This window comes from Salmonella sp. HY31 (assembly GCF_042604575.1).
In the GTDB taxonomy this organism is placed as follows: domain Bacteria; phylum Pseudomonadota; class Gammaproteobacteria; order Enterobacterales; family Enterobacteriaceae; genus Salmonella; species Salmonella diarizonae.
The window spans coordinates 1609758-1725100 of sequence record NZ_CP170479.1 but is presented as its reverse complement, the minus strand read 5'-3'; the positions used below and the strand labels follow the sequence as shown (position 1 = coordinate 1725100).

Sequence of the window (115343 nt, the reverse complement as noted above, 5' to 3'; positions counted from 1 at the left end):
CAAACTTCTGACGCATTGCCGCCGTAAAGCCAACCGGCACCGTAGACTTAATAACCATAACGGCTGCGGGGTTGATGCTTATCACATCCTGAATGACCGATTCCACACTGGACGTATTAAAATAGTTGGTTTTGGGATCGTAATCCGTAGGCGTAGCAATGATGACGTAATCTGCATTCTGGTATGCATCAAACTTATCCAGCGTTGCCCTGAATCTGATGTTATCTTCCTTTAAAAATTGCTGAATTTCTTTATCAACAATCGGAGATATCCGATCATTTAACAGTTCAACACGGGAAGGAACAATGTCTAACGCCATCACATCATGATGTTGTGCAATAAGCAAACCATTAGACAAGCCAACATAACCCGTCCCGGATATCGTGATTTTCATTATTCGCTCTCAGAATTAACTTAATTATGAATCATGATGTATTTCGCATCCTGATAAGATAGTAAAGTTTTAACGCCTGAGTAAATAAACTGCAACGCAGACGAAAACAATTCAGATTATCTTCATTACGATAAACACAGATTATTAAGTTAATATTAAGCAAACACGATAAATCAATAAGAATAGAGATAAAAAAAAGCCCGGTATTTAACCGGGCTTAAACATCCTTGCAGAAATTATTCCAACCATTCGGTATGGAAAATGCCTTCTTTATCAGTACGCTTATAGGTGTGCGCACCAAAGTAGTCACGCTGCGCCTGAATCAGGTTAGCTGGCAGTACTGCGGCGCGATAGCTGTCATAGTAGGCCACCGCTGCAGAGAATGTCGGCACCGGAATGCCGTTCTGCACCGCGTAAGCCACGACATCGCGCAGCGCCTGCTGGTACTCGTCAGCAATTTTCTTGAAGTAAGGCGCTAACAGCAGATTGGCAATACCGGCGTTTTCTGCGTAAGCATCGGTGATCTTTTGCAGGAATTGAGCGCGAATGATACAGCCCGCACGGAAAATTTTAGCGATCTCGCCGTAGTTGAGATCCCAGTGATATTCATCAGACGCGGCGCGTAGCTGCGAGAAGCCCTGCGCATAGGAGACGATCTTGCCAAGATACAGCGCGCGACGCACTTTCTCGATAAATTCCGCTTTGTCACCCGCCGGCTGCGCTTTCGGCCCAGAGAGCACTTTAGATGCGGCAACACGTTGCGCTTTCAGCGAAGAGATGTAACGCGCAAAGACGGATTCGGTAATCAGCGACAGCGGTTCGCCAAGATCCAGCGCGCTCTGGCTGGTCCATTTACCGGTCCCTTTGTTGGCAGCTTCATCCAGAATGACATCCACCAGGTAGTTTCCGTCTTCATCTTTTTTAGTGAAGATGTCTTTAGTGATGTCGATCAGATAACTGCTCAGCTCGCCGTTATTCCACTCAGTAAAGGTGCTCGCCAGCTCTTCATTGCTGAGGTTCAGGCCTCCTTTCAGCAACGAATACGCTTCGGCAATAAGCTGCATATCGCCATATTCAATACCATTGTGGACCATCTTGACGTAGTGACCAGCACCATCCGCACCGATATAGGTCACGCACGGTTCGCTATCTTCTGCCACGGCAGCAATCTTCGTCAGGATCGGCGCCACCAGTTCATAGGCGTCTTTCTGACCGCCAGGCATAATGGATGGCCCTTTCAGCGCGCCCTCTTCGCCACCGGAAACACCGGTACCGATAAAGTTAAAACCTTCCGCAGACAGCTCACGATTGCGACGGATCGTGTCCTGGAAGAAAGTGTTGCCGCCGTCAATAATGATATCGCCTTTTTCCAGATACGGTTTCAGCGAATCGATGGCTGCGTCAGTACCTGCGCCTGCTTTCACCATTAACAGGATACGACGAGGCGTTTCAAGGGATTCAACAAACTCTTTCACCGTGTAATAAGGCACCAGCTTTTTGCCGGGATTCTCGGCAATCACTTCTTCGGTCTTTTCACGGGAGCGGTTGAAAACGGAGACGGTATAACCACGGCTTTCGATGTTGAGCGCGAGGTTGCGCCCCATCACTGCCATACCGACGACGCCGATCTGTTGCTTGGACATTACATACTCCTGTCAGGTGTGGTCACCGCGCGACGAGGGCGCAGCTTGAAATGTGGCTTAGATGTTAACTCAGAATTGGCCTCGGTAGATAGCGGAAGATTGCGTTTCAAACCGGCATTAAATAAACGCTTTAGCAAAAGATGGGTCAAAAGGTCCCTCTTTCACTTCCAACATAAGTGCCCGTTGAGACATGCATAAAACGCTATGTATGTCCCCTGGAGAAAACTCCACTACACTTATTCCGCTATCGTCTCCGACAACAAATTGCTTAATGACCTTTCCATCTTTTCCATGCAAGCAGACCTGAAGCTGCCCTGCCATGACGATAAACATTTCCCACTGATGAGGTAGTTCATGGTAGTGAGGTTCTACATAGCTCCCCTTGACCAAAGCAATAAGCAGTCGTTGTACCCTCTCCTGATGAGAACGATGCAACAAAAGGTGAGCACGCAGGCGATCTGATTGCGCTGCCTGTTTATATAATGACTCGAGCTGGTCATTATCAATTAATCGCATTACATGCCTCCAGCCTCATTTCTATCGTCTGTGCAGCAGATTCAACAGAGAACTGTTCTTTCAATAATGTATTCGAGCCCATCCCAAGCTTACGTCGTACATTAATATCTTGAAGCAATAACAGTGCGGAATGATAAAGCTTATCATCTTCACCATTAATATGTATTAGCCCTGCATTATTTTGATTAACGATATCAAGCAAATCATTTCCGGCATTCACGCTACCTAATATAGGTAGCGACTGAACCATGTAGCCTAATAACTTACCAGGGAAATTGTGGGAAGAGTGTCTGGCGGAAAGTGAAAACAGGCCTATATCCATTTCCGACAGAATTAGCTTAAATTCATCCTGATCCACAGAGGCCAAATACGTAAAATTCGATAGCCCCCACTCAGAAGCTAAAGAGTTGATTAATTCGACTTCGTCCCCCTGACCAATAAACAGAAAATGAGCTTGCGGATGTTCTGCCATACTTCGCGTAAGACGCATCAGATTCGCCATATCCTGGGCATGACCTATATTTCCGCCATAGAAGAAAATAACTTTATCTTCAAGGCCAAGACGCTTACGCAATGGCACATAATCCCGGGACAATACCGTCGGCGTAAGTGATGCCCAGTTACGTAGAACCTCGCAAGGATAACCTCTGTGAGTTATCCGAAAAATATCAAGATTCTTTTCAGACATGAGCCCAATACGGTTTGCCTGACGATAGGATGATCTTTCGAAGAAACGAAAATAAAGCTCAATTGGGGAACCCGCTTTCAGCATTCCTGCATCAATCACCCATTGAGGGAACATGTCCCTCAAAATGAGATAAGCCGGGCATTGGCAACGGGTTTTAATTTTCTTAACCAGATGCCCCCAAAATATGGAAGGTGAATAATAAACCACGCCATCAAAAGTTTCTTCTTTTATCTGGTTTTTGATAGCATTCCATGCTCGATACGACAAAAGCGTCTCATTGATGGCTCTCTGAATTTTGCTCACATCCTTGAGGGACCCGCTTTTGAAGCGCCACGTTTTAACCCCCTGAAACGAGTCAAACAAAATCTTTTCTTGCAGACTACTATCAGGATAAATCACCGTAACATCATGCCCACGCTGAATAAATTCTTGGGCCAGTTCATGAAACATTTTTGCGCCAACACGGGTACTATCTGGTAGGTAATCATCTATGATTAGAGCAAGTTTCATCAATATTCTTTCCAGACAACTCTCTTGACGTAATCTATATAAGAGTGAACGATTCTAACAACTTTATCCGATACATTCGGCATACTGTAGTCACTGACTTGTCGTAAAAGACGGGTCGCTCCACGAGGCTGCGTTGCCAGAATCTCCAAAGCCTGAAGTACACGTTCGCATTCTAGCCCCACCATCATGACAGATGCTTCCTCAAAGCCCTCTGGGCGCTCATGAGCTTCCCGAATGTTTACCGCTGGAAAATTCATGATGGATGATTCTTCTGTGATCGTACCGCTGTCTGACAATACAGCACGAGAATTCTTCTGCAAGTGGTTGTAATCGTGGAAACCCAACGGCTTCAGTAGATTAATATTTGGGTGGAATTCAATCCCTTGCTCATTAATACGATTACGCGTCCGCGGATGTGTAGAAACGATAACCGGAAGATTATATTTTTCAGCAATAGTGTTTAGAATCTTTGCAAGCTTGACGAGTTGCTTCGGAGAATCGACATTTTCTTCTCGATGCGCACTCACAACAAAAAATTCACCGGCACGTAGATTCAAGCGAGAGAGAACATCTGAACCATCGATTTGGGGCATGTAGTAAGAAAGTACCTCAAACATAGGACTACCGGTTTTAATGATCCGGTCCGCTGCGATCCCTTCAGCCAATAGATATTCACGTGCAATATCGCTATAGGTCATATTGATGTCGGCAGTATGGTCGACAATGCGTCGGTTAGTTTCCTCAGGTACGCGCTGATCGAAGCAACGGTTCCCAGCTTCCATATGGAAAATAGGCACCTTACGACGCTTGGCAGGGATAGCTGAAATACAGGAATTTGTATCGCCCAGCACCAACATTGCTTCAGGCTTTTCGGATTCTAATACCTCATCAACTTTAATGATAACCTGGCCAATGGTCGCAGCTGCATTTTTCCCTGCGGCGTTTAAAAAATAATCTGGCTTGCGGACACCAAGGTCGTTAAAGAATACTTCATTTAATTCATAATCGTAGTTTTGACCAGTATGAACAAGTATATGCTCGCAATGCTCATCAAGTTTAGCCAAAACGCGTGATAACCGAATAATTTCCGGACGAGTCCCAACCACAGACATAATTTTTAATTTTTTCATTATAGAGCTCTCGCAATAGTATCAGGCTCATCACGATTGAAAATTTCGTTTGCCCAGAGCATAACTACCAATTCATCATTGCCAATATTCGTGATATCATGTGTCCAACCAGGAACTGTTTCAACAATTTTAAATTCATCGAATGAAACGTTTAGTTCATAACGCTCACCGGTAATAACGTGCTCAAATTTGAATCTGGCCTGCCCACGAATGACGAGAAACTTTTCATTTTTAGTGTGGTGATAATGCCCACCTCGCGTGATCCCTGGATGTGCTGTGAAAAAGGAAAACTGCCCCGATGACGGTGTTTTTAACATTTCACAAAAGATACCACGGCTATCACCATTGAATGGCACTGTATAAGTAAACTTGTCGGTAGGCAAATAGCTTAACCACGTCGAATACAATGCACGAGTGAATCCAGTGCCAACAGCTTCAGTGATAAGAGTAGAACGACTTTCTTTGAAGCGATAAATTAACTCTGCTACCTCCCCAACTGTTGTTGAATAAATCGGAGCAACGTCTTTATATCCGCTATCAACCGTTCCTGTAAGAAGCTTTAACGCATGAGTACAAACGTCATCGATGTAAACCAAGCTTACCGATGCTGCTGGGTCATTGATGGTAATGTCAACATCATTGGCAATGTTATGACAAAAAGTAGCTACGAACGAGTTATAGTTTGGTTTGCACCATTTTCCGAAAACATTTGGATACCGGTAGATAAAATATGCAGCTCCACTTTTTGCCGCATAACGTTCAATCTGTTTTTCAGCTGCTGCTTTACTCTGACCATATGCATTATCTAGCCCTGCCTGGATAGAGGAACTAATCATAATAGGAGTTTTTTTCTGATTCACTAACAGAAAATCAACAATCTGTTGAGTCAGATTTCTGTTACCTTCAATAAACTCTTCAATATTTTTAGGTCGATTGATACCAGCGAGATGATAAATAAAATCGGCTTCTTGCAGGCCTATTTCAAGCTCAATAGTACTTGAATCACGATCAATCTTAATAAGGTCAACATCCCCCTTTTCCTGAAGACGCAAGCACAAGTTACGTCCAATAAAACCATCAGCACCAGTAATCAGGATTTTCATATCAGGCTTCCAGATCGTAATTTTCACCTGCACACAGTGCGCGAATAAACGGTAATTTAAGAAGCAGAGTTTTCATTCCTTCTACATCCAGTCGCTGTGTATTATGGGAGTTATAATCTTCAACAACCGAGATACGACTATCACCCTGTTCTACATATTTCCCGTAATTAAGATCACGCAGATCTGGTGGAACACGGTAATAATCCCCCATATCAATAGCTGCAATCATCTCTTCGCGACTAAGTAAAGCTTCATATAACTTCTCGCCATGGCGAGTACCGATAACATTAACTGGATGACGCTCAACGTTCAAGAGTTCTTTCAGTGCAATTGCTAATGTATCAATCGTAGCAGCAGGGGCCTTCTGTACGAAGATATCACCATTATTACCATGTTCAAATGCATAAAGTACAAGATCAACTGCATCTTCAAGAGTCATCATAAAGCGAGTCATGTTTGGATCGGTAATTGTCAGTGGCCTACCCGCTTTTATGAGATCAACAAATAAAGGAATCACCGAACCACGAGAAGCCATCACGTTGCCATAGCGTGTACCACAGATCACCGTTTTATTACTATTTACGTTACGTGATTTTGCGACCATCACTTTCTCCATCATTGCCTTTGAAATTCCCATGGCATTGATAGGATAAACTGCTTTGTCAGTACTTAAGCAAACAACTCGTTTTACTTCATTAGCGATAGCAGCTTCGAGTACGTTCTCTGTGCCGAGCACATTAGTTTTAACAGCTTCCATTGGATGGAATTCACATGATGGCACCTGCTTAAGCGCCGCTGCATGGTATATAAAATCAACACCACGAGTTGCATTCAAAATGCTACGATAATCTCTGACATCACCGATATAAAACTTTAACTTCTGATTATTATATTTTTTCCGCATATCATCTTGTTTCTTTTCATCGCGAGAGAAAATGCGGATTTCTTTTATATCTGTAGAAAGAAAGCGATTCAATACAGCATTACCAAAAGACCCTGTTCCACCCGTAATCAGCAGTGTTTTATCTTTAAACATCATAAATCCTTTCTATCAAATCTGTTTTTGCATGGACGGTAAATAGATCTGGTCCTTCTGCTCCGCTGTTGGGTAATTGATCAATACAGCACGATATTTACCCTTAAAAACAAATAGGCTGCCAGCAGCCGCACCCACAAGGCCACAGTGAGTAATCAGTTCACTGAGATGCTCGTGCGTGCCTGCACCACCTAAAAAAGTCGTAGGGACATGTAGAGCAGACTTCACTCTCTTCGCGAACTCAAGATCATACCCTTTCATAACACCATCGTTATCAACCGAGTTAATAACTATTTCTCCGGCACCAGCTTTTTCCAGTTCTATAGCAACCCCCAACGGATCTTGCTTATGGCTTCGGATATTATTGATGCTGGTAAGCTCATACCCCTTAGAAAAAAGGCCCTTTTTCTTTCGAACATCCAGTACAACAACAACACTCTGGCGACCAATTGCCTGAGCAAGTTCGGTAATTAATTGAGGATTATCAATTGCCACCGAACTCAATGAAACTTTCTCAACACCTAGCGAAATAATCCGATCGGCTTGCTCGACCGTTTTGATCCCGCCACCATAACACAAAGGCATGCGGCACTCCGCTGCAAGTTTCTTAATCAACGCATAGTCGGGCTCACGCGATGCAGCACTGGCATCAATATCCAGTACCATCAGCTCATCAGCCTCCTTTTCATTAAATATTTTTACTGCATTGATCGGATCGCCTACATACTTTGGCGAACCAAAGCCGACAGTTTTGACCAACCCTCCATTATGGATCAATAAGCAGGGAATAATGCGAGGTCTAAGCATGATTACCAATCTCAGAAAAATTCCTTAACAACGTCAAACCTGTGGAGTGACTCTTTTCAGGATGACACTGGATACCAAAAATGTTCTTTCTCCCAACAATGCAGTCAAATTCAAATCCGTATTCAGCCGTCGCGATAACATCATTTTTATCCGCGCAGTCAAAATAGTATGAGTGTAAAAAATAGAACTTCGGCTCAGCGATGAAATTGCTTGTCAAGACAGAGTCTGTACACGGTTTCACATCGTTCCAGCCCATATGCGGCATTGGAAGTTTCTGGCTCTGCGGGTTAGACGTGAAACTGCGGACTTGACCAGGGATCCAGTTGAGTCCAGCCATTCTTCCCTCCTCACTACCGCTGGCAAGCATTTGCATGCCAACACAGATACCGATAATAGGAATCTTATCAGCGAGTACTAATTGTTCGACACGATCACGTAAACCAGACTGATTAAACTGTGTCATCGCATTATCAAACGCACCAACACCAGGCAGAATCAGATGGGTTGCCCCCTGTAAGGCCTCTGGAGTCGAAACAGCTTCAGCATGAATCCCTAGCAGTTTAAAAATATTAAGAAAAGCCTGAATATTGCCTACACCATAATTAATAAGCTTGATCACCGGAAGAACCTCTTTTCCATACCTAATTTACGCAAAATGTTGGCACCAAGACCAATGAGCCAGCGTTTATTTTTATAATTGCGGTAGGTTTTCTTCGGCTGTTCAAATAGCTGCTGTAACTCTTTAACGGTGATGCCTAATTTATGAGCAACATATTCAAATTCCTGTTCCAGAAAATGTTCACTCATCTCTGGGTGTGCCAATCGTTCAAGTGCAGCCTCACGGGTCATCTGTCCGGTCAATATAAGGCTTGAGAAATGGGCACGCCGCTTATGAAACCCAAAACGTCGTGGAAGCCAGTAGTCTTCGTAAAAACGTGTAAAACGCGACTCATGGTGTTTATGCTGGAAACGTTGCCAGCCAAATTTTTGCTCAAGCTCATTTTCTGCATCCTCCTTATTGAAAGGTACCAGATTGAGCGGATGGTGTACCTTCATACCTAGTATTTTTTGGTAGTATAGTTTGTAAACCATAATATCAATTAACGGAAAAGTTTCTAACTCTCTCGTGCCAAACCGGTTATGAATGTCATTAAACAGTAACTTATCAATACCTAAATAGCCGCCCCACTCTTCTGGTTCTCGACAACATTCGGTAGAAAAATTTGATCCAGTGATGACATGTTTGACTTTATGTTCATGGGCAAATTTATAAAGTGCGGAAAAGAAAGCCGCATCCTGCACCAAATCCTGATCAGGGATACCCGCTTTCAAGAATGAAAGCTGCAGATCTTTCATCTCCTCCCAGTTAACCACTTCTGTATAAAGTTCAAGTTCTAATCCTTCAATTAGTTTTTCAATATTACTCACAGCCTGATCAGTATTCCAACCCGCATCAACATGAAATAACAATGGTCGCAAGCCCATTTTTTCTTTTGCAACATAAGCGGCATAAGAACTATCAAGTCCACCAGAGAGACCAATAATGCAGTCAAAATCTTTATTTTCACCATCTTTCTTAATCGTATCAGTAAGAACTTTCAGGGCTACATCATCTACTTTCCAATTAGGTTTAATATTATATTCATAATTATGGCAATAATCACAGCGACCATCAGAATCGAAATGTATATGTGGATCTGACGAGTCCATTACACAGTGCTTACAAATTTTATATTCAGTAGTAGTCATGACGCCTCAGAGACTCTCTAATTTTACAAATAAAATAAACATAGTCGGAAGAGTTAACTTCCATACACTCATGGATGAAAGTTTTTACCCCGATTTCTTCATACATTAATGCTAACGTAGAATGGTATGAGATAACACATGTGACATTTGGAAAAACATGTACATCATTAATAAAATGCCAGCCAATAGCGGTTGCCTTAGCCGATGATGGTGCTTTAGGATGTGGCTTATAGTAAATTTCAAAATTTTCCGCGGATAAAGAATTATAAATGGCAATATGTAGTTTTTCATATAGAGGGTGTCCAATAAATAAAATATCCCCCTTAATATTAACTGAAACACTAAAACTAGGCTTAATATAGTTAATACAGATAAGTTTATTCTCAGGTGCTATTATATGTTTAAGTAGTAAATCTGCTTCAATATCATCATAAGCAACTAATTCCTTAACTGTTGTAAGTTTATTTGTTACATAACAATGTTGATTACTTTTAACTGTAATCCCTTTAATTGAGCCATGCTGTACAAAACGATAATTAATATTTTTCTTTTTACAAAACTCATTTGCCATTACAGCCCATCTATCAAAGTGTGCGGTACATGTCAGCGTAACAATGTTTAATTTTTCTAAAGCTAAACTAGTGAGTAAACAATCTGGCATAGCATATATCTGTAACTTACTTTTAATTGCATATCTGTAGAGTACATAAATACACACAAATAAATTGAATAAAATATCTTTAAAGGAAACAACTGACTCAACATCTATATATATATCCTGCTCCGAAAAAGAACTTGCACGTTCTTTTTTATACTTCGGCGGGATCAACCATATAAGTGGTGTATTTTCTTTTGTCGACTCTTTAATATATCCAATTGTATTACTCTCTAAGAAAATAACAGCATTTATTTTTCCAAATACATCATTTGAAAAGCCATCACCGAATATTTTATTAAAAAGGTACACCATATGCTTTGCCAGAATATACAAAACACCGACGCCTAAGAACCATACTATCACCAGAATGTAATAACCTAATAGAAAAGTTATCTTTCTTTTTTCCCAGTAGACAATCCATCGTGAAACTTTAGGTATTTTAGGAAAAAACTTTGATCCTCTGTATTCAACTGGCGTGAGGTACATATCAATATCTGATTCATTGCGAATGCATTTTAGACACAAATCTATATATCTCTTCAACACCCTCATTATACTCACATCCGTTTCGATGGAAATTTATACTTCCTGAAAAGGAAGAACATCACTGCAATATAGGGATACATATAAAAATCAGTATGGTTATAAATGCTACCCCGCAAATGTGAAATCATAAATAATGTCATTAGCATTGCCGCAAACCATGCACCCAAATGTTGTTTACTATGAGCTGCTGAATATATCCTTGCAATAAAAAAGAAAAAAGACATTAATATAGGAATTCCAAGATAAAAATAAAAATTAAGATACATGTCAGTTTCAACAGGAAACTGTATTGTTGCTCTTATTTTCCATGCGTCAGGATCGTAGATCGAAGTTAGCCACTGACTCATATCGTAAAATATGATACCGCCATCATTTCCGAAAGGAGTAAGCAATTTATTAAAAGGCATAAAAAATGTTTTATTTAATCCAGGAGATAATTCCTTCAAAGACAGCGCTAAGTTATCAAGCGTGTCAAAGTAATTTAGAGTGTAGGGAACTAGATCATGCCATGTCATCCAAGATATATTGCGAAAATAAAGCCCAAGAAACAGGATCCCGAGAAGAGCTATCCCTAAGATCAAAGTTCCCCTACTATAGAAACGTAATTCCTTTAACCATGGAAGTAACGACATAATTAATAAAAGCGAAATTTGAAACTTACTTCCATGCACAGGGGATGTCAGCAACAACCATAATATAAATAAGCACAAGATCTTTTTTTGACGGGTAACGAAAGCATGGTAGCCACAGAGTGCAGCTAATGCTAATGATGAAAAATGACTACCAACAACATATACCCCTGAACCGCTGCGATTCAGAAAAGCATCACCGGGCGAATGAATCCATTTATCAATTCCGCCAGAATTTGCCACAATCAATATAACAAATAAGGTTGATATTAAAAATAAGAGTAACAGTGTTTTTTTGGATGGTATCCGAACATTTTTACTGCTAATTGTAGAATCTGAAAAATGTCTAAAATCTTTTTTATCATAAAGAAATATTACGCCAATACCAAAAGTAACCGAAAGCAAAATAAAAGAATATGAATAAGATAACTCGTTGTTAATACCCACATAACGCTGAGCAAAAAGTGGAGCTAATAAGAACCATAAGCCATAGTAAACATAAAGGATCGTGAGTGGTGATATTACATATTTAGGGGGATAAAAAATAAACAATACAATATAAAAAATATAAAAAAATATAGAAGTTGGTGCGCCAATGGCATAAGCTGTTGCAATAGAAATAATACCTAATATAACAATGACTATTAAAATAGCAAACCGATAAATCACACATCCCCCTAAATAGCATTTAATATAATAAATAGTCACTGATAATTAAGTTTTCATATCCAAAACCTAACATACGCTTACTCTGCGCAAAGTATTTTTCTTTTGCTAAACAGCATAATACTTTTCCATAGAAGTAAAACAGAAAAGCTTAATATCATGCCTACCATTACCATATATAGCTCCTCTAACATTATCGATATGATTATCGCTCCTATAAAAACTATTAATGACACAACCTGACTTTTAATAATAACCGTATCCTCTCGTAATGCATATAACCCAAGATGAGGGATAAGGCTTAGACAATATATAAGCGTCGAAAATATCAAAAATATAAATAGAGAATAACTTCTATCATAAATTTGGTTATTAAGCCAATGAAGCACAATTAACCCTGACAGCCAACAACAGATACAAAGAAATATACTCATCAAAAAAGTTTTAAGTAAAAATCTTTTAAACGTAATCCAAAATTCTTCATGTTTCTTTTCAGCGGCTAGTTTGCTTAGTTCAGGAAAAGCGAAAGAAATAACAATTGTATCTAAAAATGATTGAACTGCCGATGCCATACTGGCAAAAAATACATAAGCCCCCAACACATCCAAACCACCTATATCTTTAATAGCAAAACGATCAAAGGTAAAGATTCCTCGTATTGCCAGTGCTGCCATTAGCATTGGTAACGACAGCTTCAACCCCTTCTTAATCCATTGCCAGTTGATTCCTTGCCCTTTATATTTATGAGTAAACTGAAAAATATAAATACCGCCGATTATACATGCTGCACCTGAAGCCACCAACCATACAATCAAAACAGTATATACATTTCGCAGCGATGGCATCATAAGCATAATGGCAACGACAACCCAACACCATATCCCCTGACGTAGGAACAGAATAATACTTGCTAATAAGTAATTCCGCCCAGTAATTAACACCCTATTAATTTCCTGCGATACATATTCGACTATAAGCAACGCAATAAACCAAAACTCAGTCCCCACAGGCAAAATACCTAAATAATAGAGGAAATATAGTAAAGGAAGAAACATGATATATACTGAAATGGTCAGTACGATTTGATTTTTCAGCATCCATCCCCATTGCTCTCGCGGATAGGCAATCATTTCACGAGTACTGTAAGTATAAAATTCGAATCCAACAATAAATATCGCATAACCTATTGCAGCACTCAGTAATCCATATAGGCCAACATCTCCCCCAGGAATCAACTTTGCGAGCATAATTACTAGTGCAAATTTGCTGAATAGAGTAGCTGCTCGCAATATGACGGAGAAACAATGAATAAATTTCTTATTTTTCATAAAGAAAAAATATGCCAAATAATTACTTATAAAGAAAAACCGTCATCAACGACTATATTTTGTCCTGTAACATACTTTGCATTATCTGAAAGCAAAAATATAATTGAACCTATAATATCTGATACGGGCAACATTCCCATACCATTAGTATGATGCTTATAAGCCTCGCAAAATACTTCCGGTTGATTATCGAAAATCCCACCTGGACTAACCGCATTAATACGGAAACGGCTATCGTTAACGTAAGCAACAACATACTTATTTAAATGAAGAAGTGCTGATTTGATAGCCGCATATTCTACAGGCATAGTCATCAACGTGTTTTTGTAGATCTCAAACTTCGGCGCAATGACTCCATATATAGATGAGATATTAACAACTGATAGTGGTATCTGATGCTTTCTGAACCAGTTTGCACATTGTTGCGTAAATAGAAATGAACTTCCTAAATGCAAGGCAAGGTTGTCATTAAAGCTTGACATTGTTACATCAAAAAAATGTGCACCATATTTCTTATTTCTGGGATAAGTTGCATTTACCGCGCCATCGATGTGATCCAGACTAGCGAAAAAATTCTTTACTGCGAATTCATTTGTCACATCAAGAGATCGACAGTCAAGCGAACTGTGCCGATAATTAACACCTATACCTTCAAGTTTTGATTTGGCTTGCTCTAGTTTCGAATCAATAGCGATTACCATAGCATTTTGTGCAAGGCATTCCTGCACCAGATGAGAGCCAAGCAGTCCGCCAGCACCCATAATCAATATTTTTTTATTATTTAACATATTACATAGCTATTAGTGAGAATGAAGTAAGATTTCGGCCATATAAAAATCGTAGATATCATCTATATCGACAGCCCGCTCTTTGGGAATAACTATTGATGTTACTTTTCCTGAAAACAGGCCATAATGTTCATTAATAAATTGCGGGGAAGCAACATAGACGACCGTCGTGATATCAAAAATCTCTGGGGCATCCTGTCGACGAACGACATCCCCTGAAGGCTTGATGACAAGTTCAGCTAAACCTGCGTTATTTATTTTGACCATATTAAAATAGGGGCTTCGACTTGAGGGCGTTACTGAAATGCAAATATCAGCCATCATCTCATTCCGCTTGTAAATCGCATCCTCGACATCTTTAACCGCCCGTAGCGGACTGGTAGCAGGAAGGCTAACAAAATTATCAAAATCCCCGTAGCGCTCATTCACCCACTTAATAGCATGTCGCCATGCTAACCATTCCGGACTGCCATCACCTGCAAGCTCTTCAGGCCTGTCAATAACGATAGCACCAGCGTCAAGGGCAGCCTGCTTAATATTTTTATCGTCGGTAGAGACAAACACTTCAGCAATTAATGAGCACATTTTTGCTGTTTCAATTGAGTAATGCAATAGAGGTTTACCTGACAAAATCATAATATTCTTACCCGGTAACCCTTTAGATCCCCCTCGGGCAAAGATGAAAGCAAAATTTTTCATATTAACCAGCAACGTTTTTAATTTTCTCGATTAGTTCAATTGTGGCAACCGCATCATTTACAAGAATACATTGGTGTGGCCGCCCCACTATGAACTGAATAAAATCTCTAAGCATATCCAAATACATCTCATTTTTATCGTAAGCAACATCGCTATAAAGCGTCTCGGTCCCTTCCTCTGTATGTAGTAATACTTGATTGAGTATCAAATCCCACTCAATCCGCCCCTTTGTTCCAATAAAATTGCAATGTCGATATGCTTTACGTTGTAAAAAGTCCAAATGAAGATGGATCACAGCCTGTTGGTTTGTCATCGCAACAACATCAACAAGGTCCTCAACTTCAATGTTCAACGTACCAGAGTTACGGATAATTGCATTATGTATGCGCAACTCTCCCAACATCCACCTTGTATAGTCGAACTCATGACTAAGCTCCAGCAATGCCCCACCACCAAGAAACTTACTTACAGAGACACTGTCTCTATAATCCTTTGTAGCCCGCCAATCTGGTAAATACTGGCCAATACAAATATTGGCATTTAATAATTGACCAGCAAGACCTTTTGCCAAGGCTTGCTGGGTCATGCGGGCAGAAGGCATATAGCGCAGACAATAACCAACAGCAACAGGGGTTTTGTACTTTCTGCTGGCCTCGATCAAACGTTGAGCATCCTCAACTGAAGCAACAATCGGCTTTTCGATTAAGACAGGTATGTTTGCTGCAATAAAAGGGATCGCATGTTCAGCATGCTTAGTTGCTGGCGAAGCAATAATAGCCATATCAACAAGCCCGGTCAGTTGCTCAATCGAACTAGCTATCCTATCACAATCGCTAACAGGATATGTTACGTTTCTTCCTGAAGCCGAAATGGCATATATTAATGCCTGTGGAAATAATAACTTCAGATTTCGGCGATGTCGGGCGGCAATACTTCCTAATCCGATAACAGCAATATTCTTCATGACTATTATAACCCCAGTGAAAAAATATCCGCCTGAGCACGCTTAAAATCATCCATACGCCCAATATCCAGCCAGTATTCATGTATTGGAAACATTAAAACATTGCTATTTTTTTGTATATATTGTTCGAGTAGAGTTGGCATATCGATATGTTGGTTCTTGCCAACACTCTTGAAAATAGCTGGAGAAATGACGTAGATTCCAGCATTAACAAAGAAATGATGAACCGGCTTCTCTTCCATAGATATAATTCTACTACCGTTGCCTTTAATCACACCATACGGGATCTGGTAATCATATTCACGTACACATAATGTAGCATCAGCCTGGCTTTCGTTATGGAATTTCAACAAACACTCAAAATCGACATTTGTAAGAATATCACCATTCATCATAATCAGTGGCAGGTCAGCAGATAACGATTCAGGGAGCAACCCCAAAGCTCCACCTGTGCCCAAAGGTTTATCTTCATGGACATAGTGAATTTGAGCATTGAATGCTTCACCATCACCAAAATAATCACGGATAACTTCTGGCATGTAATGTGTTGAAATATAAAGATTACTGAAGCCAGCTTTAACAAAACTGCGAATAAGTGTTTCCAATATCGGCTTATCACCAATTTTTAACATAGGTTTTGGACAATTGTCGGTTAATGGTCGTAGTCTCGTCCCAAAACCACCTGCCATAATAAAAACGGGATTATCGTATCTTTTATTTTCATTAATAAATTGAAGCGTCTTTAGGCCTATAACCCTTCCATCTTTCACAACAGGAACCGCAGTGATCCCGGTCTCAGACATAATTCTGCTCAATTCTTGGGCGGACATTTCACCGCTAGCTACAACTGGCGATGGATTCATCACCTGTGGAACAAACGCCTGGAGATCAAGGTTGTTTAACAAGCCTCTACGGATATCACCATCAGTGATTACGCCAAGTAACTTCTGTTCTTTATCCACAACTAAAACAATTTTCAGCGCCTCATGGTTAATGACCTCCAGCGCTTCACGTATCGTACTGTCTGGTCCAATAAGCACATTCTGCCATTGATGCGTCATCTTCCACCTTTCATCTGTAACTATTTAATTATAGTTTTCACTGGATAGCATTTTTCCCCTGCCCCCAACGAATTCACCAGGACAGCACCTGCAGCAACAAAAGCGCTCTTATCAAGGTGTATACCAGGAATAATTGTAGCTCCTGCGCCAATAAAGACATTATCTCTGGTTAGAACATCACCACACAAAGTTGCTCCAGGTGCGATGAAGTTGTATGAGCCAATACGACAATCATGTTCAATAACGGCCGCTGTGTTTATAATTGAATGAGAACCGATAATTACGCCTGGCTGAATAATTGCTCGCGTCAGAATCTGTGCTCCGTTATGAATAACGGCAAAATCTGACACAGTCGCATCTTCGGAAATGACAGTCGCGAAACGATATCCTTTGCTGAGGAAATATTCACTGACCTTACGGCGCAGCGAAGATCCCGGAACTACGCCGATGGCATTGACTAATTCAACGTCCTCCGTTGCAAAACGTACAATTTCTTCATCGTCACAAAGGTGAGGGAGATCAGCTATACTCGCTCGCCCTGATATGTCGTCCGGACTGATAATCGCCAGAATATCTCGATGCTGCTTCTTAAGAATGGCTACTAGTACACTGGCGTGCCCCCCGCCACCAATAATAATAAGCGGCTTACTCAAGAATTAAATCTCCAGCTGCATAGCTTTTACTGGATGTTTTACCTAGCAAATTCCAATATTGATAAGGTGACATTCCTTTCCCCGGACGTTTTATTGTTAGATTAATATTATTGAATGCCTCACCTTTAGCAATCGCTTTTGCAGCAACCAGACTTTTACGCGCAATAACTTTATTTTTCACCTCTGATACTGTTGGTGACTTGATGCTGCCTCCTAATGCCATATCAACCTGTCGCACAGCACGTATCATCGCATTCAGTTCATCGGGTTCTAGCGAGGCTTTATGGTCCGGACCGTCCATATTCTTATCAAGCGTAAAGTGTTTTTCAATCACTACCGCGCCGCGGGCAACTGCAGCAACAGGAATAATAATACCTTCACTATGATCAGAATAACCTACGGGTAAACCGAACGCAGAACGTAGTGTATCCATCACTCGAAGATTAATTTCATTAATAGGCGCGGGATATTCAGTTGTACAATGCAGAATAATCACTTTTTCTTTTAATGCTTGTTGGCCTGCGTTTGAGGCATAAGCCTCCTCAAAGGCTTCACGACCGGGTACAGCGTCATCCGCCGCAGTATAGCCAAAGGCAATAACACCAAGTGCGGCTTCAATTTCGGCCAATGTTGCCATACCTGTTGATATAATCATATCGCAGCCAGTTCTGGCATGTTCAAGTACTAATGGCGCATTTGTCAACTCACCGGAAGGTAACTTTAAACGCTTAATACCCAGATCATTAACCAGAAAATTAAGGCTCTCTGAATCAAATGCGGTAGACAAGAATTCGATCCCGAGCTCTTCACAATATTTTACCAGTCCGTGGTGAGTTTCCCATGAGAGCTCTAGCCTACTAAGCATTGCTAACTGTGATTCTTGTTTTTTGGTATTTACCTGTTGGTATTTTGCCTGCTCTGCATCAGCAGTCACTAAATTCTTCGCCTTGAAAGTCTGAAATTTAACAATATCAGCGCCAGCTTTGTACGCTGCTTCAACCAGCTTAAACGCCAATTTTTCATCGCCGTTATGGTTAACCCCTGCTTCAGCAATAATCAGTGTCATATCAAGTCACTCAATATCGTAAAATGTTTTTACAGGAACAAACTCAAGGGACTTAATCATCTTAATGATTCGTGCACTCGCGTCGCCCTGACCGTATGGGTTGTAAACAACTTCCCCCACAGATTTGTACTCACGAGCAAAGGCCTTCTGAATAGTAGTCACTATTGCCTTACTCTGTGCTGGACAATTAAGCACACTTTTTGCAGCCAATCTTCCTTTCTGCCGTTCTCCAATATTGACCGTCGGAACGTCAAAAGCCGGGGCCTCAATAATGCCGCTGGATGAATTACCAATAACAGCTGCGGCATGCTTAATGGCACTTAAATACCGAACCTGTCCTAGAGAGGGGATGGCCAGAACCCTAGAGGCTCGCTGCCTAGCATAGTTTTCTAACATAGGAATAATCTTCCGCCCACCATCGTCCGCATTGGGCCAAGTGAGAATGACCTGATACTTAGGGAACGAATCCAAGGCATCAAGCAACGCCTGGAAACTGGCTTCAGGCGGCTCATTTCCCAAAGTCACCGGATGGTAGGTCACGACAACATATGGTTTTCGAAGGGGAAAATTAAGTGACGATGCCAATTCAGAAATTGTCATAAAAGTGCCACGTCTTATGTAATCGAGCCCAATAGCCCCAACATTTTCTACCCTACACGGCGCTTCACCGAGTTGAATTACTCGCAGGCGATACTCTTCAGTTGAAGTACAATGGAGGTAACTAAGTTTAGTGATAGCATGACGAATCGCATCATCATAGGCCCCTTCGGTAATTTCTCCTCCATGTAAATGCAATATAGGAATACGAAGGATCATCGCTGTTTGTGCAGCGGCCAACGCTTCGAAACGATCGCCTAAAAGCACTAACACATCAGGTTTAAGTCGCGATAACGCATCTGCAAACCCAAGAATACCCAATCCTATACTTTTTGCAGTACCTACAGGAGTATCGGATGACAGCAGAATTTCTATTTTTTCATCAATAACGAAACCATCATCGGCAATCTGCTGCCAAGTAAGACCGAACTCAGGGGAGAGATGCATACCACTAACAAGTAGTTGCAATTTAAGCTCACTATCGCTTTGTATATCTTTCAACAACCAATACAGCAAACCATATTCTGCTCTCGTACCGGTAAAGACAGCGACCTTTTTTATAACTTGCGGTCTCATGACAAAAAAGCACTCGGAGAACTTGGCAAATTAACCAGTCGGCTTTCAATATATTCCGAATGATGTAAATCATCCCGCATTGCTCCACTAAACATTGGCAAGCGGTGCATAAGTTTCCAGATAGGCCTGGCCATAACTTTAGCTGCATTCATATGTGACAGCAGTTCCTGTCTGGCTTCAGGATTTTCACAAATAACAGCATTTAACCAGTAGTTAGATTTACCGTAAGCGGGCTCCTTAACAAACTGGAACTCCGATCCGGCAAAAAATGTTTCGTAACGCATAGCGAGACGGCGTTTTTGTTCAAGGAACAACTCAAGGCGCTCGATCTGTGCGCAACCTAACGCCGCATTTAAATTCGGCATACGATAATTGAAGCCAGGCTCATCATGATAAAACTCATAAGGATGAGGAATTTTCGCTGTAGTCGTGACATGTTTCGCACGAACACCCGCCTCAGGAGTTTTACATAGCACCATGCCACCGCCACCAGTAGTGATAATTTTATTACCATTGAAGCTCAGCGCGCCGTATTCGCCAAGCGTACCTGTATGCTGGTTTTTATACCAAGAACCAAGGCTTTCAGCAGCATCCTCAATCAGCGCAATCTGCCATTTTTGAGAAACGGCGATTATTTCATCCAATTCTACCGGATGACCAAAAGTATGCATCGGGACAATTGCGCGGATTGGTTGACGCGTAACTTTATGTACACACCCACCTTCAATAGGGTCTGCATATTCCGTCAACCAAGCATCTAGTGCCACTGGACATAAACCTAAACTGACAGGAGAAATATCTACAAAAACAGGCTCCGCGCCTAAATGAAACAGTGCATTACAAGTTGCTACAAAGGTTAGCGCCTGAGTAATTACCAGATCATTGCGCTTTACACCTGCGAGATATAATGCAGCACTTAGCGCTGCGGTTCCATTTACTGTCGCTACGGCCTGCGGAGAACCAGTAAATTTTTCTACTTTACGTTCAAAGTCGCCAACAAACTTACCTACACTTGAAACGAACGTACTTTCGATAGTATCAAGAATATAGGCTTTTTCATTTCCATCAAAAACTGGCGCATGAAGTGGAATAAATTCATGAGTGTTATATATGCTGCGGACAAAATCTACAATTGAATCCATTTTCATACCGACATGCCTTTATCACATTTTGCTGTCCAGATACTTCCCGGTTTCTTTGTGACAAAAATCAGGAATCATCTCAAAGAATAATTTAACAATATCATTTTTAGTCCACTCAAGCGCAGTCGTCATGCGAATAATCTCTTGCTCAAAGTGAGCCAGTAGTGACTCATCATAATCAAGTTCATTTTGTATAATACCTAAATTATCAAAGCGATCCATATCGAGAATTTCTGTCGAAGTATAAAATTCCTCGAAATCTTTTTCACCGGTCGTGTCACTGGATGTAAACAGACAAGGCCATTGTCCCCGTGCAGGAAGCGTTTTTGCCAGTTCGCGGGCTTCATCTTCAGTTTGGCATAAATATGACTGATAACCATGCTGTCTGAGGTAGCGTTCAGCAATATCAGCAAAGCTTATTAAATGCAAGCTTTCACTAAGTTTAGGGAAGAATATGTCACGATTCTCACCGAATATGCAGGACATCAGACAAAGCTCACCCGACTCCTGAGGAGTAACGAAATAACGCTTGATATCATTAGGCGCAACAAGAGGTTGCTGTTTATTCAGACGTTGTTCGAAACCATGCAGTAAGGAGCCATCAGAAAAAGCAACATTAGCAAAGCGAGCCGTAGAAATGTTTATTTTTTCACTATTTCTCATTAAAAACATTTCCATTATGCGTTTTGATGCTCCCATCATATTTACTGGGTTAGCTGCTTTATCAGTCGAAACACAAAAATACTTTTTTGTACCCAACGCGAACGATTGCTCAATAGTTTTATTAGTATTAAGGATATTAACTTCAATCATTCGCATCAACGTAAAGGGATCTTTTTCACTGCGTACATGTTTCAATGCAGATAAATTAAGCACATAATCATACTGTCCATCAGCTTTAATAAAGGCATCGTATTCTAATGAGCCAATATCAAGTGCGAACGTCTGAAAATCACCCAAAATATAACCAAACTGGCTGCGAATATCTCGCACTAGCTCGACCATGTTATTTTCGCTAATATCTACAACATGTAATTTCTTGGGATTACGTTTAAAAATTTCTTTAGTGACGGCTTGGCCAATTGATCCAGCCCCCCCTAATACTAAAAAAGATGATTCAGAAACGATGTCGGTCAATTTATTTTCATGTTTGGCAAGATCTCCAGTAAACAATGCCTTGTTGCGACCAATGAGAGATAAAATATTGTTCATGTCATGACTCTTCATTTAATTACGTGCAGATCTGAATCAATTGAGGCGAAGCTATAATAGCATTAGTGAAAATACTTGTGGATGCGACCAAGCACGCTACCGCCCCTGGCTTAAAAGCTACCAGTGCACTATACGTTCATATTCATTGAGTACTCTCTAAAAAGGACTCAAATCTGGTTGTTAATTGTCTTACCAAATGATATCAGAAACAAGAAAAACATTACGTTTTGGCGACTTTTAATCTCTTGTTTTTTAAGAAAAACTACAAGATATAGCAGCAGTGAACTCCATAATCGCTCTCTTTGTAACGTTCAAAGATGATCACTGCCGTCTTTTGATAATTATCAAACTATAGATAATGGCTTATTTATCAAGCATCTGCTCTATGCTTTTACGGAACTTCGCCCCTTCTTTCAGGTTACGCAGCCCGTATTTCACAAATGCCTGCATGTAGCCCATTTTTTTACCGCAGTCATAGCTGTCGCCCGTCATTAGCATCGCGTCAACCGACTGTTTTTTCGCCAGTTCAGCAATGGCATCCGTGAGCTGGATACGGCCCCAGGCGCCCGGTTCGGTTCTTTCCAGTTCCGCCCAGATGTCGGCTGAAAGCACATAACGGCCTACCGCCATCAAATCGGAGTCCAGCGTCTGCGGCTGATCCGGTTTTTCGATAAATTCCACAATCCGGCTGACTTTGCCTTCATTATCCAGAGGTTCTTTCGTCTGGATAACAGAATACTCCGATAAATCACCTTTCATGCGCTTCGCCAGCACCTGACTGCGGCCCGTTTCATTGAAACGCGCCACCATCGCCGCAAGGTTATAGCGTAGCGGATCGGCAGTAGCATCATCAATAATAATATCCGGGAGTACCACAATGAAAGGGTTATCGCCCACTACCGGACGCGCGCACAGAATAGAGTGCCCCAGCCCTAACGGCTGCGCCTGGCGAACGTTCATGATAGTCACGCCCGGTGGGCAGATAGATTGTACTTCCGCCAGAAGCTGGCGCTTAACGCGCTGCTCAAGAAGTGATTCAAGTTCATAAGAGGTGTCGAAGTGGTTCTCAACGGCGTTTTTAGACGCGTGAGTCACCAGCACGATTTCTTTGATCCCTGCAGCCACAATCTCATCGACAATGTACTGAATCATCGGTTTGTCGACGATCGGTAGCATCTCTTTTGGGATTGCCTTGGTGGCAGGCAACATGTGCATACCCAACCCCGCTACCGGTATAACTGCTTTCAAATTCATCATTGTTTCATCCACCTGTAAAATGGTTGCTGAATTATAGCTCTTTAGTTTGTTTTCGCCAGCATGAATTACTCTGCTGCCAGGATAATGATGGCACGCCCTGCATTACGTCTTAGTCGGCACCATAACATTAAGTATGAACAACTTTTTCCCAGGAATTTTCGTAAAAATAGCGGCGTTTACCATCCCCGCTTCGGCAGCGGAAAATTCACTGCTTCAACATTCACGGTTTGGTGATTAATCCTGTCGATGTCCACGGAACTCTGCCCGTTTTCATTGATGGCATGAACATTAGCGAGGGAAAGCAGCGTGTCCTGGCGGGCCATAAATTGCCCGCGGACATCTTTACGCAAATCGAAGTGTATTTTTAACGCCGGGCCAATCGCTGAGGTTTGCATCACGTTGATATTACGCAGAAACAGGTGCTGCGGTTGATTATGCAGTTCCAGCGTAGCACGCGTCATCCGTACGTTGGTGATGGCGACAAAAGAGGGGGAATTACCGGAGGAGATTTGAATGCCGCGTAATTTATAAGCAACCTGACGATTATCCAACCGAATGGTGTTTAATTTAAAGTTTTGCGGAATTGACAGGTATTTTCCTTTAACGACGCCATAGCCGATGAGCATCCCGGCACTATTCGTCATATCAATATTATCAATAATGAAATTATCACAGCCATAAATTGCGATCGTTGCGTTATCGATCCCCGCATTTTTACTGAAATCGGGCGTGATATTTTTGGCTTTTACGTTGCGAATGACAAAATGTTTGCCATTTTCTACGTGCACCAGTTGTCGGCAATCAGATCCGGTAATATTGGCCACCACAAAGTTTTTTACCGCCTGGTCTTCAGGATAACTATTGTCATAGGTGCTGCCCGCCAGTCCGATGCCGATCCCCCAGTTGATTTTGCCATTGGTACAATCAATGCGTTCGATGATGTGATCGGAAATCAGGATGTTGCGGTCGTTAATCGCGACATTCCACTCAATGGCGTCTCCCTGTAAATCGCTAAAACGGCTATGCGTAATCCGCGCTCCGTCCATTTGGTTATGAAATCCCTGGCGAAGAATGGCGTAGTTGGCGTGGGTAACGGTGATGTCATCGATAATCAGATTACGCATCACCTGCGGTTCCTTACCGCCAATGAAAATTTGCGCGACGGGACCAAAGCCGCTCATCGTCACGCCTTTAATCACACAGTCCGACCCGCGAATATCCAGCGTCACATTGTGCAGACTGCCGCCCTGCTCTCCCACCACCTGACACCCGTCCTGCAAAATAAACCGTCCCCGGCCATTCCCACGCACAGCGCCCTGTACCCGCAGCGTTTTTCCCGCCGGAATCGTTATCGCCGCATTGATATTTTCACACACCCATCCTGGCGGCACGACCACGGTCTGTCCGTCGGCGAAGGCCTGTTTGAACGAGGCGATACCATCCACCGCCGGATAATCCTTAATATCGACGGTCTGGCGAGGTTCACGCGCCTGTACCGGCAAGGCGCGCAGAAAAGGAATAACAGCAAGCGCGGAACCTGCCGTCAGGAGGGTACGTCGGGAGAATTTATTCGCGGGCATACAACCTCGTTTACATCGTTTGTAGCAGGCTGGCTAACTGGCGATTAATCACCTGCTGGTTAAAATCTTGCGCCACTTTTTCACGGGCGCGCGTGATCACCGGCTCCAGCGTGTCGTGGTCAATCCGGCTGAACTCAGCGAGCCGGGCCGCCAACGCCTGCGCATCGTTTTCCGGCACCAGCCAGCCGGATTTTCCGGCCTCCACCAGTTCCGGAATACCGCTATGCACGGTAGACACCACGGGGATCCCCACCGCCATCGCCTCCATCAGCGCCACCGGAATACCTTCCATATCGCCATCCGTACCGGTAATCGACGGCAGCAAAAAAACGTCGGCGTCAACCAGCATCGCCTTCACTTCATGGCTCGGTTTAAAACCTGGCATCTCAATGACATCCTCTAACTGATACTGCTCGATGAGCGTACGCAGCCGACGTTCCCACGGGCCAATGCCCAGAATGCGGTAGCGAAACGCCACGCCCTGCGCTTTCAGTTGCCGACAGGCTTCAATCGCCACATGCAGGCCTTTTTTCTCGGTCAGGCGCGCGACGGAAATCATCTCCAGCGGTATCCCTGGCGCTTTCACCGGACGATGGGTAAAACGCGTCATGTCGACGCCCATGCGCGAAACGGCAATCTTCTCCGGCGGGCAGCCCATACTTTTCAGGCGACCGGCCCACAGATCGCTGATGGGCAGCATCAGATCGCCACGACGAAACAACTGCTGATACTCCGGCGTGTAATGGCTGAGCACCTCGCGACTGGAAATATCAATCCCGTGGAAAATAGTCGCGATTTTGCCGCGAAGTACGCCCAGTTCGCGTAATTTGGCCGCCGTCACGCCCGCCGGACCAAAGTGAGCGATGAACACATCTGCCACAAGAGGCTGCCCCACCTGCGCGCAAATCGCGGAAAGGATCAAATTGCGTGATTCATCGCCATAGCGGGTAAAATTGAGCGCTTTCCAGGTGGCCGCCCGATGCAGCCCCGGCAGCGTTTTACATACCCGGTAGCACAGTTTCGCCAGCCGTCCCTGGGGCTCATCCTGTAACCAGCGGGTTTTCGCCGCCAGACCATACTTCTCCCAGGCGGCGTGAGTATGTTGGGTATCGCCTTTTTGTAACGCGACAATCTTCACCTCATGCCCCATATCAATAAACGCAGTAATCTGATTCAGCACAAAGGTTTCCGATGAGAGTGGAAATTTCAGCAGAAAAAAGCTGACTTTCATTGCTCCTCCCGAATTCTGTCGAGAACGGATTTGATCATCGTGAACCCTTTCGCCCGCTCCTCGGTGACGGCGTTAGCCACTTTTGCCTTTAGCGCAGGCAATTGATTGAGCGTATCGGCCACTACGCTTTGTAATGAACCGTTCAGCAAGTGACGGATATCGATAGCCAATTCCGCCAGGCCTAGCTGCTGCATAATGCCGGCGGATTTATGTTCATAATTAATGGCGATAGCGGGCGTGCCAAAATTCATGGAGATAATGGCGGAATGCAGGCGCGTCCCGATGGTAAGTACGCAGGATGCGAGGACCTTTCCGATTTCCACGTCATTGAGTTCGTCCATCGCGATATGGAAATGCTCTGAGCCGTTCACATACTTCGCCATCCGCAACGCAACCATCCGGTCATCGCGGTTATAGCGATCGATACTGGTGCAGGTCGACAGCACCAGTACCTGATAACCGTCCACAATCAGGCGATTCACGACCTGGGCAAATGCCTGCTCATAGGCCTGCTGAGTGGTTCCCAGGCGTTTATCAAACGGTTCCAGATCGCGCAACGTAATCGCGACGGTTTTGCGGCGCGCGGTGACGTCCAGCCAGTGCTGCACGGCATAACTGGCGACAAACTCGTCGTGACGGCGTTCGACTAACCAGGCGGTATCCACCCCCTGCTCCACTTTTCGGGTATCGATCTGCGCGGCGGTCATCAAATCGCGGCTGACGGTTTCACGCAGGATCAGCGCACTGGTGCGCCCAAAAACATAATTGGCGAGCTGGTTAAAGTCGGGGTTCTGGAAAGGGCCGACGCTATGCCCCACCATATAAATTGGTTTGTTCGCCATAAACGCGCACAGCGGATATTCAAAGTGAGTCAAACCGTATAAGTCGACATAGTTTGAACCGCCCACCTGAATGACGGCGTCATACTGCGCAATAAATTGCGCGAATTCGGCAAATTCCGGCGCGATAGCAAAATTACGCAGCGATCCTTCCTGGGCGACTTTAGACAATAAAATTTTGTGCTGAAAACGACGGCGTAATACTTTTTTCACCCGACCATTAAGTCCAGCCGCCGCCTGCTGTTTCTGGCTTAATTGATACAGCGGGTCGGCAATAATCGGACGCCCCTGCAACCAGGCGGAACTCACCGGGAAACGGCTCATCACATCCATCTCCGCCTCTGGCGCCTGTTGACGGATGGCATCAAGCAAACCGCGCATAATGGCGCTATCACCACGGTTGCCGCATGTGTGGTTGCCTAAAACTAATAATTTCATAAATAGCCTCTTATATCCCCGTCATCCGACACGTAATAACTTTTTCATTTTTGCACTGCCAAAAAGCTGTTTTTTAATTTCCATCACCAGCGCATTGCGTGAAAAAATAATCATTAAAATAAAACTCAAAATACCGATCATAACCTGTAGCGCGAATACCCCTGACAGCGGTAAATAACCGTCGACCAGCTTTCCTGCGCCGTAGCTGGTAATAAATGTTGGCAAGGAGAGATAAAACGGCAGCCACAGGCTGAGAATATACTGACGATAGCTGGAACCGAGTACCGGCTTAATCATCACGAAGTAGCTCAGAATGGTGTTGATGATTTGCACCACCAGGAACCCCAGCGTCACGCCAATCGCCCCCGCCAGATGGCCGCCAATAAAAATCGCCGGGATAAACAGAAACGTTTTAAAAACGTTGAACTTAAAGCTGATATCCACGCGCGCTTTCGCCATCAGCAGCGAACCAATCGGGTTGCCAACCGAGCGCAGCAGCCCCACCACGCACAGCAGTTGCAGGATCGGGATAATGCTGCGCCACTTCTCGCCAAACACCAGCGGCACAAAATTATTGGCGACCACCATCAGGCCCAGCAGCGCGGGAAAATTGATAATTCCCACCACGGAAAGCAGCTTGTAGAAGTTGACGCGCAGCTTTTCGGTATCGTCCTGAATTTTGGCGAATGCCGGAAACAGCACGCGGGTAATGATCGGGTTAAGCTTCATCGGCGGCACAACCGCCACGTTGTACGCGAGGTTATATCCCCCGGCAACGCCTGCGCCGAGAATTCGTGCCAGCACCAGCGTCGATAAATTCGTGTTGATGTAATTGACGATACTGTCCGCCGTCAGCCACGCGCCAAAACGCAGGTTCGTGGACACCGATACCAGCGAAAAATGCAGCCCCGGACGGTAAATCTTGCGGCCAAAGTAACCGAACAGCAGCGTTCGCACCGCGCTGTTCACCAGATAGCCGAGAATCGCGGTTAACGCCAGCGGCCAGTAATGGGCGCTAATCACCGTAAAGGTGAATCCCGCCAGCACGGAGGTCGTTTCGATCATGCCGATCTTATTGAACTCCAGCTCTTTTTGCATCAGCGCGCGGAACTGCTGCCCGTGGGGGATCACGATAAACGCCAGCGACAACGTTTTGATTAACGGCGCAAGATCCGGGTTATGCAAAACATGGGCAATCGCATCACTCAGCCAAAAAACCACCGCAAATACCACAATCCCAAGCCCAACGTTTAGCCAGTAGAGCGTGGTCAGCTCCAGATGCCCAATCGTTTTACGCTGGATAATCGAGTTCGCGATACCAAAGTCTGAGATCGTGTCGGCCAGCGCGATAATCACCAGCGAGACGGTCAACAGGCCAAACTGGTGGTTATCAATGATCCGCGCCAGCACCGTCATCTGAATCACCCCCAGACCGATAATCACTATCGTGGCGATAGCCGACCATTTCGCGCCGCTGATCGTTTTTTGTCGTAAGTTCATTCTTTTCTCCAGAACCTGTTCACAAGGCGTCATTGGCGCAGCCTGATTGAGCACTGCCCAGGTGCAATATGGCAAGTAAAATAGCCTGATGGGTCAGGTTCTTAATACGCTGCTTTATTCACAAACCCTTTGAAAATAGTCAGAAACACGATTTTGATATCGAACCAGATACTCCATTCGCGGATGTATTCCAGGTCGAATTCCACGCGTTTTTCCATTTTCTCCAGCGTATCGGTCTCACCGCGCCAGCCATTAATTTGCGCCCAGCCGGTGATGCCCGGCTTCATCTTGTGACGCAACATGTAACCTTCAATCAACTGACGATACTGTTCGTTATGCGCCACCGCGTGAGGGCGTGGACCGACGATGGACATCCCGCCAGTTAATACGTTGATAAACTGCGGCAATTCATCCAGCGAGGTACGACGCAAAAAGTTACCTACCCGGGTGACGCGCGGATCGTTTTGCGTCGCCTGGGTAACGACCTTATCGTTCTCCATCACCTTCATTGAGCGGAACTTCCAGACCTTGATCGGCTTGCCGTCCATCCCGTAGCGCGTCTGACGGAAAATCACCGGTCCGGGCGAGCTCAGTTTGACCGCCAGCGCAATGCAGCACAGTACCGGTGAAATGAGCAGCAGAATCAGCGACGCCAGCACGATATCCTCTGCCCGTTTAAGCAGACGGTTAATCCCTGACAGCGGCGTGTCATACAGCGGAACGACCGGAACGCCGCTCATCTCCTCCACGCGCGAGTGAAGAATAGTAAAGGTGAACACATCGGGAATAAGGATCACCGAGCAGGTGGTGTCGGCCAGCTCGCGCACCAGTTTTTTCACCATGGCGCCGTCGCTCATCGACATAGCGATATAAACATTGTGAATCTGCGAACCTTTCGCATCGTCAATTAACTGCTCGAAGTTTCCAGCCCAATCAGCAGAGACGCCACCCGGTTTGGGATCGTGATAGACGCCCACCACCTCAAAGCCCAGCCACGGCTCATTACGGAAGCTATCCAGCAGCGCCTGACCCGCAGGCAAATCTCCGGCGACGGCGACCCGGCGAGTGTTATAACCACGATTGCGTAGCCAACCCGCGCCGAAACGGATAAATGAACGGCATAACACTAAGCCCAGACTGGACAGCGCATACCAGGCCAGCCAGGTGACGAGGCGGTTGTCGAAGTCGTTATTAAACGCCAGCAGACCGGCGCTGAAGATCAGGCTCAGCGTCCAGTTTTGCAGTAACAGCGTTAACTCTGTCGATATTTTGACGCCGCGCCAGGAGCGATAAAAATCGGTCATCCCGCCCAGCATTTGAAAAACAACCAGCGTAATCAGCGCCACCAACAGGTGCATGTACAGGAATGGCAGTCCACTGACTTCACAGATGAACCACAGCCCGCCAAACATAATGGTGATATCTGAAAAGCGTTGCACCATAGAGATTAACGATGCATTGGTTTTGGCTCGTTCACGCTTTTTTAGATTTGTCATCGTTGTTCCTGTGATTGGCCCCTTACCCGCAGGCAGTAAGGGGAGATCTGACGTTACTGATTCAGCAGCGCCAGCAGAGTCCGTGTTCGCGCTTCCATCAGCGGTATATCGCCGCGTGATTCCACATTCAGGCGCACCACCGGTTCGGTGTTCGACGAGCGCAGGTTGAAACGCCAGTCGGCAAACGACATACTGATGCCGTCAGTACGATCCACCGCCTGCGCCTCATCCGCAAAATGCCGCTCCACCCGGGCAATCGCCGCCGCCGGCTCCGCCAGCCTGCTGTTGATTTCCCCGCTCGCCGGGAACGTCGCCATCCGGTCCGCCACCAGCCCGCCCAGCGACTGTCCTTTCAGGCACACCAGCTCCGCCACCAGCAGCCACGGGATCATCCCGCTGTCGCAGTAAGCAAAATCGCGGAAATAGTGATGCGCGCTCATCTCGCCGCCGTACACCGCATCCTCAAGACGCATCCGCTCCTTGATAAAGGCGTGCCCGGTTTTCGACATCACCGGCGTCCCGCCCGCCGCCGTCACCACCGCCTCGGTGTTCCAGGTCAGGCGCGGGTCGTGAATAATCTTCGCCCCCGGGTGTTTTTCCAGAAACGCTTCCGCCAGCAGGCCGACGATGTAGTACCCCTCAATGAACTGCCCTTTCTCATCAAACAGGAAGCAGCGGTCGAAGTCGCCGTCAAAGGCGATGCCCATGTCCGCCCCGTGTTCAATAACGGCGTTTCGGGTGTCGTCGCGACACTCCGGCAGCAACGGGTTGGGAATGCCGTTCGGGAAGGTGCCGTCCGGGGTGTTGTGGATTTTGATGAACTCCACCAGCGCGCCCAGCGCCTTCAGGCGGGCTTCGATGGCGTCGATGACCGGCCCCGCCGCGCCGTTACCGGAATTCACCACCAGCTTCAGCGGGGTGAGATTTTTAACACTGATGTAGCCGAGCAGGTGGTCGATGTAGTCGTCGCGCAGGGTGATTTGTCTGTAGCTGCCGCGCGCGGCGTCGTTGACCGGCGGGAAGTCGTTAGCTTCCGCCAGGCGCTGAACGTCGCGCAGACCGGTGTCACCGCTTATCGGGCGCGCGCCCTCGCGCACCAGCTTCATGCCGTTGTAGTCCATCGGGTTATGGCTGGCGGTCACTTCAATACCGCCGTCCACGCCAAGGTGGAAGGTGGCGAAGTAAATCTCTTCGGTGCCGGACATCCCGATATCCAGCACGTCGACGCCCGCATCCTGTAGCCCTTTCGCCAGCGCCAGCTTCAGGGATTCGCTGGTCAGACGCACGTCGCCGCCCAGCACGATGGTTTGCGGTTTTAAATATTCGCCGTAGGCGCGGCCAATCCGCCACGCGATATCTTCATTGAGCTCTTCGCCCAGCCTGCCGCGAATGTCGTAGGCCTTGAAACAGGTTAATTTTGTCATGTTCTTACCCTTCTTCAGGCAACAGTTAACCCTGGCCGTAAATGGCCAAAATCGTTATTGTTGTTCATTGCCGGACGGCGCGTTACGCTTACCGGGCATAATTTAAGGCGTCAGACCCGCCCGTAACGGTCCTCGAACCGCACCACGTCGTCCTCTTCGAGATACGAACCAGAACGCACTTCAATTAAATCGAGCGGTATTTTTCCCGGATTTTCCAGGCAGTGGGTCGCCCCCAGCGGAATATAGATGGACTCGTTTTCACCGAGCAGCTTAACCTCGCCGTTGATGGTGACTCTGGCGGTACCCGCCACCACCACCCAGTGCTCGGCGCGGTGATGGTGCATCTGCACCGACAGTCCTTCCCCCGGCTTGACGGTAATACGCTTCACCTGATAGCGCTCGCCCGCGTCGATGGAGTCGTATTTGCCCCACGGACGGTAAACCTCGCGGTGCATGTGGTGCTCATGGCGTCCGTCGGCCTTGATCTTCTCCACCACCTTTTTTACGTCCTGCACCGCGTGGCGATCGGCAATCAGCACCGCGTCTTTGGTCTGCACCACCACCAGATCCTTCACGCCGACGGTGGTCACCAGGCCGGATTCGGCGTAAACGTAGCTGTTTTCCGTTTTATGGCTGATGACGTCGCCGTGATGGACGTTTCCCTCCGGGGTGTGTGCGCTGATTTCCCACAGCGAGGACCACGAGCCGACATCGCTCCAGCCCGCGTCCATCGGCATCACCACCGCGTCCGCCGTCCGCTCCATCACCGCATAGTCAATGGACTCTTGCGGACAGGCGAGGAAGGCCTCTTCATCCACGCGAATGAAGTCAAGATCCGGATCGACGCCGCGCATCGCCTGTTCACAGGCGGCCAGAATATCGGGGCGGAACTTTTTCAGCTCTTCCAGATAGCGTCCGGCGCGGAACAGAAACATGCCGCTGTTCCAGTAGTAATCGCCGCTGGCGACGTAGGCCTGGGCGGTTTCCAGCCCCGGCTTCTCAACGAACTGCGCCACCTCAAAAGCCACCGCATCCGTCGCGCCCGGCACGACATCGCCGCGCCGGATATAACCATAGCCGGTTTCCGGCAGATCCGGCACGATACCGAAGGTTACCAGTTTGCCCGCGTCGGCATAGGGCATGGCGCTGCGCACCGCGTCGCGGAAGGCCCCTTCATTGGCGATCGCATGATCCGCCGCCAGTACCAGCATCAGCGGATCGCAGTCCGTATGCTGGCGCGTCGCCGCCAGCGCCGCCAGCGCAATCGCCGGCGCGGTATTGCGCCCGGCGGGCTCAAGAATAATGTTCTCCGTCAGCTTATTGAGCTGGCGGAGCTGTTCGGCGACGATAAAACGGTGCTGTTCGTTGCAGATAACCACCGGGCTTTCGCACTCCACGCCGTTCAGACGGCAAATGGTGGTTTGCAGCATGGTGAGATCGCCTTTCAGGCACAGAAACTGTTTTGGGTAAAGCACGCGAGAGAGCGGCCACAATCGGCTACCGGAGCCTCCGGCCATCACAACCGGGTAAAGTTTTGTCTGACGCATTATCATCCCCGAATATCTGCAATAAATTGGCTTAGCACATTCTCTTTATTGAGCGTGCGTTCGGCGTATTCACGTGCCGTCGTGTTGTTTTTCGGCATGGCGAGCACCTGGCTAATCCCGTCGACCAGCGCGTCGGCCGATTCCGGTTCCACGCAAACGGCGATGCCCGGATAGCGCGCGCAAAGTTGTCCTAATTCGGTGTGCGGCTCAGCGGTAATCACCGCGTTGCCGCCGACCGCCAGAATGTTCGTCAGCTTGGAGGGCAGTACCGCGTCCGCCGCGCCGCGCTTTTGCACCACCAGATGACAATCGCCCATTTTCAGCAACGCGGGCAAGGCGTCGTAAGGCTGAAGCGGGAGGAATTTAATATTTGCCAGGCCGCGTTCGCGGGCCATGTTCTCCAGCCGCGCCTTGCCGCCCCCCTGGCCGACAATCGCAAAAATCAGTGGTCGATCGCGTAATCGCTCTGCGGCGTCAATCACCTTTTCCAGTCCTTGCTTTTCGCCGATATTGCCGGAATAGAGCACGATTTTGTTGCCCTCTGGCAAACCAAGCTGCTGACGCAAAGCCGTCACGTCAGCGTCATTAACGTCCTGAAAGCGCGCCACTTCCGACCAGTTCGGGAAAAAGAGGATTTTTTCCGCCGCGACGCCCTTCTCCCGCGCTTTATTCATCATGGAGCGAGAGATGGTCGAGACGTTATCAACGTTACGCAGCGCGCTGCGTTCAAAGGCCGCCGCTAACCGCGCTACGCTGCCGCGCTTGCCTTTTCCCGCCATCCCTAAGCCGAGCATGGCGTCCACTTCGTAATCCTGAATATGCAGTACGGTACGCGCGCCGGAGAGTTTCGCCAGCAGGCGCATTCCCGGCGTACAAAAGAGCGTCGGTACAACGCCGATAATCCGATCCGGCTTCCAGCGACGCTGCGCCATCAGCGGGAAAAAACTGCTCAATGCAAAGCTCCCCAGATGAAGCAACCGTTTTAAGGTGGAGGGCTGTTTCGGCACATACAACGGGCAGCGCCAGACGGTAGCCTCGCCCTCTTCCCGGCAATAGCGCCAGGCGGAATAGCGCTCGCCAACCTTCCACTGCGGGTAGTACGGCGGCGCAGTGATTACCCGCACTTCATGGCCTTCCCGCGCCATCCACGCCACCATTTCGCCGGTATATTTGCCGATACCGGTCAGTTCCGGCGAATAGTTAATGCCATAGACCAGGATCTTCACAGGCCCACCGCCGGCGCGTCAGGAAGGAAGTAAGCCCGACTGTTATCATGAACATTGTCGCCTGCCAGAAGCTGTTCCGGCGTCAGCCAGCGGTAACCGCCATGCTGGTCGTCAGGCAGGTGTAAATCGCTCTCCGCCATGCGCAGACGAAAGCCGAGCACGATGTAGTGAGTTGAAAAATCCTCTCCGGAAAAGTTGTCGTCATAGAAGTGTTGCCACACGCCATAAAACGTCCCTGCCGCCAGCGGCAGACGCACGCCCAGTTCCGCCTGCGTCAGACGTTCGAAGGCAGCCTCCAGCGTTTCGTCTTTGCACACCCGTCCCCCCGGCACAAACCAGTAGCCCTGCGCCGGACGGTTGAGACGCTGGCCCAGCAGGATTTTCCCCTGGTCGTTTTCCACGATGAAATCGAGGGCAATAAGGGGCGTGGTACGCACCACAGCGGCAAAATCTTCCTTGCGTAAAAACATTGTCACCCCCGGAACCGCTGCTGATTCTCAAGGAACCACTGGTAAGTACCGGCAAGCCCTGCCTCCAGTGAAATTTCGTGATACCAGCCAAGCTGGTGCAGGCGCGTGACGTCGAGCAATTTACGCGGCGTGCCGTCCGGCTTCGCGGCGTCGAACACCACCCGGCCCTGGTAACCCACCACCTTTGCGATGGTCTGCGCCAGCTCGCGGATAGTGCAGTCCACACCGGTGCCGACGTTAATGTGTGACAGCATCGGGTCGGTGTTCTCCTGCCACACTTCGCGCGCCAGCTCCATCACGTGAATGCTGGCCGCCGCCATATCATCAACGTGCAGAAATTCGCGCATCGGCGTCCCGCTGCCCCACACCACCACCTCCGGCGCGTGGCTCTGCGTGGCCTCATGAAAGCGGCGCAGCAGCGCCGGGATCACATGTGAATTGTCCGGATGGAAATTGTCATGCGGGCCGTACAGGTTAGTCGGCATCACCGAACGGTAGTCGCGACCGTACTGCCGGTTGTAGGACTCGCACAGTTTAATCCCGGCAATCTTGGCGATAGCGTACGGCTCGTTGGTCGGCTCCAGCGTCCCCTGCAGCAGCTCGCTTTCCGCCATCGGCTGCCTCGCCAGTTTCGGATAGATACAGGACGAACCGAGAAACAGCAGTTTGTTCACGTTGTTCAGGTGCGCGGCGTGAATAATGTTGCTCTCTATCATCATGTTTTCATAAATAAAATCCGCCGGATACGTGTTGTTGGCGATAATGCCGCCCACTTTCGCCGCCGCCAGATAAACCTGGTCGATATCCGCCCCGGCAAAGAACGCCTGTACCGCGCGCCCGTCGAGCAGATCCAGCTCATCGCGGGTGCGCAACACCAGCTCCACGTCGCCGCGCTGCGCAAGCTGCCGTACAATGGCGGAGCCCACCATCCCGCGATGGCCAGCCACAAAAATTCGTTGCTTGTTCATTCTCAGGACTCCAGCGCGATGGCCACCTCGTAACCGTGAGATTTCAGCAGTGAGTGTTTTTTCGCGGCCTCCAGATCGTTCGCCACCATCTCGGAGACCATCTCCGACAGGGTGATTTCCGGTTTCCAGCCCAGTTTCTCATGCGCTTTGGACGGGTCGCCCAGCAGGGTTTCCACTTCCGCCGGACGGAAATAGCGCGGATCAACGGCCACAATCACATCGCCCGGTTTCACGCCCGGCGCATCGTGTCCGGACACGGATACCACGATCCCTTTCTCATCAATGCCTTCGCCTTCAAAGCGCAGTTTTATCCCCAGTTGCGCTGCCGCCAGCTCCACAAACTGGCGTACGGAATACTGCACGCCGGTGGCAATCACGAAATCTTCCGGCTGCTCCTGCTGTAACATCATCCACTGCATCCGCACGTAATCTTTCGCATGGCCCCAGTCGCGCAGCGAGTCCATGTTGCCGAGATACAGACAGGACTCCAGTCCCTGGGCGATATTGGCGATGGCGCGGGTGATCTTACGGGTGACGAAGGTTTCGCCGCGACGCGGAGATTCGTGGTTAAACAGAATGCCGTTACAGGCGTAAATACCGTAGGATTCACGGTAGTTGACAGTGATCCAGTAGGCGTACAGTTTCGCCACCGCATAGGGGGAACGCGGGTAGAACGGCGTGGTCTCTTTCTGCGGTATCTCCTGCACCAGACCGTACAGTTCAGAGGTGGAAGCCTGGTAGAAACGCGTTTTCTTTTCAAGACCGAGGAAGCGGATCGCCTCCAGCAGGCGCAGCGTGCCCATCGCATCCACATCGGCGGTATATTCCGGCGACTCAAACGACACCGCCACGTGGCTCATCGCGCCCAGGTTGTAGACCTCATCCGGCTGTACTTCCTGTAAAATGCGGGTCAGGTTGGAGGCGTCGGTCAGGTCGCCATAATGCAGATGAAATTTCGGGTTGCTGCTGTGCGGGTCCTGATAAATATGGTCCACGCGCTCGGTATTAAACGATGACGCGCGGCGCTTGATACCATGCACCTCATAGCCTTTTTCCAGCAGAAATTCTGCCAGGTAAGACCCATCCTGTCCGGTTACGCCAGTAATGAGTGCGACTTTTGACATTTTCATTTCCTCAAATAGTCCCGTTAGGGAGTAACTTTCTGAACGCGCTGGCGCGTTACCACTGCGGGATTGCCCCGACAAATCGCATTTGCCGGTAATGATTTAAATACGCTGCTACGCGCGCCGACGACGGTGCCATGACCTATCGTCACGCCGGGCGCGACAAAAACATCGGTCGCCAGCCAACATTTTTCGCCAATAACAATCGGCGCGGCGTTAATATCGAAATGGGCGCTGGTATAATCATGGCTACCGGTACACAAATAACCTTTTTGTGAAATGACCGCATGCGCGCCAATATTAATTTCACCCAACGTATATAACACAGCGTCGTCGCCTACCCAGGCATAATCGCCGACGGTTAATTTCCACGGATAGGTAATTTTTACTGACGGTCGAATAACCACTTTTTTTCCGATTTTGGCGCCAAACAGACGCAGTAAAAAGGCTCGCCAGCAATAGAATATTTGCGGCGACCCTGCGAATAATGTCGCCTGTACCACCCACCATAATTGTACTTTTAGCGCATTAGCGCCGCGGAACTCCTTCGGCACCGTAAAGCCGCTAAGATCCTGCATAATAACTCCTGGTGATTAGACTTTGTTATACCGCGCTTTTGTTTTACCCGTCGTTTTCAGACGTAATAAATAGGATAATTGCGCCCAAAAGCCTGGCACACGTAATATTTTTCGCTGTACGTTTTTTGCATCCTGACATAATTCCAGATTATTCGAGGTTGACACGCCGCCCATCGAAAATTCAGACACCAGTCCGTTAATTCGCCGGAAAGGATAACCTGTTTTATAGAGACGGGCCGCCAGCGCATAATCTGAAGAGACATTATATTGCAGATCATAGGGATGCTTTTTTAACCCTGCCGTCGGGAAAAATATCGCCTGATGGCTGGCTGGCAAACTATGGTAGATATAACACCCGGGTTTAGCCTTCCGGCGTATTTTATGTCCGCCGCCAAAATCCAGCAGCGCGTCGCCAATATACATCGCCTCGCCCGTTTGCCGCACCAGTTGGCGGACAAACAGCGCAACATCATCATGAAACGTATCACCGGAATTAAGAAACAGGGTATAGCGCCCCTGCGCCAGCGCTATGCCTTTGTTCATAGCATCATAAATACCGCGATCTTTTTCACTGACAAAACGCAGGTTAAACTCACCGTGACGTTTTTGCAGAAATTCGCGCGTGCCGTCCTCCGAACCGCCATCCACTACGATCCATTCAAATGACAGACCCGGATCGCGCGCCAGATTGCGCAGCGAGCGCCAGGTTTTTACCACCCCTTCGTAATTGCGAAAGGCGACGGTAACGACGCTTAAAAACATACAACCACCCCGTTATGAAATTTTTAACGCCTTGCGCAAAATGAACGGACAGACGATTAAAAAAGCATATTCCGGGCTAAATATTGAACCGGTAAAAAACAGCGACACCGGCATAAAAAGATAGAGCTGCACCCGAAAATTGCGATTATCGCCAAACGCATTTAGCGCCATTTTTAAAACTTTCCCCATATACCACAGCGTCATCAGCACTGCGAACCAGGAAAAATAAATAATCAGCAGATACAATCCATTGTCTATGGTTTTCCCGACATCCGCACCGTTAAAGATTCCGAATGATGCAACATATTCATAAAGTGAGCCAAATCTGACTACACCATCAATATGGGTCAAGGAATATCCGACCATGACTAATGGTCCCACAATACGATAATAAGAAGATGAGCCTTCCGTCCCTAAATCACCAAGTCGTGTCGCAATATAAGGAAATGCAATAATTACCCCAACCAAAAACAGGGTTAATGAGACCAGCGCCAGTGGAAGTTTTTTCTTTATCGCATCCTTATTCAAATATTGGAACGCCCACTCCAGAAGGTAAAACAGGATAAAAGTCATGCCCCCTGAAAATGATCCTGATAATATTATTCCTGCCAGAATCATAGCATCGCTTTTCGGTGTTTTGATACCAAACTGTTTGATGCTCAGCCAAATTGAGATTAGTGCCAAAGCAAAAAATGCCGGTTCAAAATAAAGTGCAGTAGTACGCTTACCGCCAAATTTTATGAAGTTCAGTACATAGCTATTACTGTAAATAAGATATTTCGAAATTCCTTCCATAATACTGCTGCCGCCGGTGAGGATAATTTGCGCCATCTCAACCGCGGCGAGCGTTACTACGACACCCACTACCAGATAAAAAAAACGCAAAACCTTTCGGTGGTTATGCGCGGAAATGGTTTTGAAGCGAATACTCCAGACCATCCCGATAATGATCACAATATAGACAAACAGCATTGTGGACGTGACATATTTACCGGCATTCAGCGACTGGCCGAACAGGAAGTTAAATGCCGTAAGCCCCGCGCCGATGCCTAAGGCGATCATCAATTTTTTTACGCTGATGCGTTCCACAAATAACAGCAGCAACAGCGGTAAAAAAGTGACGATGGTAATGGGAAAGCTTTCCCCCAGTTGGGCGATTTTGACGTTGACCAGTAAGTAGATTAGCGGCAGCAGCAGGTAGCTACAGATTCTGATAGAACGAGACATATTCCTCCAGCATCTGTTGACCGCTGTACGCGGCACGGCTACGCACGCGAAAGGCGTCCAGCGTTGCGCCAAATACCGCCTGAGCAATCTCCGGCTTACGCCGCTGCGCCAGGCGTAGTACATCTGTAGCGGCAAAGGTTTGACCGCCGGATTTCGCCAGCACCTCCTGCGCCGCCTCGCTGTGGGTAGCGATCACCGGTACGCCGATCGAGAGTGCTTCACACAAGATCAGCGGATAGTTATCGACCCGCGAGCTAAAGACCAGCGCATCCATCTCATTGAGCGCACTCATTAATTTACGCTTATCGGTTTCAAAACCGTGATTAACGACGTTCTTCCCGGTAAAAGGCGAAAATTTACCGAAGGTGTGCAGTTCAATTTTTTCGCCCAGCGCCATCATGTCATGTACCAGTCGCTGGTCGGTTTTACCGTCGTAACGTAAGTCATGTGCCACAATGGCGATCCGCGGTTTGTCAGAGAGCGGCGGCGCAGGCGAGAGTTCCGCGAGAATCGCCTCGGTCGCCAGATCGATACCGTTGTTAATAATCCGGCAGCGCCCCGCGCCATAAACGCTGTTAAAGGCCTCGGCCACGTGCTGGCTCGGCGAAATAAACCGGCAGTCCAGCCGCAGCATGTCACGAAAGCGCTGACGTTTTCCGTCAACAAGCTGGTGCGCCCGATCCACCTTGACCGGCGGATAATTGCTTAGGGTCGGGCATTTTTGGCAGCCGCTTTTCCAGCCCTCGCAACCGTCGGTGAAGGCGCAACGCCCGGTGACGCTCCAGTGATCGTGCAGCGTCCAGACCAGCGTGACGTCCGGTTTTTGCATTTTGACTTTTTCGCAAAACGTCACGATATCCGCCAGGTTTAGCCAGTAACTGTGGAGAACATGAAAATGCAGCACCAGCGGGCCGGATGTCTGGATAACCGTGCGGTAAAGATTATCGAGATTGCCAAACAAGTCGCGATTCACGAAACGAAACAACGCAATATTAGCGATTGCCGTGCCGCGCGGCGTCTGTTTTATCACCTGCGGATAGCGGTGGTGACTGACGCTTTTTTTTCCGCCTTTGCCATAACCATAGACAAAATGCGACGTCAGTCCTTTTTGCAACGCCCGCAGATGAAGATCCAACGCCACTCCCGCTGCGCCGCCTTCCGCCAGCCGTACATTAAATTGCAGAATATTCATGTATTGACCTTCACCCGTGCTTTTTCTCCCACCACCAGCGCATGGTCCGGAATACTGTCAAGCACCACGCTGCCAGCGCCAATCGTGACGTGATTACCGATAGTAATATCGCCAAGCAGGATGACATTCGCCCCCAGCTCGACGCTGTGGCCAATTACCGGACAAGCCAGGCTGTCCGCGCCGCGATTGCCGATGGTGACGCCGTGGCGAATGGTAAAATCGTCGCCTGCGACGACATGTTTGTTGATCACTACCGCGTAACCATGATGGATAGTGAACCGCCGACCAATGGTCGCCGCGGCCTGGATTTCATACCCGAACAGGCACTCCGTGATCACGCGATACAGCACCAGCACCGGCGCGGCCCACAGATTATTCAGCACATTCTTTTTGCGCCAGACGGAACAAAAATGAGCGATACGATAGGCCAGCACCATGCAACAGGGTCGTAAGCTCCAGCTATTCGCGCGTAAGTCTTCCAGCATCGTTATCGCCCCCGCAGCCCGGCCGCCAGACGTTTGCTATTACGCACGGAGAGCAACGTCAGCAACGTGCGCCAGGTCATTCGCTTATTGCGAATTTGATACAGCGTAAAAAGCTGGTATTTTTTGCTGGCGCGATCGAATTTATCTTTGTGCTTACGATAAAAATGGAAATAGCCGGAGAATTTTTTCGGCGAAGAGGTAATCTGCATCTCGCCGTGGTTGATATGTAAAATTTGCGTCGCCTCTTCGACTTTCCACGGTTCGCCATACTCCACCACCATGCGCAGAAAAATGTCGTAATCCTGCGCCGCCTTGAGTTCGGTATCGAACAAACACGCTTTGAAACGCCAGGCCCAGGTAAAAACCTGATTACCAATAATATTGCGCTTGTAGAACAAGCGGCGTGAATAAGGGGATTTCGGATACAGCGGCAGACTGGCAGGCTGAGAGTAGACCTCGCCCTCGCACACATAGTCGTTGGCATACAAAAAGGCGTGCGTAGTCAACTGATGCTTATGGGCCAGAAACACGCTCAGACGGTTTGGCGTCCATTCATCGTCATCATCAATACCGGTAATGTAGTGGCCTTGCGCCTGCATAATGGCCTGGTTGCGTACCGCGCAGGCACCGGTATTCCTGGCGTTATGGGTATAACGGACGCGCGAGTCGTTCAGCTCCTCAACAAATTGTTGTAGCTGCTGATAAGACGAGGAGCAATCATCCACGATGATCATCTCCCAGTGGCGGTAGTCCTGACGTAGTACTGATTTAATCGCCCGGATAGCCAACTGCTGCCTGTTCCAGGTTGGCATATAAATTGAGATCAGCGGATTGTCTGTTGTCATGCTTGTTCCCCAGATAGTTTTGCCGCATGGCGCTGTGCTTATCCGGCCTACAGTCGCAGGCCGCGCCATCCGGCACGCCTTATTTTTTATTTGGAATCTGACTGGTATTCATACTCGTAATAGCCATAATCCTGGTAGCCCGTCGCCCGGCGGAAAATGGAGTTGAGGATCACGCCTTTAACCTGAATGCCATTCTGTTCAAAACGGCTCAGACTGGTTTCCACCTCTTTTAAGGTGTTGACGGCATAACGCGCCACCATCAGCGTCGTCCCGACGTGACGACCCACAATCGCGGCGTCCGTCACAGCCAGAATCGGCGGCGTGTCGATTAATACCAGGTCGTAGTGGCTGCTTGCCCAGGCGATCAGCTCGCCGAAGCGCTCGCTCATCAGCAATTCCGATGGATTAGGCGGTACCTGGCCGCGCGGAATAAGATCAAAATTAGCGATCGCCGTGGGTTTCGCGCAGGAGGCTATCTCGCCTTTGCCCGCCAGAATGTCAGATAAGCCGTCCACGTTATTGGTGCCGAGCAGTTCATGGGTATAGCCCTTGCGCATATCGCAGTCGATCAGTAATACCCGTTTATGCGTCTGGCTGATGACTGCCGCCAGGTTGGCGCAAACAAAGGTTTTACCGATAGAGGGGCTGACGCCTGTGAGCATTAGTACATTATTTTGCGCCTGCATCATGGCGAAATGCAGGCTGGTGCGCAGGCTGCGAATCGCCTCAATCGCCAGATCGGTCGGATTGCCCACCGCCAGCAGTTGGCTCTGCTTGTAACGCTTAATCCCTTTAATGGTTTTGACGCTATCGCGCGCTTTTTGCCATTCCGACAGCGGAATACTGGCATAGACGCTGATCCCATGCTCCTCCAGCGCCTGCGGGCTTTCGATACCACGATTAAACAGCGAGCGCAGCAGCACGCCGACAATCGATAACATTAATCCCAGAATAATGCTGCCGAGAATAATCAACGCCTTTTTCGGCTTCAGCACACCCGGCTGGGTAATCGCCGGGTCAACGATGCGCACGTCGCCAACGGTGCTGGCTTCGGTGATTTTCAGCTCCTGCTGTTTATTAAGCAGTTGCATATAGACCTGCTGGCCAGACTCCACATCGCGGGTCAAACGCACAATCTCCTGCTGGGTTTTCGGCATCGCCGTCACCCGCCCGTTCAGTTTGGCTTTTTCATCTTCCAGCGCTTTACGTTTTTCCAGCAGGGTGCGGTAAGCCGGATGCGCTTTGGTAAAGAGCTTGGAAATTTCCGCCTCTTTAAACGTCAACTCATTCAACTGGGCGTCGATATTAACCATCGAATCGAGCACCGCCTTCGCTTCCAGCGGCAAATCCACCGAGTCTTTATCCTGGCGGAAAGCGTTTAGCTTGTTTTCCGCCACATCCAGACGGCTGCGGACTTCCGGCAACTGTTTTGCCAGAAACGCCAGGCTCTTCCCCGCCTCTTCAGATTTCCGCGCAATATCCTGTTGCAGATAGTTACGGGTAATGCTGTTGAGAATTTCACGAATTTGGTCGCGATCCTCTCCCGTGAACGTCAAACTCAAAACCCCGGTGTCTTTGCCGGTTTCCGTCACGGTGAGGTTATTTTGCAGATTATTAATCATGCCGAGCGTTGAGAATTTACTCACCGTAAATTCCGTATCAGGTCGGGCGTCAATCGCCTCTACCCGCATCGTCACGCCGTCTTTATTGAGAGTCTGGCCCACAACGCCCTGCGCGCTAAATCCGCCGTCGCTGACCAACTGATAACGTTTGTCGCCCAGCACCTTAAGGGTGAAAATCTGTCCCCTCATCGTCTCTGGCCGGGTGAATGTTGTGACTTTCACCATTTCATTCTGACGCCCCATCAGCCGTTCCCACCCGGCGCCGAACAGCGGAAAGGTGTTCTTGGCTACGGCAATATCCAGATCCAGATCGTCAACCGTCTTTCCCAACACCAGACGCGATCGGATTAACTGAATTTCCGCATCGGAAGCCGGCGGCTTATTCGCTAATGCGCTGTTGATATCCTGTACCAACGAATTACCGGTGTTTTGTTCAATCTGCACCAGCGCATCGGCGCTATAAATGGGTGTGGCGAAGAGCGTATAAGTCATCGCGCACAGCGCAAATATGGCCGTCGTTCCCAATACCCACCAACGCGCTTCAACCACCGTTCCGACCAGACGCCCGATATCGATTTCATCGCTACCCGTTGCCGCCGCAGATTGTTTTACTTTTTCTGTCATGGTTTTCCCTGCTCTGCATTCAGTACCTGCGCCCACTGGCGGGCAGACCTTTCCAGTAATGTGTACACCGCCTCAAACGCATCGCGGCTTTTGCGATACGGGTCCGGTATTTCACGCTCGCTGTCCCAGTGACCAAACAGCATTACCTTGCCGCGCATTTCCGGCGCAATGTCGCACAGGGCGGCGATGTGACGTTTCTCCATCGTCAGAATCAGGTCATATTCCCGGCACAGACGCGCGGAAATTTGCCTTGCGCAGTGTTTTTCCAAAGACAGATCGTGGGCGCTTGCCACGCTCGCCGCCGCAGGATCGGCCCCTTTGCCGACCAGCGCGCCTAACCCGGCGGATGCAACCGTCAGCGAGGGATGAAAGCGCTTTAGCAAACGTTCAGCCGTCGGGGAACGGCAAACATTCCCCACACAGACCACTAAGATTTTGTTAAACATAACGATTACCAAGAATGAATGTCGCTGGCCGTATCCGTCATATAACGGACACCGCTAATGGTCGGCAGCAACTGATTGATCAGACGGTTCCAGCGAGCAACCGGCGCGGTCGTGACGTATACCACATCGTAAGGCTGAAGTCGGAATTCCGTCGCCATCACCAATGAAGTGGCGTCAGACATATCAAGCTGGTAGATATTGGCGATCTTGCCGCCACGCCCACCCTCGCCTTTCAACGGACGAATCACAAAGATGCCGCTGGCGTTGGAGGTGGTCAGATCGATGCCTTCCGCATTGCCTAATGCTTCGGTGAGCGTCATGCCGCTGAAGTCCATTTTGAGGGTGCTCTGTTTTTTCACTTCGCCCATCACAAAGACTTTCAGATCGTCATTGCGCGGCACATACAGGATGTCGCCAGGGTAGAGCAAGCGGTTCTGGCTAAGATCGCCATTTTGCATTAGCGCCTGTAGCGAAATGCGCTGTTCTTTGCCGTTATGCGTCAATACTACGTTGCGCCAGTCCGCCATATCGGTCAGGCCGCCCGCAGCGTTAATCGCATCCAGGACGGTTAACGGTACGTTAGTAATGGCCTGCTGGCCGGATTTATTCACCTGGCCGGAGATATACGCTTTTTGCGAACGGAAAGCGGCAATATTGACATCCACCTGCGGGTCCGCGATGTACTTCGCTAAACGCCCGGTAATATCGCTGCGAATCTCTGACAAAGTTTTACCGACGACGCTAACCTTGCCGATGTAGGGATAAAACATGGTGCCGTCCGGCTGTACCCAGTTGCCGGTATCGCTTGAGCTACGGTACTGGCCTGCTGGCGTGGTCAATTCAGGGTGATCCCAGACGGTGACATTCAGCACATCGCCAGGCCCAACGCGATACTGATAACTGGCGATCTCCTGGTCCAGCGACATATTCGGTTGCGCGACATTGGGCCGCGGGCGTAATTGCTCAACCAGCCGTGGCGTCAGCGGATACACATTGACCATCCGGTCGAGATCAAAATCAGCGTCTTGCTGTTTGATCACATCTTTCCCCATCGTAGACATATTGCTGCCCGGAAGTACTGTGCAGCCACTTATCAAGCTGAGTGACGCCAATAATGGCATCAATTTCATTTTGGATTTCATCATTGATTATTTATCACTTTGGCAGAGTAATTATCCTGTGCAATTTAAATAGCGGCTTCGTCCGTGCACATTTACCTTGCAGTTAATGGAAGCGAAAATTAACTGGCATCATTCTGAAAAAAAATCAATTCATCCGCAGGCTATTGACAGAATAACAAAGGCTTATATTCAGGCTTTCAGGCACGCTACCGCCCCTGGCTTCTTAGCTACCAATGCACTGATTATTTTAAATTTTTGCACTTCCCTCCGATTTCATCCTCATTCAGATAAAAATCTTCAGCGAAATAAAGGTTACGTATTAATAGTTTTCTTGATGTCGTGACAGGATATTTAAGAGCGCTACCTTAATCCTGCAAGAATTGTTGCAGCTAACCTAATGACAGGCAAGGTAACAAACCGCCATTCTATATTTTTAAGATTAATATTAAATGAATTAACAGATAATTTTAGGATTTTATTGATATTGACAATATTTATTTACCTCACCCTACCTGCGATATTTCCTAAATATATTTTTAATATTATTTAGTTTCTGACAGAAACATTACGGCTATTTTAAAGTTATTTTATAGCCCCATAACAAAGAGAAATTGCTCTGCGGCATTGCATTTTCCCGCCGTATTATCCATGATCGAATTGTGACAATTGTCATATTACAGAAGGTATTGCTCTTACTATGGAATGGATTGCCGATCCGTCAATCTGGGCCGGACTAGTAACGTTAATCGTTATCGAACTTGTTCTCGGCATTGATAACCTGGTCTTTATTGCCATCCTCGCTGAAAAACTACCGCCGGGGCAGCGCGACCGCGCGCGCATTACCGGCCTGATACTGGCGATGATCATGCGCCTGCTGCTGCTGGCGTCAATCTCGTGGCTGGTCACCTTGACTAAGCCGCTCTTTAGCGTACAGGCGTTAAGCTTCAGCGCCCGCGATCTGATTATGCTGTTCGGCGGCTTCTTCCTGCTCTTTAAAGCCACCATGGAGCTCAACGAACGGCTGGAAGGGAAAGATAGTGCTAACCCTACCCAGCGTAAGGGGGCGAAATTCTGGGCGGTGGTCGCGCAAATCGTGGTGCTGGACGCTATCTTTTCTCTCGACTCCGTGATTACCGCCGTGGGGATGGTCGATCACCTGGCTGTCATGATGGCGGCAGTGATAATCGCCATTAGCCTGATGCTGCTCGCCAGCAAGTCACTGACCCGGTTTGTGAACAACCATCCGACCATTGTGATTTTGTGTCTTAGCTTCCTGCTGATGATCGGCTTTAGTCTGGTGGCGGAAGGGTTTGGCTTCCATATTCCGAAAGGGTATCTGTACGCCGCTATCGGCTTCTCGGTGATGATCGAGGCGCTCAACCAATTGGCTATTTTTAACCGCCGCCGTTTTCTTTCCGCTAACCATACGCTGCGCCAGCGCACAGCGGAAGCCGTGATGCGTCTGATTAGCGGTAAAAAAGAGGATGCCGAACTGGATGCGGAAACCGCCGCGATGCTGGCAGACCATGACGACAGCCAGATTTTTAATCCGCAGGAGCGCAGGATGATTGAGCGGGTGCTGAATCTCAACCAGCGCACCGTGAGTAGCATCATGACATCACGTCACGATATCGAGCATATCGATCTCAACGCGCCGGAAGCGGAAATCCGCGCTCTGCTGGAAAAGAACCAGCATACGCGTCTGGTCGTGACCGGTGAAAATGACCAGGAAGATTTACTCGGCGTCGTCCACGTCATCGATCTGTTGCAACAATCGCTGCGCGGCGAACCGCTCAACCTGCGGGCTCTGATTCGCCAACCGCTGGTTTTCCCGGAAGTATTGCCTCTGCTGCCTGCGCTGGAGCAGTTCCGTAACGCCAGAACCCATTTTGCCTTTGTCGTAGATGAGTTTGGCTCGGTTGAAGGCATTGTGACATTAAGCGATGTCATGGAGACTATCGCCGGTAATTTGCCGAATGAAGCCGAGGAAATTGACGCCCGCCACGATATTCAGAAGAACCCGGATGGTTCCTGGACGGCAAACGGCCATATGCCGCTGGAGGATTTGGTGCAGTACGTGCCGCTACCGCTGGATGAAAAACGGGAATATCATACGATTGCCGGGTTATTAATGGAATATTTGCAGCGCATACCGAAAACCGGTGAAGAGGTTCAGGTGGGCAATTATTTGCTGAAAACATTGCAGGTAGAAAGCCATCGTGTGCAGAAAGTGCAGTTAATTCCGCTGCATAACGATGAGCCAGAATACGAGGTGTAACGCCTGTTCACCTGTCCCGGCCTACTTGCCAGGTAGGCCGGAAGCGCGTTAGCGTCGACATCCGGCACTCCCCTTTGGCCAAAAACTACAGCTTATCCAGCAGCTTCTTCACATCTTTACCGTTGCGGGTATCTTTATTGCGATCCGCCCAGTCGCTGAGCCGACGCTTCGCTTCATCCTGCAAATGCTTACGTAATAACTGATCAACTTGCAGGGTGTAGTTCAGTTCCTGCCACTTGCCATAGACGCGCAACGGCACCGGCGTCTCTTTCAGGAAGGTGATCAGGTTGCTATCGCCGTTCCAGCCGCCCAGCACACGCAGATTAAATTGCGTATCGCAGCTCTGCTTAACCAGGTCCAGAGTTCCACTGCCGGTTAACGCCAGCATAGAAGATTGCCCGGACATATCGTCGAGCCTCAGCGTGCCCTTGTTGAGCATCAGATTGGTCGTGAAGCGGTCCAGTCGGGTCGCGTTGTCCATATTTTCCTGCGACTGCTGCGCGTCGCCGCCGCTTCGCTCTACGGCCTGCTGCACCAGTTGCTGGAAATTCATTCCTTCGAGTCGCGTATTGCTCATATCAACATGCGCTTTTCCCTTCCAGTTGTGGCGAAATGCCTCCGCGTCAATATCTGCCCCGGAGAAATCGCCAACCAGCGACATTTTACCGGTCAGGCTAATCGGATAATTAAAGGCTTTCAGGATAGTTCCAATCTCAACATGGTTGAGGCGAGGATGGAATATGATGCGCGGACTGGCGGTGCGGGCATCCAGCGTGCCGGGCAGCGACATCTGTCCGTCGGCCAGCTTCCCCTGTAACTCGGTGATATCCAGCAATCCGGCCTGATTAGACATCTTCGTCGAAACCTGGGTAAAGTCCATTCCCCGCCAGCGAACTGAATCCGCCTGCAAAGAAATCACCGCCGTAAAGCTTTGCAACCCCTGATAAGGCGGCGCATCAACACGCGATGCGATAACTGGCCTGGTCAGGGGGAGCGTATTTTGCCCCTGCGACGTCGCGCCGTTCGTCTGTGCCACGGTGTTATGATGCGGCAACAGGTTATCCAGATTAAGTCTGCCGGACTGGAGGTCAATTTGCCATTCCGGCCGCTCCGCCAGCGTCACCTGAACGTGCCCGGTCAGAGAACTGTCATTCGCCGTTAAATTTAAGTGATTAAATGAAAGGCGTTTTTGCGCCTCCTGCCACTGCGCCTGAAATTGTCCTTGCCCCTCAATCCCCTGCGCCGGTAGATCCGCGCCCTGCAATTGCCAGCGCAGTTGTTCAATACCGGCGGTTAAATTATGCGGATAATCGGAAGCATCCACCGTTCCGCTGAACGATAACGCAAGATCCCGCTGATCGCGATTCACGCGTCCCGAAAAATCAAACGTGCCGCGATGTTCGGCATCTTGTTCCATATTCAGATGAATATCGCGCACCGTGACCTGTTCATCATTTTCATGCTGAAAAACCAGCACGCTGTCGGCAACACGCAGGCTACGAATATCAAACGACCAGCCGCGATCTTCCGCTACGTCCGGCAATGTATTGTCTTTCGGCGCGACTGGCGCATCATCACTGCGTACCGCTTCCGTTTGCGGCGTCAGTTGTATCACCCCGCCTTTCAGCATAACCTGCTTAACATGAAGCTGATGGCTCAATAGCGGCCATAAAGCGACGTCCAGGCGCATATTGTCAGCCCGCACCAGCGGTTCGCTGGCACCTTGCGCCGTCAGCGTCATTCGCCCGGAAAGGATGCTGAGCTGCGGCCATACGTGCCAGCGCAACGGCCCGTCCAGTTGCAACTGATACCCACTACGCGCGGCAACCTGCTGCACCATGTAGGCGCGGAAATCATTCGGATTGACCAACAATACCAACGCAGAAAACCCGGCCACCAGCACGACCAGGAGAATCATCAGCGTCGTCAGAAATCGTCTCATGCTACCCTCAATGGACCGGCAGTATTGCGCCGAATAGCTCAGTCTTTATCAATCCGGCTGGCAACGGCGCCCTGCTGATCGCGATATTTGGCATCCTGACGGCGGTTATAAGGCCGCGCCGCCGGGCCGGACAGTGGCTCAAAGCTCAACGCGCCGATGAGCATACCCGGACGCAATGCCAGCGGCAGTTTCCCGGAGTTGTAAAACTCAAGCACAATGCAGCCCGACCAGCCTGGATCGATACGGTGCGCCGTCACATGCACCATCAGCCCCAGACGCGCCAGCGAGGAACGACCATCCAGCCAGCCCACTAAATCCGGCGGCAGGGTAACAGACTCATAGGTTACGGCCAGCGCCAATTCGCCCGGATGCAGATAAAATGCCTCGCCGTCCGGCAAAACGATTTCATCGCTCATCACGCGATCCAGCGCCGCGCTCACTTCATCTTTCGGCCCGCTCAGATCGATAAACGCCGCCGTATGACCACGGAAGGTTCGAAATTTATTGCCAAGACGTACATCGACCGTCGCGCCGTTAATGCGCTCTACGGGAGGTCGCGGGGTGATAGACAAACGGCCTTCATCCAGCCAGGCTTCAATATCTCGGTCGCATAAACGCATGGCACTTTCTCCTTTCGCGCATCAAGCCCTTAAATCAAGCACATCAAGGGCTAACCAGGTTATCACTGAACGGTACACAATTCGCCAGATTTATTCAAAGAACTGGCTGATTTTCGCTTTCAGAATATCAATAGCGATGCGGTTTTTACCGCCGCGCGGCACGATAATATCCGCATATTGTTTGGAAGGCTCAATAAATTGCAGGAACATCGGACGCACCGTTTTCTGATATTGTGCCATCACCGAATCCATTGAGCGACCACGCTCGTTCACATCGCGTTTGATACGGCGCATCAAACAGATATCCAGCGGCGTATCGACAAAAATAGAGAAGTTCATCTCTTCACGCAAACGCGCGTCGGTCAGTAACAGAATACCTTCAAGAATAATCACTTTCTTCGGTTCTACGCGAACCGTTTCCTGCATACGGGTATGCTCAACATAACTGTATACCGGTAATTCAATCGCCGAACCGCGCTTGAGCGCCTGGAGATGCTGAAATAGCAGGCTGTGATCCATCGCATTCGGATGGTCATAGTTGGTTTTTACGCGTTCTTCCATCGACAGATGGCTTTGATCTTTGTAATAACTGTCTTCGGGAATAACGCCAATATGTTCGTCACCCACTTGTTCACGCAATTCGCGGTAAAGGGTACTGGCAATAAGACTTTTGCCGGAAGCCGATGCGCCAGCGATACCGATAATGACGCACTGATGAGACTGATCAGTCATAAATTTAGCGACCTGATTAACCTGGATGTAAGGAAGGGGGGCGCCGAAACGCCAAACGCGGCAATTATAGGGATTTCAGCGGCGCGATACCAGTCCGGCGCTATACCACGGTTAATTTGTTGGCGGTGCATTCGACGTTGCGACGTAAAAGCGTTCAGTTTTAACGCGGACAGCGGATTTATCGACCCGTCTGGAGGAGGAATACGCCGGGAACCACAATTTATATCCAGCCAGCGTATAAATCATTACGCGTTTATACTAGCATAATCACAGAGTAAACTGACGCGTCCGGTATTCCGCGACGTTACCGGCGATTCGGATAGAGTGGTAATGAGTAAACCATCCCAACATGTTTTCGTTACCGTCCCCCACCCGCTGCTGCGTCTGGTCAGTTTAGGCTTGGTCGCGTTTGTCTTTACGCTCTTTTCGCTCGCGTTATCGCGTTTCGGCGCCCAACTCGCGCCGCTGTGGTTCCCCACCTCCATTATGATGGTAGCGTTTTACCGCCATGCGGGCCGTCTGTGGCCAGGGATCGCCGTCGCCTGCTCGCTCGGCAGCATCGGCGCCTCACTGACTTTATTTCCTGCCGCCTCGCTTAACTTTAGCTGGACGGCAATAAATATTATCGAGGCGGCCACTGGCGCGATACTGCTGCGAAAACTGCTCCCCCGGTATAACCCCTTACAAAATTTGAATGACTGGTTCCGTCTGGCTATCGGCAGCGCCGTGATTCCGCCGCTACTCGGCGGCCTGTTATTTTGGCTGATAGCGCCGGAAGCGGTCGCCTCGAAAGCGTTTCTGATTTGGGTATTATCGGAAGCCATCGGCGCGCTGGCGCTGGTGCCGTTAGGTTTACTGTTTAAACCACACTATCTGTTGCGTCATCGCGACCCGCATCTGTTGCTGGAAACGCTATTGACGCTGGTCATTACGCTGGCGCTAAGCTGGCTCGCTATGCGCTATATCCCGTGGCCTTTTACGTGCGTTATCGTCCTGCTGATGTGGAGTGCGGTGCGCCTGCCGCGAATGGAGGCGTTTTTAATTTTTTTAGCTACCGTTATCGTGGTCTCGCTCATGCTGGCCAATGATCCCACGCTGCTCGCCACGCCGAAAACCGACGTGATGGTCAATATGCCGTGGCTGCCTTTTTTAATGATCCTGCTGCCCGCTAATATGATGACGATGGTGATGTACGCGTTTCGCACGGAGCGCAAACATATCACCGAGAGCGAATCCCGCTTTCGCAACGCGATGGAGTATTCCGCCATTGGCATGGCGCTGGTCGGTACGGAGGGCCAGTGGCTACAGGTCAATAAATCCCTGAGCCATTTTCTTGGCTATAGCCAGGATGAATTACGCGCGATGACATTTCAGCAACTGACCTGGCCGGAAGACTTGAATAACGACCTTGAACAGCTAAACATGCTGGTGCGCGGCGACATCAACAGCTATTCCATGGAAAAACGTTACTACACCCGCAACGGCGATGTCGTCTGGGCGCTGCTGGCCGTCTCGCTGGTTCGTCATAAAGACAATCAACCTCTCTATTTTATTGCTCAGATTGAAGATATTAACGATCTCAAGCAAAGCGAGCAGGAAAACCAGCGGTTGATGGAGCGCATTACGCAAGCGAACGAAGCGCTGTTTCAGGAAAAAGAACGGTTGCACATTACTCTTGACTCTATCGGAGAAGCGGTGGTGTGTATCGATGTCGCTATGAATATCACCTTTATGAACCCGATCGCCGAAAAGATGAGCGGCTGGCGGCAAGAGGATGCTTTAGGCGCGCCATTATTAACGGTTCTGCGCATTACGTCAGGTGATAAAGGGCCGTTGCTGGAGGATATTTATCGCGCCGACAGGTCACGATCGGACATGGAACAGGAGGTAGTGCTCCATTGTCATAACGGCGGCAGCTACGATATTCATTACAATATCACGCCGCTCAGCACGCTTGACGGCGATAAGATTGGTTCGGTTCTGGTTATCCAGGATGTCACCGAATCACGAAAAATGTTACGCCAGCTCAGCTACAGCGCAACCCATGACGCCCTCACCCATCTCGCCAACCGCGCCAGTTTTGAAAAACGGCTTCAACAACGCCTGCAAACAATACAGGAATCGCCTCAACATCATGCGTTGGTGTTTATCGATCTGGACCGTTTTAAAGCGGTTAACGACAGCGCGGGCCATGCCGCCGGCGACGCCTTGTTGCGCGAGCTCGCGTCGCTGATGCTCAGTATGCTTCGCTCCGGCGATCTCTTAGCCCGTCTGGGCGGTGACGAGTTTGGGCTGTTTCTGCCGGATAGTAATAGTGACAGCGCGCGCTTTATCGCGACGCGGCTTATCAACGCCATTAATGAGTATCATTTTATGTGGGAAGGACGCCTGCATCGGATCGGCGCCAGCGCCGGGATCACAATGATAAATGAACATAACTGCCAGCTTACAGAGGTCATGTCTCAGGCAGATATTGCCTGCTACGCCGCGAAAAATAGCGGCCGCGGCCGTCTGACCGTGTACGAACCGCAGCACGCATTATCCCCCTCAACGGGAAAGATGCCGCTGGAAGAACAGTGGCATATGATTAAAAATAACCACCTGCTGATGCTTGCCAGAAACGTCGTACCGCCGCGTACGCCGGAGGCCACCAGCTTTTGGCTGGTCTCACTCAGGCTGTGGACCAGCGAAGGGGATGTTCTGGAAGAACGTGCATTCCGGGCAGGATTAGTCGACTCCGCGCTGCATCATGCGCTCGACCGACGGGTATTCCATGAGTTTTTCCATCATGCGGCGACCGCCGTCGCCAGCAAAGGATTAAGCGTCGCGCTGCCGCTGTCCGCCGCGGGATTATGCAGCGCTACCCTTATTGATGAACTGCTGGAACAACTGGAACATAGCCCGCTGCCGCCACAGTTGTTACACCTGATTATTCCGGCTGACATTATCGTTAAGCAGGCACAGACCGCCATTGCGACTCTGCAAAAACTGCGGTTACGCGGCTGCCAGGTTATTCTCAGCCATGTCGGGCGCGATTTACATCTGTTTAATTTACTGCCCCCGGATATCGCCGATTATTTACTGCTGGATAGCGACCTTATCGCCAACGTTCATGAGAGTTTAATGGATGAAATGCTGGCCTCGATTATTCAGGGACACGCCCAGCGTCTGGACATCAAAACGCTCGCCGGACCGGTACAAAACCCACAGGTGCTGGATACGCTCTCCCGTATTGGCGTGGATCTGATTTATGGCGACACCATCGCCGAAGCGCAACCGCTGGATTTGTTACTGAATACCAGCTATTTCGCTATCCATTGACGGTTGCCAGCCGTGGGTATACCAGATATGCAGTAGCGCGTAGGAACGCCACGGTTTCCAGCGCTCCGCGTAGCGGCGGATTTGCGCGGGTGTCATCCCGACGAAGCGCTGCTTAATTAAGTAATCATCGGGCAAAAAGATATCTTTTGCCTGCCAGCCGCGCAGGGCGAAATAGTTCGCCGTCCAGCGGCCAATTCCCGGAAACGTTTGTAAATTTTTAACACTCTGCTCAATGTCCGGCGGCGCGGTGAGCGCCAGTTTTCCCGCAAGCGTCGCCTGCGCCAGATGAATCAGCGCTTCGGCGCGCCGGAGCGGCATCCCCAGAGCTTTCAGCGCCAGCGGATCGGCCAACGCCAGCGTTACCGGAGCGGGAAAACAGACATAATCGGGCGCATCCGGCAACGCCTCGCCATAGCGGCGCGCCACTTTCGCCGTCAACCTTGCCGCCATCGCGACGCTCACCAGTTGCCCCAGTATCGCCCGCACGCCTTGTTCAAACGTATCAACTGATCCCGGTAAACGCAGCCCCGGTCTGGCCTCGCCCAGTGGCCCCAGCACGGCGGCAACCTGCGCAGGCTGACAGTCAAGATCAAACAGACGCGAAACCTTCGCCAGACACGCTGGCGCAACGGGAAGTAATCCGGCGCTCACGCTAACCTGCACAGTGTGGGTGGACAGATTGGGCCTCACGCTGACCAGCCCGCGATGCTCGCCCACAACCAGGCTGCGCGCATAAAAGCCCTCGCCTACCGTTTCCACGCCGTCCACCGCACGCGCGGCAAGAAACCCCAACATCCACGACCAGTCGTAAGGCGGCTGCCAGCTCAGGGTAAACATGCTTTTCTCCTTTATTTGACCTTTCAGCATAAACGCTAATCGCACGTAACGCCTTGCTTTCATATTCCAGTTGTCGCCGCGACGACATTTCGCTAAAGTCACGCCCCTTCTTCACTGGCATGGGGATTTTAAGGTGTTTATAGGATTTGACTACGGTACGGCAAACTGCTCGGTCGCTATTATGCGCGACGGACGTCCACAGTTGCTGACAATGGAAAATAACAGCACATTGCTGCCGTCTATGCTGTGCGCGCCGACGCGCGAAGCGGTGAGCGAGTGGCTGTACCGCCATCATGATGTGCCGACAACGGACGAAGAAACCCAGGCGCTGCTACGCCGCGCGATACGCTACAACCGCGAGGAAGATATTGAAGTTCGCGCGCAAAGCGTACAGTTTGGTCTGGCGTCGCTGGCGCACTATATTGACGATCCTCAGGAGGTTTGGTTCGTCAAATCGCCGAAATCCTTTTTAGGCGCCAGCGGCCTGAAGCCGCAGCAGGTTGCGCTGTTTGAAGATTTGGTCTGCGCCATGATGGTACATATTCGTAATACGGCGCACAGCCAGTTACCGGAGGCCATTACCCAGGCGGTGATCGGTCGCCCGATTAACTTTCAGGGACTGGGCGGCGATGACGCAAACCGCCAGGCGCAGGGTATTCTGGAGCGGGCGGCAAAACGCGCCGGTTTTCAGGAGGTGGTATTCCAGTACGAACCGGTCGCGGCGGGCCTGGACTACGAGGCTACGCTGCGGGAAGAGAAGCGTGTGCTGGTCGTGGATATTGGCGGCGGCACCACCGACTGTTCTATGCTGCTGATGGGGCCGCAGTGGCGTCAGCGCGCCGATCGTGAAAACAGCCTGTTGGGGCACAGCGGTTGCCGCGTGGGCGGAAACGATCTGGATATCGCGCTGGCCTTTAAAAATCTGATGCCTTTGCTGGGCATGGGCGGCGAAACCGAAAAAGGCATCGCCCTGCCGGTGCTGCCGTGGTGGAACGCCGTCGCGATTAACGACGTCCCGGCGCAAAGCGATTTTTACAGTAGCGCGAATGGTCGTCTGTTGAACGATTTGGTTCGCAACGCGCGTGAAGCAGACAAGGTCGCGTTGCTGCTCAAGGTCTGGCGTCAGCGGCTTAGCTACCGCCTGGTACGCTGCGCGGAAGAGAGCAAGATTGCCCTTTCCGGACAAACGGATGTTACGGCGAGGCTGCCATTTATCAGTGACGACCTGGCGGTCGCTATCAGCCAGCAAGGACTGGAAGCGGCGCTGGATCAACCGCTGGCGCGTATTCTGGAACAGGTGCAACTGGCGCTGGACAGCGCGCAGGAAAAACCGGATGTCATCTATCTGACCGGCGGCAGCGCCCGTTCACCATTGATTAAAAAAGCGCTTTCCGAACAGCTACCGGGCATACCCGTCGCTGGCGGCGATGATTTCGGCTCCGTCACCGCAGGACTGGCACGCTGGGCGGAGGTTGTTTTCCGCTAAGCGCCTCGCAAGCTCAGCGCTGATGGATTGACATTATTCTTGATGTGGCTTAACGTCAGGAATGAGGGTAAGGGAGGATTCCTCCTCCCCCTGGTGTCTTAGTAAGCTGGTAGGCTAATCACTAAGAGTATCACCAGTATGATGACTAACTTCATCATAACCCTTTCCTTATTTTGGCCCCTTCCTCGGGAGGGGCTTTCCCGTTTCAGCGTCCTGCTGAAATCGGTGGCTTACCTTCCTTGCCGTGCCGCCACTTTACCGCACTCCGGCGCGTTAACGATTTTCACCGCTGAGAGTTGCGTAGCGCCTCGCAAAGCGGGCCGCCATTCAGAATAATCCCGGCCGTGTTCCATAATTCCTCCATTTTTCTCCCTTCCCTGCTGACTACAATAGAGGGAGCAACATTCCGCAAAACGTTTCAGGATGAGAAACTTATACCGATGAAAGGCAGTAATACTTTCCGCTGGGCAATAGCGATTGGGGTTGTAGTGGCCGCCGCCGCGTTCTGGTTCTGGCATAGCCGTAGCGAAAGCCCGACCGCCGCGCCGGGCATCGCCGCGCAAGCGCCGCATACCGCCGCCGCAGGTCGCCGCGGTATGCGCGACGGCCCTCTGGCGCCGGTACAGGCCGCGACCGCGACCACGCAGGCCGTACCGCGCTATCTGAGCGGGCTGGGTACCGTGACCGCCGCGAATACCGTTACGGTGCGTAGCCGCGTGGACGGTCAACTCATCGCCCTGCACTTTCAGGAAGGTCAGCAGGTCGACGCAGGCGATCTGCTGGCGCAAATCGATCCCAGCCAGTTTAAGGTCGCCCTGGCGCAGGCGCAGGGACAGTTGGCGAAAGATAACGCTACGCTGGCAAATGCGCGTCGGGATCTGGCGCGCTATCAGCAACTGGCAAAAACCAATCTGGTTTCCCGCCAGGAACTGGATGCGCAACAGGCGCTGGTCAACGAAACCCAGGGGACAATTAAAGCGGATGAAGCCAATGTCGCCAGCGCACAGTTACAGCTCGACTGGAGTCGTATCACTGCCCCGGTCTCGGGGCGCGTGGGTCTGAAACAGGTGGATGTCGGCAACCAGATTTCCAGCAGCGATACCGCGGGTATTGTCGTCATTACGCAAACGCACCCGATTGATCTCATTTTTACTCTGCCGGAAAGCGATATCGCGACCGTGGTTCAGGCGCAAAAAGCGGGGAAAACTCTGGCCGTAGAAGCCTGGGATCGGACTAACTCGCACAAATTGAGCGAAGGCGTATTGCTCAGTCTGGACAACCAGATTGATCCCACGACGGGAACGATCAAAATTAAAGCGCGCTTTACGAATCAGGACGATACGCTGTTCCCTAATCAATTTGTGAACGCCCGGATGCTGGTCGATACCGAACAAAATGCCGTTGTGGTGCCTGCCGCGGCGGTGCAGATGGGCAATGAGGGCCACTTTGTGTGGGTGCTGAACAACGAAAATAACGTCAGCAAGAAGCGGGTAAAAGTCGGTACTCAGGATAACCGAAACGTGGTAATCAGCGCAGGATTGTCGGCAGGCGATCGCGTCGTTACCGATGGTATTGATCGGCTGACGGAAGGTGCAAAAGTCGAGGTTGTTGAGCCGCAAACCACCATGGCGGATGAAAAATCACCTTCCCGCCATGAGGGGCAAAAAGGAGCGCGCGCCTGATGCAGGTATTACCTCCGGGCAGTACGGGCGGCCCGTCGCGCCTGTTTATTCTGCGCCCCGTCGCCACCACGCTGCTGATGGCGGCGATTTTACTCGCCGGGATTATCGGCTATCGCTTCCTGCCCGTCGCCGCTTTGCCGGAGGTCGACTACCCCACTATTCAGGTTGTTACGCTCTACCCTGGTGCCAGTCCGGATGTGATGACCTCCGCCGTTACCGCGCCGCTTGAGCGCCAGTTCGGCCAGATGTCAGGACTTAAGCAGATGTCGTCGCAAAGCTCCGGCGGTGCATCGGTGGTGACGCTACAGTTTCAGTTGACGCTGCCGCTGGACGTTGCCGAGCAGGAAGTACAGGCGGCGATTAACGCAGCCACCAATTTATTGCCTTCCGACCTGCCGAATCCGCCGATTTACAGCAAAGTCAATCCGGCGGACCCGCCGATTATGACGCTTGCCGTCACCTCAAACGCGATGCCGATGACACAGGTAGAGGACATGGTAGAAACCCGCGTGGCGCAGAAGATCTCGCAGGTCTCCGGCGTCGGGCTGGTGACGCTTGCCGGCGGGCAGCGCCCTGCGGTACGCGTAAAACTGAATGCTCAGGCTATCGCCGCGCTCGGTCTGACCAGCGAAACTATCCGTACCGCAATTACCGGCGCCAACGTCAACTCGGCGAAAGGCAGTCTGGATGGCCCCAAACGGGCGGTGACGCTTTCTGCTAACGATCAGATGCAGTCTGCCGACGAATACCACAGGCTTATCATCGCGTATCAAAACGGCGCGCCGGTACGACTGGGCGACGTCGCTACCGTCGAACAGGGGGCGGAAAATAGCTGGCTCGGCGCATGGGCGAATCAAGCGCCAGCTATCGTGATGAATGTTCAACGCCAGCCCGGCGCCAATATCATTGCGACAGCGGACAGCATTCGCCAGATGCTGCCCCAGCTTACCGAAAGCCTGCCAAAATCGGTGAAGGTCACGGTCCTGTCCGATCGCACCACCAATATTCGCGCTTCCGTGCGCGATACCCAGTTTGAACTGATGCTGGCGATCGCGTTGGTCGTCATGATTATCTATCTGTTTTTACGCAATATTCCTGCCACAATTATTCCCGGCGTCGCCGTACCGCTGTCGCTTATCGGCACCTTTGCGGTGATGGTATTTTTGGATTTTTCCATTAATAACCTGACGCTGATGGCGCTCACTATCGCCACGGGTTTCGTGGTGGATGATGCGATCGTGGTGATCGAGAACATCTCACGCTACATCGAAAAAGGAGAAAAACCGCTGGCGGCGGCGCTCAAAGGCGCGGGTGAAATCGGCTTTACCATTATTTCCCTCACCTTTTCACTGATTGCGGTACTGATCCCGTTGCTCTTTATGGGCGATATTGTTGGTCGACTGTTCCGCGAATTTGCAGTGACGTTGGCGGTAGCGATTTTGATCTCCGCCGTCGTCTCTTTGACGCTAACGCCCATGATGTGCGCGCGTATGCTCAGCCAGCAATCTCTGCGTAAACAAAATCGCTTTTCCCGCGCCTGCGAGCGGGTGTTTGAACGCGTGATCGCCAGCTACGGACGCGGATTAGCGAAAGTGCTCAACCATCCATGGCTCACATTGAGCGTGGCATTCGCTACGCTCCTGCTCAGCGTTATGCTGTGGATAGTCATCCCGAAAGGGTTCTTTCCGGTACAGGATAACGGCATTATCCAGGGGACTCTGCAGGCGCCGCAATCGTCATCGTATGCCAGTATGGCGCAACGTCAGCGCCAGGTGGCCGAGCGGATATTACAGGACCCGGCGGTGCAAAGCCTGACGACTTTTGTTGGCGTAGACGGCGCTAATCCCACGCTGAATAGCGCGCGCCTGCAAATTAACCTCAAGCCGCTGGATGCGCGTGATGACCGCGTACAACAGGTAATTTCCCGGCTGCAAACCGCCGTGGCGACGATTCCCGGCGTGGCGCTGTATCTCCAGCCGACGCAGGATTTAACCATCGACACGCAGGTCAGCCGCACCCAGTATCAGTTTACCCTGCAGGCCACTACGCTCGATGCGCTCAGCCACTGGGTGCCAAAACTGCTGAACGCGTTACAGTCGTCGCCACAGCTCTCTGAGGTAAGCAGTGACTGGCAAGATCGGGGATTAGCGGCCTGGGTGAATGTCGACCGCGACAGCGCCAGCCGTCTGGGTATCAGCATGGCGGATGTGGATAACGCGCTCTACAACGCGTTCGGACAACGCCTGATTTCAACGATTTATACCCAGGCGAACCAGTACCGCGTCGTGCTGGAACATAATACCGCCAGCACGCCGGGACTGGCGGCGCTGGAGACGATTCGCCTGACGAGTCGCGACGGCGGCACCGTACCGCTCAGCGCGATTGCCAGCATTGAGCAGCGCTTCGCCCCGCTCTCCCTCAATCATTTAGATCAGTTCCCGGTCACGACGTTTTCGTTTAACGTGCCGGAGGGCTATTCGCTCGGCGATGCGGTGCAGGCGATTCTCGATACGGAAAAAACGCTCGCCCTGCCAGCGGATATTACAACGCAGTTTCAGGGCAGTACGCTCGCCTTCCAGGCGGCGCTGGGCAGCACCGTCTGGCTTATTGTCGCCGCCGTGGTGGCGATGTATATCGTGCTCGGCGTGCTGTATGAGAGTTTTATCCATCCGATCACGATTCTTTCAACGCTGCCTACGGCGGGCGTCGGCGCGCTGCTGGCGTTAATAATCGCCGGCAGCGAGCTCGATATTATCGCCATTATCGGCATTATTTTGCTGATCGGCATCGTGAAGAAAAACGCCATCATGATGATTGACTTCGCCCTCGCCGCCGAACGCGAACAGGGGATGAGTCCGCGCGACGCTATCTTCCAGGCCTGTCTACTGCGTTTTCGACCGATTCTGATGACCACGCTGGCGGCGCTGCTCGGGGCATTGCCATTAATGTTGAGTACCGGCGTGGGCGCGGAGTTGCGTCGCCCGCTGGGGATCGGCATGGTGGGCGGCTTACTGGTCAGCCAGGTATTAACCCTGTTTACCACGCCGGTAATCTATCTGCTGTTCGACCGCCTGTCGCTGTACGTGAAAAGCCGCTTCCCGCGTCATAAAGAGGAGGCGTAGATGCGCTTTTTCGCCCTTTTCATCTACCGCCCGGTCGCCACCATTTTGATTGCCGCCGCCATTACGCTGTGCGGTATTCTGGGCTTTCGACTGCTGCCGGTCGCCCCGCTGCCGCAGGTCGATTTCCCGGTGATTATGGTTAGCGCCTCGCTGCCGGGTGCCTCGCCGGAAACCATGGCGTCGTCGGTGGCGACACCGTTGGAGCGTTCTTTGGGACGCATTGCTGGTGTCAATGAAATGACCTCCAGCAGCTCGCTCGGCAGTACGCGCATTATTCTCGAATTTAATTTTGACCGTGATATTAACGGCGCGGCGCGCGACGTGCAGGCCGCCATCAACGCCGCGCAAAGCGTGTTGCCAGGTGGAATGCCCAGCCGCCCGACTTATCGCAAGGCCAACCCGTCCGACGCGCCAATTATGATTTTAACGCTCACCTCGGAGAGCTGGTCACAGGGCGAACTGTATGATTTCGCCTCTACCCAACTGGCGCAAACCATCGCGCAAATTGACGGCGTCGGCGATGTTGACGTCGGCGGCAGCTCCCTGCCTGCGGTACGCGTAGGCTTAAACCCGCAGGCGCTCTTTAACCAGGGCGTCTCGCTGGATGAGGTCCGCGAAGCGATCAACAGCGCCAACGTACGCCGACCGCAAGGCGCAATTGAAGATAGCGTCCACCGCTGGCAAATACAGACCAACGACGAACTGAAAACCGCCGCTGAATACCAGCCGCTGATTATTCACTATAACAACGGCGCGGCGGTACGCCTGGGCGATGTCGCCAGCGTCACCGACTCGGTACAGGATGTCCGTAACGCCGGGATGACGAACGCTAAGCCCGCTATTTTATTGATGATTCGCAAGCTGCCGGAGGCCAACATTATTCAGACGGTAGACGGCATCCGGGCAAAACTACCGGAACTGCGGGCAATGATCCCCGCCGCTATCGATTTACAAATCGCCCAGGATCGTTCGCCGACGATTCGCGCGTCGCTGCAAGAGGTAGAAGAAACGCTGGCTATCTCTGTCGCGCTGGTGATCCTGGTAGTGTTTTTATTCCTGCGTTCCGGGCGCGCCACGCTAATCCCCGCCGTCGCCGTTCCCGTTTCGCTCATCGGCACCTTCGCCGCCATGTATCTGTGCGGCTTCAGCCTCAACAATCTGTCGCTGATGGCGCTGACTATCGCGACCGGATTTGTCGTTGATGATGCCATTGTGGTGCTGGAAAATATCGCCCGCCATCTGGAGGCGGGAATGAAACCTTTGCAGGCGGCATTACAGGGTACGCGGGAAGTCGGGTTTACGGTTATCTCCATGAGTCTGTCGCTGGTGGCGGTATTTCTGCCGCTGCTGTTAATGGGTGGCCTGCCGGGGCGGTTATTACGGGAATTCGCCGTCACCCTCTCGGTGGCGATTGGCATTTCACTGGTGGTCTCGCTCACGCTGACGCCGATGATGTGCGGCTGGATGCTTAAATCAAGCAAACCGCGCACCCAGCCGCGTAAACGGGGCGTTGGCCGTCTGCTGGTCGCCTTGCAACAAGGTTACGGCACCTCGTTAAAATGGGTGCTCAACCATACGCGTCTGGTCGGCGGGGTTTTTCTTGGCACCATTGCGCTGAACATCTGGCTTTATATCGCCATTCCTAAAACATTCTTTCCGGAGCAGGACACCGGCGTGCTGATGGGCGGTATTCAGGCTGACCAGAGCATCTCTTTCCAGGCCATGCGCGGCAAGCTGCAGGATTTTATGAAAATTATTCGCGACGATCCGGCGGTGAATAATGTCACCGGTTTTACCGGCGGATCGCGGGTGAATAGCGGCATGATGTTTATTACGCTGAAGCCGCGCGGCGAACGCAAAGAGACGGCGCAGCAAATCATTGACCGACTGCGGGCCAAACTGGCAAAAGAACCCGGCGCCAGGCTGTTTCTGATGGCGGTACAGGATATTCGCGTCGGCGGGCGTCAGGCTAACGCCAGTTATCAATATACGTTGCTGTCTGACTCCCTGACGGCGCTGCGCGAATGGGAGCCGAAAATACGCAAAGCGCTCTCGGCCCTGTCGCAACTGGCGGACGTTAACTCCGACCAGCAGGATAACGGCGCGGAGATGAACCTTATCTACGACCGCGACACCATGTCACGGCTGGGCATTGATGTTCAGGCCGCAAACAGTCTGTTAAATAATGCTTTCGGCCAGCGGCAAATTTCCACCATTTATCAGCCGATGAACCAGTATAAAGTGGTGATGGAAGTCGATCCGCGCTATAGCCAGGATATCAGCGCGCTGGAGAAAATGTTTGTTATCAACCGTGACGGAAAAGCGATCCCCCTCTCTTATTTCGCCCAATGGCGGCCCGCCAATGCGCCGCTGTCGGTGAACCATCAGGGGCTTTCCGCGGCGTCCACGATTGCCTTTAACCTGCCGACCGGCACATCGTTATCGCAGGCGACGGAAGCCATTAATCGCACCATGACGCAGCTTGGCGTCCCCCCGACGGTACGCGGCAGTTTTTCCGGAACGGCGCAAGTCTTCCAGCAGACCATGAATTCACAGCTTATTTTGATAGTGGCGGCGATCGCTACCGTCTACATTGTGCTGGGGATACTGTACGAAAGCTACGTCCATCCGCTGACCATTCTCTCTACTCTGCCATCGGCGGGCGTTGGGGCGCTTCTGGCGCTGGAACTCTTCAATGCCCCTTTCAGCCTAATCGCCCTGATAGGGATCATGCTATTAATTGGCATTGTGAAGAAAAACGCCATTATGATGGTCGATTTTGCGCTTGAAGCGCAACGACGCGGCGGCCTGACGCCAGAACAAGCCATTTTCCAGGCCTGCTTGTTACGCTTCCGTCCAATAATGATGACCACGCTGGCGGCGCTGTTCGGCGCACTGCCATTGGTGTTATCTGGCGGAGACGGTTCGGAATTACGGCAGCCGCTGGGGATAACCATTGTCGGCGGTTTGGTCATGAGTCAGCTCCTGACGCTCTATACCACGCCAGTGGTGTACCTCTTTTTCGATCGTCTGCGGCTGCGTTTTTCGCGTAAAAATAGCAAACCGGTAGTAGAGATATGACAGAACTTCCTGACAACACCCGCTGGCAACTCTGGATTGTGGCATTCGGCTTTTTTATGCAGTCGCTGGATACCACCATCGTCAACACTGCGCTGCCCTCCATGGCGAAAAGCCTGGGGGAAAGCCCGCTGCATATGCACATGGTAGTGGTGTCATATGTTCTCACCGTCGCCGTGATGCTCCCCGCCAGCGGCTGGCTGGCAGATAAAATCGGCGTGCGTAATATTTTCTTTGCCGCTATCGTGCTGTTCACTCTGGGTTCGCTGTTTTGCGCCCTCTCCGGCACGCTTAATCAACTGGTATTAGCGCGGGTTTTACAAGGCGTAGGCGGCGCGATGATGGTGCCGGTCGGACGCCTGACGGTCATGAAAATCGTGCCGCGTGCGCAATATATGGCGGCGATGACCTTCGTCACCCTGCCAGGCCAGGTAGGGCCGTTACTCGGCCCCGCGCTGGGCGGGGTGCTGGTGGAATATGCTTCATGGCACTGGATCTTTCTGATCAATATCCCGGTAGGAATTGTCGGCGCTATCGCGACCTTTATGCTGATGCCGAACTACACCATAGAAACCCGGCGCTTTGACCTGTCGGGGTTCCTGCTGCTAGCCATCGGCATGGCGGTACTGACGCTGGCGCTGGACGGTAGTAAAAACATGGGGATCACGTCCTGGACATTAGCCGGACTTGCTGCGGGCGGCGCGGCAGCAATTCTGCTCTATCTCCTTCATGCTAAAAAAAACTCAGGCGCGTTATTCAGCCTGCGATTGTTCCGTACGCCCACGTTTTCACTGGGGTTGCTGGGCAGTTTTGCCGGGCGTATCGGCAGCGGTATGCTGCCGTTTATTACGCCGGTCTTTTTGCAGATTGGTCTCGGTTTTTCACCGTTTCATGCCGGCTTGATGATGATCCCCATGGTGCTGGGCAGCATGGGAATGAAGCGGATTGTGGTGCAGATAGTTAACCGTTTTGGCTATCGTCGGGTTCTGGTGGCGACCACGCTCGGACTGGCATTGGTTAGCCTGTTGTTTATGTCGGTCGCGCTGCTCGGCTGGTATTATCTCCTGCCGCTGGTACTGCTTTTGCAGGGAATGGTGAACTCGGCGCGTTTTTCTTCCATGAATACCCTAACGCTAAAAGACCTTCCCGATACGCTGGCCAGCAGCGGCAATAGCTTATTATCGATGATTATGCAGCTCTCGATGAGTATCGGCGTCACTATTGCCGGAATGCTGCTGGGTATGTTTGGTCAACAGCATATTGGTATAGACAGTAGCGCCACACATCACGTCTTTATGTACACCTGGCTATGTATGGCGGTTATTATCGCGCTACCGGCGATAATTTTTGCCCGCGTACCGAACGATACACAGCAAAACATGGTCATTTCACGGCGTAAAAGGAGCCTGTAATGAAAGTCTGGCGGCCCGGGATCACCGGCAAGCTGTTTCTGGCGATTTTCGCCACCTGCATCGTGCTGCTGATCAGTATGCATTGGGCCGTACGCGTCAGTTTTGAACGCGGATTTATTGACTATATCAAACACGGTAACGAGCAGCGGCTACAAATGCTGGGCGATGCGCTGGGCGACCAGTACCAGCAACACGGCAACTGGCGTTTTTTACGCAACAACGATCGCTTCGTTTTCCAGATTCTGCGTTCATTTGAGCATGACAACGACCGGGATAAACCCGGCCCCGGTATGCCGCCGCACGGTTGGCGCACCCAGTTCTGGGTCGTCGATCAAAATGGCCGTGTGCTGGTCGGCCCACGCGGTCCGGTGCCGCATGACGGTACTCGCCGGCCCATTCTGGTCAATGGCGCCGAAGTCGGCGCGGTTATCGCCTCTCCTGTCGAGCGGCTGACGCGCAATACGGATATTAATTTTGATAAGCAGCAGCGGCGCGCCAGTTGGATGATCGTGGCGTTATCAACGTTGCTGGCCGCGCTGGCGACGTTTTTGCTGGCGCGCGGCCTGCTCGCTCCGGTCAAACGGTTGGTCGAGGGTACGCACAGACTGGCGGCGGGAGATTTTACCACTCGCGTGACCCCAACCAGCGCCGATGAGCTGGGAAAACTGGCGCAGGACTTTAACCAGCTTGCCAGCACGCTGGAAAAAAACCAACAGATGCGCCGCGACTTTATGGCGGATATTTCCCACGAACTGCGCACGCCGCTGGCGGTATTGCGTGGCGAACTGGAAGCCATTCAGGATGGTGTTCGCCAGTTCACGCCGGAATCCGTTACCTCGCTACAGGCGGAAGTCGGTACGCTTACCAAACTGGTTGACGATCTGCATCAGCTTTCGTTGTCTGACGAGGGAGCGCTGGCTTACCAAAAAACTACCGTCGATCTTGTTCCCCTGTTGGAAGTCGCTGGCGGCGCGTTCAGAGAGCGTTTTACCAGCCGAGGGCTAACGCTACATTACGCATTGCCAGATAGCATGACCATCTTCGGCGACCCGGATCGCCTGATGCAACTGTTTAATAATCTGCTGGAAAACAGTCTGCGCTACACCGACAGCGGCGGCGGCCTGCATATTTCGGCCGAACAACGCGACAAATCATTATTCCTGACCTTTGCCGATTCTGCACCGGGCGTCAGCGATGAACAGTTACAAAAACTTTTTGAACGTTTTTACCGCACAGAAGTTTCCCGTAACCGCGCCAGCGGCGGTTCTGGACTGGGGCTGGCGATATGCGTCAATATTGTACACGCGCATAACGGTCATCTTCACGCCGCTCATTCGCCTTTTGGCGGGGTTAGCATTACAGTAGAGTTACCGCTGGATCGCGATTTACAGAGAGAAGTATGACTGAGTTACCCATTGATGAAAACACGCCGCGCATTTTGATTGTTGAAGATGAACCCAAGCTGGGACAGTTGCTTATCGACTACTTACGCGCGGCGAGTTACGCCCCCACGCTCATCAATCACGGCGACAAGGTACTGCCGTATGTGCGTCAAACGCCGCCGGATCTGATCCTGCTGGATCTGATGCTGCCGGGTACCGATGGTCTGACGTTATGCCGGGAGATTCGCCGTTTTTCCGACATCCCCATTGTGATGGTCACGGCCAAAATCGAAGAGATCGATCGGCTGCTTGGGCTGGAAATCGGCGCCGATGATTATATCTGTAAGCCTTATAGCCCGCGCGAAGTCGTGGCCCGCGTAAAAACGATTTTGCGCCGCTGTAAACCGCAGCGCGAACTCCAGCAGCAGGATGCCGAAAGCCCGTTAATGATTGATGAAAGCCGCTTTCAGGCCTCCTGGTGTGGTAAAGCGCTGGATTTAACCCCCGCTGAATTCCGTCTGCTAAAAACCTTATCGCTTGAACCGGGTAAAGTTTTTTCCCGCGAGCAGTTGTTAAATCACCTCTACGACGACTACCGTGTGGTGACCGATCGCACTATCGACAGTCACATTAAAAACCTGCGCCGCAAACTGGAATCGCTGGATGCCGAACAGTCATTTATACGTGCGGTCTACGGGGTGGGATATCGCTGGGAAGCAGACGCGTGCAGGATTATCTGATGGCGTTTCGCTTATCACGCCCACCATCCGGCGTTATCCTTTACCTCCCCGCGCCACAGCGCTACAATGCCCGCCCTTAAAGTGAGGACTCTCCTCCAGCCGCCTCATCAGGTGAGGCGGATCTGACCTGTCATCAGAACGAGAAAATGATGTTTAAACCAGAACTCCTTTCGCCGGCGGGAACGCTGAAAAACATGCGTTACGCTTTCGCTTACGGCGCCGATGCCGTCTATGCGGGCCAACCGCGCTACTCTTTACGCGTGCGTAATAACGAATTCAATCACGAAAATTTGCAGCTTGGCATCAACGAAGCCCACGCGCTCGGAAAAAAATTCTACGTGGTGGTGAACATCGCCCCGCATAACGCCAAGCTCAAAACCTTTATCCGTGACCTGAAACCCGTCGTCGAGATGGGCCCGGATGCGCTGATCATGTCCGATCCCGGGTTGATTATGCTGGTACGCGAGCACTTCCCGGCAATGCCGATTCATCTGTCGGTACAGGCTAACGCCGTAAACTGGGCGACGGTAAAATTCTGGCAGCAGATGGGGCTGACCCGTGTGATTCTCTCCCGCGAGCTGTCGCTGGAAGAGATTGAGGAAATTCGCCAACAGGTGCCGGATATGGAAATAGAAATTTTCGTCCACGGCGCGCTATGCATGGCCTACTCCGGCCGCTGCCTGCTTTCCGGCTACATCAACAAACGCGATCCGAACCAGGGCACCTGCACCAATGCCTGCCGTTGGGAATATAACGTGCAGGAAGGAAAAGAAGACGTTGTCGGCAACATCGTGCATAAGCACGAACCGATTCCGGTACAGAACGTTGAGCCGACGCTCGGTATCGGCGCGCCGACGGATAAAGTGTTTATGATAGAAGAAGCCCAAAGACCGGGCGAATACATGACCGCGTTCGAAGACGAGCATGGCACCTATATCATGAACTCAAAAGATTTGCGCGCTATCGCCCACGTGGAGCGCCTGACGAAAATGGGCGTCCACTCGCTGAAAATCGAAGGCCGCACCAAATCCTTTTATTACTGCGCCCGTACCGCGCAGGTCTACCGTAAGGCCATCGACGATGCCGCCGCCGGTAAACCCTTCGACCCCACGCTGCTGGAAACGCTGGAAGGTCTGGCCCATCGCGGCTATACCGAAGGTTTCCTGCGTCGCCATACGCACGACGATTACCAGAACTACGAGTACGGGTACTCCGTTTCCGAACGCCAGCAATTTGTCGGCGAGTTCACCGGCGAGCGTAAAGGCCAACTGGCGGCCGTGGCGGTGAAGAATAAATTCTCCGTCGGCGATAGTCTGGAGCTGATGACGCCACAGGGAAATATCAATTTCACCCTGGAACAGATGGAGAATGCCAAAGGCGACGCTATGCCGGTGGCGCCTGGCGACGGCTATACCGTCTGGATGCCTGTCCCGCAGGATGTCAGGGTGGATTACGCACTATTGATGCGTAATTTCTCAGGCGAATCAACGCGTAACCCCCATGCTAAGTAGTTAATTGCGGTTATTTTTTCATGGCGGGAAGATTCTTAGAAATTGATCACATACCGCTTCGCTCAATACGGGTATTATTCAACGCGCTGAAAAACATAACCCATAAATGCTAGCTGTACCAGGAACCACCTCCTTGGCCTGCGTAATCTCCCTTACGCAGGCTTATTTTTTTCGTGTAATCCATAAAAAAAGCGGCACTTCCCACCACATCTAAATATTGACCACATTAACAAAAGCGCAAATGGGCACTTAGTTTAGCGTGACCTCCCTATTCATTGCCGACCCGCAAGTCATAACCCTCCCCGTATCCGGTCAGACTCAGGACTTAGCATTGTGACGTTAACGTTTAAAATCAGTGAATTAAATCAAGAACTGCTTTGTGAGAACTTACACAAAAAGTTTCCAGGTTGTTAAATTAAGGTTAAAAACTGATAATTTAAGCGTGTAAAGTTATGGCACGTTTTAATGCCGCTTTTACAAGGATTAAAATAATGTTTTCCCGGATTAGAGGTTTGATTTCATGTCAAAGTAATACTCAAACCATCACACCTACGCTCAGTCCACCTTCATCAGGCCATGTAAGTTTTGCTGGGTTTGATTATCCTCTATTACCACTAGATCACCAAACCCCCTTCCCACCGTCACGTATAATCGGTATCCAGAGTTATTCCTTTATCCTGTAAAATGTGATGCAGATTCTCCATTGATCTAATAACTACCTCAATTTCACACTCAAGTTTATCTACAGTACTTTCATTGAGTGAAAGATTGAGAGCCAGTAATAATGATTGTGAGTTATTCTCATAACACAAATGTGGTCCATTATTCTCTGCGAACCACAAATTAGCATTGAGAAACTCAAAAGCAAGATTATTATTATCCGGAAGCCTTCCGCAAAAACCGTATATCATTATATACTCGCTATTAGTACTTGACAGTAAGATACGGTAACAGTTATCTATAAGAAATGAGCATAACCTGTTTTCGTCAAAGACAATTGAATCTACATTTAATTTTAGTGAAAATTTTCTTAATAAGTGATCGGCTCTTGAATACATAACAACCTCATACTCTAAAAATTTCCATATAAGTCATAAGGCTCTGACCTGAGCACTTAAAACCATCGAATCATCTCCTGAATTCATCCTTTCTCTATGACTTGCTGTGTTTACACATTTATGGCCCGGCCGGTCGGGTTCTAACGGCATTTTCGCTAAGGTATAGTCCGGAGCATATTCCCATTAGACCAATACACCCCATGCCAAACGATGCGCCTAAAACCGTCAGGGCGGTAGTATATGTAGCACCGCTACTGACACTGGCGACAGCCCCTGAGCATACCCCACTGAAAATACCTGTAAACAATGCCGAGGTTCCCAGGCACATTAAACATCTGGGTTTATTGCCGTAAGCGTGAAATTCAACGATTTCAGCTACTGGTTTTTCTTCATTACACCGTTCAGAAGGATGGAACAATGGCGTTTGCGCATTCACCGCTGGATTAACATTCATATAATTCCCCTTTCATTCTCTCTCTAAGTAGAAAACACTACATGTCAGTATGATTTCACTTATTGTATTTGTGAGAAAAGTGAAGCTCACAGCCCCTTTTTGGGTAAAAGTACGACAATAAGATACCTCTCTAAGCCATCATCTATATACGCTTTGTTTTATGGATAGCATAGTGAGCGTCTAATAGTGTGTCCTGGTTCTGCCAAAGCAGTCTAAGGAATATTTCGATTTTATGCTATTAAAAAGTATTTTTGGTAATAAATATCAGGTTATTATCTGATATTGTGGTGTTTGAATATTAATACTGATAACTGACGTATGGTCGTCTTGTTAATCCTCCGTTTCGTTATCAAAGGCGCTATATCGGAAAGCGTCTGACTGCCCCTTGTGGTTTTCTTGCACTACCACAAGCGATACTCAATGCGCATAACGGCATCTCTCTTGTCGCCATTTGCCTTAAACCATGCTTCGCTTACCGCTGCGTATACCAGGCAGAAAAACGGTAAAGCAATAAGTGCGCAACATTTCAATTTTCATCCTGTTCTGACCTCGCTTTCTCATTTCTGCTATACACTTTCTGGAGGTTGTTGTTCAACATATTAAGGCATAACGGATGGCTAACTTTCCCGCCAGCTTACTGATCCTCAATGGCAAAAGCGCTGATAATCAGCCGCTACGTGAGGCCATTACTCTACTTCGCGACGAAGGCATACAGATTCACGTTCGGGTAACCTGGGAAAAAGGCGACGCGCAGCGTTACGTTGATGAAGCCCGTAGGCTGGGCGTTGAAACGGTAATTGCTGGCGGCGGCGACGGCACCATTAATGAAGTATCTACCGCGCTCATCCAGATCCGCGACAGCGTAGTCCCCGCACTGGGCCTTTTGCCGCTCGGCACCGCCAACGATTTTGCCACCAGCGCCGGTATTCCTGAAGCGCTGGACAAAGCGCTGAAACTGGCGATTGCCGGAAACGCGATGGAAATTGATATGGCCCGGGTCAATGATAAAACCTGTTTTATCAATATGGCGACGGGCGGTTTTGGCACCCGCATCACCACCGAAACGCCAGAAAAACTCAAGGCCGCGTTGGGCGGCGTCTCCTATCTTATCCACGGTCTGATGAGAATGGATACGCTGAAACCTGACCGCTGCGAAATACGTGGCGAAAACTTTCACTGGCAGGGAGATGCGCTGGTGATCGGCATCGGCAACGGTCGTCAGGCCGGCGGCGGGCAGCAATTATGTCCCACCGCGCTGATTAACGACGGGCTGTTACAGCTACGGATTTTTACCGGCGAAGAGCTGCTGCCGACGCTATTTTCCACACTCACGCAGTCAGATGACAATCCGAATATTATTGACGGTACCTCGGCGTGGTTTGATATTCATGCGCCGCATGAAATCACGTTTAATCTGGATGGCGAACCACTCAGCGGACAAGAATTTCATATTGAGGTCCTGACAGGCGCATTACGCTGTCGGCTACCGCCGGACTGCCCGTTGCTGCGTTAATAATACCTACCGCTGGCCGGATGCGCTAACATCCGGCTTTTCTTCGTTGGACTCAGGCGATGGTGACTTTGCTATCCAGATAGACATCCTGTACGGCATTAATCAACTTCACGCCATCAGCCATCGATTTCTTAAAGGCTTTACGTCCCAGAATTAACCCCATCCCCCCGGCTCGTTTGTTGATCACAGCGGTACGAACCGCGTCGCCGAGATCAGTGTCGCCGCCGTCCGCACCGCCGGAGTTGATAAGCCCGGCGCGTCCCATATAGCAGTTCGCCAACTGATAACGTACCAAATCAATCGGGTTATCGCTGGTCAGTTTGCTGTACACGCGGTCATCGGTATAGCCGAAGTTTACCGCTTTATAACCGCCGTTATTCTCGGCCATTTTCTGTTTCACAATATCCGCGCCAATCGTGGCGGCCAGATGGTTGGCCTGACCCGTCAGGTCAGCGGATACATGGTAATCAACGCCGTCTTTTTTAAAGGAAGAATTACGCAGGTAAGCCCACAATACGGTCACCATGCCCAACTCATGCGCACGCTCAAAAGCAGCGGAGATCTCTTCAATCTGGCGACGAGACTGTTCCGAACCGAAATAGATCGTCGCGCCTACCGCCACGGCGCCCATATTGAACGCCTGCTCAACGCTGGCGTACAGGGTCTGATCATACTCCGTCGGATAGCTCAATGTTTCGTTGTGATTCAATTTGACCAAAAACGGAATACGGTGCGCATAGCGCCGTGAAACCGAGGCCAGTACGCCGTAGGTAGAGGCCACGCAGTTACAGCCGGCCTCAATAGCCAATTCAACAATGTTTTTTGGGTCAAAGTAGCGCGGGTTGGCCGCAAAAGAGGCACCGGCTGAGTGTTCCACCCCCTGATCGACGGGCAGTATCGAAAGGTATCCTGTTCCCGCCAGGCGTCCAGTATTATAGAGCGTCTGCATATTACGCAGAACGGCAGGTGGACGATTATTGTCAATCATCACCCGGTCAACGTAATCCTTGCCGGGAAGATAAAGCTGATCGGAAGGAATGGTCATACAACGATGCTGTAAAAGGCTGTCGGCGTCTTTGCCAAGCAACTGCGCAATATCAGTCATAGCTATGCTCCCGTAAGTTCCGATAGGGTATCGGAAGGTGAATAGTCCTGCCCCGCAGATTGCGGGTCGCAATAAGCCTGGTACTGACCGATCATTTTTGCCAACTTTAGCGCATTTTTTCGGCGCTATCTGCTGGCTCGATTCACGTACGAAAAAGTGTTAGATCGGTCAAAATTAATGCTCAATGGTATTCAAAAGGTATTATTAGATGGTATTGTCGTGGCGTACCTTACCTGTCATGAAGGATTCAAAAATGAAAACGACTTTTAAACTGTCATTCATGATGTTCGTGGAGTGGTTTATCTGGGGTGCCTGGTTCGTCCCCCTGTGGCTATGGCTAAATAAAAGCGGGTTTTCCGCCGGTGAAATAGGCTGGTCTTATGCCTGTACCGCCATTGCGGCGATCCTGTCGCCGATTCTGGTCGGCTCCGTTACCGATCGTTTTTTCTCGGCGCAAAAAGTGCTGGCGGTACTGATGTTCGCGGGCGCCGTACTGATGTACTTCGCGGCGCAGCAAACCACCTTTGCCGGATTCTTTCCGCTGCTGCTGGCCTATTCATTAACCTATATGCCGACCATCGCGCTGACAAACAGCATTGCCTTCGCTAACGTACCGGACGTTGAACGCGATTTTCCACGCATTCGCGTTATGGGTACCATTGGGTGGATAGCCTCCGGCCTCGCCTGTGGATTCCTGCCGCAAATGTTAGGCTATAACGATATTTCCCCCACCAACATTCCACTGCTAATCACCGCCGCAAGTTCAGCGTTGCTGGGCGTATTTGCGTTCTGTCTGCCAGACACGCCGCCAAAAAGCACCGGCAAGATGGATATTAAAGTGATGCTGGGACTGGATGCGCTGGTCCTGCTACGCGATAAAAACTTTCTCGTTTTCTTCATCTGCTCCTTCCTGTTTGCGATGCCGCTGGCCTTCTACTACATCTTCGCTAACGGCTATCTGACGGAGGTGGGAATGAAAAACGCCACCGGCTGGATGACGCTCGGCCAGTTCTCTGAAATCTTCTTTATGCTGGCGCTGCCCTTTTTCACCAAGCGCTTTGGTATTAAAAAGGTATTGTTGCTTGGTCTTGTTACCGCCGCGATCCGCTACGGCTTTTTTGTCTATGGCGGCGCGGAGACATATTTCACTTACGTCCTGCTGTTCCTCGGTATTTTGCTGCACGGCGTAAGTTACGATTTCTACTATGTCACCGCCTACATTTATGTCGATAAAAAAACGCCGGTTCATATGCGTACCGCTGCGCAAGGGCTTATCACCCTCTGCTGTCAGGGATTCGGCAGCCTGCTGGGTTATCGTCTCGGCGGTGTGATGATGGAAAAAATGTTTGCTTATCCGCAACCGGTTAACGGTCTGACATTCAACTGGGCGGGCATGTGGACGTTTGGCGCAGTAATGATTGCCGTCATCGCGCTACTGTTTATGATTTTCTTTCGCGAATCGGACAAAGAGATCACTGCTATTGACGCTCGCGATATTGCGTTGACACAAGGGGAAGTAAAATGAAAGCAGAACGTATTCTCGGTGCTCTTTACGGGCAAGCGTTAGGGGATGCGATGGGAATGCCCTCCGAGCTGTGGCCGAGAACGCGCGTCAAAGCGCATTTCGGCTGGATTGACCACTTTCTGCCCGGCCCAGAAGAGAATAATGCCGCCTGCTATTTTAACCGCGCGGAGTTTACGGACGATACCGCAATGGCGCTCTGCCTGGCCGACGCGCTGCTCGAATGCGAAGGCAACATTGATCCCGAGATTATTGGGCGTAACATCCTCGCCTGGGCGGAACGCTTTGATGCGTTCAATAAAAATGTACTCGGCCCGACGTCAAAAATTGCGCTGAACGCGATTCGCGACGGCAAACCCATCGCGGCGCTGGAAAACAACGGCGTGACTAACGGCGCGGCCATGCGCGTTTCGCCGTTGGGTTGCCTGTTGCCGCCAACCAACCTGACAGCCTTTATGGCAGAAGTGGCGTTAGCCTCCAGCCCGACGCATAAATCCGATCTGGCGGTGGCTGGTGCCGTGGTCATCGCCTGGGCCGTCTCGCGAGCGGTTAACGGCGACACGTGGCAAAGTATTGCCGACTCGCTCCCCGCCGTCGCCCATCAGGCGCAGACAGCGCGTATTACCACGTTTAGCGCCTCGCTATCGGCACGTCTGGAACTGGCGCTAAAAATTGTCCGCCGCGCCGACGGCGTCGAATCAGCCAGCGAACAGCTATATCAGATCATCGGCGCGGGAACCAGCACCATTGAATCGGTTCCCTGCGCTATCGCCATGGTAGAGTTGGCGAATACCGATCCTAACCGCTGTGCCGTGCTATGCGCTAACCTCGGCGGCGACACCGACACTATCGGCGCGATGGCGACGGCCATTTGCGGCGCGTTACACGGGGTAAGTGCCATTAACCCCCAGTTAAAGCAAACGCTGGACGAGGTTAATAAGCTGGATTTTGCGCGCTATGCCGTTGCGCTGGCGAGTTATCGTCAACGGCGGGAGGCATTATGAACGGCGCACGGTTGCTGACATTATTACCTACCCTGCACACCCGGCGTCCGCTCACCGTTATCGGCGCGGCAGTGATCGATATCATTGCCGACGCCTGGACATTGCCGCGTCGCGGAGGCGATATTGAACTGCAACAACAGAGCGTCAATGTCGGCGGCTGTGCGCTGAATATTGCCGTGGCGTTGAAACGACTGGGGATTGACGCCAGCAATGCGCTGCCACTGGGCCAGGGCGTGTGGGCGGAGAGGATTCGCCGCCGTCTGGCAAAAGAGGGATTATCCAGCGTGATTGACGCGGTTGAAGGGGATAACGGCTGGTGTCTGGCGTTAGTCGAACCGGATGGCGAACGCACGTTTATGTCTTTTAGCGGCGTGGAAAATCAGTGGAATGCGGACTGGCTGTCGCAGCTCAGGACACCGCGGGGCAGTCTTGTCTACCTGTCCGGCTATCAACTGGCCTCGTCCTGTGGCGAACAACTGATCCAGTGGCTGGAAACCGTCGACGATGTAACGCCTTTTATCGATTTTGGCCCACGAATCGGTGATATTACAGACGATACAATGGCGCGCATTATGGCCTGCCGGCCCATCGTCTCCCTCAATCGCCAGGAGGCAATCATCGCCGCGGAACGCGTCGGGTTCGCGACCGGTACACGCCCTTTCGGCGAGGCATGGGTAAAACGCTTTTCCGCGCCGCTGGTAGTGCGCCACGATAAAGACGGAGCGTGGTATTTTAGCGCGCAATCTTCCGGCTTTGTGCCAGCGTTTCCGGCTACCGTGGTGGATACCATCGGCGCGGGCGACAGCCATGCTGGCGGCGTACTGGCAGGACTGGCGTCAGGCTGGTCGCTCGCGGATGCCGTACTGCTGGGAAATGCGGTGGCAAGCTGGGTGGTCAGGCATCGCGGCGGCGACTGCGCGCCCACGCGCGAGGCGCTACTCCTCGCACACAAAAACGTATAGGTCGCTACGACAATAACTGATGCTGTATTCAATAGGCCGCTGCTGCTGATCGAACGCCACCTGCTTAATCACCAGCACCGGCACTTTACCATCCATTTGAATATGCGACTGAAACTCATCATCCGGCATCCGGGCGCTGACGCGAGATCGGGTACGCTGAGGGTAAATGTGCTGGCGACGAAAATAGTCATACAGAGAAATGCCAATCGCGTCGACATCATGAATCAGATGCGCGGGCACCCAGGACTCTTCAATCGATACCGCGTCCTCATCAACATAACGAATACGTTTGAGTAAAAAGACGTCGCTGCCTGTGGGGATCGCCAGATGCTGAGCGACCTCATCCGGACAACTTACCACGCGTTTGTTAACCCATAGCGTATCCGGTTTTTTACCGCGCAAGACAACCTGCTGAGAAAATCCCCGCGCCTCTTTCAGGGAATACTCAAAGATATTATTGATTTGCGTACCGTAGCCGCGGGCGCGCGTGACGACCCCCTCTTCTTCCAGCGCCTGCATCGCTTTCCGTACCGTGATACGCGAAACGCCGGTAAGCTGGCTGAGATCGCGTTCGCCAGGCAAAATATTACCGTGCTCAAGAATACCGCTGCGAACGGCATCCTTTACCGTCTGGGCGAATTTCATGTATAGCGGCGTATTATCCGCCGCTGAAATTCGTTCATTCAGTTGCGCGATGAGCCGGGTATGCGCTTGTTCCATTTATCTTTTCCTGACGACGGGTCTGTAGGCAGTATACTACCACCACGCGTGGAAATGATGTACCGGACCAATGCCCTTCCCCACTTCCAGCGTATCCGCCTGAGCCAGCGCCGCCGAAAGCCATGCCTTCGCCTCGTTTACCGTCTCTCCCCAACTGCAATGCCGGGGCCGTAACGCCGCCAGCGCCGCCGACAGCGTACAGCCCGTCCCATGCGTATTTTTGGTACTCACACGCGGCGCGCTAAAACGCTGCTCGCCCTCACGGGTAAAGAGCCAGTCCGGGCTTTGCGCATCCTCTAAATGCCCGCCTTTCATCAATACCGCCTCACACCCCATCGCCAGTAATGCCCGCCCCTGCGCCAGCATCTCCTGTTCCGTACGCGCATGGGGTGCATTCAGCAACGCTGCGGCTTCCGGCAAATTAGGCGTAATCAGCGATACCTGCGGCAACAGCCGGACGCGTAATGTTTCTACCGCGGAGGGCGAGAGCAGCGGATCGCCGCTTTTCGCCAGCATCACCGTATCCAGCACCACATTACGTACATGATGACGCTGTAGTCGTTCCGCCACGACCTCGACAATATCGGTTTCCGCCAGCATCCCGATTTTCGTGGTATCAATGCGCACATCGCTGAACACGGAATCAAGTTGAGCGGCGACAAAGTCCGGATCTATCCGGTACACCGACTGTACGCCACAGGTATTTTGCGCCACCAGCGCGGTAATGACCGAACAGCCATATGCGCCCAGCGCGGAAAAGGTCTTGAGATCCGCCTGGATACCGGCCCCGCCGCTGGGATCGGTGCCAGCAATCGTCAGCGCGTTAATTCTCTTCATTGGCGCGCCTCCACATCCAGATGATATAGCGCATCAAGAAAAGCCGGGATGAAGCTGCCCGGTCCCTCGCTACGCACTGCCGCGGCCTGGCCTGCCAGTTTCATCCAGCAGCAGGCCGACGCGACATTGTCCAGCGCGGCGCCCGGTAACGCGCAACTGGCGGCAACGACCGCCGACAACGCGCAGCCGGTGCCTACAATGCGAGTCATTAACGGATCGCCGCCGGGAATGCTCAGCGTGCGCTGACCGTTAGTGACGTAATCTACCTCGCCGGTGACCACAACAATGCAGTCTATCTGACGCGCCAGCGCCTGCGCCGCAGGCAGTGCGGCCAACGCCGCTTCGGTGGTATCTACGCCGCGTCCGCCCAGCGCCATGCCGGCTAACGCCAGGATTTCCGAGGCATTGCCGCGTATTGCCGCCGGGCGCAGGGACAAGAGCTCCAGGCAAAATCGCCGACGGAATTCCAGCGCGCCCACCGCGACAGGGTCGAGCGTCCACGGCGTTTTGGCATCATAAGCGCTTTCTACCGCCGCACGCATCGCGTCAGCACGTGAGGCGGTTAATGTTCCGACATTAACCAGCAAGGCGTTGGCGATGGCGGCAAACGGTCTGGCCTCGGCAGGATCAATCACCATAGCGGGTGACGCGCCCAGCGCCAGCAGCGTATTGGCGGTAAACGTTTGTACGACGTCATTCGTCATACAGTGCGTAAGCGGGGAGAGCACGCGAAAGTGTTTTAACGTATGTGCCGCAAGCGTACGGCAGTGCAGGTCAGGCTGCATGGTTCAGCTCCTGCCCGCGTGAAGAAGGGACACGAGCAGTGTCAGACTTCCCTACGCTGGCATTATCCAGATCAGGTGGTACGGGTATTTCTCAGCCTTCATAAAGAAGGGCACCCCGAGTCGTGAAGCCCCGCCGTGTTAAGCGGGGTTTCGCTATTAAGCATACTGTCTGCGCCAGGCAATGTAAATTTACAGCCAGTGGCGGATGATAATTTCAGTGTTATCAGATAGTTCTCAAAACCTATTCGGTTCTGGCAAACTTGCTGCCGGATATGTTGCTGCACGACGCTTTCGTTTACACTTTTTACGAAAAGGGGCGTGAGATAACAAAATAGCGCTTGTCAGATGCACCACCAGCAGAAATGATACACACGACGTTAACTGACCCGCATATGTGGAGGGTAAAAGTATGAAAAGTAAGTTGCTGCCTTGCGCGCTGTTGCTTGCAACCAGTTTTGCATGGGCCGCCCCCGCGACAACGGGCATTGATCAATATGAGTTAAAGAGTTTTATTGCCGACTTCACACACTTCAAGCCCGGTGATACCGTTCCGCAGATGTACCGCACCGATGAGTACAATATTAAACAGTGGAAATTACGTAATCTGCCCGCGCCGGATGCCGGTACCCACTGGACCTATATGGGCGGCGCGTATGTGCTGATTAACGATGCCGATGGAAAAATCATCAAAGCCTATGACGGCGAGATTTTTTATCATCGGTAAAAAAAGCACGTACTTTCTTGACGAAAGTACGTGAAACAGGGGAAATCATCATTACGCTAATTAGTCATAGGATACGGCAAATATAACTTTGCTTTGGACTTCGCCAGGCTGTAGTGCTTCCCCTGTTATACGCACGTATCTCGCGGTAATGGGGAAAGTATACTGATCATTGATTGTCGCCATTTTCGTTAACCTGCTCATCAGAGCATCACCCCGTTTTAACGGCGTGGCGGCGGTGCCGTTATAAATCTGGAAACCAACGCCTTGGGCGCCATTGATTATCGTGTTTTTCAGTATCGTTCCGTTGTCGTTCCAGTCGCCGCGCGCCACGTTAAAACTGACCGGGTTGGTGGTAACATTATAAACCCCGTCGCAATTGAGTACCAGATTTGTCGATCCCGTTTTACTGTTATTGCCGGACAAAATCTCACTTAACGTCGTATCCGGCATTTTTATTTCATATGTAGGCTGTGAAAAACGACAGGTGGTGGGCTTGTGTTTGACGGTAAACGTCAAATATTGGGAGTAGGCATTATCATTGCTAAACAACCGCAGGGCAGAACACACTATCCACGCCAAAATATTTGAGTTACATGAATTATTAGATAAAAAATTAACCGCAGGCTTAGATAAGCTGAACGAATTACCGTATACTTTCTCGCCATTATCTGAACTATATGACATTGCGGCTACGTACGATGCTTTAAGGGTCATTTGTTTATTATTCAGAGTATCATCTACCGAATAATTTTTAACTGAGGCAATTCTATCACTGCCTGTATTAACAGGAAAATCTGAACTTTCAAGTGTCAGTTTGATAAAAATTGACTGACTACTGGCACTATCTTTTATTTCAACGATATAGTCTTGTAAACTTGTCGCATAGTACATTTTATCGCCTGTCGTATTGCAGTCAAATGATCCTTGTAAATTGGGATTAAAATTTACCGTTGTTGATCCCGTTGTTAAATCCAATGTAATAGGTTGCGTTGCGCTCGTAGTTCCTTTCGGCGTACATTTTGCTTGTCCCAACAGCGGGATTAATAGTAAAAACAAAAACCCATATTTTTTCATAAACGCATCCCTTATCGGCAAATATAGACTTTATTCTCATTAATCACCTTCTCAAAGGTGATGGTACAGAACTGCCTCTGCTGTTTATTCACCGCGACACGTACCGACGCGGGAATATCATTGGTGCGAATAAATAACCGACTACCCTGACCTACGAGGCCGACGTTATTACCCGCGTTATCTTCTACCTCATAGCCGAACGATAAAGGAGAACCATCCGGACGCCGGGCGAGGAAGTACCAGGGTTTACGTCGATCGGTCTCAAATTCCGCCAGTACCACCGCGCCACGATAAGGCACTGCACCCTTGCGGTTGCCCAATAACGCAACATCGCTATCACTGTTGGAAAGATCCAGCATCAGCATATTTTCGCGATACGGCGTTAAGCTGTCATAAATAGCGTAGCCTTTGCTGTCCGTGGTTAAGTACCGATGGCCCTGCACCGCTGCACCCTGCAGTCCCGGCGCGTTAACAATGGCAAAAGTATCCGACAACCGGGGAGCCAGCGCCACGCCGTCGGACCACGCCACGATACCGCCCTGAATATTGCCGCTGGCCTGCTGGTATTTATTCGACTGGCTGTAACTGCCGCCCACCGTCGCTATCGGCGCACGCCAGACCAGACTGCCGCCCGCTGTTGTCTCACTACCCTGTCGCTGGTGGCTCAGATTAGCGCCATAGCTAAACTGATCGCGGTTCCCCGCCACGCCGCTTAAACTGGTGTTATTCGATTGATAACCGTCATCATCGAACGTTGTTGAGTTAGAAACGAACAGATCGCGCCGCGGGGTAGAAATACCGTCGCCCCATGAGAACGGAATCGAGATATACAGGTTAAAACGCTTATCCTCATGGTGATCCTCATCATATGTCTGGCTAACGGATAAGGTATAGCTAATACGTTGCCAGGAGTTTGAATAACTTAATTGATAATCTTTACCGGTTCCGCTGCGTCCCCAATAATCGCGCCACAGGCCGCTGACCGCCAGAAATCCCCAGTTGGCAGGTAATGCCTGATTGATATTAAGTGAAAAACTGTTCTTCCGACCAAAATCGTTCTGATAATAGTCGGCAATGTCATACACATCATTTTCATCGCGCTGGTAATTATTTTTATTATTCGCCCATACGTGATCGTTAAAGGTTCGATAATCCCGTGACGAATAACGCCAGGCTGCCAAAGCAAACTGCGTTCCGGTCTGCGCAACATATTTATTCCACTCTACCTGAAAACTCTGCCCATCAAAAACATCACCATTATCCTGTTCGCTATGCGAGCGCGTGGCGTCTACCGATACCGCGCCAATCAGCGTATTCCAGCCAGTACCGAGTACAAATGCAGAGTAATTATCCGACAACATTGTCCCGCCATATATCGTCAGCAAATTATTCAGACCGTACTGGTAGCTACCTTGTATAAAATCAGACTGATTACTCGCGCCTTCGATATGACTACGTCCCGCAGCAAAATCATATTTCGACACGCCCGCTTGCAACATATTCGGTACCGATGAATAAGGTACCAGATAATGTGATACTGAACCGTCAGCTTCTTTTACGCTAACATCCAAATCCGCGCCGCCGCCAGCAAGCTGCAAATCATCAATAGCGAATGGACCGGGAGGGACCTCTTTCTGATAAATAATAAAACCATTTTGTTCAATAGATACCAGCGCGTTGCTCTGAGCAATCCCACGCACTACCGGCGTAAAGCTCTGTTTCGAGTTTGGTAGCATTTGCATATCGCGCCAGATACGCACGCCGCGAAAACGCACGGCGTCAAAGATGTCCGACCCGGTATACATATCTCCGGCGCGCAGCGTGCCGAGAATCTGCGGAATGCCGCGTTCCAAATACAGGGTGTTACTTTTCCACTGGCCGCTACCCTCGTTGCTTTTTGTATAGTTGGCATTGGAATGCAGTTGCCAACTCAGCAGGTTTAATCCGCTATTCAGGCTCACATAGCTGCTTTTATCATCGCCGCCATGTTTATAGTTACTGTAATACTGGCTGGCATAATAAGAGGTATAAAAAGCGTTAATCCCACGATCCCAGGTTTCAGGCGGCATATAACCTGGCTCATATTCATTCACATATGCCTGCGGTACGCGTAAATTCAGCATAAACTGCCCGATATCATAGTCAATGCTGCCGCCCTGTACCGCCGCACGCAGCGGTACGCAATCCACATTTTTATCTGCTTTAATATTGTCGGTACGAATACCAATTTGCTGTAACTGCGCCCAGGTTAAGCATGTCGCGTCCGGATCGGCTTTAATATTGATTTCGTAATGACCGCGCCACTGATTATTCAGATAAACATCCATTTCATACATGCCGGGCATGGGCTTATCGCCATCAATCTGATAACGGGAAATCTTTTCGCCATTTAATCCACCAATCATAAAGTGGGTATCAAACGTTTCTTCTTCCGCCCATACGGATGAAGTTACCAACACTGACAATATGGCCAGCGTAATGGAGTTTATCTTTGACATAATCAGTCCTTGAGCTATTTTCCAGTTTTTATTTTTTCACTCAAATAGTTACCATGATCATCAATAAGGGTGACTTTATAATAATTAACAACAGTGGCGGTAGTAACCGTTTTATCCGACCAGGGTGCCAGTAATAGTGTTTCTTTATTAATTTTTGAATTACCTGTTACGTCAGGAATAGTTATCCAGTTGGCTGAATTGTTTTTGATAGTAATACTACCGCTGGTATACCTGATATGCAGATACGAAAAACTATTTTTACCTACACCAGTGATACCTTGTGGGCGATAAATAAATTTAATGCGATTCTGCATAGCGAATTTAATGATGTTCTGACTTTCAGACTCCGCTGGGTTAGGCGGAATATCCAGGACGTTAAGAAAAAACAGGCTTTCACGATCTTTCGGCAGGCTATTCGCCAACTGTTTAATTTTCAACTGTTGACCGGACCCACCACCAACCCTCGCAACCGGCGGCGTTATGACGAAAGGCACCTGAATTTTTTCCGGCGGTAGGCTGGTGTCGCCGTCATCTATCCACGACTGCACCAGCGAACTGCGGCTGCCTTCATTCATTAATTGTACAGTAATCTCTTTTTTCTGCGCCGGATAAATAATACGAGTGCCATAAATATAGATACCTCCCCACGCGGGCATGACCGAACCGGCCAGCAATAATGCGACTAGTTTTTTCATTATAATTATCCTTGTTATCGAAAAAAATTGGCGGCCGTAGCCGCCGATAAGCGAGAGATTAATCAGTAACAACGGTCATGGTCAGCGAGGAGGCGACATCGCCAGCGGTAACAGTGGTGCCTTGTTTTGCATAACGCGCGCTAAAATTCAATGTATATTTATTATCTGCTGTCTTTGTTAACTCAATGCCATCATCAGGATTAACCCGCTGAGTAAAGCCCTCACCATAGTAGACTACAAAACCAGCGCCGTTAGCCGATGCCGTATTACGGGTAATAAAGTTACGCGTACTATCAAATTGTGAGCTGGAAAAAGTAATACGTGGTGCTTTATCCCCGGTACATTCAACCGTCAGCGGCGCGGTGGTTTTATTTGAATATCCTTCATAAACATCACCAGCATTTAGTCCATTTAAGCGATCAACACCAATCTGGTTCATACCAATAGTGGCGGTAGTCTCCCCGGTAAATTTACAGGTAGTTCCCACAACCTTACCGGTAATAATTAATTCACCCTGGTCAGAATCAGCAGCGAAAACCCCAGCGCTCATAAATATAGCAGACAATACAGAAGCAGCAATAAGTAAACGTTTCATAATCTCTTCCTTAATGAAGTAATTTCTATTTGTTAAGAGTTATTAACCCTTGCGAAGAAAATTCTCATAGATGGGAAGTTACCGCAATGTAAACGCGATGTTTTATTGATTTAAAGCAATTTACAGATTGTAATATAATCGCAACAAATAATTATTGCTTATCATTATTTTGTAAACTTATTAATTTCCGAAATTTACTGCTCTTAAATATAAATAATATAAATAAAAAAACCCACATCATTGATATTAATGATGTGGGCAAGCAGTATTAATATAGATTAGTCGTAACGACTAACAATAATCTGGCGGTCGTTATCACCGGGCACTGTGTATAGCTGCGTCGTCACACCTCTCACCGGTGTGGCGGCGGGTGGTTGCAGTGTTGAAACGTGGATGGTGTTGCCGCAACGCTGCTGCAACTGCGCGTTAACCACTTCCGTGCTGCACGTCGGCGCGGTCACTTTTCCACTGATGGTTAATGCTGCGGTATCGGAAGCAAAAACAGGGACGCTTATTCCATAAGCCGAGACTATAATTCCCATCAGCAAATATTTTTTCATAGTGAGTAATTGTTCCTCTGATGAACGTCATACAATATGCAGGCCGTCCTGATAAGCAGTATGGACGTATCGGCACCTTAAAACCAATTGAAAAAATAAATCAGTAGGATAGATATGATCAATTCAAATAATGTTTTTGTCGATTATTTCAGATAAACGCCTGCCTGTTTTAGCAGGAATTAACAATACGAGCGCTATTATTTATTTAATGCATTCACCGCATCAATATATATTAATGCAGTGAATGTCATATTCTCTTTGGAATACGTTAGAGTGCTTACACCGCGCGGAAGGCGATTTCACCCGGAATCACTTCCCCCTGCCAGTAAAGCTGCGCCGCGACGCGATCGGCCAGTTCGCGATAGAGCGCGGTAAACTCGCTCTCCGGACGGCTAACCACCGTCGGCGTACCGCGATCGAGATCTTCGCGCAGACTGATATGCAGCGGCATCTGTCCCAGAAGCTGAGTGTGGTATTTCTCCGCCAACTTCTGCGCGCCGCCCGTGCCGAAGATCGGTTCGTGATGGCCGCAGTTGCTACAAATATGCATACTCATATTTTCCACAATGCCGAGCACTGGCACTTCCACCTTCTCGAACATCACGATACCTTTTTTGGCGTCGATCAGCGCGATATCCTGTGGCGTAGTGACCACGACCGCGCCGGTAACAGGAATGTTCTGCGCCAGCGTTAACTGAATATCCCCGGTTCCCGGCGGCATATCCAGTACCAGATAATCCAGATCCGGCCACAGCGTCTCCTGCAACATCTGCATCAGCGCCTTACTGGCCATTGGGCCGCGCCATACCATCGCGTTATCGTCAGTCACCAGATAGCCGATCGAGTTGGTCGCCAGGCCGTGAGACATAATCGGTGCCATATGCGTACCGTCTGGCGATGTCGGGCGCTGATCTTCTGCGCCAAGCATGGTTGGGATCGACGGACCGTAAATATCGGCATCAAGAATCCCGACCTTTGCGCCTTCAACCGCTAACGCCAGCGCCAGGTTTACCGCCGTAGACGATTTACCCACCCCGCCTTTACCGGAACTCACGGCAATGATGTTTTTCACGCCATTAATGCCAGGCTGATTTTTGACGCGTTTCAGCGTCGCAATGTTATACGACAATTTCCAGTCGATCGCTTTTGCGCCTGTAATACGTAACAGATCGGCGCTGCATTGCTCTTTTAATACCTCAAACGCGCTGTTCCAGACGAACGGCATGACCAGCTCAACGTGCAGCGTATCGTCCATCCAGGCGACGTGGTGCAACGCCTTAAGCGTGGTGAGGTTATGCTTCAGGGTTGGGTGCTGAAAATTCGCCAGCGTCCCGGCGACCATCGCTCGCAGAGTATCTGGTGATTTGGCCTGGGATTGTTCGTTCATCCCGACTCCTTTTGTAGTTCTGAAAAGTACGATTGTAACTTTGTAGTTTACTCCAGCGGTAACAATTATTCATTTACGGATAAATGCCCTTATCGCTTGGCGCAGTAATTACCATTTTGGTACTATCAAAGCCCTTTTTTACAACAGAAGAAGTAATACCTACTATGACTCAAGTCGCGAAGAAAATTCTGGTAACGTGCGCGCTGCCGTACGCCAACGGCTCTATCCACCTCGGCCATATGCTGGAGCACATCCAGGCTGATGTCTGGGTCCGTTACCAGCGAATGCGCGGCCACGAGGTTAACTTCATCTGTGCCGATGACGCTCACGGCACGCCGATCATGCTGAAAGCGCAGCAGCTTGGTATTACGCCGGAGCAAATGATCGGTGAAATGCGCCAGGAGCACCAGACCGATTTTGCCGGTTTTAATATCAGCTATGACAACTATCACTCAACGCACAGCGATGAGAACCGCGAGCTGTCCGAGCTGATTTATGGTCGCCTGAAAGAGAACGGTTTTATTAAGAACCGTACCATCTCTCAACTCTACGATCCGGAAAAAGGCATGTTCCTGCCGGACCGCTTTGTGAAAGGCACCTGCCCGAAATGTAAATCTGCGGACCAGTACGGCGATAACTGCGAAGTGTGCGGCGCAACTTACAGCCCGACTGAACTTATCGAGCCGAAATCGGTGGTGTCCGGCGCAACGCCGGTAATGCGTGACTCCGAGCACTTTTTCTTTGACCTGCCGTCATTCAGCGAAATGCTACAGGCGTGGACCCGCAGCGGCGCGCTACAGGAGCAGGTGGCGAATAAAATGCAGGAGTGGTTTGAGTCCGGCCTGCAGCAGTGGGACATTTCCCGCGACGCGCCGTATTTTGGTTTCGAAATCCCGAACGCGCCGGGCAAATATTTCTACGTCTGGCTGGACGCGCCGATTGGCTACATGGGCTCCTTCAAAAATCTGTGCGATAAGCGCGGCGACATGAACAGCTTTGAAGAGTACTGGAAAAAAGACTCCAGTGCCGAGCTATACCACTTCATCGGCAAAGACATCGTCTATTTCCACAGCCTGTTCTGGCCTGCCATGCTGGAAGGCAGCAACTTCCGTAAGCCGACCAACCTGTTCGTTCACGGCTACGTCACGGTGAACGGCGCGAAGATGTCCAAATCGCGTGGCACCTTTATTAAGGCCTGCACCTGGCTGAAACACTTTGACGCCGACAGCCTGCGCTATTACTACACCGCGAAGCTCTCGTCGCGCATTGATGATATCGATCTGAACCTGGAAGACTTTGTCCAGCGCGTCAATGCCGATATCGTCAATAAAGTAGTCAACCTGGCCTCGCGTAACGCCGGTTTTATCAATAAGCGTTTCGACGGCGTGCTGGCGGCTGAACTGGCCGATCCGCAATTGTATAAAACCTTTACTGACGCCGCTGCGGTGATTGGCGAAGCATGGGAAAGCCGTGAATTCGGCAAAGCTATCCGTGAGATTATGGCGCTGGCCGACGTCGCTAACCGTTATGTTGACGAGCAAGCGCCGTGGGTGGTTGCTAAACAGGAAGGCCGCGACGCTGACCTGCAGGCCATTTGTTCCATGGGCATCAACCTGTTCCGCGTGCTGATGACGTATCTGAAACCAGTGCTGCCGACGCTTTCTGAACGCGTTGAGGCTTTCCTCAACTGCGAACTGAGCTGGGAGGGTATTCAACAGCCGTTGCTGGGCCATAAAATCAACGCCTTCAAGGCGCTGTATAACCGCATCGACATGAAGCAGGTCGAAGCGCTGGTCGACGCCTCAAAAGAAGAAGTGAAAGCGGCGGTAGCGCCGGTGACCGGCCCGCTGGCAGACTCCCCGATTCAGGAAACCATCACCTTTGACGATTTTGCGAAAGTCGATCTGCGCGTGGCGCTGATTGAAAACGCCGAGTTTGTGGAAGGCTCCGACAAATTGCTGCGTCTGACGCTGGATCTGGGTGGCGAGAAGCGTAACGTCTTCTCCGGTATTCGTTCCGCCTACCCGGACCCGCAGGCGCTGATCGGTCGCCAGACGGTAATGGTCGCCAACCTCGCGCCGCGCAAAATGCGCTTTGGCGTCTCCGAGGGAATGGTGATGGCGGCAGGCCCTGGCGGGAAAGATATCTTCCTGTTAAGCCCTGATGACGGCGCAAAGCCTGGCCAGCAGGTGAAATAAGCAACAAGCCGGGGCATGCCCCGGCTTTTTTATCAGCTTAGTCCGGCCTGGCATCCACTATCGCCCCACCCGCCGCGTTTTAACTTTTTCCTTCATAAGCAATAGCGCTAAGACTCCCTATCCGGACTGCTAAATTGCGCAGGAAAACGTCTCTGTGGATATGGAAAAAGTGAACTTTAAGGCGTTACAGGGAATTTCAGGGACGATGGCGTCCGGCGATGCCAGTAAGGGTATCGGCATGAAACCGCCCCAGACGCTGCTGGAAGCCGCTGGTTTTAAAGAAGCGAAATAACCGACAAGGCGTGCTGACAACGTACATCGTGTCGGCATTGTATTGCCTGATAGCGCTGCGCTGATCAGGCCTACATTCAGAAACAGCATTTGTAGGCCGGATAAAACACCGACATCGCATCACTTCAGACAGAAAAGACAATCCAACTCAGGCTTTCGCCGCGTGTTCACGGGCCGCCAGACCACGCAGGAAATAACGCAGAAACTGATCGCCGCATTCGCGGAAGTTCTTATGGTCCGGCGCGCGCATCATAGCGGTGATCTCTGGCATCGAGACGCGGAACAACTGACCGGTAAGTATCGCCAGGATATCATCCGTTTTTAGCGAAAAGGCAATACGCAGCTTTTTCAGCACCATATTGTTGTTGATACGGCGTTCCGGCGTCAACGCAGGCGCCGCCTCATCTTTGCCGCGTTTTTCATAAATGAGGCCATTGAGAAATGAGGACAACACGATATCCGGGCAACGCTGAAAACCCTCTTCCTCTTCTTTGCGCAACCAGACCGTAATCTGCTCCGGCGTAGCATCAACGTTACCCAGCGCCAGGATACGCGCCAGATCGGTATTATTAGCTTTTAAAATGTAGCGTACGCTACGCAGAATATCGTTACTCAGCATGAGGCCTTCGGTCGTTTCTATGGCAAAACGATATTCTAACAGTCTTTTACAGGCCAATCGCCTCTTTTAAACTTTTTAGATAGCGACGGCTTACCGGAACCGTCAGGCCGTTGCGTAAAATCAGCTCTGCCTGCCCATTATCCTCCAGCCGAATTTCCTGCAAATGGGCCATATTTACCAGAAACTGACGATGACAACGCAGTAGCGGCGTCCGGCTTTCCAGCGTGCGCAGCGTCAGCTCGGTAAACCCCTCTTTCCCTTCACTGCTGGTAACATAAACGCCGCTCATACGGCTACTGACAAAGGCAACATCATCCATTTGCAATAAATAGATCCGACTGTGTCCGGTACAGGGAATGAATTTAAGCGCCTGCTGGTTTTCCGGCAACAACGAAACATCCTGTTTACTGCGTTCCTGACGCAGACGATGTAGCGTTTTCTCCAGCCGTTTCTCTTCTATCGGCTTGAGCAGATAATCAAAAGCGTGTTCTTCAAAGGCTTTGATGGCGTATTCATCAAATGCGGTCAAAAAAACAATATACGGGCGATGTTCCGGATCAAGCATGCCGACCATCTCCAGTCCACTGATACGCGGCATCTGAATATCCAGAAACAGCACATCAGGTCGCAACTTATGTACCGCACCAATCGCTTCTACCGCGTTCGCACACTCCCCCACAATCTCAATGTCATCCTGCCCCTGAAGCAGAATCCGCAGATTTTCCCGCGCTAACGGCTCATCATCCACAATCAGCACTTTAATCATGCGTCCTCCTCCAGTGGAAGTCGTAATGTAATTCGGGTAAGGCAGTCCGGCTCGCAGGCCACGCTAATGCCATAATCATCGCCAAAGTGTTCGCGCAGACGTTTATCCACCAGACTCATCCCCAGCCCGCAACTGCTGGCGGAAGGCTGATACAGCCCCGCATTATCTTCAATATCTAACATCAAATGCTGCCCTTCGCGCCGGGCGCGAATAGCAACATTGCCAGTATCAAGCAGTTGCGACGTGCCATGTTTAATAGCGTTCTCAACAATCGGCTGTAACGTAAACGCAGGCAATTTCTGACGTGAAAGCGTCGGTGGCACATCAAGCTGAACCTGCAAACGCGACTGAAAACGCGCTTTTTCAATTTGCAGATAAGCGTTCACGTGTTCAATTTCATCAGCCAGCGTGACGATTTCCGACGGGCGTTTTAAATTTTTGCGAAAAAAGGTCGAAAGGTACTGCACCAGTTGGCTGGCCTGTTCGCTGTCGCGGCGAATCACCGCTTTAATGGTATTCAGCGCGTTAAACAGAAAATGCGGATTCACCTGCGCGTGCAACAGCTTGATCTCTGACTGCGTCAGCAGCGCCTTCTGCCGTTCATACTGCCCGGCCAGGATCTGCGCGGATAAAAGCTGCGCAATACCCTCCCCCAGAGTGCGGTTAATTGAGCTGAACAGTCGGTTTTTCGCTTCGTACAATTTAATGGTGCCCATTACTCGCTGATTTTCGCCACGCAGCGGGATCACCAGCGTCGAACCGAGTTTACACTGCGGGTGTAGCGAACAGCGATACGGCACTTCGTTGCCATCAGCATAAACCACCTCTCCGGTTTCAATCGCTTTCAGCGTATAACCTGATGAAATGGGTTTTCCCGGTAGATGGTGATCGTCGCCAATACCAGTAAAAGCCAGCAGTTTTTCGCGATCGGTGATGGCGACGGCGCCGATATCCAGCTCCTGATATAACACCTGCGCCACCTTCATACTGTTCACTTCGTTAAATCCCTGACGCAGAATCCCCTCTGTTGACGCGGCGACCTTCAGCGCGGTAGCAGAAAATGCCGAGGTATATTTTTCAAACATGGCGCGCTTATCGAGCAAAATACGCATGAACAGCGCGGCGCCGACGGTATTCGTCACCATCATCGGCGCGGCAATATTACTGACCAGATGCAGGGCATCGTCAAACGGCCGGGCTATCAGTAAAATGATCAGCATCTGCACCAGTTCGGCAACACACGTAATCGCTCCCGCCGTCAGCGGGCTAAACACTTTGTCCGGGCGTCCGCGACGTATGAGAACGCTGTGTACCAATCCGCCCAGCAGCCCTTCGACGATGGTGGAAATCATACAGCTCAGCGCCGTCATACCGCCCATAGAATACCGATGTAACCCACCGGTCAGACCGACCAGCCCACCGACGATCGGCCCGCCCAGCAGGCCGCCCATCACCGCGCCTATCGCGCGGGTATTGGCAATCGAATCTTCGATATGCAGCCCAAAATAAGTGCCCATAATGCAGAAGATAGAAAACGTGACGTAACACAGAAGTTTGTGCGGCAGACGAACCGTGACCTGCATAAGCGGGATAAACAGGCGCGTTTTGCTCATTAGCCACGCAATGACCAAAAACACGCACATCTGCTGAAGCAGCAGCAACACCAGATTAAACTCGTACATACCCGCAAACCACACTTCAATTAAAAGCGCGTAACATACATTGAGTACGATTAACTTTCTTTGAACTGTTGCATAAAAATATGAATTCGTGAGTACGATCACTTAAACGCCCCGCCGCGACCTGCTACCTGCCGTTTTAGTGCATAAAAAACAGGCAATACTTCCTGGTTCGTAAAAGAGCGTCTAAAGTTAAACCGGGACCGCGCGAGCAAGGGTGAAACGATGGCGCTTTACACAATTGGTGAAGTGGCTTTGCTTTGTGATATCAATCCTGTCACGTTGCGCGCGTGGCAGAGACGTTATGGACTTTTAAAACCACAGCGAACGGATGGCGGTCACCGCCTGTTTAACGATGCCGATATCGACAGAATCCGCGAAATCAAGCGCTGGATAGATAACGGCGTTCAGGTCAGCAAAGTCAAAGTGCTGCTCAGTAGCGACAGTAGCGAGCAACCTAACGGCTGGCGCGAACAGCAGGAGATCCTGCTGCACTACCTGCAAAGCAGTAATCTGCACAGTTTACGGTTATGGGTCAAAGAACGCGGTCAGGATTATCCAGCCCAAACATTGACCACTAACCTGTTCGTCCCGCTGCGGCGACGACTACAGTGCCAACAACCCGCCCTTCAGGCGCTGCTCGGCATTCTTGACGGTATCCTGATCAACTATATTGCGCTTTGCCTGGCGTCTGCGCGTAAGAAACAGGGAAAAGATGCGCTGGTGATCGGCTGGAATATCCATGACACCACTCGTCTGTGGCTGGAAGGTTGGGTCGCCAGCCAACAGGGATGGCGTATCGACGTGCTGGCGCACTCGCTTAGCCAGCTCCGCCCGGAACTGTTTGACGGCAAGACGCTACTGGTATGGTGCGGAGAAAACCAGACGCTGGCGCAACAGCAGCAGCTCTCGGCATGGCGCGCCCAGGGACGCGACATTCATTCCCTTGGCGCTTAAACAGCAGCTAACAAATTTGCTTTAATGTATACTCCTTTTATTAACATAAGGAGTACATAATGCGCATGGCGAAAATCGGGGTGATCGCACTTTTCCTGCTAATGGCTATCGGCGGTATCGGCGGCGTGATGCTGGCAGGTTACAGCTTTATTTTGCGTGCCGGGTAAGCGCGCTCGTCAGCCTTTCAAACAGGCGATCGATAATGATCGCCGCCAGCGCCACCAGCACCGCCCCCTGGATAACATAGGCCGTATTAAATCCGCTAAGCCCGATAATGATCGGCGTGCCTAACGTACTGACCCCCACCGTTGAAGCGATGGTCGCCGTACCAATATTGATGATCACCGAGGTTCGGATGCCCGCCAGAATCACCGGCGCGGCCAGCGGCAGCTCAACCTGATATAACTGTTGGCGACGGCTCATTCCCATACCGCTGGCAACGCTCATCACGCTGGCAGGCACCGCGCCCAGTCCTGCCAGGGTCGCCTGCAGGATGGGCAACACCCCATACAGGATCAAGGCAATAATTGCCGGTTGCTGACCAAAACCCATGACGGGTACCGCGATCGCCAGCACCGCGACCGGCGGAAAGGTCTGGCCGACGGCGGCGATAGTCTCCACCAGGGGACGAAACTCTTTCCCACTTTCTCGCGTGACCGCAATCCCTGCGCCGACACCCGCCACGATGGCAAACAGACTTGAGATGCCCACCAACCAGAAATGGGCGAGCGCGAGGGCGGCAAAACTCTCCTGTTGGTAGACCGGGCGCGGCAAATCGGGAAACAGCGCGCCGAAGAGCGGCTGGCTATAAGGCAATCCAAACAGCAGAAGCAAGAACAGAACAATAAGCCAGAGAAGCGGATCACACAGTCGTTTCACGGGGGGACGTCTCCGAAAGCAGATCGCGGAAATGGAGCGTACCGCAGGGCTCGCCCTGCTGATTCACCACCGGCAGGACGTCGCACCGACGGGCGACAAACATCGATAGCGCATCGCGTAGCGTCATCTCTTCCACCAGCCCGTCGCCGCTGAGCTGTTCATGCCGGCGTACATAATCGCCTACGCTACGTAACGAAAGCAGTCTTACGCCCAGCTCGCTGCGGCCAAAAAACGCCTGCACGAAATCATTTTCCGGCGAGGTCAGCATAGAAAGCGGCGATCCCTGTTGGATAACGTTGCCGCCGTCCATCAGCACCAGATGGTCGGCGAGGCGTAACGCCTCGTCGATATCGTGCGTCACCAGTACGATGGTGCGTCCCAGCAGTCGATGGATACGAGTCATTTCCTGCTGTAATGCGCCGCGCGTCACCGGATCAAGCGCGCCGAAAGGTTCGTCCATCAGCAACACCTGCGGATCGGCAGCCAACGCGCGCGCGACGCCGACCCGCTGCTGTTGCCCGCCGGAAAGCTGATGCGGATAGCGATCGCGCAGCGCGCTTTCCAGACCTAATAATGCCATCAGTTCGTCAATACGATCGTTAATCCGCGCACGCGACCACTTTTGTAGTTGCGGCACGGTGGCGATATTTTGCGCCACCGTCCAGTGGGGAAAAAGGCCGATAGACTGAATGGCATAGCCCATGCGACGGCGCAGCTCAAGCACCGGCAGGCTGCGGATCTCTTCTCCGGCAAAACGGATCGTTCCGCTATCATGCTCTACCAGTCGGTTAATCATCTTCAGCGTGGTCGATTTCCCCGAACCGGAGGTACCAATCAACACCGAAAAGCTGCCTTCGCTAAAGTGCAAATTGAGGTCGCTGACTGCCTGTTGATCGCCGAAGGTTTTACTGACATGGTTAAATTCAATCATCGGTTGCTCCCTTCAGAAACGCGATCCCTAAATCAAACAGCGCGTCGATCACTACCGCCAGCGCAATCACCGGAATGACGCCCAACAAGACTAAATCAATGGCGCTGCTCAATAGCCCCTGAAACACCAGCGCGCCGAAGCCTCCCGCGCCAATCAGCGCGGCGACGACGGCCATTCCCACTGTCTGTACCATTACAACCCGCAGGCTACGTAAAAAGACCGGCAGCGCCAGCGGCAGTTGCACATGCCTGAAGCGCTGACCGCTGCTCATCCCCATCGCTCTTGCGCTCTCCAGCGCATCGCGCGGCACCTGGTTGAGCCCGGCGACCACACCGCGCACCAGCGGCAATAACGCATAGAGCACCAGCGCTATCAGCGCAGGCGTCATGCCGGTTCCCGCGACGCCGAATGTGGCAAGCCACGGAAACTGTTTCACCAGTCCGGCCAACGGCGCAATCAGCAGGCCAAACAGCGCAACGGAAGGAATGGTCTGGATCACATTCAGTACGGTAAACACCGGCCCCTGGCGCGAGGCGGAAAAATAACACCAGACGCCCAACGGCAGCCCGATCGCCAGCGCCGGCAGCACCGTGCCCGCCAGTAACATCAAATGTTGCACCAGCGCGGCATCGAAAACATCCTGGCGATTGGTATACTCTTTCAGAAGCGAGAGGTTGTCGAACGTGCCTGAAAACAGCAGCGCCAGCGGTACAATGACAATTTGCGCGTGCAGCAACCAGCGCCACAGCGGCCCAACGGTAATACGGCGGATCGCATCGCTACAGGCCAGCAGCGTCAGACCGAGGCCGAGCCACAATCCGCTTCCCAGACTGGTGCGCGCCAGCGGACTGCCCTCCTGCGCCAACTGCGTCGCCGCCCTGCCGACGCCCCACAGCATGATAATGAAGAGCGTCTGCGCCACTATCAGCGTCAGTACGCTGCCGCGTTTACCGGGAACAAAGCACAGCGTAAACAGCGCGCATCCCGCGCCGGTCAGCATCCAGATGGTCGCCGGCCAGATCTCCCATAACTGGCGTCCCTCGCCGCTCACCAGACGATTCGGGGCGTAATTAATGAAAGGCAGCGCGACAGCAAGCAGGGTCAGAACAACCAACAGCAACAGCACACGATTAACCGTGATTTTGGCAACGTCACTCACAGATTACTTCACCCACCCTTTTTGTCGGAGGTAATCTGCGGCGACTTTTTTCGCATCCAGTCCTTCTACGGCGATTTTGGCGTTCAACTGTTGCAGCGTTTTCTCATCAAGGCTGGCGAAAACGGGTTGCAGCCAGTCGGCTATCTGCGGATAGGCCTGCAATACCGATTCACGCACTACCGGCGCGGGCGCATAGATAGGCTGGACGCCTTTCGGGTCGCTCAGGGTTTGCAGACCCAGCGCGGCGACCGGGCCGTCGGTACCATACGCCATCGCGGCGTTAACGCCGGATGTTTGTTGCGCGGCGGCTTTGATCGTTACCGCCGTATCGCCGCCCGCCAGCGACAATAGCTGGTTCTGATTCAAGGTAAAATCATAGGCTTTTTCAAATGCCGGTAGCGCATCCGCCCGTTCGATAAATTCCGCAGACGCCGCCAGTTTAAAAGTGCCGCCCTCTTTCAGATAACGGCTGAGATCGGCAAGCGAGGAGAGTTTATTTTTTTCAGCGATGTCCTGGCGTACCGCTATGGTCCAGGTGTTGTTTGCCGGCGCAGGCGTCAACCAGACCAGCTTATTCTGCTCCGCATCCTGTTTTTTGACTTTCTCAAAGCCTTGCTTTGCATTCTTCCATGCCGGATCGTTTTCATCTTTAAAAAAGAACGCCCCGTTACCGGTGTATTCCGGATAGATATCCAGCTCTCCGGCGGTAATTGCGCCACGAACGACTGGCGTCGTCCCGAGCTGAATTTTATTGACCGTTTTAACGCCGTGGCCTTCCAGTACCTGCAAAATCATGTTGCCGAGCAGCGCGCCTTCGGTATCAATCTTTGACCCGACCGTCACGGGCGATGCCGCCTGTAGAGGTAAACTCACCGTCGCCAGCAACGCCAGCGAACTTACCCATAGCTTTGTGATCGTCATGATGCTTTCCTCATCCTTTTACGGCCTTTTTCAGAGACTTGAGAAAAAAGCATAGCTGAAAAGTCTGCGTTTAACCTGGGATTTTCCGGCAGGTTAAGTGACGTGGCTGGCAATAAAAGGGTGGCCAGGAAAAGACATTGCCAAACAGGACGCTGATATCGCGCCCTGTTGACGGCAGGCTTACAGTAGTTCGAACGTTCCCTGTTTAACGCGAGCGGAATCCACACCGATAAAGACGTTGAACTTGCCGGGTTCCGCGTCATATTTCATCTGCTGATTCCAGAACTTCAACGCGTCGATATCAATCGGGAAACTCACGGTTTTACTTTCGCCAGGCTTGAGGGTGATTTTTTCAAAGCCTTTTAACTGTTTCACCGGGCGGCTCATCGACGCCGTGACATCCTGTAAATACATCTGGATGACCGTTGCCCCTTCGCGTTTACCGGTATTCGTGACCTCTACGCTGGCCGTGACGTTGCCGTCGCGTTTCATTGTCGGCGCGGAGAGCGTAACGTCAGACACCGTAAATGTGGTGTAGCTCAGACCGTAACCAAACGGATAGAGCGGGCCATTCGCTTCGTCAAAATACCGTGAGGTATATTTGTTTGGCTTTTCAGGATTATACGGGCGTCCCGTATTGAGATGGCTGTAATAGACCGGAATTTGTCCCACCGAACGCGGGAAGGACATCGGCAGTTTGCCTGACGGGTTGTAATCGCCAAACAGCACATCGGCAATGGCGTTGCCGCCTTCCGTCCCAGCAAACCAGGTCTCCAGAATCGCATCGGCCTGTTGATCTTCTTTTACCAGCGCCAGCGGTCTGCCGTTCATTAATACCAGTACCAGCGGCTTACCGGTGGCTTTCAGAGCGGTGATTAAGTCGCGCTGACTCTGTGGAATGGTGATATCGGTACGGCTGGAGGCTTCATGCGCCATCCCCTGCGACTCGCCTACTACCGCGACCACTACATCGGCCTGTTTCGCCGCCTGCACCGCCTCATCAATCATCGCCTGCGGTGAGCGCGGATCGATTTTCACCGCCTCTTCATACAGGTTTAAGAAATCGACGATGCCTTTATCATTAGTGATATTAGCCCCTTTGGCATAGAGGATCTTCGCCCCATCGCCGACGGCATTCTGAATACCCGCCAGCACCGTCACCGACTGATCCGCGACGCCAGCAGCAGACCAGCTTCCCATTACATCACGTTGGCTGTCGGCCAGCGGCCCAACAACGGCAATGGTGCCCGATTTTTTCAGCGGCAGCGTTTCCAGCCGGTTTTTCAGCAGCACCACACTTTCCCGCGCCACCTCCCGCGCCTCTTTACGATGCAGGCGGCTTTCGGCATTGGTGTCCGCTGGGTCGCTATCTTTCGGCCCCAGATGACTGTACGGGTCGTTAAACAATCCCATGTCATATTTTACGTTGAGCACATGGCGCGTCGCGTCGTCCAGTTCCGCCATCGTCACTTTGCCCGACTTAATCAGTCCCGGCAGATATTTGCTGTAATACTCATCAGCCATGCTCATATCCACCCCTGACTTCAGCGCCACGCGCACTGCGTCTTCCGGGTCGGCCGCCGTACCGTGTTTAATCAGTTCCTTAATAGCGCCGTGGTCGGAAACGGTAATTCCCTTAAAGCCCCACTCATTGCGCAGGACATCTTTCAATAGCCAGGAATCTGACGTCGCAGGCGTGCCGTTCAGCGAGTTCAGCGCCACCATCACTGCGCCGCTCCCTGCATCCAGCCCCGCTTTGTACGGCGGCATGTAGTCATTAAACAGACGCTGGGAACTCATATCCACGGTGTTGTATTCTTTACCGCCTTCAACGGCGCCATAGGCGGCAAAATGTTTCACGCTGGTCATCACCGAGTAGCGGTCCGCCGGGCTTTTGCCCTGCATCGCTTTCACCATGGTTTCGCCCATGATGGAGGTTAACCAGGTGTCTTCACCAAAGCCTTCGGAGGCGCGCCCCCAACGCGGATCGCGGGAGACATCCACCATCGGCGCCCAGGTCATATTCAGGCCGTCGTCCGCCGCTTCATACGCCGATACGCGTCCTACGGTTCTTACCGCATCCAGATTAAAAGAAGAAGCCAGACCGAGGCTTATCGGAAAGACGGTTCGCTGACCGTGTACCACGTCATAGGCAAAAAAGAGAGGGATTTTCAGGCGGCTCAACGCCATCACCTGATCCTGCATTTGACGGATATCCTGACGGGTGACGGTATTGAAAATCGCCCCGACCTGCCCCTCTTTGATCATCTCGCGAATCGCTTCTTTCGGGTTATCAGGGCCGACGCTAATCAGACGTAACTGACCAATTTTTTCATCGACAGTCATTTTCTTGAGTAAATCGGTGACGAACGCGTCGCGCGCTTCGGGCGTCAGCGGGTGATTGCCAAACAGGTTTTCCGCCAATGCTGGCTGCATCGCCAGACTCACAGCAACACCTACTGAACATAACCATTTCATGTTGAGTCTCTCTTTATCTTTATCCCGACGAGGCGGTAAAAACAGAATAAAAACCGCAGTTTGCCATAAGCCTAAACGCGAGAGGAGAAGAAAGCGAAGGTTATTCTCTTAATTTTCGCACAGCCGGATACGCAACCACCGGCAAATGGTATCAAGGCGGCAAATGAATGCCGCCAACACAGAGACAATTTGAATGAGAAAGCGTATTGTCATACAAAGCGCTATGCTTAACGCTGATATTTTGTCCCACCACAAGGAGTGGAGAATGTCTTCTATGACAATGACTGATAATAAAACGTTCCTGAATGAGCTGGCCCGCCTGGTCGGCCATTCTCACCTGCTGACAGACCCCGCAAAAACCGCCCGCTATCGCAAGGGATTCCGTTCCGGTCAGGGCAATGCGCTGGCCGTTGTTTTCCCTGGTTCATTACTGGAACTGTGGCGTGTGCTCAACGCCTGCGTTAACGCTGACAAAATTATTCTGATGCAGGCCGCCAACACGGGTCTGACGGAAGGCTCCACGCCGAACGGCAATGACTACGATCGCGATATTGTGATTATCAGCACTCAGCGGCTGGATAAGCTGCACTTACTGGATAGCGGCCAACAGGTTCTGGCCTGGCCCGGTACGACGCTCTATTCGCTGGAAAAAGCGCTTAAACCGCTGGGCCGCGAACCGCACTCGGTGATTGGTTCGTCGTGTATCGGCGCGTCGGTCATCGGCGGCATCTGTAATAACTCCGGCGGCTCGCTGGTGCAGCGCGGCCCAGCCTATACCGAGATGTCGCTCTTTGCCCGTATTGACGAGCAAGGCAAACTGCAACTGGTCAATCATCTGGGTATCGATCTTGGGCATACGCCGGAGCAGATCCTGAGCAAGCTGGATGACGAACGGATTAAAGATGAGGATGTGCGCCACGATGGTCGTCATGCGCACGATCACGACTACGTGACGCGGGTACGAGATATCAACGCCGATACGCCCGCCCGCTATAACGCCGACCCGGACCGTTTGTTTGAATCTTCCGGCTGCGCCGGAAAACTGGCGGTTTTTGCCGTTCGCCTTGATACCTTTGCAGCGGAAAAAAATCAGCAGGTTTTTTATATCGGCACCAATCAGCCCGCGGTACTGACTGAAATTCGTCGGCATATTCTGGCGAACTTCAACAATCTGCCGGTAGCGGGAGAATATATGCATCGCGATATCTACGATATTGCGGAGCAGTACGGTAAAGATACCTTTCTGATGATCGATAAACTCGGCACCGACAAGATGCCGTTCTTTTTCACGCTAAAAGGCCGAACCGATGCGATGCTGGAAAAAGTAAAATTTTTCCGTCCGCATTTCACCGACCGCGCGATGCAGAAATTCGGCCATCTGTTTCCCAGCCATCTGCCGCCGCGGATGAAAAAATGGCGCGATAAATATGAGCATCATCTGCTGTTAAAAATGGCGGGAGACGGCGTCGCAGAAGCGCAACGCTGGCTGAATGAATTTTTTAAATCCGCGGAGGGCGATTTCTTCGCCTGTACGCCGGAAGAAGGCAACAAAGCCTTCCTGCACCGCTTCGCCGCGGCTGGCGCGGCGATTCGTTATCAGGCCGTACACGCCGATGAAGTGGAAGATATCCTGGCGCTGGATATCGCCTTGCGCCGCAACGATACCGACTGGTTCGAGCATCTGCCGCCGGAAATCGACAGCCAACTGGTACATAAACTCTATTACGGCCACTTTATGTGCCACGTTTTTCATCAGGACTATATCGTGAAGAAAGGCGTCGACGTCCATGCACTGAAAGCGCAAATGCTGAAGCTGCTGCAAGCGCGCGGGGCGCAATACCCGGCGGAGCACAACGTTGGACATCTGTATAAAGCGCCGGAAACGCTGACGCGTTTTTATCGGCAAAATGACCCGACCAACAGTATGAACCCCGGTATCGGCAAAACGAGTAAGCGGAAATTCTGGCAGGAAAATACGCCCGACGAGACGCATTAATACTGAGCGGTTTACCGTGAATGCCCGGCGTCTGCCGGGCCTACGGCGACTTAATCGTTCTGTGCGGTTTGCGCCCCGGCATTGGCGCTGGCTGCTGCCATTTGCGCGGCTTTTTGCTTTTTATAGCTCAGCGCGGCAGCCGGAACGGGCATGACTTTACCGGTTTCAATCCATGTACGCAGGCGACTGGCGTCCGCAAAGTGGGTATATTTGCCGAACGCATCCATGACCACCAGCGCGACCGGTTTGTTATTGATCACGGTACGCATCACCAGGCAATGCCCCGCCGCATTGGTAAAGCCGGTTTTCGTTAACTGGATATTCCAGTTATCACGGTAGACCAAATGGTTGGTATTGCGAAACGGCAGCGTATACGCCGGATGCGAGAATGTCGCCATGTCTTCGCGCGTGGTGCTTAGCTGCCCAATCAGCGGGTATTGCTTCGTGGCAATCAGCAGTTTTGTTAAATCCCGCGCGGTCGAGACGTTATGAATCGACAACCCCGTCGGCTCAACGAAGCGGGTATGCGTCATGCCCAACGCTTTCGCCTTCGCATTCATCGCTTTAATAAACGCGTTATAACCGCCAGGATAATAGTGCGCCAGGCTTGCCGCCGCACGGTTTTCGGATGACATCAACGCCAGCAGCAACATATTTTTGCGGCTAATTTCGCTGTTCAGGCGCACGCGGGAGTAAACCCCTTTCATCTCCGGCGTCTGGCTGATATCGACCTTCAGTATTTCATCCAACGGCAATCGCGCGTCGTAACGCACACCGCCTGAGCTGAGATTTTACTCAAGCTAGCAGTGGCATCATAGCGGCACGCCAGCGTTGCCGCTACAGAAGAATCGTCAGCAAATGCTGCATTGCTGGCTTTTACGCCAGCCCTTTTTCGTATCAGAACAGGCGGTAGCCGTATCCCCACAGGATCACGGTGATTGCCAGTAGCACCTCCAGGACCAGTACGCCGATAGCGAGCGTCGAACTGGAGAAGCTTAATCCTTCCTCCTTATTAATGTTGAGGAAGGTCGGGATACCCAGATACAGCAAATAGCCGGTGTAAAAGAGCGCTACGGCGCCGACCAGAGCGCATAGCCATACCAGCGGATAGAGCGCTACCAGCCCGCTTAAAAAAAGCGGCGTCGCGACATAGCCGGCAAAAACCATACAGCGCGCAAGCGATGGCCGTTGCGGATAGTTTCGCGCCATCCACCAGATGACGCGTCCCATCACCGCGACACCCGCCAGCATCACGCCGTAGAACAAGACCGCCAGCGCAAGACCGGTAAACAGCGAGAGTTGTAACACATTACCGTCGCCAAAATTCCAGCCGATTTGCGTCGTGCCGATAAAGGCGCAGACGACGGGAATCGCCGCCATCAGCAAAACATGGTGCGTATAGTGATGCGAAACGGTTTCGTTTTCTCTTTTGATCACCTTCATTTCCCGATCGGGATGTGAAAAAAGTCCCCATACATGGTTCATACTGCCCCCTTCTGATGACTCAGATGTCAGTATGTTCAAGTATAATTCAGTTTCTGGTTATTTTATGAACAATAAAGAAATAGTCTCCGGCAAAACGTCGGCTTTGCCGCGCACACCTCTTGCCAGGGTGTATGCTTAATGCCGGAGGTGGTTTACGCATGGATATCAACACGCTTATTACGCATTATGGCTATGCGGCGCTGGTTATCGGCAGTATGGCCGAAGGTGAAACCGTTACCCTGTTGGGAGGCGTCGCGGCGCATCAGGGGCTGCTCAAGTTTCCGCTGGTGGTGGTGGCTGTCGCGCTGGGAGGGATGATGGGCGATCAGCTACTTTACCTGTTGGGACGATGCTATGGCGGGAAGATCCTGCGTCGTTTCCCCCGTTATCATACTAAGATTGGTCACGCGCAGAAAATGATCCAACGCCATCCGTATCTGTTTGTGATCGGCACGCGTTTTATGTATGGATTTCGGGTGGTTGGCCCGCTGCTGATTGGCGCCAGCCGCCTGCCGCCTAAAATTTTTCTGCCGCTGAATATTGTAGGCGCGCTGGTCTGGGCGCTGCTGTTTACCACGCTGGGATATCTTGGCGGCGAGGTGATCGCGCCATGGCTGCACGACCTCGATCAGCATCTCAGACACGGGGTCTGGCTGATTCTGGCCGTCGTACTGGTAGTGGGCGTGCGCTGGTGGCTGAAAAGACGCGGCAAAGCAGAGGCCCGTTAAACCGATGGTATCCGGATGGCATAACGCCGCCATCCGGCCCCCGGCGTTTATTTTGCGTTGAATTGCGGATTCGCCAGCATAAACCCGCCGTCGACAATCAGCGACTGACCGGTGGTATAGCTTGCGCCTTCCGAACACAGCCAGGCGACGAGGCTGGCTATTTCATGCGTAGAGCCCGGTCGGGCGATAGGGATCGAAGGTTCCGATCCCGGCTCGATGTCGCTGTCATCCATATCGTTCATCGGCGTGGCGATAGCGCCTGGCGCGACGGCGTTGACCAAAATATGATGCTCAATCAGTTCCAGCGCCATGGATTTAGTCAATCCGCCCAGCGCATGTTTCGCCGCGGTATAGGCGCTGGCTTCCGGAAGCGGCGTATGCTCATGGACGGAGGTGATGTTGATAATGCGCCCTCCCTCTCCTTGTTTAATCATATGCCGGGCGGCGATCTGCGCACAGAGAAACGCGCCGTCGACATCCACGGTAAAAATTTGCCGCCACTGCGTAAACGGCATATCAATAAACGCGGATTTGGTCATCGCCCCGGCATTATTGACCAGCACATCAACGCGCCCCAGACGCTGGATAAGATGCTCAATGGCCTGCGCGCCCTCGGGCAACTGGCTCAGGTCAAGATGAATGGTCTCTGCCCGCACGCCAAATTGCGCCGCTTTTTTCGCCGTCTCCTGCGCGCCGCGTTGATCGGAATGCCAGGTGATACCAATATCAAAACCGTTTTGCGCTAATAACAACGCACACGTTTTGCCAATTCCCGAATCTGATGCCGTTACAATTGCAACTTTGGTCATATTCCTCTCCGGATGAATCATACACAGCCTAAGTATAGGAACCCTGTCTGAATCATCCGGAAAAATCAGGAATGATAACCGCCGCCCAGCGCGCTGGTAAGCTGAATGGAAGCGTCCAGCCACTGGCCCTGCAACAACAAGCCGTTACACTGCTCGCGCAGTGCCGGGATTTTGGCCTCGCTCACGCGGGAACCCGCGATAACGCCGGCATTAAAGCGCGCTTGCGCCAGACCGACCACACGCTGCGCATCATGCTCAATCTGCTGCTGATGCTGATTTTTCTGCGCCAGCGTTTCCACCTGACTGGCGGTGCGCGCCACATCATTAACCGCATCTACCACCGCTTTGTTGTAGTTGGCGATAGAAAGGTTACTTTGCGCTTTGGTCATATCGAGGTTGGCATTCAGCCTGCCGCTGTCGAAAATCGGCAGCGTCAGCCCGCCGGTAATGCCATATTGCTGTGCGGAATGGCGGAACAGATCGCTCAGATGTAACGCATCCTGTTGTAAAAAAGCCATCAGATTGATATCGGGATAAAACGCTGCCTTCGCCGCGTTAATGCTGCTTAACGAGGATTCAATATACCAGTGCGCAGCCTGCAAATCCGCTCGACGCGCCAGCAGCGAATAGCCCAACTGCGACGGTAGCTGGCTTTCAACGGCGGGGAGACTCATCTGACGCAGTTTTAGGGCCGCCGATTGCGTATTGGTTAACGCGCTGAGCCGCGCCTCAATGACCTTCATTTTACCGTTGACGTCATTCAACTGCTGCTGGGTTTTACTGGCGTCGATATCGGTTTCAACCCCCTCGACGGAAGAGGTAATCCCGTGTTGATACAACTCCCGGTTTACCGCCACCACGTTTTGCTGCTCATGCTCGATTTGCGTCAGCATATTTTTCAACGCCGCCTGCGTTTGCCACTCCCAGTAGAGTCGCGCCACACCGCTTGCCAGCAGTTGCCGGGTCTGTTCCTGCTCCGCTTCGCGCGCTTTGACCGCCCCGATCCGCGCGGTAACTTCAGCGCGGTTTTTCCCCCATAAATCCAGATCCCAGCCCGCCGTCAGACCGAATGTGCCGTTGGTATACCACGGCCCGGTCGTTCCCGCGGCGGGATCGGTAATCGCGAATGGCCCCATCAGCCCTTCCGCGGACATTCGCTGGCGCTCAATGTCGGCAGAAAAGTCGAGTTGCGGACCGTCCTGCGCCTCAACCGCTTTGGCCTGCGCTTCCGCCAGTTGAATACGCTGTTCAGCCACCTGCATATCCGGCGAATGCTGTATGGCATTATCAATCAGCGCGTCAAGCTGCGCGTCGTGATACGCCTTCCACCACTGGCTATCCGGCCAACCATTTTTCAACGCCGCCGGCAGGCTGGAATCAACATGAGAAGAGGGCGTTTGCTGGGTCAGCGACTGACGGGTATCATGCATGGGGGCGCAGCCCGCCAGCAAAATAAAAAGCGGCAAGCTCGCTGTCGCGGCAAGGAAAGGATTACGATTCATGGAGGTGTTCTGATAAAAAAAGGTACGCAGAGAGTACGTCTTACGGCGATCTATTTTTTAGTTACGCGTGGCAATACATCATCAGACAATAAAAGATATATTTCGAAATTTATATGATTAGCAAATAATTTCATCTGATACATTTTTTGATATGATATTTCAATGCAAAGTCCCACTAACCCGTTAATAAATGAACGATTTTACTGCAATACGCGCCAGCAGCCTTCATGAGTTAAACGTCGCCGCGCCCAACGAGGCAGCAGATGGCTTAATACTTTCCTATACTTTGTTTGTATTTACCAATAAAGGGACAAACAATGAAAATTCTTCTATGGGCAATCTTAATTATTTTTCTGATTGGGCTGTTGGTGGTAACGGGCGTATTTAAGATGATTTTCTGATGCCTGCGCCGGGGAGCGATAATGTCTGCCCGGCACACTTTCTGGACGCTGTAAAGATTAGATTTTAATAGCCTGAATCGCCCGCGCAATCTCGGACGAACGGTTTAACGCCCGAATCGACTGAAAGAGTTCCGTCGCCTCGATATATTCCTTACGTAGATATCCCAGCCACTGTTTAATACGCGCGACATGATACAGACCGGTATCGCCCTGCTTTTCCAGTCGGGTATATTTTTGTAATAACGCAACCACTTCCGGCCACGGCATACGCGGTTCGTTATACTTCACCACCCGGCTCAGGTTAGGAATATTTAACGCCCCGCGGCCAATCATCACCGCATCACAGCTGCTGGTCGCCATACATGCCTGCGCGCTCTGCCAGTCCCAAATTTCGCCATTAGCGATAACCGGAATAGTCAGACGCTGGCGTATTTCGCCGATCGCCTGCCAGTCGATATGCTCGGCGCGGTAGCCCTGCGCTTTGGTACGGCCATGCACCACCAGTTCACTGGCGCCGGCCTGCTGCACCGCATCGGCGATTTCAAATTTTCTATCGCCGCTATCCCAACCGAGGCGCACCTTTACCGTCACCGGCAGATGCGACGGCACCGCGGCCCGCATCGCTTTCGCGCCCTGATAGATGAGCTCGGGATCTTTGAGCAATGTCGCGCCGCCGCCGCTGCCGTTCACCACTTTTGACGGACAGCCGCAGTTCAGGTCCACGCCATACGATCCCAACGCCGCCGCCCGCGCGGCGTTTTCCGCCAGCCACTGCGGATGCTGGCCCAGAAGCTGAATACGCACCGGCGTGCCGGAGGGCGTGCGGCTGGCGTGAAGCAACTCCGGGCAGATGCGATGAAACACTTTTACCGGCAGAAGCTGATCCACCACGCGCACAAATTCGGTGATGCAGAGATCGTAATCATTCACTTCGGTCAGCAGCTCGCGCACTAACGCGTCGAGCACGCCTTCCATCGGCGCCAGTAAAACCCGCATATCGGTATCCACAGCAAAAAAAGAGGCGCTATCATAACGCCTCTCTGCGATGAGCAAAACTTTTTGCCGGATGGCGGCGCAAACGCCACGCTACGTCACGTAAAAGTGCTCAGCGCGGCTCAAGACAGTTATCTTCTTTCCAGCCGTACAGCCATTCGATACCGCGATAAAACGCCTCCTGCGATTTCCCTTTCCACAACAGATTACGCACCTGACGCTGCACCCCGGCGGCGTGATAGAGACGCCCCATCTCTCGGGTAGACCAGACGATACGCGCCGTGCGGGGAATACGCACCGACTCATACAGCGCAAATGCCTGCTGCGCGTCGCCATCGCAGCGTTCCAGCGCTTTGCCCAGCGTGACGGCGTCTTCCAGCGCCATACAGGCGCCCTGGGCCATATATTGCGCCACCGGATGCGCGGCGTCGCCCACCAGGGTAATACGCTCGGTTCCCCATTTCGCGACCGGCTCACGATCGGCGGTCGACCAGCGGCGCCAGGAGGTCGGCTTATCCAGCATCTGACGCCGGCGGGGATGAATACCGGCAAAATAAGAGAGCACCTCTTCTTTACTGCCGTCTTTCACGCCCCACTCTTCTTGCTGGCGGCTGTGGAATGTCACCACCAGATTGTACTGTTGACCTCCGCGCAGCGGATAATGGACCAGGTGACAATGCGGGCCTGCCCACAGTACTGGCGCGTTAATACGTAAATCTTCCGGCATATCGTTGCAATCAATCACCGCCCGATAGACTACATGCCCCGTTACGCGCGGCGCGTCGCCGAGTAAACTTTGCCGCACTACCGATTTAACACCGTCGCAGCCCACGAGAATATCCGCCGTCCAGCTATTGCCCTGCTCATCAAACACCGTAACATCATCCGGCGTCTGGCGGATATCGACAATATGGGTCGAGGTACGATACTCCACACCAGGGTGCGTCAGCGCCGCTTCCCATACCGTTGCATGAATATCTACCCGGTGAATTACCGCATACGGCCCGCCAAAATGGTCGCGGAACGCCTGTCCGGTTTCAATGCGTACCACTTCTTCGGCATTCACGGCATCCATCATAGTAATGTGATCGGTAAACACCGCACGCTGGCGGGCAACATCGCCCACACCGAGACTATCCAGTGCCGAAAAAGCGTTCGGCCCAAGCTGAATACCCGCGCCAATCTCGCCAATTTCGTGCGCTTTTTCCAGCAGCATGACTTTTATTCCCTGGCGCGCCAGCGACAGCGCGGTCGCCGCGCCACCGATTCCGCCACCTACAATAATTGCGCTTGTCACGTTAGTCATGATCATTCTCCTTTTCAGGCCGGGATTTTATCTTGTTGATTTTCCGGCGCGGCGGCAATAAACGCCGGTAGCTGCACGCAGGCGTCATAAACGGCTTTGCAGCGCGAATAGGCTGACAAATCACAGCCCATCCTGAGCGCATTCGCCCACTGAGGAATCAGGCAGCAGTCCGCAAGACCCGGCGCGTCGCCCACGCAGAATGTTCCGGGCTGACTTTTACGCAATAGCTGCTCCACCGCGCTTAACCCTTGCTGTATCCAGTGGGCATACCAGCGTTTTTTCTGCTCTTCGCTAACCTTCATCTCATCGGCCAGGTAGCGCAACACGCGCAAGTTATTAATCGGATGAATATCGCAGGCGATGGTGTAGACAATTTCCAGCGCGTGGCTGCGCGCCGGATCGCTCGTCGGCAGCAGCGGCGTTTGCGGAAAATGTCGGTCCAGCCAGTCGACGATGGCCAGCGATTGCCCCAACGATTCGCCGTCATCAGTGACCAGCGTCGGCACCAGGCCTACCGGGTTCATCCGTCGGTAGGCCAGCGCATTCTGCTGACCGATACGAATATTGACGCCCACCGTCTGGTAATCGATCCCCTTTAACGCCAGCGCAATACGTACGCGATAAGACGCCAAACTATTAAAGAAACTGTACAGCTTCATCGTTCACCTCAAACAATTTTCACAACAATGGGCGTCAGACCTTTCACGTTCCCGGTGATGACATCCCCTTTCACCACCGCGCCCCCCCCCTCTGGCGTACCGGTGAAAATCAAATCGCCTGGCTGCAATTCAAAGAAGCCGGATAAATAGCTGATGGTTTCATTCACCGACCAAATCAGATGGCGAATATCGCTGCGCTGATGGTCCTCGCCGTTAACCTGTAGCCAAATAGGGGCATTATCCACATTATGCGTTTCAGCGGCTTTGTGTAATGGCGCAACAGGCGCGGAGAGATCGAACGCTTTACCAATTTCCCACGGGCGTCCCATCTGGCGCATTTCCATCTGACGATCGCGACGCGTCATGTCCAGACCGGTGGCGTATCCCCAGACATATTCATGGGCTTTTTCCAGCGGAATATCGCTCCCCTTTTTACCAATCGCCACCACCAGCTCAATTTCATAATGGTAGTTATCGGTCTGCGCCGGATACGGCAGTTCCAGGGTGTTTCCCGCCGCTACCGGGACGACAGCGTCCGCCGGTTTACAAAAGAAGAACGGCGGTTCGCGATCGGGATCAAAGCCCATTTCGCGGGCATAGGCGGCATAGTTGCGACCCACGCAGTAAACGCGACGTACCGGAAACTGCTCATCACTGCCCGCTACCGGTACAGTCACCGGCGCCTGCGGCTGGAATACATATTTGGTCATGTTCTCTCTCCCTAATTAATAACGTGCTTCACGGAACAGCCCCAGGGCTTCCTGAGCCGGCTTGTCCGAAAAGCTGAATAACACCGTGTCTTCGCTGCTGCGAAACGACACCTCATGCCAGGTTGGCGCCACAAAAATGTCTTTTGCGGAAAAATGAAAGGTTTCGTTGCCGATAGTGACTTGCCCTGCCCCTTCAACGACGTGGTAGATAGTGCTGTCGGTGCTCCGCGCCACATGCGAGGCAAAGCCTTTTGGCAACAGTTGCAAGAACGCGCCCATCGACGGCATCGGATAACCGCCGGTAACGGGATTAACGTAACGTAGCTTGTAACCTTCCCACTCATCAGGATCGCCCATACGGATCAGATCGTGCAGCGCCTCGCGACTGCGGTCGTAGCGGTAGTTGAAAATCGGCGACGAGTTCCCGCGCTGGTGGCGCAGCGGCAGCATATTCGCCGCATAGCACGGCAGATAATCGCCCTCTTTTCGCGTCACCGGCTGCTGATCTTCGGGATAGTCTTCCGCAAAACCACAGCCCAAAAGGTTGACTAACGGCAGATCCAGACCATCCAGCCATATCACCGGATCTGACCCCGGATTACCATGATCGTGCCAGCGCCACTGCGGCGTCAGGATAAAATCGCCGCTATGCGATGCCGACCCTGCATCTGAATATTGAAGAGAAAGTAATGACGCCGCTGCTGCACGATCTGCTTGTCGGCCAGGTGGATGTGGTGGTAGGCCGTGTAGGCGGACGCGCCCTGCAACTGCCGCTTAATTATCAGGTACTTTATACCGAGCCGGTCTGCTTTGTGGCGCGTCCGCACCATCCGCTGGTCGCGCGAGCACAGATCGCCTGGAGCGCACTGGCGCACTGGCGCACTGGCGGTGGATAGTCTGGCCAACCGGCACCCCTATTCGCATCAGTATTGATAACGCCCTCGTCGATAACGGCGTAATGCTCCCGGAAAACACCATTGAATCGGCGTCAATGAACGTCAGCACCAATTTGCTGCAAAGCAGCGATATGATCTCTATTCTTTCTTTACGGCTGGCGCAACGCTATGCCAGCCAGGGGCAACTGGCGATTTTAAACTTGCCAAAAATTGAGCAAAAAGGCAGCGTAGGGATGTTCTGGCGTAAGAATGAGACGCCCTCTTTGGCCCTGAGTCGCTTTTTATATTTTTTAGCCCAGGTTTAACGCCGCCGACCAGGAGTATTGCCCAATGTTCCTGCTGTCTATACCCACTATGCTAAGAATTCATGATGTGATCGGTAGCACGTTTTAACGTTTAATTGTATGATGAATCTATCTCATCAAGGGCTTTAAACATGAGTAAGTCACTGAATATTATCTGGCAATATATACGCGCTTTTGTATTGATTTATGCCTGTCTGTACGCAGGCATTTTCCTTGCATCGCTGCTTCCTATCACTATTCCCGGCAGCATTATCGGGATGTTAATTCTGTTTGTTTTGCTGGCGCTGCAAATTCTGCCGGCAAAATGGGTTAACCCCGGCTGTTATGTGCTAATTCGTTATATGGCGCTGCTGTTTGTGCCGATTGGCGTCGGGGTCATGCAATATTTTGATTTACTGCGCGCGCAATTCGGCCCGGTGGTGGTCTCTTGCGCTATCAGTACGCTGGTCGTTTTTGTGGTCGTGAGCTGGAGCTCACACCTGATACACGGTGAACGTAAAGTGGTTGGGCAGAAAGGATCGAAAAAATGATGGCATATATCTGGTGGTCGTTACCGCTGACGCTGGCGGTATTTTTCGCCGCTCGCAGACTGGCGGCGCATTTTAAAATGCCGTTGCTGAACCCGTTGCTGGTGGCAATGGTAGTTATTATTCCTTTTCTGTTGCTGACCGGTATTCCCTACGATCACTACTTCAAAGGCAGCGAAGTACTTAATGATCTGCTGCAACCGGCGGTGGTAGCGCTGGCCTATCCCCTTTATGAACAGTTGCACCAGATTCGCGCGCGCTGGAAATCCATTATTAGTATCTGTTTTCTCGGTAGCATGGTAGCGATGATTACCGGGACATCCGTCGCGTTGCTGATGGGTGCAACGCCTGAAATCGCGGCATCGGTGCTACCTAAATCCGTTACTACACCTATCGCGATGGCGGTGGGTGGCAGCATCGGCGGCATCCCCGCGATCAGCGCGGTATGCGTGATTTTTGTCGGTATTCTGGGCGCGGTATTTGGTCACACGCTGTTAAACGCGATGCACATCCGTACTAAAGCCGCGCGCGGGCTGGCGATGGGTACCGCCTCGCATGCGCTTGGTACCGCGCGCTGCGCCGAGCTGGATTACCAGGAAGGCGCGTTTAGCTCCCTGGCGCTGGTAATCTGCGGCATTATTACCTCGCTGGCAGCACCGTTTTTGTTTCCGCTCATTCTGGCGGTAATGCGCTAACGACGGGACAAAAGACTGGGTTAAAATTTGCGATGCGTCGCGCATTTTTCATTTAAGTTTCACAAGTTGCATAAGCAATGAGATTTAGATCACATATTCAGACATAACAGGCCCGTAAACTACGGTTCCATTACATTGTTATGAGGCAACGCCATGCATCCACGTTTTCAAACTGCTTTTGCCCAGCTTGCGGATAATTTGCAATCAGCGCTGGCCCCTATCCTGGCGGACCACCATTTTCCCGCCATGCTGACCGCAGAGCAGGTCTCGACGCTTAAAAATGCGACGGGGCTGGACGAAGACGCGCTGGCTTTCGCACTGTTACCTTTGGCGGCGGCCTGCGCCCGTACCGATTTGTCCCATTTTAACGTCGGCGCGATTGCGCGCGGCGTCAGCGGCAACTGGTATTTCGGCGCGAATATGGAGTTCCTGGGTGCCACCATGCAACAAACTGTGCATGCTGAACAAAGCGCGATTAGCCACGCCTGGCTACGCGGCGAAAAAGGGCTCGCCGCCGTCACCGTTAACTACACGCCTTGCGGCCACTGTCGCCAGTTTATGAACGAGCTAAACAGCGGTCTGGATCTGCGCATTCATCTGCCGGGCCGCGCGCCGCATACGCTACGCGATTATCTGCCTGACGCTTTCGGGCCAAAAGATCTGGAGATCAAAACGCTGCTGATGGACGAGCAGGATCATGGCTTTGCGTTAACGGGCGATACGCTAACGCAAGCGGCGATTACGGCAGCCAATAAGAGCCATATGCCTTATAGCCACTCACCGAGCGGCGTGGCGCTGGAATGTAAAGATGGCCGTATTTTCACCGGCAGCTATGCGGAAAACGCTGCCTTTAACCCTACGCTTCCCCCGCTGCAAGGCGCGCTAAACCTGCTGAGTCTCAATGGCTACGACTATGCAGATATTCAGCGTGCGATTCTGGCGGAAAAAGGCGACGCGGCATTAATTCAATGGGATGCCACCGCCGCAACGCTGAAAGCATTAGGTTGCCATAAAATTGACCGCGTGCTTCTCGGCTAAGTTAACGTGCCGGATAGCGGCGCGCTGGCGTCTTATCCGGCCTGACTCTTCCCTCCTCCTACCACCAGACCCAGGGAAAATCATGCTGAAAATCTCCGCAATCAGACGGCGGTTTCTTGCGCTACGTCTTCGGGTACAGTAGCCTGATTGCACTTTCATCCTGGTATCGAGTTTCCTGCATGTTAAAGCGCGTGTTTTACAGCCTGTTGGTCCTGGTAGGCTTGCTGCTGTTGACGGTGCTTGGCCTCGATCGGTGGATGAGCTGGAAAACCGCGCCCTATATCTACGACGAATTGCAGGATCTCCCCTACCGCCAGGTTGGCGTGGTGCTGGGGACGGCCAAATACTATCGTAAGGGTGTGATTAATCAGTACTATCGTTACCGTATTCAGGGCGCGTTAAACGCTTACAACAGCGGCAAAGTCAATTATCTGCTGCTCAGCGGCGACAACGCCCTGCAAAGCTACAACGAACCGATGACCATGCGTAAAGACCTTATCGCGGCGGGCGTCGATCCTGCGGACATCGTGCTTGATTACGCTGGCTTCCGTACGCTTGATTCCATTGTGCGTACCCGCAAGGTTTTTGATACTAACGACTTTATTATCATCACTCA

Annotated in this window: 100 protein-coding genes, 5 pseudogenes and 1 riboswitch (2 of these 106 cut by a window edge); of the genes and pseudogenes, 28 read left to right on the top strand and 77 right to left on the bottom strand. The window is 51.2% G+C overall.

Annotated features, from left to right (window positions below):
• The 43 genes from ugd to ACE15A_RS07740 form a co-directional block, all read right to left on the bottom strand.
• Nucleotides 1-394 carry the beginning of a UDP-glucose 6-dehydrogenase gene (gene ugd / locus ACE15A_RS07950; protein WP_053510337.1) on the bottom strand. The gene continues 773 nt to the left of window position 1, outside the view, so only the first 394 of its 1167 coding nucleotides appear in the window; it begins with the start codon at nt 392-394; its stop codon lies beyond the left edge, outside the window.
• A gap of 236 nt (nt 395-630) precedes the next feature.
• Nucleotides 631-2037 (bottom strand): NADP-dependent phosphogluconate dehydrogenase, encoded by a 1407-nt coding sequence (gene gndA / locus ACE15A_RS07945; protein WP_053510339.1) that lies wholly within the window; start codon nt 2035-2037, stop codon nt 631-633.
• Nucleotides 2038-2154: 117 nt separating this feature from the next.
• Nucleotides 2155-2553 carry a WbuC family cupin fold metalloprotein gene (locus tag ACE15A_RS07940; RefSeq protein WP_053510341.1) on the bottom strand — a complete coding sequence of 133 codons (399 nt, stop codon included), beginning with the start codon at nt 2551-2553 and terminating at the stop codon, nt 2155-2157.
• Nucleotides 2540-3751 (bottom strand): glycosyltransferase family 4 protein, encoded by a 1212-nt coding sequence (locus ACE15A_RS07935; protein WP_053510344.1) that lies wholly within the window; start codon nt 3749-3751, stop codon nt 2540-2542. The genes ACE15A_RS07940 and ACE15A_RS07935 overlap by 14 nt, the downstream gene beginning before the upstream one ends.
• Nucleotides 3751-4881, bottom strand: coding sequence for a non-hydrolyzing UDP-N-acetylglucosamine 2-epimerase (gene wecB, locus ACE15A_RS07930; RefSeq protein WP_053510346.1), 1131 nt, complete (start codon nt 4879-4881; stop codon nt 3751-3753). The genes ACE15A_RS07935 and wecB overlap by 1 nt, the downstream gene beginning before the upstream one ends.
• The gene (locus ACE15A_RS07925) at nt 4881-5984 is read right to left on the bottom strand and encodes a capsular polysaccharide biosynthesis protein CapF (protein ID WP_053510348.1); all 1104 of its coding nucleotides are present in this window, start codon (nt 5982-5984) and stop codon (nt 4881-4883) included. Before ACE15A_RS07925 ends, wecB begins: the two co-directional genes overlap by 1 nt.
• Before the next feature lies 1 nt (nt 5985).
• On the bottom strand, nt 5986-7020 hold the full coding sequence (gene fnlA / locus ACE15A_RS07920) for a UDP-N-acetylglucosamine 4,6-dehydratase/5-epimerase (protein WP_053510350.1): 1035 nt from the start codon (nt 7018-7020) through the stop codon (nt 5986-5988).
• Nucleotides 7021-7035: 15 nt separating this feature from the next.
• Entirely contained in the window at nt 7036-7827 is a 792-nt protein-coding gene (locus tag ACE15A_RS07915) for an AglZ/HisF2 family acetamidino modification protein (RefSeq protein ID WP_053510353.1), read from the bottom strand.
• Nucleotides 7820-8446 carry an imidazole glycerol phosphate synthase subunit HisH gene (gene hisH / locus ACE15A_RS07910; protein WP_053510355.1) on the bottom strand — a complete coding sequence of 209 codons (627 nt, stop codon included), beginning with the start codon at nt 8444-8446 and terminating at the stop codon, nt 7820-7822. Before hisH ends, ACE15A_RS07915 begins: the two co-directional genes overlap by 8 nt.
• Complete coding sequence (locus tag ACE15A_RS07905) at nt 8443-9576, bottom strand: N-acetyl sugar amidotransferase (RefSeq protein WP_053510357.1); 1134 nt, start codon at nt 9574-9576, stop codon at nt 8443-8445. The genes hisH and ACE15A_RS07905 overlap by 4 nt, the downstream gene beginning before the upstream one ends.
• Nucleotides 9563-10720: a hypothetical protein gene (locus ACE15A_RS07900; RefSeq protein WP_129382395.1), complete on the bottom strand. Its 1158-nt coding sequence runs from the start codon at nt 10718-10720 to the stop codon at nt 9563-9565. The genes ACE15A_RS07905 and ACE15A_RS07900 overlap by 14 nt, the downstream gene beginning before the upstream one ends.
• Before the next feature lie 71 nt (nt 10721-10791).
• The gene (locus ACE15A_RS07895) at nt 10792-12078 is read right to left on the bottom strand and encodes a polymerase (RefSeq protein WP_129382394.1); all 1287 of its coding nucleotides are present in this window, start codon (nt 12076-12078) and stop codon (nt 10792-10794) included.
• Nucleotides 12079-12155: 77 nt separating this feature from the next.
• Nucleotides 12156-13403, bottom strand: coding sequence for a lipopolysaccharide biosynthesis protein (locus ACE15A_RS07890; RefSeq protein ID WP_053510364.1), 1248 nt, complete (start codon nt 13401-13403; stop codon nt 12156-12158).
• 26 nt (nt 13404-13429) lie between these two features.
• Entirely contained in the window at nt 13430-14191 is a 762-nt protein-coding gene (locus ACE15A_RS07885) for an oxidoreductase (RefSeq protein WP_053510366.1), read from the bottom strand.
• Nucleotides 14192-14203: 12 nt separating this feature from the next.
• A complete protein-coding gene (locus ACE15A_RS07880; RefSeq protein ID WP_053510368.1) occupies nt 14204-14890 on the bottom strand; it encodes a cytidylyltransferase domain-containing protein in 687 nt (228 codons plus the stop codon).
• 1 nt (nt 14891) lies between these two features.
• A complete protein-coding gene (locus ACE15A_RS07875; RefSeq protein WP_053510370.1) occupies nt 14892-15854 on the bottom strand; it encodes a Gfo/Idh/MocA family protein in 963 nt (320 codons plus the stop codon).
• A gap of 5 nt (nt 15855-15859) precedes the next feature.
• Nucleotides 15860-16915, bottom strand: coding sequence for a nucleotidyltransferase family protein (locus tag ACE15A_RS07870; protein WP_053510371.1), 1056 nt, complete (start codon nt 16913-16915; stop codon nt 15860-15862).
• Between the two features lie 20 nt (nt 16916-16935).
• Nucleotides 16936-17568 carry an acetyltransferase gene (locus ACE15A_RS07865; protein ID WP_053510373.1) on the bottom strand — a complete coding sequence of 211 codons (633 nt, stop codon included), beginning with the start codon at nt 17566-17568 and terminating at the stop codon, nt 16936-16938.
• The gene (gene neuB / locus ACE15A_RS07860; protein ID WP_053510375.1) at nt 17561-18634 is read right to left on the bottom strand and encodes an N-acetylneuraminate synthase; all 1074 of its coding nucleotides are present in this window, start codon (nt 18632-18634) and stop codon (nt 17561-17563) included. The genes ACE15A_RS07865 and neuB overlap by 8 nt, the downstream gene beginning before the upstream one ends.
• 6 nt (nt 18635-18640) lie before the next feature.
• Nucleotides 18641-19807: a UDP-N-acetylglucosamine 2-epimerase gene (neuC, locus tag ACE15A_RS07855; RefSeq protein ID WP_053510377.1), complete on the bottom strand. Its 1167-nt coding sequence runs from the start codon at nt 19805-19807 to the stop codon at nt 18641-18643.
• A complete protein-coding gene (locus ACE15A_RS07850) occupies nt 19804-20955 on the bottom strand; it encodes a LegC family aminotransferase (protein ID WP_053510379.1) in 1152 nt (383 codons plus the stop codon). The genes neuC and ACE15A_RS07850 overlap by 4 nt, the downstream gene beginning before the upstream one ends.
• A gap of 15 nt (nt 20956-20970) precedes the next feature.
• On the bottom strand, nt 20971-22161 hold the full coding sequence (locus ACE15A_RS07845; RefSeq protein ID WP_053510381.1) for a UDP-N-acetylglucosamine 4,6-dehydratase: 1191 nt from the start codon (nt 22159-22161) through the stop codon (nt 20971-20973).
• A 363-nt stretch (nt 22162-22524) separates the two neighbouring features.
• Nucleotides 22525-23418 carry a GalU regulator GalF gene (gene galF, locus ACE15A_RS07840; RefSeq protein ID WP_053510383.1) on the bottom strand — a complete coding sequence of 298 codons (894 nt, stop codon included), beginning with the start codon at nt 23416-23418 and terminating at the stop codon, nt 22525-22527.
• Nucleotides 23419-23594: 176 nt separating this feature from the next.
• A complete protein-coding gene (gene wcaM / locus ACE15A_RS07835) occupies nt 23595-24998 on the bottom strand; it encodes a colanic acid biosynthesis protein WcaM (RefSeq protein ID WP_053510385.1) in 1404 nt (467 codons plus the stop codon).
• A gap of 10 nt (nt 24999-25008) precedes the next feature.
• Complete coding sequence (gene wcaL / locus ACE15A_RS07830) at nt 25009-26229, bottom strand: colanic acid biosynthesis glycosyltransferase WcaL (protein WP_053510387.1); 1221 nt, start codon at nt 26227-26229, stop codon at nt 25009-25011.
• Nucleotides 26226-27506, bottom strand: coding sequence for a colanic acid biosynthesis pyruvyl transferase WcaK (gene wcaK, locus ACE15A_RS07825; RefSeq protein ID WP_053510389.1), 1281 nt, complete (start codon nt 27504-27506; stop codon nt 26226-26228). The genes wcaL and wcaK overlap by 4 nt, the downstream gene beginning before the upstream one ends.
• Before the next feature lie 21 nt (nt 27507-27527).
• Entirely contained in the window at nt 27528-29006 is a 1479-nt protein-coding gene (gene wzxC, locus ACE15A_RS07820) for a colanic acid undecaprenyl disphosphate flippase WzxC (protein WP_129382393.1), read from the bottom strand.
• A 101-nt stretch (nt 29007-29107) separates the two neighbouring features.
• A complete protein-coding gene (wcaJ, locus tag ACE15A_RS07815) occupies nt 29108-30502 on the bottom strand; it encodes an undecaprenyl-phosphate glucose phosphotransferase (RefSeq protein ID WP_023247763.1) in 1395 nt (464 codons plus the stop codon).
• Between the two features lie 53 nt (nt 30503-30555).
• Nucleotides 30556-31926, bottom strand: coding sequence for a colanic acid biosynthesis phosphomannomutase CpsG (cpsG, locus tag ACE15A_RS07810; RefSeq protein ID WP_053510393.1), 1371 nt, complete (start codon nt 31924-31926; stop codon nt 30556-30558).
• Nucleotides 31927-32036: 110 nt separating this feature from the next.
• Nucleotides 32037-33479, bottom strand: a complete 1443-nt coding sequence (gene cpsB, locus ACE15A_RS07805) for a mannose-1-phosphate guanyltransferase (protein WP_072158769.1) — start codon at nt 33477-33479, stop codon at nt 32037-32039.
• On the bottom strand, nt 33476-34699 hold the full coding sequence (gene wcaI, locus ACE15A_RS07800) for a colanic acid biosynthesis fucosyltransferase WcaI (protein ID WP_053510395.1): 1224 nt from the start codon (nt 34697-34699) through the stop codon (nt 33476-33478). Before wcaI ends, cpsB begins: the two co-directional genes overlap by 4 nt.
• Complete coding sequence (locus ACE15A_RS07795; RefSeq protein ID WP_053510396.1) at nt 34696-35169, bottom strand: GDP-mannose mannosyl hydrolase; 474 nt, start codon at nt 35167-35169, stop codon at nt 34696-34698. Before ACE15A_RS07795 ends, wcaI begins: the two co-directional genes overlap by 4 nt.
• A 2-nt stretch (nt 35170-35171) precedes the next feature.
• Nucleotides 35172-36137: a GDP-L-fucose synthase gene (locus tag ACE15A_RS07790; protein WP_053510398.1), complete on the bottom strand. Its 966-nt coding sequence runs from the start codon at nt 36135-36137 to the stop codon at nt 35172-35174.
• A gap of 2 nt (nt 36138-36139) precedes the next feature.
• A complete protein-coding gene (gene gmd / locus ACE15A_RS07785) occupies nt 36140-37261 on the bottom strand; it encodes a GDP-mannose 4,6-dehydratase (protein ID WP_023246967.1) in 1122 nt (373 codons plus the stop codon).
• Nucleotides 37262-37284: 23 nt separating this feature from the next.
• Nucleotides 37285-37839 carry a colanic acid biosynthesis acetyltransferase WcaF gene (gene wcaF / locus ACE15A_RS07780; protein WP_053510400.1) on the bottom strand — a complete coding sequence of 185 codons (555 nt, stop codon included), beginning with the start codon at nt 37837-37839 and terminating at the stop codon, nt 37285-37287.
• Between the two features lie 15 nt (nt 37840-37854).
• Nucleotides 37855-38601, bottom strand: coding sequence for a colanic acid biosynthesis glycosyltransferase WcaE (wcaE, locus tag ACE15A_RS07775; protein ID WP_023246965.1), 747 nt, complete (start codon nt 38599-38601; stop codon nt 37855-37857).
• Nucleotides 38602-38613: 12 nt separating this feature from the next.
• Nucleotides 38614-39828 (bottom strand): colanic acid polymerase WcaD, encoded by a 1215-nt coding sequence (gene wcaD, locus ACE15A_RS07770; protein WP_053528868.1) that lies wholly within the window; start codon nt 39826-39828, stop codon nt 38614-38616.
• Nucleotides 39803-41020, bottom strand: a complete 1218-nt coding sequence (wcaC, locus tag ACE15A_RS07765) for a colanic acid biosynthesis glycosyltransferase WcaC (protein ID WP_023246963.1) — start codon at nt 41018-41020, stop codon at nt 39803-39805. Before wcaC ends, wcaD begins: the two co-directional genes overlap by 26 nt.
• Entirely contained in the window at nt 41017-41505 is a 489-nt protein-coding gene (wcaB, locus tag ACE15A_RS07760; RefSeq protein WP_023246962.1) for a colanic acid biosynthesis acetyltransferase WcaB, read from the bottom strand. The genes wcaC and wcaB overlap by 4 nt, the downstream gene beginning before the upstream one ends.
• A 2-nt stretch (nt 41506-41507) precedes the next feature.
• On the bottom strand, nt 41508-42350 hold the full coding sequence (gene wcaA, locus ACE15A_RS07755; RefSeq protein WP_023246961.1) for a colanic acid biosynthesis glycosyltransferase WcaA: 843 nt from the start codon (nt 42348-42350) through the stop codon (nt 41508-41510).
• An 86-nt stretch (nt 42351-42436) separates the two neighbouring features.
• Nucleotides 42437-44596 (bottom strand): tyrosine-protein kinase Wzc, encoded by a 2160-nt coding sequence (gene wzc / locus ACE15A_RS07750; RefSeq protein WP_053510407.1) that lies wholly within the window; start codon nt 44594-44596, stop codon nt 42437-42439.
• Nucleotides 44593-45042 (bottom strand): low molecular weight protein-tyrosine-phosphatase Wzb, encoded by a 450-nt coding sequence (wzb, locus tag ACE15A_RS07745; protein ID WP_023246959.1) that lies wholly within the window; start codon nt 45040-45042, stop codon nt 44593-44595. The genes wzc and wzb overlap by 4 nt, the downstream gene beginning before the upstream one ends.
• Before the next feature lie 5 nt (nt 45043-45047).
• Nucleotides 45048-46187, bottom strand: a complete 1140-nt coding sequence (locus ACE15A_RS07740) for a polysaccharide export protein (protein ID WP_000978077.1) — start codon at nt 46185-46187, stop codon at nt 45048-45050.
• 673 nt (nt 46188-46860) lie between these two features.
• On the opposite strand from ACE15A_RS07740, the gene ACE15A_RS07735 reads away from it, so the two are divergent.
• Complete coding sequence (locus tag ACE15A_RS07735) at nt 46861-48441, top strand: TerC family protein (protein WP_023246958.1); 1581 nt, start codon at nt 46861-46863, stop codon at nt 48439-48441.
• 85 nt (nt 48442-48526) lie between these two features.
• Here the strand turns inward: ACE15A_RS07735 and asmA are convergent, their stop codons facing one another.
• The 3 genes from asmA to udk form a co-directional block, all read right to left on the bottom strand.
• On the bottom strand, nt 48527-50383 hold the full coding sequence (asmA, locus tag ACE15A_RS07730) for an outer membrane assembly protein AsmA (protein ID WP_023246957.1): 1857 nt from the start codon (nt 50381-50383) through the stop codon (nt 48527-48529).
• Nucleotides 50384-50421: 38 nt separating this feature from the next.
• Nucleotides 50422-51003, bottom strand: a complete 582-nt coding sequence (gene dcd, locus ACE15A_RS07725; RefSeq protein ID WP_001234784.1) for a dCTP deaminase — start codon at nt 51001-51003, stop codon at nt 50422-50424.
• A gap of 90 nt (nt 51004-51093) precedes the next feature.
• Nucleotides 51094-51735 carry a uridine kinase gene (udk, locus tag ACE15A_RS07720; protein ID WP_000132082.1) on the bottom strand — a complete coding sequence of 214 codons (642 nt, stop codon included), beginning with the start codon at nt 51733-51735 and terminating at the stop codon, nt 51094-51096.
• A gap of 330 nt (nt 51736-52065) precedes the next feature.
• Here udk and ACE15A_RS07715 point away from each other — a divergent pair, with 330 nt between their 5' ends.
• A complete protein-coding gene (locus tag ACE15A_RS07715; RefSeq protein WP_053510408.1) occupies nt 52066-55056 on the top strand; it encodes an MASE1 domain-containing protein in 2991 nt (996 codons plus the stop codon).
• Here the strand turns inward: ACE15A_RS07715 and alkA are convergent.
• Nucleotides 55024-55893, bottom strand: a complete 870-nt coding sequence (gene alkA / locus ACE15A_RS07710) for a DNA-3-methyladenine glycosylase 2 (protein WP_053510409.1) — start codon at nt 55891-55893, stop codon at nt 55024-55026. The two genes, ACE15A_RS07715 and alkA, sit on opposite strands and share 33 nt — an antisense overlap.
• Nucleotides 55894-56026: 133 nt before the next feature.
• Here alkA and yegD point away from each other — a divergent pair, with 133 nt between their 5' ends.
• Nucleotides 56027-57379 carry a molecular chaperone gene (gene yegD / locus ACE15A_RS07705; RefSeq protein WP_053510410.1) on the top strand — a complete coding sequence of 451 codons (1353 nt, stop codon included), beginning with the start codon at nt 56027-56029 and terminating at the stop codon, nt 57377-57379.
• Nucleotides 57380-57477: 98 nt separating this feature from the next.
• Here the strand turns inward: yegD and ACE15A_RS07700 are convergent, their stop codons facing one another.
• Nucleotides 57478-57537 carry a type I toxin-antitoxin system Ibs family toxin gene (locus ACE15A_RS07700; RefSeq protein WP_108418456.1) on the bottom strand — a complete coding sequence of 20 codons (60 nt, stop codon included), beginning with the start codon at nt 57535-57537 and terminating at the stop codon, nt 57478-57480.
• 282 nt (nt 57538-57819) lie between these two features.
• Here ACE15A_RS07700 and mdtA point away from each other — a divergent pair, with 282 nt between their 5' ends.
• From mdtA to ACE15A_RS07660, 8 genes and pseudogenes are all read left to right on the top strand, one after another.
• Nucleotides 57820-59061, top strand: coding sequence for a multidrug efflux RND transporter subunit MdtA (mdtA, locus tag ACE15A_RS07695; protein ID WP_053510411.1), 1242 nt, complete (start codon nt 57820-57822; stop codon nt 59059-59061).
• Nucleotides 59061-62183, top strand: coding sequence for a multidrug efflux RND transporter permease subunit MdtB (gene mdtB, locus ACE15A_RS07690; RefSeq protein WP_129382392.1), 3123 nt, complete (start codon nt 59061-59063; stop codon nt 62181-62183). The genes mdtA and mdtB overlap by 1 nt, the downstream gene beginning before the upstream one ends.
• Nucleotides 62184-65264: a multidrug efflux RND transporter permease subunit MdtC gene (gene mdtC / locus ACE15A_RS07685; protein WP_053510414.1), complete on the top strand. Its 3081-nt coding sequence runs from the start codon at nt 62184-62186 to the stop codon at nt 65262-65264.
• Nucleotides 65261-66673: an MFS transporter gene (locus tag ACE15A_RS07680; RefSeq protein ID WP_053510415.1), complete on the top strand. Its 1413-nt coding sequence runs from the start codon at nt 65261-65263 to the stop codon at nt 66671-66673. The genes mdtC and ACE15A_RS07680 overlap by 4 nt, the downstream gene beginning before the upstream one ends.
• Complete coding sequence (gene baeS, locus ACE15A_RS07675) at nt 66673-68076, top strand: two-component system sensor histidine kinase BaeS (protein WP_023248274.1); 1404 nt, start codon at nt 66673-66675, stop codon at nt 68074-68076. Before ACE15A_RS07680 ends, baeS begins: the two co-directional genes overlap by 1 nt.
• The gene (gene baeR, locus ACE15A_RS07670; RefSeq protein WP_023248275.1) at nt 68073-68795 is read left to right on the top strand and encodes a two-component system response regulator BaeR; all 723 of its coding nucleotides are present in this window, start codon (nt 68073-68075) and stop codon (nt 68793-68795) included. Before baeS ends, baeR begins: the two co-directional genes overlap by 4 nt.
• A 149-nt stretch (nt 68796-68944) precedes the next feature.
• On the top strand, nt 68945-70306 hold the full coding sequence (gene yegQ / locus ACE15A_RS07665; RefSeq protein ID WP_053510574.1) for a tRNA 5-hydroxyuridine modification protein YegQ: 1362 nt from the start codon (nt 68945-68947) through the stop codon (nt 70304-70306).
• A 452-nt stretch (nt 70307-70758) separates the two neighbouring features.
• A pseudogene (locus tag ACE15A_RS07660) lies at nt 70759-70938 on the top strand (non-LEE encoded effector protein NleB); the annotation flags it as partial.
• Between the two features lie 9 nt (nt 70939-70947).
• On the opposite strand, the gene ACE15A_RS07655 reads toward ACE15A_RS07660, so the two are convergent.
• Both ACE15A_RS07655 and ACE15A_RS07650 read right to left on the bottom strand, forming a co-directional pair.
• Nucleotides 70948-71364 carry a CesT family type III secretion system chaperone gene (locus ACE15A_RS07655; protein WP_064055883.1) on the bottom strand — a complete coding sequence of 139 codons (417 nt, stop codon included), beginning with the start codon at nt 71362-71364 and terminating at the stop codon, nt 70948-70950.
• Nucleotides 71365-71482: 118 nt separating this feature from the next.
• On the bottom strand, nt 71483-71818 hold the full coding sequence (locus ACE15A_RS07650) for a hypothetical protein (RefSeq protein ID WP_044136334.1): 336 nt from the start codon (nt 71816-71818) through the stop codon (nt 71483-71485).
• A gap of 613 nt (nt 71819-72431) precedes the next feature.
• On the opposite strand from ACE15A_RS07650, the gene yegS reads away from it, so the two are divergent.
• The gene (yegS, locus tag ACE15A_RS07645) at nt 72432-73331 is read left to right on the top strand and encodes a lipid kinase YegS (RefSeq protein ID WP_053510416.1); all 900 of its coding nucleotides are present in this window, start codon (nt 72432-72434) and stop codon (nt 73329-73331) included.
• 52 nt (nt 73332-73383) lie between these two features.
• Here the strand turns inward: yegS and fbaB are convergent, their stop codons facing one another.
• A complete protein-coding gene (gene fbaB, locus ACE15A_RS07640; protein WP_000129590.1) occupies nt 73384-74436 on the bottom strand; it encodes a class I fructose-bisphosphate aldolase in 1053 nt (350 codons plus the stop codon).
• Between the two features lie 253 nt (nt 74437-74689).
• Here fbaB and ACE15A_RS07635 point away from each other — a divergent pair, with 253 nt between their 5' ends.
• The 3 genes from ACE15A_RS07635 to ACE15A_RS07625 are packed head-to-tail and all read left to right on the top strand — an operon-like array spanning nt 74690 to nt 77924.
• Nucleotides 74690-75961 (top strand): nucleoside permease, encoded by a 1272-nt coding sequence (locus ACE15A_RS07635; RefSeq protein ID WP_053510417.1) that lies wholly within the window; start codon nt 74690-74692, stop codon nt 75959-75961.
• Nucleotides 75958-76962 carry an ADP-ribosylglycohydrolase family protein gene (locus ACE15A_RS07630; RefSeq protein ID WP_053510419.1) on the top strand — a complete coding sequence of 335 codons (1005 nt, stop codon included), beginning with the start codon at nt 75958-75960 and terminating at the stop codon, nt 76960-76962. Before ACE15A_RS07635 ends, ACE15A_RS07630 begins: the two co-directional genes overlap by 4 nt.
• Entirely contained in the window at nt 76959-77924 is a 966-nt protein-coding gene (locus ACE15A_RS07625) for a PfkB family carbohydrate kinase (protein ID WP_053510420.1), read from the top strand. The genes ACE15A_RS07630 and ACE15A_RS07625 overlap by 4 nt, the downstream gene beginning before the upstream one ends.
• On the opposite strand, the gene ACE15A_RS07620 is transcribed toward ACE15A_RS07625, so the two are convergent.
• From ACE15A_RS07620 to thiM, 3 genes are read right to left on the bottom strand one after another with little or no spacing between them, the layout of a single operon-like run.
• Nucleotides 77898-78644 carry a GntR family transcriptional regulator gene (locus ACE15A_RS07620; RefSeq protein ID WP_053510421.1) on the bottom strand — a complete coding sequence of 249 codons (747 nt, stop codon included), beginning with the start codon at nt 78642-78644 and terminating at the stop codon, nt 77898-77900. The two genes, ACE15A_RS07625 and ACE15A_RS07620, sit on opposite strands and share 27 nt — an antisense overlap.
• Before the next feature lie 36 nt (nt 78645-78680).
• Entirely contained in the window at nt 78681-79481 is an 801-nt protein-coding gene (thiD, locus tag ACE15A_RS07615; protein WP_023248284.1) for a bifunctional hydroxymethylpyrimidine kinase/phosphomethylpyrimidine kinase, read from the bottom strand.
• Nucleotides 79478-80266: a hydroxyethylthiazole kinase gene (thiM, locus tag ACE15A_RS07610; RefSeq protein ID WP_053510423.1), complete on the bottom strand. Its 789-nt coding sequence runs from the start codon at nt 80264-80266 to the stop codon at nt 79478-79480. Before thiM ends, thiD begins: the two co-directional genes overlap by 4 nt.
• A gap of 31 nt (nt 80267-80297) precedes the next feature.
• Nucleotides 80298-80394: riboswitch (TPP riboswitch) on the bottom strand.
• Nucleotides 80395-80675: 281 nt separating this feature from the next.
• Here thiM and rcnB point away from each other — a divergent pair.
• Nucleotides 80676-80990, top strand: coding sequence for a Ni(II)/Co(II) efflux transporter accessory subunit RcnB (rcnB, locus tag ACE15A_RS07605; protein WP_048591779.1), 315 nt, complete (start codon nt 80676-80678; stop codon nt 80988-80990).
• 60 nt (nt 80991-81050) lie between these two features.
• Here the strand turns inward: rcnB and ACE15A_RS07600 are convergent, their stop codons facing one another.
• The 6 genes from ACE15A_RS07600 to apbC all read right to left on the bottom strand — a co-directional run bounded on the left by ACE15A_RS07600 (nt 81051) and on the right by apbC (nt 87799).
• Entirely contained in the window at nt 81051-82064 is a 1014-nt protein-coding gene (locus ACE15A_RS07600; RefSeq protein ID WP_053510424.1) for a fimbrial protein, read from the bottom strand.
• A gap of 11 nt (nt 82065-82075) precedes the next feature.
• On the bottom strand, nt 82076-84562 hold the full coding sequence (locus tag ACE15A_RS07595; protein ID WP_053510425.1) for a fimbrial biogenesis outer membrane usher protein: 2487 nt from the start codon (nt 84560-84562) through the stop codon (nt 82076-82078).
• A 14-nt stretch (nt 84563-84576) separates the two neighbouring features.
• Nucleotides 84577-85257: a fimbrial assembly chaperone gene (locus tag ACE15A_RS07590; protein WP_023248289.1), complete on the bottom strand. Its 681-nt coding sequence runs from the start codon at nt 85255-85257 to the stop codon at nt 84577-84579.
• A 58-nt stretch (nt 85258-85315) separates the two neighbouring features.
• Nucleotides 85316-85852: a fimbrial protein YehD gene (yehD, locus tag ACE15A_RS07585; protein ID WP_023248290.1), complete on the bottom strand. Its 537-nt coding sequence runs from the start codon at nt 85850-85852 to the stop codon at nt 85316-85318.
• Between the two features lie 278 nt (nt 85853-86130).
• Nucleotides 86131-86412, bottom strand: coding sequence for a DUF2574 family protein (locus ACE15A_RS07580; protein WP_023248291.1), 282 nt, complete (start codon nt 86410-86412; stop codon nt 86131-86133).
• A 277-nt stretch (nt 86413-86689) separates the two neighbouring features.
• Nucleotides 86690-87799 carry an iron-sulfur cluster carrier protein ApbC gene (apbC, locus tag ACE15A_RS07575; RefSeq protein WP_023248292.1) on the bottom strand — a complete coding sequence of 370 codons (1110 nt, stop codon included), beginning with the start codon at nt 87797-87799 and terminating at the stop codon, nt 86690-86692.
• A 164-nt stretch (nt 87800-87963) separates the two neighbouring features.
• Here apbC and metG point away from each other — a divergent pair, with 164 nt between their 5' ends.
• Nucleotides 87964-89997 carry a methionine--tRNA ligase gene (gene metG / locus ACE15A_RS07570; RefSeq protein WP_053510428.1) on the top strand — a complete coding sequence of 678 codons (2034 nt, stop codon included), beginning with the start codon at nt 87964-87966 and terminating at the stop codon, nt 89995-89997.
• A gap of 136 nt (nt 89998-90133) precedes the next feature.
• Nucleotides 90134-90289: pseudogene (locus ACE15A_RS07565) on the top strand (DUF1307 domain-containing protein); the annotation flags it as partial.
• A gap of 147 nt (nt 90290-90436) precedes the next feature.
• Here the strand turns inward: ACE15A_RS07565 and ACE15A_RS07560 are convergent.
• From ACE15A_RS07560 to ACE15A_RS07550, 3 genes are read right to left on the bottom strand one after another with little or no spacing between them, the layout of a single operon-like run.
• Nucleotides 90437-90907, bottom strand: coding sequence for a DUF1456 family protein (locus ACE15A_RS07560; protein WP_023248295.1), 471 nt, complete (start codon nt 90905-90907; stop codon nt 90437-90439).
• Between the two features lie 46 nt (nt 90908-90953).
• Nucleotides 90954-91673, bottom strand: a complete 720-nt coding sequence (gene btsR, locus ACE15A_RS07555; protein WP_000598637.1) for a two-component system response regulator BtsR — start codon at nt 91671-91673, stop codon at nt 90954-90956.
• Nucleotides 91670-93355: a sensor histidine kinase gene (locus ACE15A_RS07550; protein ID WP_023248297.1), complete on the bottom strand. Its 1686-nt coding sequence runs from the start codon at nt 93353-93355 to the stop codon at nt 91670-91672. Before ACE15A_RS07550 ends, btsR begins: the two co-directional genes overlap by 4 nt.
• Nucleotides 93356-93577: 222 nt before the next feature.
• On the opposite strand from ACE15A_RS07550, the gene mlrA reads away from it, so the two are divergent.
• Entirely contained in the window at nt 93578-94309 is a 732-nt protein-coding gene (mlrA, locus tag ACE15A_RS07545; RefSeq protein WP_063390616.1) for an HTH-type transcriptional regulator MlrA, read from the top strand.
• Nucleotides 94310-94368: 59 nt separating this feature from the next.
• Nucleotides 94369-94476, top strand: coding sequence for a protein YohO (locus ACE15A_RS07540; RefSeq protein WP_053510429.1), 108 nt, complete (start codon nt 94369-94371; stop codon nt 94474-94476).
• On the opposite strand, the gene ACE15A_RS07535 is transcribed toward ACE15A_RS07540, so the two are convergent.
• The 5 genes from ACE15A_RS07535 to bglX form a co-directional block, all read right to left on the bottom strand.
• A complete protein-coding gene (locus tag ACE15A_RS07535; RefSeq protein WP_064055882.1) occupies nt 94457-95188 on the bottom strand; it encodes an ABC transporter permease in 732 nt (243 codons plus the stop codon). The genes ACE15A_RS07540 and ACE15A_RS07535 overlap by 20 nt on opposite strands.
• On the bottom strand, nt 95172-96119 hold the full coding sequence (locus ACE15A_RS07530) for an ABC transporter ATP-binding protein (RefSeq protein WP_053510431.1): 948 nt from the start codon (nt 96117-96119) through the stop codon (nt 95172-95174). The genes ACE15A_RS07535 and ACE15A_RS07530 overlap by 17 nt, the downstream gene beginning before the upstream one ends.
• The gene (locus ACE15A_RS07525) at nt 96112-97278 is read right to left on the bottom strand and encodes an ABC transporter permease (protein WP_053510432.1); all 1167 of its coding nucleotides are present in this window, start codon (nt 97276-97278) and stop codon (nt 96112-96114) included. Before ACE15A_RS07525 ends, ACE15A_RS07530 begins: the two co-directional genes overlap by 8 nt.
• Nucleotides 97279-97281: 3 nt before the next feature.
• Nucleotides 97282-98199 carry an ABC transporter substrate-binding protein gene (locus ACE15A_RS07520; RefSeq protein ID WP_023248301.1) on the bottom strand — a complete coding sequence of 306 codons (918 nt, stop codon included), beginning with the start codon at nt 98197-98199 and terminating at the stop codon, nt 97282-97284.
• 180 nt (nt 98200-98379) lie between these two features.
• Nucleotides 98380-100677: a beta-glucosidase BglX gene (gene bglX / locus ACE15A_RS07515; protein ID WP_053510434.1), complete on the bottom strand. Its 2298-nt coding sequence runs from the start codon at nt 100675-100677 to the stop codon at nt 98380-98382.
• A gap of 265 nt (nt 100678-100942) precedes the next feature.
• Here bglX and dld point away from each other — a divergent pair, with 265 nt between their 5' ends.
• Nucleotides 100943-102673 (top strand): D-lactate dehydrogenase, encoded by a 1731-nt coding sequence (dld, locus tag ACE15A_RS07510; protein ID WP_053510435.1) that lies wholly within the window; start codon nt 100943-100945, stop codon nt 102671-102673.
• Between the two features lie 50 nt (nt 102674-102723).
• On the opposite strand, the pseudogene pbpG reads toward dld, so the two are convergent.
• Both pbpG and ACE15A_RS07500 read right to left on the bottom strand, forming a co-directional pair.
• Nucleotides 102724-103446: pseudogene (gene pbpG / locus ACE15A_RS07505) on the bottom strand (D-alanyl-D-alanine endopeptidase); the annotation flags it as partial.
• A gap of 124 nt (nt 103447-103570) precedes the next feature.
• Nucleotides 103571-104158, bottom strand: a complete 588-nt coding sequence (locus tag ACE15A_RS07500; protein WP_053510436.1) for a Yip1 family protein — start codon at nt 104156-104158, stop codon at nt 103571-103573.
• A 158-nt stretch (nt 104159-104316) separates the two neighbouring features.
• On the opposite strand from ACE15A_RS07500, the gene ACE15A_RS07495 reads away from it, so the two are divergent.
• The gene (locus ACE15A_RS07495; RefSeq protein ID WP_023248306.1) at nt 104317-104886 is read left to right on the top strand and encodes a DedA family protein; all 570 of its coding nucleotides are present in this window, start codon (nt 104317-104319) and stop codon (nt 104884-104886) included.
• Nucleotides 104887-104933: 47 nt separating this feature from the next.
• On the opposite strand, the gene ACE15A_RS07490 is transcribed toward ACE15A_RS07495, so the two are convergent.
• Nucleotides 104934-105695, bottom strand: coding sequence for an SDR family oxidoreductase (locus tag ACE15A_RS07490; RefSeq protein ID WP_023248307.1), 762 nt, complete (start codon nt 105693-105695; stop codon nt 104934-104936).
• A gap of 65 nt (nt 105696-105760) precedes the next feature.
• On the bottom strand, nt 105761-107197 hold the full coding sequence (gene mdtQ, locus ACE15A_RS07485; protein ID WP_053510437.1) for a multidrug resistance outer membrane protein MdtQ: 1437 nt from the start codon (nt 107195-107197) through the stop codon (nt 105761-105763).
• Nucleotides 107198-107514: 317 nt separating this feature from the next.
• Between mdtQ and yohP the strand changes: the two genes are divergently transcribed.
• Entirely contained in the window at nt 107515-107598 is an 84-nt protein-coding gene (gene yohP / locus ACE15A_RS07480; protein ID WP_000698460.1) for a small membrane protein YohP, read from the top strand.
• A gap of 57 nt (nt 107599-107655) precedes the next feature.
• Here yohP and dusC read toward each other — a convergent pair whose 3' ends face one another.
• The 5 genes and pseudogenes from dusC to ACE15A_RS07455 form a co-directional block, all read right to left on the bottom strand.
• Entirely contained in the window at nt 107656-108594 is a 939-nt protein-coding gene (gene dusC, locus ACE15A_RS07475; protein WP_053510439.1) for a tRNA dihydrouridine(16) synthase DusC, read from the bottom strand.
• Nucleotides 108595-108703: 109 nt separating this feature from the next.
• Nucleotides 108704-109897, bottom strand: coding sequence for a 3-hydroxybenzoate 6-monooxygenase (locus ACE15A_RS07470; RefSeq protein ID WP_064055881.1), 1194 nt, complete (start codon nt 109895-109897; stop codon nt 108704-108706).
• Between the two features lie 14 nt (nt 109898-109911).
• Entirely contained in the window at nt 109912-110556 is a 645-nt protein-coding gene (maiA, locus tag ACE15A_RS07465) for a maleylacetoacetate isomerase (RefSeq protein WP_053510441.1), read from the bottom strand.
• 8 nt (nt 110557-110564) lie between these two features.
• Nucleotides 110565-111266: a fumarylacetoacetate hydrolase family protein gene (locus ACE15A_RS07460; RefSeq protein WP_226302788.1), complete on the bottom strand. Its 702-nt coding sequence runs from the start codon at nt 111264-111266 to the stop codon at nt 110565-110567.
• Between the two features lie 15 nt (nt 111267-111281).
• Nucleotides 111282-111917: pseudogene (locus ACE15A_RS07455) on the bottom strand (gentisate 1,2-dioxygenase); the annotation flags it as partial.
• 2 nt (nt 111918-111919) lie between these two features.
• Between ACE15A_RS07455 and ACE15A_RS07450 the strand changes: the two are divergent.
• The 5 genes and pseudogenes from ACE15A_RS07450 to sanA all read left to right on the top strand — a co-directional run.
• Nucleotides 111920-112467, top strand: a pseudogene (locus ACE15A_RS07450) (LysR substrate-binding domain-containing protein); the annotation flags it as partial.
• A gap of 131 nt (nt 112468-112598) precedes the next feature.
• Nucleotides 112599-112997 carry a CidA/LrgA family protein gene (locus ACE15A_RS07445; protein WP_023248316.1) on the top strand — a complete coding sequence of 133 codons (399 nt, stop codon included), beginning with the start codon at nt 112599-112601 and terminating at the stop codon, nt 112995-112997.
• Nucleotides 112994-113689, top strand: coding sequence for a CidB/LrgB family autolysis modulator (locus ACE15A_RS07440; protein ID WP_023248317.1), 696 nt, complete (start codon nt 112994-112996; stop codon nt 113687-113689). Before ACE15A_RS07445 ends, ACE15A_RS07440 begins: the two co-directional genes overlap by 4 nt.
• 153 nt (nt 113690-113842) lie before the next feature.
• A complete protein-coding gene (cdd, locus tag ACE15A_RS07435; RefSeq protein WP_023248318.1) occupies nt 113843-114727 on the top strand; it encodes a cytidine deaminase in 885 nt (294 codons plus the stop codon).
• A 179-nt stretch (nt 114728-114906) separates the two neighbouring features.
• A protein-coding gene (gene sanA / locus ACE15A_RS07430) for an outer membrane permeability protein SanA (protein WP_023248319.1) crosses the window boundary here: on the top strand, nt 114907-115343 show its 5' portion. The gene runs 283 nt beyond the window's last position; the window shows 437 of its 720 coding nt (coding positions 1-437); its start codon is at nt 114907-114909; its stop codon lies beyond the right edge, outside the window.

Excerpts from the sequence above, each read along its gene's own strand:
- gndA (WP_053510339.1), bottom strand. The coding sequence starts at position 2,037 with ATGTCCAAGCAACAGATCGGCGTCGTCGGTATGGCAGTGATGGGGCGC.
- ACE15A_RS07940 (WP_053510341.1), bottom strand. The coding sequence starts at position 2,553 with ATGCGATTAATTGATAATGACCAGCTCGAGTCATTATATAAACAGGCA.
- ACE15A_RS07935 (WP_053510344.1), bottom strand. The coding sequence starts at position 3,751 with ATGAAACTTGCTCTAATCATAGATGATTACCTACCAGATAGTACCCGT.
- wecB (WP_053510346.1), bottom strand. The coding sequence starts at position 4,881 with ATGAAAAAATTAAAAATTATGTCTGTGGTTGGGACTCGTCCGGAAATT.
- ACE15A_RS07925 (WP_053510348.1), bottom strand. The coding sequence starts at position 5,984 with ATGAAAATCCTGATTACTGGTGCTGATGGTTTTATTGGACGTAACTTG.
- fnlA (WP_053510350.1), bottom strand. The coding sequence starts at position 7,020 with ATGTTTAAAGATAAAACACTGCTGATTACGGGTGGAACAGGGTCTTTT.
- ACE15A_RS07915 (WP_053510353.1), bottom strand. The coding sequence starts at position 7,827 with ATGCTTAGACCTCGCATTATTCCCTGCTTATTGATCCATAATGGAGGG.
- ACE15A_RS07905 (WP_053510357.1), bottom strand. The coding sequence starts at position 9,576 with ATGACTACTACTGAATATAAAATTTGTAAGCACTGTGTAATGGACTCG.
- ACE15A_RS07900 (WP_129382395.1), bottom strand. The coding sequence starts at position 10,720 with ATGTACCTCACGCCAGTTGAATACAGAGGATCAAAGTTTTTTCCTAAA.
- ACE15A_RS07890 (WP_053510364.1), bottom strand. The coding sequence starts at position 13,403 with ATGAAAAATAAGAAATTTATTCATTGTTTCTCCGTCATATTGCGAGCA.
- ACE15A_RS07885 (WP_053510366.1), bottom strand. The coding sequence starts at position 14,191 with ATGTTAAATAATAAAAAAATATTGATTATGGGTGCTGGCGGACTGCTT.
- ACE15A_RS07880 (WP_053510368.1), bottom strand. The coding sequence starts at position 14,890 with ATGAAAAATTTTGCTTTCATCTTTGCCCGAGGGGGATCTAAAGGGTTA.
- ACE15A_RS07875 (WP_053510370.1), bottom strand. The coding sequence starts at position 15,854 with ATGAAGAATATTGCTGTTATCGGATTAGGAAGTATTGCCGCCCGACAT.
- ACE15A_RS07870 (WP_053510371.1), bottom strand. The coding sequence starts at position 16,915 with ATGACGCATCAATGGCAGAATGTGCTTATTGGACCAGACAGTACGATA.
- neuB (WP_053510375.1), bottom strand. The coding sequence starts at position 18,634 with ATGACACTGATTATTGCTGAAGCAGGGGTTAACCATAACGGCGATGAA.
- neuC (WP_053510377.1), bottom strand. The coding sequence starts at position 19,807 with ATGAGACCGCAAGTTATAAAAAAGGTCGCTGTCTTTACCGGTACGAGA.
- ACE15A_RS07850 (WP_053510379.1), bottom strand. The coding sequence starts at position 20,955 with ATGAAAATGGATTCAATTGTAGATTTTGTCCGCAGCATATATAACACT.
- ACE15A_RS07845 (WP_053510381.1), bottom strand. The coding sequence starts at position 22,161 with ATGAACAATATTTTATCTCTCATTGGTCGCAACAAGGCATTGTTTACT.
- galF (WP_053510383.1), bottom strand. The coding sequence starts at position 23,418 with ATGATGAATTTGAAAGCAGTTATACCGGTAGCGGGGTTGGGTATGCAC.
- wcaM (WP_053510385.1), bottom strand. The coding sequence starts at position 24,998 with ATGCCCGCGAATAAATTCTCCCGACGTACCCTCCTGACGGCAGGTTCC.
- wcaL (WP_053510387.1), bottom strand. The coding sequence starts at position 26,229 with ATGAAAGTCAGCTTTTTTCTGCTGAAATTTCCACTCTCATCGGAAACC.
- wcaK (WP_053510389.1), bottom strand. The coding sequence starts at position 27,506 with ATGAAATTATTAGTTTTAGGCAACCACACATGCGGCAACCGTGGTGAT.
- wzxC (WP_129382393.1), bottom strand. The coding sequence starts at position 29,006 with ATGAACTTACGACAAAAAACGATCAGCGGCGCGAAATGGTCGGCTATC.
- wcaJ (WP_023247763.1), bottom strand. The coding sequence starts at position 30,502 with ATGACAAATCTAAAAAAGCGTGAACGAGCCAAAACCAATGCATCGTTA.
- cpsG (WP_053510393.1), bottom strand. The coding sequence starts at position 31,926 with ATGACAAAATTAACCTGTTTCAAGGCCTACGACATTCGCGGCAGGCTG.
- cpsB (WP_072158769.1), bottom strand. The coding sequence starts at position 33,479 with ATGATAATGCGTCAGACAAAACTTTACCCGGTTGTGATGGCCGGAGGC.
- ACE15A_RS07795 (WP_053510396.1), bottom strand. The coding sequence starts at position 35,169 with ATGTTTTTACGCAAGGAAGATTTTGCCGCTGTGGTGCGTACCACGCCC.
- ACE15A_RS07790 (WP_053510398.1), bottom strand. The coding sequence starts at position 36,137 with ATGAACAAGCAACGAATTTTTGTGGCTGGCCATCGCGGGATGGTGGGC.
- gmd (WP_023246967.1), bottom strand. The coding sequence starts at position 37,261 with ATGTCAAAAGTCGCACTCATTACTGGCGTAACCGGACAGGATGGGTCT.
- wcaF (WP_053510400.1), bottom strand. The coding sequence starts at position 37,839 with ATGCAGGATCTTAGCGGCTTTACGGTGCCGAAGGAGTTCCGCGGCGCT.
- wcaE (WP_023246965.1), bottom strand. The coding sequence starts at position 38,601 with ATGTTTTTAAGCGTCGTTACCGTCGCCTTTCGCAATTACGAAGGGGTG.
- wcaD (WP_053528868.1), bottom strand. The coding sequence starts at position 39,828 with ATGTCTCGTTCTATCAGAATCTGTAGCTACCTGCTGCTGCCGCTAATC.
- wcaC (WP_023246963.1), bottom strand. The coding sequence starts at position 41,020 with ATGAATATTCTGCAATTTAATGTACGGCTGGCGGAAGGCGGCGCAGCG.
- wcaB (WP_023246962.1), bottom strand. The coding sequence starts at position 41,505 with ATGCTGGAAGACTTACGCGCGAATAGCTGGAGCTTACGACCCTGTTGC.
- wcaA (WP_023246961.1), bottom strand. The coding sequence starts at position 42,350 with ATGACAACAGACAATCCGCTGATCTCAATTTATATGCCAACCTGGAAC.
- wzc (WP_053510407.1), bottom strand. The coding sequence starts at position 44,596 with ATGACAGAAAAAGTAAAACAATCTGCGGCGGCAACGGGTAGCGATGAA.
- wzb (WP_023246959.1), bottom strand. The coding sequence starts at position 45,042 with ATGTTTAACAAAATCTTAGTGGTCTGTGTGGGGAATGTTTGCCGTTCC.
- ACE15A_RS07740 (WP_000978077.1), bottom strand. The coding sequence starts at position 46,187 with ATGATGAAATCCAAAATGAAATTGATGCCATTATTGGCGTCACTCAGC.
- ACE15A_RS07735 (WP_023246958.1), top strand. The coding sequence starts at position 46,861 with ATGGAATGGATTGCCGATCCGTCAATCTGGGCCGGACTAGTAACGTTA.
- asmA (WP_023246957.1), bottom strand. The coding sequence starts at position 50,383 with ATGAGACGATTTCTGACGACGCTGATGATTCTCCTGGTCGTGCTGGTG.
- dcd (WP_001234784.1), bottom strand. The coding sequence starts at position 51,003 with ATGCGTTTATGCGACCGAGATATTGAAGCCTGGCTGGATGAAGGCCGT.
- udk (WP_000132082.1), bottom strand. The coding sequence starts at position 51,735 with ATGACTGATCAGTCTCATCAGTGCGTCATTATCGGTATCGCTGGCGCA.
- ACE15A_RS07715 (WP_053510408.1), top strand. The coding sequence starts at position 52,066 with ATGAGTAAACCATCCCAACATGTTTTCGTTACCGTCCCCCACCCGCTG.
- alkA (WP_053510409.1), bottom strand. The coding sequence starts at position 55,893 with ATGTTTACCCTGAGCTGGCAGCCGCCTTACGACTGGTCGTGGATGTTG.
- mdtA (WP_053510411.1), top strand. The coding sequence starts at position 57,820 with ATGAAAGGCAGTAATACTTTCCGCTGGGCAATAGCGATTGGGGTTGTA.
- mdtB (WP_129382392.1), top strand. The coding sequence starts at position 59,061 with ATGCAGGTATTACCTCCGGGCAGTACGGGCGGCCCGTCGCGCCTGTTT.
- mdtC (WP_053510414.1), top strand. The coding sequence starts at position 62,184 with ATGCGCTTTTTCGCCCTTTTCATCTACCGCCCGGTCGCCACCATTTTG.
- ACE15A_RS07680 (WP_053510415.1), top strand. The coding sequence starts at position 65,261 with ATGACAGAACTTCCTGACAACACCCGCTGGCAACTCTGGATTGTGGCA.
- baeS (WP_023248274.1), top strand. The coding sequence starts at position 66,673 with ATGAAAGTCTGGCGGCCCGGGATCACCGGCAAGCTGTTTCTGGCGATT.
- baeR (WP_023248275.1), top strand. The coding sequence starts at position 68,073 with ATGACTGAGTTACCCATTGATGAAAACACGCCGCGCATTTTGATTGTT.
- yegQ (WP_053510574.1), top strand. The coding sequence starts at position 68,945 with ATGTTTAAACCAGAACTCCTTTCGCCGGCGGGAACGCTGAAAAACATG.
- ACE15A_RS07655 (WP_064055883.1), bottom strand. The coding sequence starts at position 71,364 with ATGTATTCAAGAGCCGATCACTTATTAAGAAAATTTTCACTAAAATTA.
- ACE15A_RS07650 (WP_044136334.1), bottom strand. The coding sequence starts at position 71,818 with ATGAATGTTAATCCAGCGGTGAATGCGCAAACGCCATTGTTCCATCCT.
- yegS (WP_053510416.1), top strand. The coding sequence starts at position 72,432 with ATGGCTAACTTTCCCGCCAGCTTACTGATCCTCAATGGCAAAAGCGCT.
- fbaB (WP_000129590.1), bottom strand. The coding sequence starts at position 74,436 with ATGACTGATATTGCGCAGTTGCTTGGCAAAGACGCCGACAGCCTTTTA.
- ACE15A_RS07635 (WP_053510417.1), top strand. The coding sequence starts at position 74,690 with ATGAAAACGACTTTTAAACTGTCATTCATGATGTTCGTGGAGTGGTTT.
- ACE15A_RS07630 (WP_053510419.1), top strand. The coding sequence starts at position 75,958 with ATGAAAGCAGAACGTATTCTCGGTGCTCTTTACGGGCAAGCGTTAGGG.
- ACE15A_RS07625 (WP_053510420.1), top strand. The coding sequence starts at position 76,959 with ATGAACGGCGCACGGTTGCTGACATTATTACCTACCCTGCACACCCGG.
- ACE15A_RS07620 (WP_053510421.1), bottom strand. The coding sequence starts at position 78,644 with ATGGAACAAGCGCATACCCGGCTCATCGCGCAACTGAATGAACGAATT.
- thiD (WP_023248284.1), bottom strand. The coding sequence starts at position 79,481 with ATGAAGAGAATTAACGCGCTGACGATTGCTGGCACCGATCCCAGCGGC.
- thiM (WP_053510423.1), bottom strand. The coding sequence starts at position 80,266 with ATGCAGCCTGACCTGCACTGCCGTACGCTTGCGGCACATACGTTAAAA.
- rcnB (WP_048591779.1), top strand. The coding sequence starts at position 80,676 with ATGAAAAGTAAGTTGCTGCCTTGCGCGCTGTTGCTTGCAACCAGTTTT.
- ACE15A_RS07600 (WP_053510424.1), bottom strand. The coding sequence starts at position 82,064 with ATGAAAAAATATGGGTTTTTGTTTTTACTATTAATCCCGCTGTTGGGA.
- ACE15A_RS07595 (WP_053510425.1), bottom strand. The coding sequence starts at position 84,562 with ATGTCAAAGATAAACTCCATTACGCTGGCCATATTGTCAGTGTTGGTA.
- ACE15A_RS07590 (WP_023248289.1), bottom strand. The coding sequence starts at position 85,257 with ATGAAAAAACTAGTCGCATTATTGCTGGCCGGTTCGGTCATGCCCGCG.
- yehD (WP_023248290.1), bottom strand. The coding sequence starts at position 85,852 with ATGAAACGTTTACTTATTGCTGCTTCTGTATTGTCTGCTATATTTATG.
- ACE15A_RS07580 (WP_023248291.1), bottom strand. The coding sequence starts at position 86,412 with ATGAAAAAATATTTGCTGATGGGAATTATAGTCTCGGCTTATGGAATA.
- apbC (WP_023248292.1), bottom strand. The coding sequence starts at position 87,799 with ATGAACGAACAATCCCAGGCCAAATCACCAGATACTCTGCGAGCGATG.
- metG (WP_053510428.1), top strand. The coding sequence starts at position 87,964 with ATGACTCAAGTCGCGAAGAAAATTCTGGTAACGTGCGCGCTGCCGTAC.
- ACE15A_RS07560 (WP_023248295.1), bottom strand. The coding sequence starts at position 90,907 with ATGCTGAGTAACGATATTCTGCGTAGCGTACGCTACATTTTAAAAGCT.
- btsR (WP_000598637.1), bottom strand. The coding sequence starts at position 91,673 with ATGATTAAAGTGCTGATTGTGGATGATGAGCCGTTAGCGCGGGAAAAT.
- ACE15A_RS07550 (WP_023248297.1), bottom strand. The coding sequence starts at position 93,355 with ATGTACGAGTTTAATCTGGTGTTGCTGCTGCTTCAGCAGATGTGCGTG.
- mlrA (WP_063390616.1), top strand. The coding sequence starts at position 93,578 with ATGGCGCTTTACACAATTGGTGAAGTGGCTTTGCTTTGTGATATCAAT.
- ACE15A_RS07540 (WP_053510429.1), top strand. The coding sequence starts at position 94,369 with ATGCGCATGGCGAAAATCGGGGTGATCGCACTTTTCCTGCTAATGGCT.
- ACE15A_RS07530 (WP_053510431.1), bottom strand. The coding sequence starts at position 96,119 with ATGATTGAATTTAACCATGTCAGTAAAACCTTCGGCGATCAACAGGCA.
- ACE15A_RS07520 (WP_023248301.1), bottom strand. The coding sequence starts at position 98,199 with ATGACGATCACAAAGCTATGGGTAAGTTCGCTGGCGTTGCTGGCGACG.
- bglX (WP_053510434.1), bottom strand. The coding sequence starts at position 100,677 with ATGAAATGGTTATGTTCAGTAGGTGTTGCTGTGAGTCTGGCGATGCAG.
- dld (WP_053510435.1), top strand. The coding sequence starts at position 100,943 with ATGTCTTCTATGACAATGACTGATAATAAAACGTTCCTGAATGAGCTG.
- ACE15A_RS07500 (WP_053510436.1), bottom strand. The coding sequence starts at position 104,158 with ATGAACCATGTATGGGGACTTTTTTCACATCCCGATCGGGAAATGAAG.
- ACE15A_RS07495 (WP_023248306.1), top strand. The coding sequence starts at position 104,317 with ATGGATATCAACACGCTTATTACGCATTATGGCTATGCGGCGCTGGTT.
- ACE15A_RS07490 (WP_023248307.1), bottom strand. The coding sequence starts at position 105,695 with ATGACCAAAGTTGCAATTGTAACGGCATCAGATTCGGGAATTGGCAAA.
- mdtQ (WP_053510437.1), bottom strand. The coding sequence starts at position 107,197 with ATGAATCGTAATCCTTTCCTTGCCGCGACAGCGAGCTTGCCGCTTTTT.
- yohP (WP_000698460.1), top strand. The coding sequence starts at position 107,515 with ATGAAAATTCTTCTATGGGCAATCTTAATTATTTTTCTGATTGGGCTG.
- dusC (WP_053510439.1), bottom strand. The coding sequence starts at position 108,594 with ATGCGGGTTTTACTGGCGCCGATGGAAGGCGTGCTCGACGCGTTAGTG.
- ACE15A_RS07470 (WP_064055881.1), bottom strand. The coding sequence starts at position 109,897 with ATGACTAACGTGACAAGCGCAATTATTGTAGGTGGCGGAATCGGTGGC.
- maiA (WP_053510441.1), bottom strand. The coding sequence starts at position 110,556 with ATGAAGCTGTACAGTTTCTTTAATAGTTTGGCGTCTTATCGCGTACGT.
- ACE15A_RS07460 (WP_226302788.1), bottom strand. The coding sequence starts at position 111,266 with ATGACCAAATATGTATTCCAGCCGCAGGCGCCGGTGACTGTACCGGTA.
- ACE15A_RS07445 (WP_023248316.1), top strand. The coding sequence starts at position 112,599 with ATGAGTAAGTCACTGAATATTATCTGGCAATATATACGCGCTTTTGTA.
- ACE15A_RS07440 (WP_023248317.1), top strand. The coding sequence starts at position 112,994 with ATGATGGCATATATCTGGTGGTCGTTACCGCTGACGCTGGCGGTATTT.
- cdd (WP_023248318.1), top strand. The coding sequence starts at position 113,843 with ATGCATCCACGTTTTCAAACTGCTTTTGCCCAGCTTGCGGATAATTTG.